This is a genomic window from Leptospira sp. WS58.C1 (genome assembly GCF_040833995.1).
GTDB classification, from domain to species: Bacteria; Spirochaetota; Leptospiria; order Leptospirales; family Leptospiraceae; genus Leptospira_B; species Leptospira_B cinconiae.
In genome coordinates this window covers 3,225,473-3,340,815 of sequence record NZ_CP162137.1, presented here as the reverse complement: position 1 = coordinate 3,340,815, position 115,343 = coordinate 3,225,473, and the positions used below count along the sequence as shown (strand labels likewise).

Genomic DNA, 115,343 nt, shown 5'->3' with positions numbered 1-115,343 from the left:
AGGGTAAAGGAGACTAAGTTTCTGGATAAGGGTTGTGAAATTCCTTTTTTATGGAGGATGACCGATATAAAATACGTATTTAGGAGGATGCCTAAAAAAAATAAGAAATTTACCAAGGAAACCACTGCCTAATACGTAATAATATCGTATCCTTGATTTGTAAAGCTTGTATTTGTAGATCAAATTTAGGTCTTAGTGAATGTTTTCACGAAATAGACAACGGAAAAATGATGGGGTTATTTCCAAAAAATCAAAAAAAAGAAGGAGAATCTACTCCGACCCTATTAGGATGAGATCAGTAACTCGGTTGCAATTTACAACGGGTCCAAAATACTTAAGTTGAAACCGAATAGGGCATTAGAATGAAGGGAATCCAAGAAAAAAAAATAGATCTTTATAATCCAACCGACGATCATCTTTCTTTGAGGGAAAATGTAAGCGCTTTCGCAAAAGAGAATCTGGACGAACAAGCAAAGGATCATGATGATGAAGAGTCCTTTAATAAGGATCTCTTTCGCAGGTTGGGAGCCGAATTAGGAATATTCGGAGTCACTGTTCCGCAGGAGGATGGAGGGATGGGGCTTGATCCTGTGGCAAGTGTGATCATCCACGAGGAATTTTCCGCTTATGATCCAGGATTTACTCTATCATATTTAGCTCATGAAGTACTTTTCGTAAACAATTTCTATCATAGCGGGAATCCTTCTCAAAGAACGAAGTATATGCCTAAGGTTCTCTCCGGAGAATGGATCGGGGGAATGGGAATGACAGAACCCGGAGCAGGGACAGACGTTCTTGGAATGGGAACTGTTGCGACTCGTAAAGGTGATAAATTTATATTAAACGGTCGAAAACAATTTATCACAAACGGGATTGTAGGTCAGGTCTTTTTAGTATATGCAAAAACCAGCAAGGATTCTCGCAGAACCACTTCCTTTATTGTAGAGAGTTCTTATCCTGGATTCAGTTTCGGCAAAAAAGAGGAGAAGATGGGGATGAGGTCTTCTCCCACCACCCAACTGATCTTCGAGAACTTAGAGGTTCCCGCGGAAAATTTGATCGGCTCCGAGGATGGTGCCTTAACTCACATGATGAGAAACCTGGAGATTGAAAGAGTGACTCTTGCAGCTCAATCTTTAGGAATCGCAAAACGTTGTATAGACGTTATGTGCGAATATTCCATTCTCCATAGAGAAGCCTTCGATAAGAAGTTAATAGAATTCGGACAAATCCAAAGATTGATCGCTGAATCTTATGCGGATTACCAAGCTGCAAGAGCATTGGTGTATGATGTAGCTTCTAAGATCCATCCTGAAAATCGTAACTCGCTTGGGGCCGCATCTGCAAAATTGGTTTCTACCCAAATGGCGGAAAGAGTTTCCAGGAACGCAATCCAAGTATTGGGCGGTTATGGTTATTGTAGAGAATACCCGGTAGAAAGATTACATAGAGATGCCATCTTACTTTCTATCGGAGGTGGAACAAACGAAGCAATGCAAAAGAACATAGCTGCAGATTTGAAGAAGTTATACACGACTTCCTAATTTTAAGAAAATCTTACCCAAAATGGGGTAAGGTTTTCTTAAAAATCCTACTCTAAGAGTAAAGATTAGGCGTAAAAACGTATAGGGTCCGCCTAACATTGTCTTTCTTTCTCCAATATTGGATAAACTTTATATTCACATTATGATAATATTGTGGTAGATGCCAATGAAGATGGTTTATCTAGGAGAAAGAATGAAAAATTTAATCGGAAAAAAAATCAGCGTATTATGTATATTAGTTATACTTGTTTCCTCAACAAGTGCAAGTGCCGACAATAGGGAGGCTGGGAATCAGAATAATAGCAATTGGTCCGTTCAATATGGTATCGGATATGGAAATGCAAACGTACAAAACCTTGGATGGTTTGGAAACCCTAATGCCGCTGCACTTCCCAGTATCCTTTTTGGCGGAGGTACAATAGATCCGGCGCTTTTATATTTGATGTCCAGGCCGACACCAGCCCCAAAGGGTGATGTATATAGCACTAGATTTTATGCGGAATATGCTCCGAACATAATCGGGTTCGTATTCGGGTTATCTTCCGATATAGTTCAATTGACTTTTCCTAGAAACGATACTGCCAATTTATATTTGATCCAAGGAATTTCCAACGGATCGATCCCTTCTGATCCAATTATTATATCGTCTATCCTATCAGCTCCGACTACGGAAAAGATGAGTGTAAATTCCACGACCCTGGACTTCGGGATCAATTTCCATATGAATCCCAGAAAAACTGTAGATCCATATTTTATGTTAGGATTAGGACTCGGTGGTTGTGCTCATAATTGTTATGCAGGAAAAGTATTCGGACGTTTAGGGGTAAAAGTCAATATGGGTGCTCTTTATAGTTTCTTTGAAGCTGAATACACTAATTACTGGTTCAAATATACCGAGATCCAGGATTCTTTACAAATGCATGGTCCAAAAGCGACTTTTGGATTTGGATTGTATCTCTAATCTTTTTGCTTTTCGGCGAGGCTACTATCTCGCCGATCTATCAATACCATAGCCTCGTAAAGTTCTTCCCGTATAAAAGCCGTTTTATAAGTTCTGTCTGCAAGGGTATTGAGCGCCCGGGGATGCAGGAATTTCATGAGAGAAAAAGGACCTAAAACGGTCGTTTTACACAAAAATAAAAAAAATCCATTCTTAACGGTTTTATTCATTTGTTTCGCTTTTTATCTTACAGATTGTTCTTCCGGTCAAGGTCAGGCAGATCATTCCGTTTTCGGAAAAAAGGGTTCTTTAACTAGAGACGGTTTACAACTTTCAGCAATCGATACTCCTCCGGCTGACCGCCATCTTCATGCGGAACATTATCCTTCTTCTAATGAGAGAAGGTTGGACCTGTTTAAATCCAGGGTTGTGGGTTTAGGCGGCGGATATATGGGAGTCGGGACCGATCAGAATTTAACATTGATCGCCTGGGCAAGAAGCGAGTTCGCCTATCTTTTTGATTTCGACCCTGTCACTGTTTCCATCAATCGGCTTCACCTTCATTTTATAGAAATTTCTCCTACTTATCCGGAATATGAAAAGTTATGGGATCCTAAGAATAAGAACGATGTCCTTCCTATCATTGAAAAAAGATTTTCGAATGATCCGGAATATCAAGTAATTCTAAAGTCATATCAAATCGCTCTTAGGAAAGGTGCTGTCCCGCAACGATTAGGGGATTTACATAAGATCTCAAAAGTGTATCCGGAGTTTACCTCTTTTCATAATGATACGCAAGACTATGAGTTCTTGAGAAATCTCGTTCTGGACGGAAAAATAATAGCGATCGATGGGAATTTGTTGGGGGATAAGACCATTAATTCCATCTCGGAAAAAGCAAAAGAACTGGAGATCCCGATCCGTATTTTATATACTTCTAATGCGGAAGAATATTTTAGATATCCGGAAGGAATGAGAAAAAATTTCCTGAATCTTTATGGAGATCCTAAAAGTATAGTGATCCGTACCGTTACAAAAGGGGCAAAGGTATATGGATTTCCGGATGGGGAAATGTTCCCAAGAGAGTTTCCTTTTCATTATAATATCCAATCTTTAGATAATTTGAAAGTCTGGCTGACTAAACAGAATCTTCTATATACCACGATATTACTTCGGAATCGTAAACCGATCGTAAAAGGATTTTCGTTGATCGAAGCTTTACCTCCGGAGACTACTAATTCTCCGGTTGTAAAAGACTCGGATAACGTTACTCCCAAGAGATAATCTGAACAGGAGTTCGGAAGATGTTCAAAAGTCCTAATATGATCCGAAATTTTACCCTTTGTTTCGGTCTAGTATTTTTTACAATTCCTTGTTCATCTCAAAATGTAAAGACTGGCCCTTCCGCCGAATCCGTCCGAATAGTTGCGGTGGGAGATATCATGTCTCATCAAACTCAGATCGATACCGCATACGATAAAGAATGTGATTGTTGGAAATTCGATGAAGTATTCCAAGAGGTTTCTTCCATGATCTCGGAAGCGGATCTTGCCGTTGGTAATTTGGAGACAACCCTTCCTGGAGATCCAAAACAGTATACAGGTTATCCTCAGTTCGGTGCACCGGATTCTCTTGCCAAAGCGATCAAAGATATCGGCTTTGATGTTCTATCCACTGCCAATAATCATTCTTGCGATAAAGGAAAGTTAGGAGTCGTAAGAACTCTTTCCGTACTGGACCAATTGGGTCTAAAACATTTGGGGACCTACAAAGACAAAGAAGAATATGAGAAAAATAGAATATTATTCGTCCCTGTCGGAAATCTGAATCTTGCGTTTTTAGATTATACGTATGGGACCAATGGTCTGGAAATACCCGCGGGCACGGTGATTAATCTGATAGATAAAGACCAAATTGCTTCCGATATCGCATTAGCGAGAAAATCCAAGCCGGATGCAATTATCGTAATGTATCATTACGGAACGGAATATCTGCACCAACCGGATCCTTTCCAAGTAGAAATGGTCGACCATGCATTTTCTTCCGGTGCGGATATCGTATTGGGCGGGCATCCTCATACTCTTCAAAAGTTCGGAAAAAAGACGATTAAAGACAGATTTGGTGTCTTTAAGGAAAGATTTTATATTTATTCTTTAGGTAACTTTATTTCCGGGCAGGATAGACGTTATGTGGACGGAGGAATTATCCTCAAATTCTCCTTATCTAAAGAGAATGATAAATTAAATATATTTGATATAGCGTATGAGCCTGTTTGGGTTTATATAGATAGGACAGGATCCAAGGCTCAGTTCAGATTACTGCCTGTTAAAAAATACCTGAATAACGACCAGGAAAGAAAACTCACCGATACCGCTTACCAAAGAATGAAACAGTTTTACAAAGATACTGTAGATTTGCTGGGTCCTTAATCCGTACTGACGGCCAATAACCCGAACTTCGGTCTACGGAATATCCTGCAATTTCTACATAGGTTTTCTGAATCACTTTACGTAAAAAAGGTTCAATCATGAAGCATTTCTTCGTCTAAGATCCGAGGAAAGAAATGAATCTATTATTTACCGAATATACATTAGGAAAGAATAAGCTAAAAAATAGAGCTGTTATGGCTCCAATGACCCGATCTAGAGCCATCGGCAATATTCCAAACGATCTAATGGCAGCGTACTATTCCCAAAGGGCCGGAGCGGGTTTACTAATTACAGAGGGTGTTTCTCCTTCTCCTAATGGTTTAGGATATGCAAGGATCCCGGGAATTTTTTCGGAAGAACAGGTCCAGGGTTGGAAGAAGGTAACGGATGCAGTGCATACAATGCATGGTAGAATATTTGTCCAGCTCATGCACTCAGGAAGAGTAGGGAATAATTTGAACTTACCCGAAGGTGCGGAATTAGTAGGACCTTCTGCGATCGGATTGAAAGGAACGGTGTGGACGGATGCGGAAGGTAACCAACCTTATTCTCCCCCGCGAGAAATGAATTCAAAAGATATTCAAGTGGCGATCCGAGAATATGTGAATGCGGCAGAAAACGCGATCAAAGCCGGATTTGATGGAGTGGAACTTCATGGCGCTAACGGATACCTGATAGAACAATTTTTACATCCAAGCGCAAATCATAGAAACGATGAATATGGCGGAGATTGGAAAAAAAGGAACAGATTCGCTTTAGAGGTCGCCACAGCGGTTGTGGAAGCGATTGGTGCGGAAAAAGTGGGGATCAGACTTTCTCCTTACGGCGTATTCAACGATTTAGAAATTCATAATGAAATAGAAGAACAGTATAAAGATCTCGCTACTTCTTTGGGAAAATTGGGATTAGTTTACATTCACATTGTGAACCATTCTTCGATGGGAGCTCCTGCGCCGAAGGATTCCACAGTTGCCGTGATCAGGGAATCTTATAAATCTCAAAACCCGAACGGGACTTATATTCTTTCAGGCGGTTACGATCCGGAGCGTGCGGATTATGATCTAAAACAAAAAAATGCGGATCTGATCGCATTCGGTCGTAACTTTATTTCGAATCCGGATTTAGTGGAACGATTGGAGAAAGGTATCCCTCTTACCGAACCGGATGCTTCTCTCTTTTATACCCCGGGTGAAAAAGGGTATACCGATTATCCTGTGGCAGCGCTTTCCCAGGTTTAATCTAAACAGATTTCGCTGCTTGGATTTTTCAAGCAGCGGGACTAGGACAAAATTAACAGGCGTCTCCAGCTCCTCTTAATAATAACTGTAAGGTCCCGTTCTTCAATTCGTATAAAGATTTAATGGAAGAATCGTATCCGATATCAGTGAATAATAATATAGGAACGGGATCTTCCTCCCTGTAGATCACTCCGATTAAATGGTAAGATCCGCCGTAAAATCCCAATTCTTCCGTCAGTTTTTCGGATTTTTCAAAAGAGATCAGAACCCTGTCCGTTCCGAATTTGCGTCCGAGTAAGTAAAGATATCTTCTTTCCGCACCTTTCTTATGATAGGCGATCCTTCCGGAAAGAAATGTTTCCTTTTTATTATTTTTGAAGGAATACACTTCCTCCATCGTGGAATGAAGCCATTCCGTTTCAGGATACCCTCTGGCTTTCCAGGTGGTTTCCGCCAAATTTTTAAAAAGAATATAATCGGGATCCGTTTTGGATAATTCTTGGAGTGGAATGGATTGTAGTCCAAGATCCGGAGAGTATACCAACCAATCTTTTTTGGCCTTCACATCTCCAGTAGGTTTTACTTTTAATGCGGGGGATTCTTGGCATCCGTACGTGGTAGGAGAGGTGGCGGAAAAAGACGGACCTTTTTCTCCTTCTAATAATGAGAAAGAAGGAAGTGAAGTATTCACGCCGCTTCTGAACTTATAATCGAATTCGTATTCGTCTTTTGCTTCTTGCCAACCCCTTGGACCGAAAAATGCCAGAGGAACAAAGATAGGTAGATCCTTTGGGTCGTATCCAGACCAAACGAATCCGATCAATTTGTACTCATCCAAGGTATCCGGTGGTGTGAGTCCTAAATATTTTCTAGAAACGAAACCGGTTCGACCGTCTTCCGTTTTGATCTTTGTCCAATCGATCGGGCCTTTTGATTCATCCGGAAGTATTTTGACCTTATTTCCCCTGTTTAAGGTAAAGATGATCTTTCCGTTTTCCGGAGTTTCTCTAACGTTTAATACTCCCGATGTGATCAGCACGTAATGGTACGGGTCCGAGGTCTGAGCGACCAAAGAAAGATAGAATGTTGGTAGAAGTAAAAGTAATAAGATCCGGAATTTAAGCGCCATTCCAGCCAAAGCATTGTTTCGAAAGCAGAGGCCGCAAGCTTTTTAACGATCTGAAGATGAAAAGAATTCGTATTAAGAATATTAGGCGAGCGATTCGATTATCAAAATCGGATAAGAGCCTGTTCTACAAATTTTACGATTTAGAATGAAGAGGAAGTGTAGGAGAAAAGATAAAGAGGGTCCCATCCCCAGTTTAAGGGGTATATTTAAAATATTAGATTGTGGGATCCTCAGTCTTAATCTTGGATCAGTCTTTCTATAGTTTTCTCGGAGAGCTGTTTCATCTGAATATCTTTGCCGGAAAGGTTTTCGATCGATTTCCGGAAATTTTCAGGGTTCTTAAGCATTCCGACAGAGAGTACGTTCTCGGATTCCACTTCGTATTTACGGATAGAATCTATTAGTTGGTCCTTTTTGACTCGGACCTCTTCTCTCAATTGATTTAAATCCTGATTCGGATTTTCTACCAATTCTCTGAACAAAGGAGTTTCACCGAAAAGGATATTGATTAGATCCTCTTTAGGTGTGTTATTCTCTTCGCTCAATACTCCGAGTTTCATTTGTTCTTTGGAAAGTTGTTCTTGGAGATTTCCCAAGGTTTCCTGAACTTTCAAGTATCTAGAGGTCAAGCTGCTAGAAAACTCGGTTTTGTCGGCTGCGTTCTGGGCTTCCGAGGGTACTCCCGTTCTTCCTGGAACGGAAGATCTCTTGTCGCGGAGAAGTTTCTCTGCTGATGAGACTAGATTCGTAAGTTGAACGTCCATGTTCTTTACCCTCCTTTCGGTGTAATCCGGCGAACCTTTGGAAAAATCGGTAGATAAACCCGATCCTTCATTTTCCAAAGAGTTTATGTCGCATCTAAGCGGTTACTCCCTAGGCATATCTGTACTAAGTATCGGACAAACTTTAGAGAACCAATGAATTTTTTTTCCAAAAATTCAGTTTTTTAGGAAAAAAATCCGAATAGTTTCTATTAGGTCATTTTACCCTTTTTCCGTTCCGTATCTCTTCCGTGGGATACAAAACCACTTCGTCTCCTTCTTGCAGACCTTCCGTCAGAAGGGAAAATTTTCCGCTTCTTGCTTCGATTTTCACGTTAGTCTTCTGCGCCTTACCTTTTACCACTTTAAAGACCGCCCAGTTTTCTCCTTCTCTAAACAAAGCGGCAGTCGGAAGGATCAGCACGTTATCTTTGCTAAAGGAGATAATTTTGGCTTGTACCCGAAAGGAATCTCCCATTTTAGGAGGGGGAGTAATATCTATAATGGTCCTAACTCTTTGTTCCTCCACGCCTAAGGAGGAAATTTTGGTGAATGCAGCAGGTTCTATTAGCCTGACTTTCCCTTGAAAAGGTTCTCCTCCCCATCCTTCTATTAGAACGGGATTTCCGGGATGGATATGAGTACTATCTTGGGTGAGAATATCGCATACGATCTCAAGAGAAGAAGTATTTCCTATTTCAAGGATAGGCGCTCCTATAGAGATTGGTCCTTCACTTTCTCTTTGGATGGATAAAATACTCCCTGAGATCGGGGATTTTATCGTTCTATCATAATCCCAGCGTACGACTGCGACTGTTTCGCCTTTATCGACTTTTTCTCCCACGTGTTTTTCTATTCTTTGTAGTACACCGTTTACAGGGGAGAAGAGGGTGAATTTTTCTTTTACCCTAGTGATCCCTTCTTCTTCTACGATTTGTCGGTAAGTTCCTTTTTCCACCTTCCCTATATCTACTTGCAAAGGTTTGGGCCTGAAAATCCACCAGCCTATCAGGAGTAGCAAAACGCCGACAGCGGAGATCCGGGCGATCTTATTGGAATATAAGTTTAATAAGGTTTCCTTTAGTTGCATCTTTTATTCTCTTACCTTTAATACGGAGATCAGGTCCATAGATTTTATTTTAACGTAAAGTATCCAGAAACTAAATAAAGAGGTAATTAGTACGGTGAAGATGGAAATTACGTACGTTTTCGGAGCGATGAATAACGGGATCTTAAATCCTTCCGTTTCCACTGTGCTCAAGATCCCGTATCCGGAAAAATATCCGAGCAAACATCCTAAAGGAAGGGATGTTAGAATGACTATGGTCAATTCTCCTGCTAATATTATAAAAACTTCCGCTTTCGTAAAACCTAATATTCTAAGGCTACCCAACTCGAAGGCTCTCTCCGAAAGTGAGATCAAAGCGGTGTTATAGACTACCCCTACGGAAATGATACATGCAAAAATCATTATAATCAGAGATGTTGTTAGTATACTTCTTGACATTAATTCGTAAAATATTTTCAGAGTTCGCTTACGCGTGGATACTCCGGAGATCTTCGGATAGGATTTTAATTCGTTCAATAAGCTTTCTTCTTTAGAAGAGTCAGTCCAAAGTGCGGCAATATTTACCTGATCTCCTTCCCTTAACAATCTGTTTAAGGATCGGATCTCCTTATAGGCTCCTTGTCCCAATATTTCGTTTATAATGCCCGTTACTTCGACTTCCGTTTTGATCCTTTGTCCTTCCAATACTTCCAGTCGTATTTTGTCTCCTTTCCGGATCCCGAATTTTTCCGCCAAACCTGAATTTAGCAGGATCCCATCCTCCGGAACAGGAATGTTTTTCCCTTTTTCGTCTATCAATCTTCTGAGAGAGGAATTTTCAGGCATTCCCGTCAAGGCGATCTCTTTGCTCGAATTTCCGTAACGTATACGGATCGGGACCGATCTATATCCTTCCACTAGCAAGATCCCTTCCATCTTTGCTAATTCCAATATCGAATCAGAAGCTACCGCATTCTGAAAATTTAATGTAACGGTGTCTCTTTGTAGATCTTCGAATTGTATCTTTATGATCGAATTCATCGTATCCCTAGAAAATAGACCCAAGACCATAATCATTACTGAAGAAGAAACTCCCAAAACGAATAATATTGTTCTCCCGGGCCTTCTAATCAGATTTCTTATTGCGATCCTATATACGACCGGAAGGTCCTTCCAATAATCTTCCAGAAAACTTTTGGAGAAATTTTCGGGAGAAGGCGGCCTCATCGCTTGAGCAGGTTGAAGAGAAGTCGCTTTTCGGATCGATAACAAGGAGCCGGCCATACCGGAAATAATTCCGATCAATACCGCTTGGATCGCTAATTTAGGCTCGAATAGGAATTTTAAATCCGGAAATCTGTAATAGTCTCCGTAAAGATCTACCATCTGAGTCCCTAAATAATATCCGAATATTATTCCCAAAAAGGAACCTATTATACAAATAAATAATATTATCAATAAATAATGGAATGCGATACTTCTATCTCCATATCCAAGCGCTTTTAGTGTGGCGATCTGTTCCCTTTGTTTGGAGATCATTCTGGAAGATACTATATGAAGAAGAAAGGCCGCTACTCCCAAAAATACCATCGGAATGGAGAAGGCTGTCGTTCTTAGCTGTTTGAATTCATCCCTTAGGAAGGAGTGAGATGGTAGTTTATCCCTATCGTAAGAACCTAATCCTCCGAATGTGGTCAGCTTGAGGTCGATTTCTTTGAGCACCGAGTTTTTTTCGGCATTGGGAGCGAAATCAAACACTATATCGTTTACCGCTCCGTTCATATCGAAGATCTCTTCCACACTTTCTTTTTTCATCCACAGGATCCCGTAATGTTTATCATCCGGCAGAAATCCTCCCGGACGAAAAACGTACACATATTCCGGAGAAAGTGCGATCCCGGAGACAGTCAGTATTTTTTTCTTTCCTTCTAAAACTGCCGTGAGTTTGGAACCGGGGGCTAATCGATTCGCAATAGAGAAAGCCTCGCTGATAACGGTTTCGTCTTTTTCCCTAGGCAATCTTCCTTGTAATATCGCTAAACGGTTTAGACCTTCCGTTAAAGTGACTATTCTTCCTCCGCTTGGAATTGATTCCGATTCGAAATCCAAAACAATATCTTTGATGATCCTACCTTCTGCGTAGGATACCCCAGGTATTTTAGAAATATCTAAAATTATGGATTCAGGCGCCTTATGAAGAGAAACAAATCCCTGAGAAAGGGAATATTCCGCATAAAAATTGTTCCTTGAGATTAAAAGGGAATCGTATGCGCTTAAAGAAGTCAGGAATACCGCAATCCCGGAAGCGATCACTAATGTGATGGTCAGGGCTTGGGACTTCCAAGCTAATAATTCCCGAAAGGCTTTTTTATCTAAGACCCTTACCAATGCAAACTCTCCGTAGAGGTTTTATGTAGATTGGTTTTGTCCGAGACGATACAACCATCTCTCATCTCAACGACTCTATCCGCAATGGAAGCGATGCTTACATTGTGCGTTATTATAATGGTAGTCGTACCTAGTTCTTTGTTTATCTTGGAAATGGCATCCAATACGATTTTCCCTGTTTTAAAGTCCAATGCACCTGTCGGTTCGTCACAAAGAAGTATTTCGGGCCTTTTTACTATGGCTCTTGCGATCGCGACCCTTTGTTGCTCTCCTCCGGAAAGTTGGGAAGGAAAATGATCTTTTCTATCTGTCAAACCGACCATTTTTAAAGCTTCTAGTGGAGACATCGGATTGTCGGAGATATCAGTAACAAGTTTTACGTTTTCTTCCGCCGTAAGGCTTGGGATCAAATTATAAAACTGGAATACGAATCCCACATACTTTCTTCTGAACTCGGTGAGGTCTTCGTTTTGATCCGCTTCTAAAGGTCGATTATTGAAAAGAAGATCTCCGGAGCTGGGAGAATCCAATCCGCCTAATATGTTTAACAAGGTGGATTTACCGCTCCCACTGGGACCCAGTAGGACCGAAAATTCGGATCTGAAAAATCGGACGTTGATACCGGTCAAAGCGGGGACCTTCACTTGGCCCATATCGTAAATTTTACTGAGATTTACGGTTTCAAAGACCGGATCTTTCGGATCATGTTTTCCGGATTTTTTCATACAAGGATCGTTTATGCCTAATTGCCTAAGTAAAATAGATTTTTTAGGTGCGGGATTGATCTATGTTAATGTTTTCTAAAGTTTATATGTATGATGAAGTTGGGGATTGTCAGCCTATTTTTCAAACTTTTAACCTTTTGTAAACTACGTAAAGTCCTGATAGGAATAATATTGGAGTGATCCAACTCGCAAGCCAGATCGGGATTACTTCGTTTTCGCCCAAGGATTTGAAAGAAGGATCCATGACCATATAGAGAAGCGCTACTCCGATACTCACTCCAAGAGAAGAGACGATCGCCATTCTTTTGGTAAAAAATCCGCTGGCACAGCCTACTAAAGTTAACACCACGATCAGCAAAGGTTCCGCAAACAATGTGTGTTTGGCTATATCCACATCTCCGTAAGATAAACCTTTGCGGATACGATTTTCTTTTTCTTCCGAAAGTTCGAAGAAGTTCATCTCTTCTACTGAACCTTTAAGTTTTTTGAAATAGTCGGGCTTTTCCGGAAGTGTATATTCTTTTTCCGTAAACTTTTGTACGGAGACCACTTGTAAATCGTCGTCGAATTTGGTTTCTTCTACACCTTTTAAGATCCAAACTCCTTTTTGATAATCGAATTTTGCTCTTTGGGCTACTAAAAGATAATCAGGAGTCTGCTCCTTGGTTAGACAGATATAATTAAATCCACCTTTGATCTCTTCTTCCTTAGTATCGTAATAATAAATATAATAAAATCCTTCTTGCCCTTTGAAATGTTTTTGGTAGACCACTCCGACTAACGTGTTTTGGTCTCCTTCTTTTAACATTTTGTGTTCTTCGTTGGCTCTTGCGTTTAATGGAGCTACAACTGTTTGTTTTAAGAAGAATGCTGCAAACCAAAGTACACAACTAAATGCTACGATCGGGGCTACAATCCTCCGGAATGAGATCCCTGCAGCCATCATCGCCACCAATTCTTTGTTTGCAGAGAACTGCCCCACAGTGAAAGAAACGGAGAAAAGTATCGCGATGTTCATGATGTACTGGATGAGCATCTGGGGGAGTCGGAAAAGGATAAAAAGCCAACCGTGGATCTTTCCCCCTTTGGAAGAAGCCATGTCTCCCTTGATATCGCTATAAGAGGACATTAAGGCCAAAAATCCCAAAGTGATTAGGGCCCCGATAAATATTTTTATGAACTCGGAGAATACATACTTATCCAAGATTCGTGGTGGAAAAAATTCCTCTTTTATTCTTTGGATCCATTCTTTGGGACGGATTTCGGGAAGACTGAACTGCATTCCGAATCCATCATCAAATGGCCGAGCGATTCCTACGATTCATTTATTTGGGTTGACGATCTTGGCTCTTAAGAGAAAATTCCTCCGTTACAGGAGGAGATCATGAAAAAAAGCGTCATTTCGCTCGCAATACTCGCCACTCTTATTTTTACTGTTTCGGTTTCTGCCGAAAAAAGTACGGAAGATCATATTAAGGCGCTCTCCAGCGGATCCGATCAGGAAAAAATCGAAGCTTCCCTTTATTTGGGAGATAAAAAAGAAAAGTCCGCAGTTCCGGAATTGATCAATCTTCTGAACCGTTCGAACGACCCTAAAGTTGCTGTTCCTGCGGGGATTGCTCTGGGCCAAATCGGAGAAGCCGGTGATTCGACTATCGCTTTAAAAAACAAAGTGATCAGCTCCGACAATGGAGATATCGTCTACACCGCTCTTGTTTCTATCCTGAACATCGTGATCAAAAATGAGAAGGCGGAAGACGCTGCGAAAGAAGCTCTTGAGTTTGCGGACAAAAACCGCAGATCAGACGAGTTTGTTTCCGACTTCTTAAACGTTCTTACTAAAAAGTTAAAGGGTTAATCCTTTTTTTCGGTGTTGAGTCCGGAGGAACTGAGTCGTTATTCTCGGAATATTCTTTTAAACGAAGTTAAACGTAGCGGTCAGGAAAAACTCAAAAAATCCGTTGTTACGGTAATTGGAGCCGGGGGTCTTGGATCTCCGGCTTTGTTATATTTAGGGGCCGCTGGAGTCGGAAATATCAGGATCATAGACTCCGATATCGTTGAGACCACCAATCTACAAAGGCAAATCATATTCAAACATTCTGATATAGGAAGATCCAAATCGGAAGCTTCTTCCGAAAATCTTAGATCTTTAAATCCTTATATAAGGGTAGAAGGTATACAAGCAAGACTTAACGTAGAGAATGCGAAGGACCTGCTGAGCGGATCGGATTTGGTCTTGGAAGGTTCCGATAATTTCGATACCAAGTTTTTAACGAACGATACATGTGTTCGAGAGAAGATCCCTTTTATCACTGCGGGTGTACTTCGTTTTGATGGAATGGTGATGGGAGTTCGTCCAGGTAAGGATGCTTGTTTTAGATGTGTGTATGAGGATCCTCCGCCTCCGGAACATGTGCCTTCTTGTGCGGATGCCGGAGTAATAGGCAGTATGGCGGGGATGATCGGCACGATTCAGGCCACGGAATGCATTCAATTATTATTAAGTGATTTCGAGAGAGAGTCGGGTTTATTCGGCAGGATTTTACAGGTAGATTCCAGATCAATGGAGTTCAGGACTATCTCCACTTTCAGACGTAAAGATTGTATAGTTTGCGGTTTACTTCATTGAGTTTGTTTTTTAGAGAAGTCGAGAGAATATCCCGCTCCCACATAGATTGCCTTTGCGGTGGAATTTCCTGCAAGGCCCTGGGTTAATGATTGGATCAATTCTAAACTTACATAGGCGTTTATAGGACTCCCGTTTAAATCTAGATCCCCTCCGAAGTGTTCCATCTTATAAGAGAGTTTGGAATATTGGAATCCTGTCCAGAAGAAGACCGAATCTCTCCAATGGTAGATTAACTTTCCTGAAATCGATTGAGAATCCACCCTCCATTGGTTGTTCAAGGCGGCTCTGTTTTCGAAAAAGCTACCGGCAAGGAAGGCAATTTGGTCTCGTGTATAGACGGAATTTCCATGAAGGAATTGTTTTTGTAATTCCCACCTTGTCTCCCATTTCTCCTTCCATTTGTATTCTATCGTCGCTCCGAAAGAAGGACCGCTTAAATAATCACTGAAACCTGTCCCATATTTTATAACCCAATCTATAGTATTCGTATTTGCAGGATCTTTGGGAGAGATTTCGTAAGTAGAATCGTCTTTTCCCTTCTGCCAAACTTTATGGTAACCTAATATAGGCCGGACTTCGAATCCTGCTTTAGAAAATACGTTATAGGAAATTTGAGCGTATACCTGCTTATAGCTGATTTGATGATGGGGAACACCAGGACTAAATGCGGCCTGTGAGACCGTTACCCCCGAAAGATCCGGATATACGATATTCCCGAAATTATTTACCGATTCCAAAGAGTTTAAATGGGACCCGCCAAACTCTCCAATAATACGTTTCCAAGTATACCTTAGATTAATAGTTTTTGCGTCCGAATCTTTTCGATCCGGAGAATTATAGAAAAATCCTCCTCGATTACCTAAGAGGGTGGCATATTGTTCCACTCCTCTATGGAAATTGGCGACCTGGCTTTCATAACTGCTTCTCCCTATTCCTCCCGAAATTTCGAAAGTATGACGATTCGAAAGTGTAGAAGGGTTATCTTTTTGAGCGATCTTTAATTCTTCCTTTTGTTTGAGATTTTCCTCCTCTAATTTCTTTCGCCTTTCCTCTTCTTCTGCCTTTAATTTTGTTTCGAGTACAGGATCAGTTTTTTCGATCTTTTCTTGTCTAGTCGGTTCTTTTATATCAGGATTTTTGAATGTAATTCTACGGATTGCGGATTTCAGTATTTCTTCTTCTTTTCCTTCGGTACTTTTAAATCTGATCTTGAAGGCACTTTGGTGAAGAACTTCTCCTTTAAGTATCCTTCCGTCTTTCATGTAAACGTATTGGATTTCGGCGAACATATTTAAAGGGAAGAGAACAAATAGGCTTAAAACGAAAATTCGTTTCGGATAGAACATATTCAGAGAAATTAGACGCGATTTCCCGGTATAATATTCGAGTTCTTAATATTTGTTTTCCGATTTAAAAACGGACTAGGATGAAAAAAATTTGTATCTTATTTGTTGAAGTCGTACGAGTACGTGGCGCCGATCTGGATCGTTGTGGCTTTTGTTTCTTTGAGAGCGCCTGGGCCGACCAAAGATTCGAAAAGTAGTTTTCCTAGGACAGCATCTTGGGCCGGGTTACTGTCCGATACGTTTTCGTTCTTGATCGATAGAGAGGAATCGGATATGGTATAAGTCCAGTTCATCGAATTCAAACCGAACCAAAAGCCGATCCCGTATTTCCAAGGATAGACCAATCTAATATCCAATAAGGCTCCATTTGCGATCCATTTATTGTATGTCTGTATGCCGTTAGATTGGGAATCGAATGATAATGGAGCGTAAGCATAAATATTTCGATCGTAGGTCCCGAAACCCTGCAATTTAAGAATATGTAAACCGGTCCGGATCTCGAATCCACCTACTTTTAAGTCGTATTGTACTCCGAAGGAATATCCTTTTAGGACTTCTGAGGCGGAAGTAGGAACGATCCCGAAATATTGTTCCGTAAATGCCGGAGCAGTTCCCGTTCCGAAGATCGTCGAATTAAAGTTCTCCGTTTTTGACCAGAACTGGTGGTATCCGATAACGGGGCGCACATCGTATTTAGGATGCGGGTATACCGAGTAAGAGAAATTTCCGAAAACATGTTTCATGGAAACATCATAATTTCCTTGGATAAATTTCGGGTATGTGCCGCCACTTGGGCCGTCTAATCCGAAAATACTTTGGGTCGCAGAGGATGTAGCGGAACTTGCGCCTATTTCCCCCACATATCGATTCCAAGAGTATCTGACTTCAAATGAACCGGCCTTTCCGCTTTTGGGTTTCGGTTCTAACGAATATTCGAATTTACCGCTGTCTTGGCCTATACTACTTCCAACCGCGATCACTTGGTCGTAAAAATTCGCGCCTTGGAAGTTTACGGTTCCGGATCCAGTGCCAAGAAAAATTTCTAAACGATTTCGTTTTGCTTCTTCGATTTGTTTTTTTCTTTTTTCCGTTTTTTCATCTAAGACGGCTTGTTTTTTGGATTCTTCTTCCTGTTGTTTTACAACCTCTTCGGGAGCGGGTGTAGGAGGTCCAACAGGAGTTTTGTCTTTTGGTTCCGGGGTTTTGGCTTCTTTAAATGCAATCCTTTTGATATCTTGTTTTGAGATCTCTTTTGTGGATCCGTCTGGAAGTTTGATTACCACTTTAAATGCGGTTTGAGAAACGATCTCCGCAGTGATCACTCTTCCGTCTTTCATATAGATGACTTGATCGTTAGGATGGACGGAAGTTAGCGAGAATATCATACATCCGAAGAAAATTGCCGCTCTTACCTTATTTTTTAGTCTTCGCATCCCGGATCCGATCTCACTTACCACTTGAACTCTGGGAAAGAATCCTTGAGATGAAGACAAGATTCAAGCAATAAATTGACAGCTCCGAAATCTAAGAGCGGTTATCTTATAACAAATACTACATAGTGAAATTGCTCTTCGGTTAATAATTTTCTTCGGGTCCGAAGTTCAGGGTTTTAGAAACTCCGAATTGTATCGAAGTCGCCTTACCTGTGGCATTTATAGTTTGCGCAAGTAACTTCTGGCTGAAATTCCAACTTACAAGTTCCGACAAAGTAGGAGGATCGGAATCCAGAGAAAGTGTGATCGGAAAACTTCCGTCTTGTAGGGAATATTTCCATTGATAAGAATCATATTTTATAAAAAAACCGATCCCCATTTTCCAAAAATAACTCAGCTTTAATGAAGTGTGAGTTCCTTTTGCCTTCCAGTCAAAACTATAGTCCGCAGGAAGTACAAAGAGGGTGAAAGGGGGCGCTAAAAATATAGCGGTATAATCCTGGTGGATCGACTGGGAACCTTTCATCGTTAAGGTTTCGAATTCAGGCCGTACCTCGAATTTAGAACCGAACAAATAAGCAAAACCGATTCCAACGGATGTCCCGATCAAACTTTCAGAAGCTTGGAAATTGGATTTTCCACCCACGCTATCCGGCTGAAATACCTGTGAATGTGAATCTTTGGTTCTATTCCAAGTTCGGATATAACCTATACTCGGATACAACTCGAAATTGGACCTCGAAAGCGCGGAATAAGATCCTTTAAAAAAAGCCGCCTTCATTTGTTCGGGATAAGATCCATAAACCACGATCGGATCTCCTTCCGGTCCTAGGTTTTTGGAACTTGTGGAAGTATTTATTTCCATTCCCACTGCTTCTAAGGAGAATTTTTTGAATTTATAATTGATCCCCGCTGATACGGATGTGCCCGCAGTACGGTTCGGGCTTCCGGCTAAATAAAAAGGGGTCGCATCGATGAATAAACTTCTTATGTTCTGATATTTATAGTAAAAATCTACGGTTTGGGGCGAGAAGGTTCCGCTTCCAGCACCTAAATAAATATCTACATAATGTCTTTCTAATGGATTTCTAACCGCTCTTTTGGCTACTTTCACGATCGAGGGAGGAAAGACGATAGCCGGTTCTTCCTTTTTGGGCTCTTGTTTTTCCACGGCAGTTACCGGTTCGGTCTTTTTAGGTTCTTCCTTTTGCGGTTCTCTATAAGATATCCTTAAGATATTCTCCTTTTGGATACGTTTCGTTTCCCCGTTTTGTAATTTCAGATCGATATAGGTTGCGGTTTGGTTGACGACATCTCCATGTAATATTTGGCCGCTACGTAAATATACGGCTTGGGCCTCGGCAAATAGAACTACAGGCAGGAATAATAAGAATAGAAATAGGAACTTGGACTTCATTCAACCTTCTTCATTAACAGTTTCGGATATTAATAAAAAATTTATTTCTATTCTTTATATTCCTACCTGTAAACAAGAAAGAGTGAGGATTAGACTATTTTTAAGGAAAAGAGAAAGTCTTTTTAGCCAATTAGATGAAACTGCGGACCGAGCTTATCAATTCGGATTCGTTTTCCAGAACGGTTTCTAATTTAAGATAAAACCATTTTGAAAAATTTTTATCGGTTTCTATGAGTGAAGAGATCTTTACTCCGTCTTTTTCCGTGCAGACAATGTAATCTTGGTTGGAAGTGTTCTCCGAGATCCGGGTTATATCGTCCTTCGTATAAGAATAATGATCCGGATAGGATTTGGTTTTTAGCTCGGAAGGATTTTGATTTTGTAAGGAAGAAAAGAACGAGCCTGGATTTCCCAAACCTGCAAAGCCAAATACGGATTTTCCGGTTAAATCCCTGACGGATCGCTCGGATGATCCCGGGGAAAGTGGAACTAATATTTGGGGCGAAAATCTAAATCTTAAGGTTCGAGAAGGTTTGTATTTTCGGATCCAATTCGAAAGGGAACTTTCCAATTCTTCCGAATACTTGGATGCTACTAAAAAATTTGCCCTAGATACCGAATTATAAGATTCCCTTAATAAACCTAGAGGAAGTAAGAATTCCATTTTGGAAAGATTGGTACAGTCCAATAAAACCAAATCTAAGTCCCTCTGTAAAGCATGGTGTTGGAATCCGTCATCCAGTAATACAAATACCTTTTGATCGTTCGGGATTTTGTTTTCAGATCTGTATTGTTGGTAAGAGTCGAACCTGTTACTTCCCACATACACTTCTACAAAAGGAAGATTCTTTTTTAATAGAAGAGGTTCGTCCCCCACGTCGGACGGAAGAGAATTATTAGTGACTCTTCGGGTTCCCTTTCCGGAAGAACCGTATCCTCTGCTTAAGATCACGATTGGGATTTTCGGAAAATTAGAATGGAGTAATTTTGCTAGATGAAGTGTAAAAGGTGTTTTGCCTGTTCCACCCACGCTAAAATTCCCGATACTAATCGTTATGGAAGAAGAGAGAGTTCTTTTTTTCTTTAAACTTCTATCAAAAAAAAATAAGATCCTATAAACCAGGCTGAGTAAAAATAAGATCGGAAAAGAGAGGATCTTCCCAAAAGAAATCATATTCTTTTTTCTTAAACCGGAGATTCTGCGAACTGCATCTCGTACAATTTCTTATACTTTCCGTCCAAGCGGATCAATTCCGAGTGAGATCCTGATTCTACCACTTTTCCACCTTCCATAGTAAAAATAGTATCTGCGATCTGAACTGTGGAGAGTCTATGAGCGATAATGATGACGGTCCTATTTTTGTATAAGGATTCAAGCGCTTGTTGGACCACTCTTTCCGATTCGGTGTCTAACGCGGAAGTGGCCTCGTCCAAGATCAGGATTTCAGGATTATTCAATAATGCTCTTGCGATGGAGATCCTTTGCCTTTGGCCTCCGGATAACATGACTCCTCTTTCTCCCACTACGGTATCGAAGCCGTCTTCGAAAGAAAGGATAAACTCGGTCGCGAAGGCGAGTTCTGCAACTTCTCTCATTCTTTCTTCCGTAACATTCTCCGTTCCATAGCAGATATTTTCTCGGATGCTTCCGTTAAATAAGAATACCTGTTGGTTCACGATGGAGATCTTTTTTCTTAAAGAAGCCAGGTCTAAATTCCTAAGATCCATTCCATCCCAGGTAATGGAGCCTTCGGTCGGATCGATCAATCGCGGTACAAGATCTACCAAAGTGGATTTTCCGGCCCCAGAAGAGCCGACTAACGCAATCGTGGATCCTTTTTGGATGGAAAGATTTAAGTCGGACAATGCAGGACTTTTTGCTCCGGGATAGGTATAACCTACCGAATCGAATTTTAATTCTTTGGAAAGTTTTTTAGGATAGATAGGATTCGGAGAATTTTTTACATCCGTTTCGCTATCCAACATTTCGAACACTCTGGTCCCTGCCGCAACCGCACTTTGGATGGAGTTGGATAACATTCCCATTTGCTTAAAAGGTCTGGTCAAAAATACCAAAGTTAAGAAGAAGATCATAAAATGACCTAAGGTCAGCTTTTCCAGTTCGATCAAATAAGCGCCGAAAGCCAAAAATATCACTGCAACGATCGAGCTGGAAAGTTCCACTAAAGACGGACCGATCTGATGATAAAAATGCCCTTTGAACGTTTTTTCGGAAAGATCGTTATTGATGTCCCAGAATCTTCCCGCTTCCGTTTTTTCCATCGAGAATGCGCGTATAACACGTATACCCGAGATGACTTCCTGTAAATGACCGTTTAACGCTGATAATCTTTCCTGTTGGTTACGCGTCGCTTTTCTGATCCGATCGGCAAAGGAAGTCACAGGGCCCATGATCAATGGGACCACAACCAGAACGGCGATAAACATTTCCCAACTTAAGAAAAGGAGAATAAGTAAATGCGTGAGTATGTAGAAAAAATCCACGATCGCATCTTTCAGATCCGAACTGATCAGCTTGGCCAGGACTTCCACATCGTTTACGATGCGGCTCATAAAGATCCCGGTCTTCTCTTGTACGAAATGGTTGAGCGGAAGTTCTTGAGCTTTAGAATAAAGTTCTAATCGAAGATCTCTGACGGCTAGATATCCTCCGGAGTTGATGCAATAGACAGCGCCTGTTAAGAATAAGAGTTTTGCCAGATAGATGGGAAAGATGAATAAACAAAAAAGTAAAACGAGCTGGTCTTTCGGAAGAGTAGTTAGATAATAGTTGGTTTTGATCTTAATATCTGCGGATAGGGCCTCTATCTTTTGGATGGCTTCTAATTCTTTTCCCTCTTCCCTATCTTTTAGTGCGATACTTTCTTTTTTGGTGAGTGAAATTTGGAAGTCGGCTTTTCCGCCTTTTCCGATCGCGTTGAATATCGGAATAACACTAGTGAGAGAGGCTCCATTGAGTATGGACACAAAAAAGGATAGTACGACCCCGGTGATTAATCTGTATTTATACTTGAAGGAATACCCCAAGAGGCGTCTATAGACGTTCATAGGTCCGGAATGTTTTATCCTAGATTTCTAGACTCGGTCTCGTCCCTGTTTCAAGCCGGACCGAAACCGACTCTTACCTTTTCTCTGGCTTTCCTTCTTTTGTCCCTTCTTTTTTATGATTGCGGAAAAGAGGAGAGAAGTCCCGAAAAACTGGTATTTTCGCTACCTTCCGATCCGATCTCTTTGGATCCGATCCGATCTACGGACCTATCTTCCAGAATTGTTCTAAAATATATTTACCCAAAACTTTTCGATATAAACGTAGAAGGTAAGGTCATCCCGTCCTTAGTAAGATCATACAAGCTCGCAGAAGGCCCTTCTCCCAATATCAGAAAATTGATCATGGAGATCCGTAACGATCTGAAATCGAACGTTAGTACGGAAACGATTTTAGGATCTTTGGAAAGATTGAGAAATACCCCAGGACCAAGAAAAAGCACATATTCTTTTTTAAAAGGCGGAAAGGTCCTCTCGGATTCCAGTTTGGAAATTTATTTCGAAGGCGGACTTAGGGAAACTTTAGAAAAACTTTCTTTGCCCCAGGCTTGGATCTACTGCGGTTCACCCGAATTGCCTTGTGGGGATTTTAAATTAGTAGAATGGAAAAGGAATAATTATCTTAGATTAGTTGCAAATCATTCCAACGATCTAGGCTCTGAAATATTATTTCGCGTTCTTCCACAAGCAAGCACTGGATTGTATTTATATTTCAAAGACGAATTGGATCTAATGAAATTGCCTGTGTTTCTTCTCCAAAACTCGTTAGTAAAAGAAGATCATATCTCCATCCGAAAAGGGGGAGGTGTACAATATGTTGCGATCAACGCTAAAGGGCCTTGTTTCGATAAGAACTTTAGAAAAGCATTAAATTACTCCGTGGATAAGCGAACGATCATCCGTGTTCTATTGGAAGGAAAAGGAGAAGTTGCCGTAGGCCCATTTCCAAAATCGATTTCGGAAACCTGGACTTCTTCCGAAGAAATTTATCCTTATGATCTAACAAAAGCGAAGGATTTACTTTCTAAGTCCGTATGTTATCCTAAAATTTTAGAAAGAGAACTGGAATTTAGGATGAGAGGAGACGAAGAAAACCAAGCAAACGGTGCTGCAATCGTTCAAAATCTAAAGGATTTAGGATTGAAGATCAAGATCCTTCCTATGGAAAAGGCGGCATTATATAAAGAGAATGGAGAAGGTAAAGGAGACCTAACGTTATTGTTTTGGTATGCGGATCTTCCGGGACCGTTCGCATTTTTGGATCCGTTGTTTGCGGGAGATCGATTCGGGAACGGAGGAAATCGAGCCTTCTACTCTAACCCGAAAATGGAAAAAATTTTCCAGGAGATCCGATCCACGGACAAAACGGATATAAGTCCAAAGATCCAAGAAGCATTTTCCATTTTAGCGGAAGATGCTCCTTGGATCTTTTTATGGTCCCCTTATGAGTTGTATCTGATCGGGGACCGTTTACAAAAAGTTCCTAATCGTCGTTCGGATCTTCCTTAATTTCAGGAAGTTCTAATTCTACCGCGTCTTCTCCGGAAAGCGCTTCATCGGAACCGTTTGTGGAAGCAGTTCCTTCAGTTTGTGTGACCGTAGGGGTAGTTGTGCCGCCTCCCGGCTGATCTCCTACGTAATAGTACTGTCCATATAGAGGATGTTTACATTCCGCCTCGTTGGAAAGAAGCCCGCCTGTTTCCGCGCAGATATCCACTTTCACATAATCTCCGTTAAATGGAGTGATTAGACTATCACTAAAACCTAATGTTCTAGCAACGTGAGAAACATATCTAAACCAAATGGAACCGCTTGTGCCTGAGCCGGAACCTGGGAAAGGTGCGCCTAAGTCATTACCCACCCAGACTGCAGTGACTAAATTCGGATTTACCCCGGCAAACCAAACGTCTCGTACTCCTTTTCTAGAACCCCAACGTTTTTGCGCTTCTTTCGGAGATTGAACAGTTCCTGTTTTTCCTCCGAGCGGGAATTTTTCTCCGTCCTTTAATGCGATCTTGAGTGTACCTTCTTCCGATACGACCGCTTCTAATAAGTTTAATGTCATGGCACAGGCTACAGGATCTAAAATTTGTTCCGCTTCCCTAGGATCCGGAAGACTATTCATATAAAGTTCGGATCCTTCGAAGTCTGTGATCCTTAGGATTTCCACAGGTTTTACTTTTTTACCGTTATTGGCGATTGTTGCATAAACGGTTGCCAATTCTTTAGGAGATAATTCTCCGGAACCGAGCGCTAATGTAAGATTGTGTTGGAACCTTCTACTCAACTCGGAACTATCTAAGTCCAAAATTTTTCCTAAAGTATGGATAAAATCGCCGACGCCAATTTCATCCATAAACTTAACCGCGATCGTATTCACCGATTGAGCGAAAGCGGTTCGGACCTGCATTGCTCCTCTGTGACCCTTATACCAGTTTTTAGGAGCATAACCTCTGATCTTGATCGGCTCATCCACAACGATAGAAGTCGGAGTGGCGATCCTTTTTTCGAATGCCATCAGATATACGAGTCCCTTGATTACCGATCCGGGTTGTCTAACGGCGGAAACGGCGCGGTTTAATCTAAATATATTAGAAATTTTGTAACTACCGACCATCGCTTCCACATATCCGTTTGTGGGATTGATGGAGATCAGGCTGCCGTTCATGTTCTCTATAATCTTATTTTGTTTGGAAACTTCTTCCGTTTTGCCTGCTTTTAAATAATTCGCTTTATCTTCGGAAAGTTTTTTACGGACTGCCTCTATTCCTTCTCTAAGGGAGCGTTCTGCCGCTTCTTGTTTATCATAATCTAAAGTAGTATAAACATTCATTCCGCGGCTTTCCAGGTCGATCTCCGAAAAATTTTCGATCACGAATTGGCGAATGCCGAAGTTAAAATCGGGAGCCAAATTGATCGTAAAATCCTTATCGAATCCGTACTTTCCGATCTCGGAAGTGATTACAACTTTGTCCCCTTCTTCCTTTGTCTCTTCCACCACATAAAAAGATCTGAACTTGCGGATATTCAAATCCACTTTCTTCTCGAAATCTCTTTCGATAGACTTCGGATTCGGATGAAGGTTTTGGTTTTTTCCCATTACAGTCATCACCATTTTCTGTCTTTTGAGAGCTATTTTCGGATTTCGAACGGCATTATAATTGGAAGGAGCCGGAATTGTCCCAACAAGCAGAGCCGCTTCCGCAGGAGTCAATTCGTATGCAGGTTTATTAAAGTAATAGCGAGAAGCTTCTTCTACTCCTGTGTTTCCTTCCCCTAAGAAAATACGATTTAGGTACATTGCTAGGATCGTATTCTTATCGAACTTACTTTCCAGATAGAATGTACAATAAAACTCGGTAAGTTTGTTGAAGACGTTCCGAGCTCCTAGATCCAAAGTGAGTTTTGCCAATTGTTGCGTGAGGGTGGAACCTCCCTGTCTTTGGAAGGTAGTTAGGTTGACTATGATAGCTCTTAGTAAAGCGGTAAAATTCACACCACTATGTTCGTAAAAGTCCCTATCTTCCGAACTAAGCAATGCCCATATTATATTTCCATGATTCGCTAAATTGTCCGTACGAATGGGTCTGAATTTTCTACGGGAGAATTCGCCGATCAATTTTCCGTTTTTGTCAAGGATACGGATCGGTTTAATCTCGTTCGGATCGTATGTGTCCGAAACTTCCCTCTGGAAAGTTTCCAGATTGCGCACGACTTCTTCCTGTTTGGTGAGCCAGACAACGTAAGATCCGCCGATCAAAAAGGAAAGGACTACAATTCCGGAAATAACAGAATATTTGAGGATAGATCTCCAGTTTGTTTTCGAATATTGGAGGAAGGAAACTAAAATTCCAAGGATACGATCTTTGATGTTCATAAGGTCCGTCGGTAGGTTTTCCGCCGTAAGTTAGGGAAAGAAAAGGACTTTTTTTGCGAATTTTTGTCCGGTTCCTTCTCTTTTATGTCGGTATAGTAACATATCTAAAAGGGGAGAAGAACGGACAATTAAGTGGCGATTCTGGTAGACAGTTTCCAAAATCTATGTCCAATACAGTTTTGCTTTGGATAACCGAAGAACTTAAGGAACTATGGAAGATCTGCCTTTCAAAAAAGAAATTTTTCAGCGCCATCATTCTTCTTTTCCTGCTAAAACTGAGATCTGGCCCAAGGTAAGACTACTTTTCGGAAGAGAGGGAATTCCTACCGATCTTTCTCATCTCTACTTGAATGAGGACGGTGAATCCTGGGCCAATCTGGGTTATTGGGAGAACACAAAGGAATACGGCACAGCTTGCGCGAATTTAGCGGAATATTTGGGAAAATTGGCCGGCTTAAATCGTGATTCTAAACTATTAGATCTGGGATTCGGATGCGGGGATCAATTTAGAATTTGGGAAAATACTTTCGGAGTAAATGTTTCGAATATATACGGGATCAATATCTCCAAGATCCAGACTGAATTTGCAAAAAGACGTTATGACGGAAAAACAAGTTCTCCCAATTTCATTTTAGGAAGTGTAGAAACATTAGCGGAATTCGAGGACAATTGTTTCGATGTAGTGCTTGCCTTGGATAGTCTGTATTTTTTCCCCGATCGAAATAATTTGGTCCGCGAAATTTATAGGATCGTAAAGCCGGGAGGAGTATTCGTATCTTCGGAAATATTATTTTCCGATCGAAAGATTTCTTATTGGGAAACTTTCAAACGGAATTTGATCTCGAGGATGGCAAAGATGTCCCGCGATCTTAAAAAAGTGGAAGGGATCGTTTCCGAATATTCCGCAGTAGGATTCAATTTCGAGGTCTTAGAAAGAATAGACCCTTTCGTATTTCCGGGATTTTCCCAATTTATATTAGAAAAAATTAAATCGGAAAAAAAGATCCCAAAACGATTAGCGGGAAGATACGAGATGTTGGGAGAATATTTCGGCTCCGAAAAGATCAAAAAACATTTCGAATATTGGATCTATAAGGTCAGAAAACCCTGTTAGTTAATTAAGATTTGAGTGAAGTTTCTACCCATCTTTTTACATCCAAAGAAGTGGAAACTCCCGCTTCTAAAAGCGGCATCCCGTATCTTGCATAAGAACCGCAAAGCCATACTTTTTTCCCGGGAAGTTCCTGTAAGCCCTTCAATTCTTCCAAAATTTTTCTGGAAGCGATATCGATCACAGGCCTTTCGAATTTGGATCTGCTGATAAAATCTTTTTCATTCGGTTGTACAAGCGGATTCCAAGTCTGGAAAACCGCCTTACCTTTCATAGAGGGAAGGACTTTGTTTAGAAGAATCGTGGCAGTTGCGGTAGAACTATCTTGAGAAAGGGAAAAACACATAGGAGCCCAATGCCTTTTCTGTTTGGGCATAAACTTTTCGTCCGAATGGACTACTACTTCCGAAGCCTCGTATTTAAGTTTGGAAAGTAGGGACTTCTCCTTTGAATATTCATCCGGAAGAATGGAGATCGCCTGATTGGCGGGAGCAGCAACCACCACTCTATCGAAAAGTTCCTCTCCATTCTCGAAGATCAGTTTTACTTTATCTTTTTCTAAAACGATTTTTTTAGGGTCGGTGCTCAAACGGACGGAGGAAGCTCTTTTTGAAAGTTTTTCCGTAACGTCCCTAGTTCCTTTTTCCGGAGTTAAAAATCTAAGGAATTTTAATCCGCTGGAATGATAACCGATCACTACTTCTGCCGGATAATTTTTAGCGCTTTCAGAAGTACAGGTATTAATCGTGGAAAACATAGGGATCAGATACAGGTCTTCGAATTCGACGGAATAACCGAATCTACTCAAAAACTGAGAGATGGTAAGTTGTTCTCCTTCTAATGATCGGAGCTCTCTTTCCGATTCTTCGTAAAAGCGGATCGCATCCGAAAAAATACGTCTAGAAGTTTTATTGGAAAAACAAACCCAATAAGGGATCGGAACAAAATTCCCTCCGATACCCAAGGTGGAAAAACCGAAATAAGTCGTGCCGTCTCCGTAGTTTAAGGAAAACGAATAATCTACCGGCCTTACTTCGATGCCCGCTTCCCTGTAAAGATCTAAAAGACAAGGATAATAATTACGTTTGAATGCCCTAAATGGAACATCCACACGGATAGAATGTCCGTTGGAGAAAAGATCGGTACCGTGAGCATCCATACCGACCAAAGGATGTTTTTCTAAAAGAGAGACTTCATGTTCTTTGCCCAAGTACCAAGATGCACTTAAGCCGGCGATTCCGCTACCGATGACCGCTATTTTCATTCCGGATTAGAATCCTTTTTTAAAACAAAAATACAAGGTAAAACCTGGATTTAAGGAAGGAATGCTACAAAAAAGGTAACCGAACAGTCAGTCTACGATCTGCAACACAACTCTTCTGTTCTTTTGACGGTCCGAAGCGTTATCATTGGAGGAAATCGGTTGGCTGTCCCCGAAACCTTGGGTCCGAACTCTCGTGTCCTCAATTCCATGTTTAGAGATTAGATAATCCGCAACAGCCTTCGCTCTGTTTTGGGAAAGTTCCTGGTTATGTTCTTTTTTGCCTATATTATCCGTATGACCTTCGACGGAGATTTTGAGTTTGGGATTCGATTTTAAAAAGTTCGCCAAACGATCCAATTCAGGTTCGGAATCCTTGGAGATCTCGAACTTGTTTGTTTCAAAAAATAAATTGTTCAGAAGGACTTGTCGACCCACTGCCAAAGCAGGAAGACGGAATTCCACATCCAATTTTGCGTCTTCTTGTTTTGAATCCGTAAGATCGATATTTCTAGAAACGGAAAGATGACCTTGTTTCTCCGCATAAAAACCGTATTTTTCGCCGTAAGGAAGAACTAAACTGAATGAACCGGTTTTAGAATCGCTTTTCGCACTTCCTCTTTTTTCCAAACGTGTTAAGGATTCGTAATGAATTTCCGCACCCAAAGGATTTCCTTCTTCATCCAAAACTTTGCCGTTAATCACTACAACTGGGTTCGGGCGAAAATCTCGAGGAAGATAAGCCATATACAGTTGACCTTCTTTACTTACATAAGCCCAGTCGCTATTTACGGGAATAGAAAAGAAGTTCACACCTTTTAAATTTGCGGATACCTCTACCGGTTTAGTCCAATTGTCCCAACCTTCTCCGATTCTTTTGGTTACATATACGGAAAGGCCCTTATGACCGTCGCTGCAGAAATAAAGTGTTCTATCGTCTCCCGCTAAAAACGGAGCGGTCTCTTCGGAAGAAGTGTTAACGATCTCACCTAAATTTTTACCTATTCCGAAAGAGCCGTCATCTTTTTGGATACTGACATACAGATCCAATTTGCCGTGGGAATCGGGTTGCTGGACGGAATAGATCAGTATCCTTCCGGAAGAAGAAAGGGTCGATCCTCCGAAGACGGAAGTATTATTTTTCAGATATAAATTCGCAAAATCGGGAAAGTTAATCGCTTTAGGATAAGACCAATTCCCTTTTTCTTTATAACTTTTATATAATGGAACAGTCGCTTTGTTTTGAAGATTGGTCAGTTTTCGGAGATATTCGTAAGCGAGCTGTTCTTCTTTTAAGCGGAATTCCATCTCGTCTCTGGTGTTTTTTCTTAATTCTTCTCTTTTATCTTGGAACTCGAATTGGATCTTGCGAGAAGCTTCGTCATCGCCGAAAGAACCGAAGACGAATAATTCATTATTACTCGGGAGGACCGCGATCACAGCCGAGTTCAAGTCGTTATTTAGAGGAGCAGGCATCTCTTTCCCGTCTCTCCAAAAACCTTTATCGTCCTTCTCCGCAAACCAGATCCTTTGAGTGCCCGATTTACCCTTGCTAGAATATACGGTCCAAAAAATGGATCTTCCATCCGGAGTGACTGTCGGATTAAAAGCGAAGTACCCTCTGTTCACATAATTCGGAATTCTTTTTAAGGTCCAATCCGCAAGACCCTTGGATTCGGAAAATGGATAGGTCTCATAACGTATCGGGTCGCAATTTTCCCCTCTCATCTGGCAGAGTACACGAATGGTTTGGTTATGAAGTCTGGAAAGTTCAGGGCTCAAATCGTTGGAAAGTACCTGAATGAACTCGTTTCCTGTACCTAACATTCTACCGAATTGTAGAAGTTTTCCCTCGATAATTCTCTCCTCGGCGAAAAGTTGCTCCGATCTTAGGCAGAGGATCAACAACAAGAGATATGAAAAAGAACGGATCATACATTCTATTTCGGTGAATTTCCGACTCTACCGAAGCTTATAAAGCGAAAAAATTCATAAGTTCAGGCTGAGGATATAAGCGAATTCTATTATATTGAGAGTCAGATGCGAAACGAAAGCGCAGATGATACTTTGGCTTTGGACGGTAAGGATCGCAAAAGGGACCCCGACGAATATCGCAGTCATAAGTATATACCAAAAACCGCCTGTCCAATGTAATAACCCGAAAAATAAAGACGTGAGTACGATACTTTTCAGTTTTCCGAACTTATGCAGGAAATCGGAAAGAGCAAAATTTCTATATAAATTTTCCTCCACATAAGGGGCGAGTAGTACGTTCGCCACAAAAAAGATAGGGATTTGTTTCCCTAATACTTTCATAGTTTCCCCGGCGGGTATATAATCACCTACAGTATTTTGCAGGTATGTTTGAGCGGGTGAAAGTAAATACAGATAGAGGCCTGCAATGATACATCCGACAAAGATTCCCGTTAAGGACTGGACCTTCCAATCCGAATTGATCCAAGCATCTTTGAATAGATGATAGGATTCATGTCTAGTGGAACTTAGTAATGTTGCCAGTATCAAGAGCTGGACGATTAAAATGATCAGAGGAGTCTGGTTCGAAACTTTCAATCCTATTTCTTCTGCGGGGATTCCAAGAAAAGAGTAATAACCGGAAAATACGGAGATTACGACTAAAAACCAGATCGGTGCCAGGATTAGATTCAACCACGTTCTATCAATGGATTTCATTCCTATAAACTAATACAGGTATCTCTTTGATCGACAATTTCTTGGATTTTGCTAATAAAAGATCGGGATGATAAATATCCCGATCTTTAAAGAAAGGAGATAAAAATCAATTACAGCTGCAGGCGGAACCTTTTCCCCCTAAAGATTGTGCATAATTATCTGCATCGGAAGAATAATCGAATTCTTTCAGAAGACAAACATTGGAACCTCGAGCCGATTTCATCTGATCTAGGGTGCGGGAATCCGCTTCAATCTTCCCGTCGGCGCAGAAGACGCTGTATTTGGTATTCGCCAGGACTTTGGAAGAAGAAAAAACTAACCCTAAAACCAAAACGCTCCCGCAGATCGCTATCCATAACTTGAACATAAATAAACTCCAAAACTAAGAAGGGGAGAATAGCAGTTTCCCAAGTCCTTTCAATAAATTTTTAACTAAAATAAAAAGTAAAGATACGACTTTTAGACGCAAAAGAAATCGGATCGATTGTATACCAGGATTTATAAAGAATTCAAAAGGAAGAATCGTTGTACTATTGTTTGTTGTAGGAGTTCCAACAGCCGCAGCTTACGCCCGTGTAAGAACTCCCACATGTCAATTGTTATGCTTTGTTGAATATCCTACTACCGATCGTATTCGCTACGTAGGAATTCCAACAATTCCAACCGAACTCAATACGTAAAAGTATAAGCCCAGTAGATCAAAAGGAATTGAAGAGGAAGTCTTAAGAGTAAAGCCCAACTAGGAGGATCTTTTCTGGTCCTAGATTGAAAATGATACACGTTAGCAGGAAATACAGCGATCAATAGAAGAATCACTCCCCAAGCAGCCAACACTTTGGTTTGGGGAAAAAAAAGGCCGAGTCCCAAAGCGATTTCCGCGATACCGCTGAGTTGGACCATAAGTTTATGATAGGGAATCCAAGGAGGCATGATCCTTAAGTAAAATTTAGGGATCACAAAATGAAGAATGCCGGCGATCGTATAGATGGTCGCCATGATCCAGAGACTGATCGATTTAGCGTCTAGGTTTTCCATGGAAAACCATGATAAGGCAACTAGGGCGACAAGGTCTGCCTTTTTTCTCTGTTTTTGTTACGAAACCTTCTCTGTCTGGAATGAGAAGACTTGTTTGCGATTTTCAGGAAGGTGAGATATTTTTCTCTGGTGACGAAGGGACGATTTCTTTCTCGATGATCCGTACGAGGGCCGGGAAATTTCAGCATAGGCTAGACTCCTTGCCGTTAAATTTGCCAGCCATTATAGTAAGGGCGAAGAAAGTACAAGCGAAAAAAAAGTTCTTCAAAAAAATTCTGTAACGATTCATTATAAAAGTTTGGGCGCGTCCCTTGCGTTGCAAGGGTCGGTCTTTTACGGACTCGCGGAGTCCCGCTCGGTCCTTCGGACCGGCTTTTTGCCGTCCTGCAAAGACCTCGCGCGGTTTAAAAGTGTAACAATATCGTTTTTTTATAATTTCGCTTTATGAAGTCTTTTCAAGATCGAACTCTCGAAAGTTTTATACGCATAATGTTGCATCGTAAGAATAAACGAAGCCCCTTGGCCCACCGGGAAATTGAATTTTGGATCTTTTTGATTAATAATTTTTACTACGGTATCTACAACCGGTTCCGGAGTAGGTGCTTTATCGAATGTCTCTTTCGAGAATGCAGCAGTTTGTTTCCGAAGGAGATCGTAATCATGAATTTGTATTTTTGACCTAACGGCGCTAGCGCCGATATTTGTTTTGAACCCCATCGGCTCAACCATGCTGACTTTAATATTAAAGTCCCTTAACTCAAAACGCAGAACTTTAAAGTAACCTTCCAAAGAGTGTTTCGAAGCCGAGTAGTAAGAAACATTAGGAAGACCTATTAAACCAAGAATGGATCCGACTGTGATAATCTTTCCATGACGTTGTTTTCTGAAATAAGGCAGCAGTTGATTTGTGAGTTTTACCGTACCCCAAAAATTGGTCTCGAATTGTTGTCTGCCTAAATCGATAGAAGTTTCCTCGGCGAGACCTGATACCAAATAACCTGCATTATTGATCAGAACATCCAAACTTTGTATCTGACTGAAGAGTTGTTTCGTGAAGGATTCGATCGATTTGTCGGAAGAAATATCTAATTCTAATAATGTAAAAGGTAATCTATGTTCTTCCGGATTGCGGCTTGTTCCGATAACAGTATGACCGTCCTGATGGAGTTTATTGGCAAGAAGAAGCCCGATACCTGAAGAGGCTCCTGTAACTAAAATTGTCTGTTTCATCTTATTACCCCTATATTGCAAAGATTTGTGGCTATGACGACTTCTTGTGGTCGATCAATTTACTTGCAATTTGCAAGTAAATATAGGAGACTGAAAAATACTTGCTTTTTGCAAGCACTTTTTAGAATAAATTTTATGTCGGTGAACAAAAAAAGATCGAATTGTCCGATTAGTTGCTCCCTGGATATCTGGGGAGACAAATGGTCTCTTCTCATTATCAGGGATCTGATGTTTAATAAAAAAGGGACTTACGGTGAATTCTTGAAATCGGAGGAGGGAATCGCTACGAATATTTTAGCTTCCAGACTTCAGTCGTTAGAAGAAAGCGGCCTCATCGAAAAATCGGACCATCCGGATAGCAAATTAAAAGTTCTGTATAAGCTTACACAAAAAGGTATCGATCTACTACCTGTCTTTTTTGAGATCTATACCTGGGCGGAAAAGTATTTTGATATTCCAAAAGACATCAAAGCGGCATTAAAAGAGGCAAAGAAGGACAAAGACGCTTTTATTAGATCGAAGACAAAAGAATTGAGAAAGTAGTAGTTGTTGGCAAACAACAACTACTACTACTTAACAGAACTAGCTCCTCACCATTTGCACTTTCAGTCTTATCGCTTTTTTGGACTTTGCAGATCTTTTCTTAGAAAGAGAAAGTTTAGAATAAGTCATTTCCAAAGAATCGGTAACATCATCCCAGGTACAGGAAGCTGCGATTTTTCTCGCGGCATGACCCAGCTTGAGGGCCAATTTTTTATTTCCCGCTAAGATGCAGGATTGTTCTATAAATTCTTCTTCTTTATCGAAACCGCAGAGTAAAGCGGACTTACCGTGTTGGAGATGTTGGTTGGCAGCCGCGTAGTCGTATGCTACGATAGGAAGACCGGATGCCATTGCTTCTACGATCACATTCCCGAAAGTTTCGGTAAGACTTGGGAATAAAAATAGATCTCCTGTGGCATAATGTTCAGCCAGTTCTTTTCCTTTTCTCATTCCTCTAAATATGAAATCGGGATTTTCCTTTTGTAGTTTTCCTTTAGAAGGTCCGTCTCCTACTAAGATCAATTTTGTGTCTGGAACTCTGGATTGGATCCTGCGGAAAGTTCTTACAAGTAAGTCCAGATTTTTTTCCGGAGCCAATCTTCCTACATATAAAATTCCAAGTTCGGATGATTTTAGTCCCCATTCCGATTTTAATTTAGGATTTCTGCGAGCTGGATGGAATAGATCCGAATCTATTCCTCTGGAAACCACTTGTACATTCGTGTATCCTTGTACCGTTAACTGTTCTTTGATCTGAGCAGTCGGCACCAAGGTCGTTTGGGTCCTATTGTGTAACCCTTTTAGATAATTATGGACTAACTTTCCCGCGAATCCGAATTTATAATATTTAGCATACGCGTGGAAATTTGTCCTAAAATCGCTGATGATTGGAACTCCAACATGTCTGGCCGCTCTTACCGCCGACCAACCTAATGGCCCTTCCGTAACTACGTGTACTATATCAGGTTTTTCTAATTCAATTAATCTACGGAGTAGGTATTTTTCAGGAAATCCAAACCGTAGATCTTCGTATAAGGGGATTTTTGCTCCTCTTACAAGTACTTCTCTGTAGTTATTGCTCGCTGTTGCGTAATCATTATGACCTTGTTTTGGACGGACCAGAATGATCTCATGGCCTCTTTGTAAAAGATCACCCAACATTCTATGAAGTGTTTTTGCAACTCCGTTGATCTCAGGAGGAAAAGTTTCGGTCACCACTAATATTCGAAAGGGACCTGCTTTAGGATAAGAACTGATATAAGTCGATGGAAGCATCGACTTTCGATCATCTTAAATTCTTGTATCTAATCCATGAAGGGAGCATTACTTTTTCGTTACAGAGTGCTGTAGTTTAAGTGATTTTTCGCTTAGGTAGATTTATTTCCGCTTTTTTTGTTTGGTCGGGGGTGGCGGATTCCGAAGTTCGTTCAATTTGTCGGTAAGCCATTTCTCGGATTCTACTTCTTTTCCGTCTGGGAATTTGATCTTGTACGGAGTTCCGGTAATAGAGGACTTACTTGCTAATCCTTTGATAAAATCTTCCGTGCTGCTTATTTTACTTTTGGCTGCGTCGTATTTCTTTAGTAAATGAGCCTTTGCCTCATCCAGTTTATGTTCCGAACCGTTTCTTACGAAAACACAATCCTTGCAAGAGTCCAAGGAAGAAACCAAGGCCTTGATCTCATCTTCCGGTTCCGATCCGAAAACAGAGGCGGAGTTCGAGATTAAAATAATGAATAGAATAAAGAATGAGATATTTTTCATAAGGAGTTCTTCATTAAAATCCTCAGTTTTAAATCTTGCAACCAAGTATTGGAATTAAGAAGTAATTCTCCCCAAGACAAGTCCTAAGAAGGAACTGGAACCCGAAACAGATTCAAAATTCCAACCTAGATGGGAGCCGCAAGCGGAGCAGGTTCCGACTCTCCAGGCAAAACCGGGAAACCAAGTATGTTCCAGATAAGAATCTTTTTGCCAAGTAATTCCGATCGCTTGTGAGAATGTGAGTATCCTAAATTCTATCCCGAGTGGATTTATAAAATTATGAAGATATGCTCCATCCACGGAAGTTTTCCATTCTTCTTTTGTGATCTTTTCTCCACAAGAAGTGCATAACTTCCAATTCTCTTGGATTATTTCTTTTTTTTCGATCGATTCGCTTTCAGGAACGCCACTAGGAAGATCCGGCATACATTCTATCTAATATCGGGAGAAAATCTTTGCCATTGTTTTCCTTCTTTCCAAACTTGAAATTCTCCGGGTAAAAAGTGGGTCCAAATTTCGTTTTGGGTTAAAGGGCTGGTGGCTAAAACGGTTACTACGTCTTTCGGATTTGTATGCTCTCTAAAATCTATGCTTAAGTCCGCATCTAGGAGCTTGGCTTCTCCGAAGGGGGCATGTCTTGTGATATAAACTAACTTTGTGGAACAATATGCGTATAAATATTTGGAATCCGAAATCAGGATATTCGAAACTCCCTTTTTTCCGAGTTTAGACAAAAGTTTACGGATTTCTTGGGAGAGTACCGTTTCATTTTTAGGCCTTGTCTTAAACTTCTTTTTTAATTCGGAAAGAACCCAACAAAAAGCATGCTCGCTGTCCGTAGTTCCGACGGGAGCAAAATTTTTTAATGGTTCCTTCTTCACTCCTTTCAATTGCCCGTTATGAGCGAAAGTCCAATAATAACCCCAAAGCTCCCGAACAAAAGGATGTGTATTTTTCAGATCCACCTTACCACGATTCGCTTTTCGGATATGAGAAATGACTAAATTACTTTTGATCGGAAATGTCCGGACGAGCTCCGCCAATTGCGAATCCGCACTTGCCTGAGGATCTTGGAAGACCCTGCAACCCTTGCCTTCATAGAATGCGATCCCCCATCCATCTTTATGGGGTCCCGTTTTCCCGCCTCTTTGGACAAGGCCTGTGAAACTAAAGCAAATATCCGTAGGAACATTGGCACTCATTCCCAAAAGTTCGCACATTCTGGATTTCCTCTGTTATATTAGAATAATCATCGCTAATACGAATTCTGTTTGTCCAGGACTTTTTCCTAAAAAGAAATGGCGGAACTCTTGCAGAATTCAAGCGGGAACCTCAATTTGATCGGGTGATTCTTCATATCGACACGGAAACCGGCTGGAGAGGAGGAGAAAGGCAACTTTTTCTTCTGGCAGAAGGTTTAAAAAAACACAAAATCCCCCAACTCATCTTATGTAAACCTGGCTCTTCTTTAGAGGCGCGCGCTAACGATGTTGGACTTCCAACAGTTACTCTTCCTTTAAAAGGTGAATGGGACTTCGGTTCCGTAAAGGCTCTACAAGAACTGATCGTTTCCAAAGAGATCAAACTTATACACGCTCATACTGCAAAAGCACATTCAATTGCTTGGATGGCGAAGGCAAAACTCCCTCATGTGAAACTTATAGTTTCCAGAAGAGTGGATTTTAGACTTAGAAAGAATTGGTTCAGCAAACGTAAGTATGTTTCCGACAGAGTGGATCTTTACTTAAGTGTTTCGAATCGTATTCGTGAAATTCTCATCTTGGATGGCATAGATCCGGCGAAAGTAGTGACCGTTTACAGCGGGATCGACCTAGGCGTTTTCAAAAAAACAATGGATATTTCTTATTTAAGAAAGGAATTCAATCTTTCTAAAGACGAACTAATCATAGGTAATATCGCCGCATTAGTCGATCATAAGGACCAAAAAACGTTACTCAACGCTTTGTCCAAGGTAGAAACGGATAAAAAATTTAAGGTTTTAATCGTAGGCGAAGGAGAACTCAGAAAGGAACTGGAACGTATCGCCTCCGAAAAAAAACTTTCGGATAAGGTGATCTTCACGGGATTCAGGACGGATATCCCCGAACTTCTCTCCTTATTCGATATTTTTACGTTAACTTCCAAAGAAGAAGGACTCGGGACTTCCGTTTTAGACGCAATGGCTTCCGGCTTACCAATCGTGGCAACAAACGGTGGTGGAATTTCGGAAATGCTTGCGGAAGGAAAGGGCGCGCTCATCTCCGAGGTGGGGGATACGGTCTCTCTCGCTGCTTCTTATAAGACTCTATTAGAAGATCCTAAATTTCGAAAATCTATGGGTACTTTTAATAAGGAATCCGTAAAAAGATTTTCGGTTAAAAACACCATTAAGAAAACCGAATTAGCGTATTATAGTTTATTGGGCGAAGAGATTTATTCCGGTTCGAAAGGAAAATCGGGGGAAGCAGCATGAAAAAATTACTCATCGTAGACGGTCACGCTTTCGCATTTAGGGCGTATTATGCTTTTGCGGCTTCCAATCTGAAAAATTCCAAAACAGGACAACCAAGCGGTGCTGTTTTCGGATTTTTCAGGATGTTATTCAAACTTTTCGAGGATTATTCTCCTACTCATGTCGCTATGACCTTCGATCCTGGCGGACCTTTGGAAAGAGGGGCCACATTCGCGGAATATAAAGCGAATCGTAAACCTATGCCCGAGGATCTTCGTCCTCAATTGAATGAGATTATGGAGACGTTAAAAGTCCTAGGATTTAGGATACTCCGGATCGATAAACATGAGGCGGATGATATTATAGGGACTCTTGCGGAAAATTATAAATCTTCCGCAAAAGAGATCCTGATCTTCTCCGGAGATAAGGACTTATACCAATTATTAGAAAAAAAGAATATAAAAATGCTCCGAGGAAAAAAGGGCGTCACCGAATTTGTGGAAATCGACTCTTCCTGGGTAAAAGAAGAACTAGGTGTGGATGTAAAACAGATCCCCGACTATATGGGGATCGTGGGTGATACTTCGGATAATATTCCCGGCGTTAAAGGTATCGGCGAGAAGGGAGCTTCTAAACTGATCCAAGAATACAAAAACTTGGAAGGGATCTATAAAAATATAGAGAAGATCAAAAACCCGGGATTAAAGAACAAACTGATAGAACATAAAGATAACGCGTTTATGTCCAGACAATTGGCCACAATCAAAAGAGATTTGGATTTGGGCATCAAGGATGACGATCTTAAACTTCCCGATTATGCTTCCGACGAAGGGATACGTTATCTCAAAAACCAAGGTTATAATGTTCTATCTCGAGACCTTGCTAAGTCCGTAGGAAAAGAACCTCCTAAAGACGAACCGGAAGAAGCAGCGACTGGATCTGCAAAAGCTCCTAGTGCTAAAAAAGGAATTTATAAACGAGTAGAAACTGTAGAAGAATTAACCAAACTTGCAAGAGCTTGGAAAAAATCTCCGATCCTTTCCGTGGATACGGAAACCACTTCTCAATACGCGTTTGATGCGGAACTTTTAGGGATTTCTTTATGCAACCAGGAAGGAACCGGTTTTTATATTCCGGTTACTCATACCCAAGAAGGACTATTTACCAATAAGGACCAACTTCTTCCTTTGGATCAGGTGCGAGAGATATTGGGACCCGTATTAGCGGATCCGAATATACCTAAGGTGGGTCAGAACATTAAGTACGATCTGATCGTTTTGCAAAACCATGGATTCGAAGTGGTAAATATCGTTTTTGATACGATGATTGTTGCCTATATTCTCGCGCCGGAAAGCCGCAGATTCAATATGGACGATCTTGCGGAAGATCTTCTGAACTATAAAACGATCACTTATGCCGAACTAGTAGGGACCGGTAAGAACAAAAAAAATCTTTGGGAAGTGGATCTGGATAAGGTCGCCGAATACGCTGCGGAAGACGCCGATATTACTTTAAGATTATATAATGTTCTTCGCAAATCCCTGAAGCAGTCCGGTTTAGAAAGTGTGTTCAAGGATATAGATCTGCCTTTGATCCCCGTTTTGACGGAAATGGAGAAGGCGGGGATCTCCGTGGACGCAAAATATTTTGCGGAACTTTCCAAAGATTTTCAAAGGGAAGTGAAAGACCTGGAAAAAAGTATCTACAAGGCCGCAGGAAAAGAATTTAATATCGCTTCCACTAAAGAACTTCAGAAGATATTATTCGATGAGCTGCAACTCCGAGTGGTCAAAAAGACCCAAACAGGTTATTCCACAGACCATGAAGTCTTGGAAGAATTGTTGGGAGAACATCCGATCATCGAAAAACTTTTGGATTATAGAAAATACACAAAGTTGATCTCTACTTATGTGGATACTCTTCCTAGTATGGCTTCTCCCAAAGACGGAAGAATTCATACCAGTTATAATATGACGATAGCTGCGACGGGAAGACTTTCTTCCACGGATCCGAACTTACAAAACATTCCCATCCGTGAAAAAGAAGGAAGATTGATCCGAAAAGGTTTTGTCTCAGGCCATAAGGATTTCGAGATCTTAAGTTTGGACTATTCTCAGATTGAACTCAGGATTATGGCCCATATTTCTAAAGATCCTGCCATGATGGACGCGTACAAAAAAGGGATCGATATCCATAAAAGGACCGCCGCCGCCATCTACGGAGTTTCAGAGGATCTGGTCACTCCCGAGATGAGAGATAAAGCAAAAGTAGTTAACTTTTCCGTAATATATGGTGTCACTCCTTACGGTCTCAGCCGAAATCTCAGGATCTCTAGAGAAGAGGCCAAAAGTTTTATAGATCGATATTTAACCCAGTATCCCGGTGTCCAAAAGTATATGGATGATACGATCGCCTTCTGCGAAGAGAAGGGTTATGTAGAGACCATGAAAGGAAGAAGGAGACCTGTTCCCGATATTACATCCACACATCGCCAAGCAAAAGAAGGCGCCAAAAGGGTCGCGATCAATACTCCGATCCAAGGTACTTGCGCCGACATGATCAAGATCGCAATGATCCAGATCCAGAACGAGATCGAAAAAAGAAAATGGAAGTCCAAACTTCTACTCCAAGTACATGACGAATTAGTATTCGAAGTCTACAAATCGGAGAAGGACGAGTTTCTGAAAGTTTGTAAACATTTGATGGAGAACGCTCTTCCTCTGGACGTTCCGATCAAGGTAGAAGGAAAATTCGGACAAAACTGGGACGAGGCTCATTAATTTTTAGTTGAGTCTTCCGGCTTGCGGCCCTTAAAATTCGGCCGCTTGGGGAGAATTTTATAGTCCGTCCCAAAATTTAGGTTATAAATAAGTATTTGGTCTCGGGCTTCGAGAAGACGGACCAATCGGGACAGGTTCTTATGGAAAACTTTTATTCCAGAAAAAAGTTCCTAAAACTTTTGGCTTTATCCGCCGCAGGTATCAGTCTTTCGGAGAAAATGATTTCTCCATTATTCTCCCAAACGTCCGGAGCTTCTAAAATGTTAAAACGTAAGATCCCAAAAACGGGAGAAGAAATTCCAGCAATCGGTCTAGGTACTTGGCAAACTTTAGATGTGGATCCGGCTCCTTCTTCTTTGGCTCCTTTAAAAGAAGTTTTGTCGGAGTTCCTAGATAAGGGAGGAGGTGTGGTGGATTCCTCTCCCATGTACGGTCGTTCCGAGGAAATTTTCGGGATCTTATCCAAGGATTTTTCGGAGACGGAAAGAAAAAAATTTTTCTTAGCTACCAAAGTTTGGATCCGGGGAGAAGCCGCCGGAAAATCTCAGATCGAAGCATCTTTCAAAAAAATGAAAGCGGATAAGATCGATCTATTCCAAATCCATAATTTACTAGATACCCAAACTCACGTCAAAACTTTAAGGGCTTTAAGAGAAAAAGGGAAGATCCGTTATATAGGTCTGACCCATTTTACGACTTCCGCATTTTCTGAAATGGAACGTATCTCAGAAAAAGAAAAACCGGACTTCTTACAGATACCTTATTCTATCCAAACTAGAGAAGCCGAGAATCGTATCTTACCATTCGCCCAAGAACATGGGATCGCAGTCCTAATCAATCGTCCCTTCGAAGAAGGTGGACTTTTCAGAAATACAAACGGTAAAACCTTACCGGAGTATTTTAAGGAATGGGATTGTTTTTCTTTCGCGCAAGTCTTCTTAAAATATATTCTTTCTCACCCTGCCGTGACCTGCGCGATCCCCGCGACTTCTAAACTTTCTCATCTTAAAGATAATATGGGTGCGGGACTCGGCAGATTTCCGGAAGGCAAGGAGAGAAAAGTTTTTCTATCCAACCTTTTAGATGCGATGGACTGAAATTTCCTTCGTGTTATAGATTTTACACTTCCCATTCGGAAACTAGGGAGTACAATATTGCCTCTTCTGGAGGAGTCTATGACGGAGCCGCTTTGGAGAACCCATCCCTTGGCCTGGAAGGCAACGGGAGCTTTCTTTGAATGGAAAAAAAGGAAACTATTCTATCGGATCGGTGGAGAAGGAGAAGCGCTTCTTCTTTTACACGGATTTCCCACTTCTTCCTGGGACTGGAAGGATGTATGGGAAACTCTTACACCTCAGTACAAAGTTCTGACCTTAGATTATCTAGGCTTCGGTTTTTCTGAAAAACCGAAAGACGGACATTATTCAATTTTTCAATACGCGGACCAGGTCGAATTTTTCCTGCAAGAGCAAGGCATTCAAAAAGTACATCTTCTTGCGCACGATTTGGGAGATACTGTAGCCCAGGAATTGGTAGCCAGATTTAGAGAGAAGTTATCCGGACAGAGGATCGGTGGACCCGACTTAAAGTCCGTATTCTTTTTGAATGGGGGGATCTTTCCGGAGACTCATAGACCAAGGGCAGTGCAAAAATTATTAAACGGTCCTTTGGGATTTTTATTCTCTCGCCTAGTGAACAAGACTTCCTTCCAAAAAAGTTTTTCGGAAGTATTCGGTCCGAATACTAAACCTCACCAAGAGGAGTTGGACGGCTTCTGGGAATGTGTGAACAACGGAGGAGGAAAGGCGATCTATCACAAGTTGATAAGATACATGAGAGAAAGAAAAATTTTCAGAGAGAGATGGGTCGGGGCCCTTCTGGATTGTCCGATCCCGTACGCATTAGCGGACGGTTTAGAAGATCCAGTGAGTGGTAAACATGTGGTGGACCGACTCAGAGAGTTGAGACCGGATGCGAACGTGTACGAACTCTCCGGCATCGGACATTATCCGCAAACGGAAGCTCCCGATCAGGTTTTGAAAGCGTACTCTAACTTCAGATCGAAACTTTGATATTTCTCAGATCGTTTGGTGACCGGATTTATTTCCTTGAAAAAAGGAAGAAACCTGCCAGACTGTAAAGAAAGCGAAAGATTCGATGGGTAAGGTTGCATACAATAATCCGCGTTTTTTCGATTTTGTATACGATGATTTTTTATGTGCAGCGGTGGACTCTCACGTTGCTCAATCCGGAGTTCTATTTCATTCACTGACAAAAGAAAGTGTTTGGGAACTTTTCGAGATCACAGGAGTTCTCGCGGAACTCAAAAAACGAGGATACGATTCCTTCCAACTGGATCTTTCCGGAAGCGACGACACTTACCAAAAGCTCACTCTTACCGATCAGAACGAAATTTTAGTCCATCTACGTTTGAGTATCCAAGAATATAGGATCCGTCTCAACGATTACTTCTTCAAAGAAAAATATCTGGTTGTAAATTGGCTCCAGACACGTCATCCGAAACAGGAAGGAAGAGATTCCACTCGTCTGTATCCCGGTCAAGATGTTCCCGGCTTAGGTATTTTTCCGGAGATGTCGGACTTGATCGGATTTCTGATCATCTCTTTAAGATTGAATGGAGCCGTGATCCGTCCCGAATATTTTCACGACGCTGTATTATTCTCCCGTAAATTCCATTTTTTAGAAGCGGACTCTAAGGCTTTGTACCAAGCTTTGAGAACGACCTTCCCGAAACATTCTATACGAGCCATCTCCACGTTATTGCAACATGGAAAGATCATAGATGCCAAACGAGGAGTGATCGAATGGAAACCGATAGAGATGATCTTCTTTTTGGAAAAATCCTTAAATTTTTTCGTATTCAATCGTAAGTTCGAGAAGAAGGTTTCCAAGATACTTTCCACATACAAACTCTCTTTGTTAGAAGGTGCGGAGACAGAGTTGGGACTAAATACTTAGCACTATTTTGAACAAGTGTTACGCGATTATTTTTCGAAGAAAACCGTTTTCTTCTCCCGTCTTATCTATTTATAATATAGGTTTGGCCATTATTCTAATCCGGAGGGTCCGCGATGGAGAAAAGAAAGCAGGTAAGGGTGGTTCCTTTCCCTAAACAACCGGTTCAACTCCAATTGATGGGAAACGGGTTTTTAGATATTCTCATCGCCCAGGACGTCAGCGAAGGAGGGATCGCCGTTCGTGTCCCTCATAAATTTGATGGATGCGATATACATTCCAGCGTGGAAATTTTGGTTTCTCTGCCCGGATACAAGCCGTTTAAAGCATTAGGTAAGATCAAACACTTGAGCGCCTCCAAGGAAGCACAGGGACTTTTCGGGCTTCAATTCACCCAAATCGATCTGAAAGGGAAACAATTCCTCGGTGATTATGTCAAAAAACTTGCATCTCTCCGCAGAATGGCAGGTTAATCGACCAAGTCAGTCATCGGAATTTCTTTCCAGCGTAATCCGACTGTAACCATTTAGGATGATAGATAGAAGCATCCTAACAAGGAAAAGAAGGACGACAATGGGATCAGGAACAGTCCAAAACAAGCAAAAAGTAGAGCGTAAGCTTGAGGTACGGATCGCAGAGAACCAACTCGAGATCGAAAGAACTTTAGCTCTTCGTTATGATGTATTCAATCTGGAGTTGGGAGAAGGTTTACCTCAATCCGCAGCTACACGTAAAGACAGAGACGAATACGATTTATTTTGCGACCATCTTATCGTAGTAGATAAGAACAGAGATGATATGATCGTCGGGACCTATCGTATTCTGCGTAGAAGTGTTGCGAAGGCAAATATCGGATTTTACTCCGACAACGAATTCGATATTACTAAAATTTACGAATTAGAAAGAGAACCTGCAGAGATCGGTCGCAGTTGTGTTCATCCCGAATACAGAGACGGATCCGTGATCTCTCTTCTTTGGGGCGGACTCGCTCAATACATGAAGAAGAACAATATCGGATACCTTTTCGGTTGTGGCTCCGTTCATAGCACAGATGCTCAAGCTGCAAACGATGTGTATGCTTTTCTAAAAGACAAAAAAGCTTTAGCTGGAGAAAATTTCGACGTTAAACCGCTTCCTGGATTCGAGATGGAAGGTTTTGATACGAATTATTCTCCTGAAGATATTAAGGAAGTTTCTAAAAGGATTCCGGCATTGATCAAAGGTTATATCAGAGCTGGATCTTTGATCTGCGGAACTCCTGCGTTGGACTCCGTTTTCAAAACTACGGATTTCTTTATCATCTTCGATATTAAAGACATCGAATCCAGATATAGCAAACATTACCTAGAATAGAATTCAAGGAAATCGGGTTTTTTCGTAAGGACGGGTCTCAAAGGAGGCCCGTTTTTATTTTTCCGCCTTTTCTGTGCCTAAATATGGGCCGATACACCTTGACCGTTTGGGCTTCTCCTTTTTTTCTATACTAAATTCATTCTAAACAAGCGAAAACCCTTTTGGGTAACTCATGAATCAAATCGATTTCCAACATCCCACTTTTAAGGATCAGATCCGGTTTTATATACTGGTATTTCTCTCCTTTTTGGTTATGAGTTTGGGGTATTATTTAGGGATCTCTTCTTACATTCTTGGCTGGTTTGCATTCTGCATTTCCGCATTCTCCGTTGCAGGTAACGATGCCGTTCAGACGGTCGGTACATTTATTGAAAGTAAAAAGTCGGTACATTGGTTCCCAAAACTTGCCGCATTGGGCGGAATTCTTTCTTTGGTGTTTGGATATGCTTGGTGGTCCGCAAACGGAGAAGTCCATTTTCATAGACTGGATAATTTTACACCGCCATCTGAGTATAATTTTCTACAATTGATCGCGCCTATCATACTTGTCATCATCACTCGGATGAAATCTCCAATCTCTACTACATTCTTGATCCTAGGTTTATTCGGCGGACAGAATATAGAAAAGATGCTGACCAAATCCTTTTTAGGATACATGATCGCATTTGTAACCGCTTTGGTCGTTTGGGGAATCCTGGTAAAAGTCGATCCGAAAGAATATTATGACGATCATATACCCGATCCAAGGACCGAAAGAAAATGGGCGATCTTGCAATGGTTCTCTACTTTATTTTTATGGGCGGCATGGCTTGCTCAGGACGCTGCCAATATAGTTGTCTATCTTCCTAGACAATTGAATTGGATGGAACTTGCCTGTGCCGTTTCTATCCTGATCGGCGCTCTTGGGATCATATTGTATACCAACGGCGGTACCATCCAAGAGATAGTTACGGAGAAGTCCGATATCCAATGGTCCAAGGCCGCCACTATCGTAGATCTGGTATATGCGAGTATTTTAATATTCTTCCAGAAGATCAACAATATGCCTATGTCCACCACCTGGGTGTTCTTGGGAATGCTTGCGGGAAGAGAGATTATGTTAAATTTCCTTACCTACAGGGACGCTCCTTATTTGGAGACATTCCGCAAAGTAGGTAAGGATGTACTTCTTGCGTCTATCGGGATTGCGGTAAGTATTTTTATATTCTTACTCGCTTCTCAGTTCTATCCGGAAAAGACTTCTTTTATTCCGAAATTCCTGAAATAATTCCAGTTTCATTTCAGCGAAAATTCCCGAATTTGGACCTAACAAAAAATCGGCTTGTGTACGATCGTTTTATACCGCATTTTCTATCCTATAAATGCATGATTTTGCGATAGCCGTACTGTCGATCAGATACGCTTTACAATCCTTTGACCAACGATCAAATTGGTCGTTTTGTTTCAGTTTGTTTAAAGCTTTCTCATACAACATACTGCATAGATATCTTGCAGTAATGATCATTAGATTTTCCGCGACCCTTTCTTTGGTCTGATCCTCTTCGATGGATCTGAATTTAGTTATCGCATCTTCGAATATTTCGGATTGTTCTTTTAGGAATTTAGAAGGCGATCCTATTTCCGCCTTGATCGATTCCAGATATTTTTTGAAATTCCCGTCTCCGGTCATTCCCGCAACAATCGCTCCGACTGCGATCCGAACGTGGATCTGGCTTGTTCCTTCATAGATCGTATTGATCCTTGAATCTCTAAATATTCTAGCCACATCATAATCTTCCGTATAACCGGCTCCACCATGGATTTGGATGGCGAGGCCGGCACATTTATGTCCTTCTTCCGAACAATAGTATTTTGCGATAGGTGTAAGAACGGAGGCAAGATTTCCCCATTTTTTTACTTTTTCGTCTTTTCGGATCTCTCTATCTTCTTTATTCGATTTTTCCAAACGGATCTGGTGATGCTGGTACATATCCACAACTCGAGCCGTTTCGAATGTGAGAAGTCTAGATGCGTTGACTTCTCTCTGGATTTTATTAAGCATTTCGGCAACGGCAGGGATCTCAGCGATCGGTTTTCCGAACTGTTGTCTTTCTTGCGCATATTTTAGAGATTCATAATATGCTCCGGCTCCGCTTCCCGGGCCGCATGCCGCGCTTCCGAGTCTCATAAAATTTGTCATACCCGTAGTGTATCTGGTGAGACCGAGCCCTTCTTGCCCCAAGAGTTCACCGTAACTGTTTTCGTAAACGATCTCGCAGGTGGGTGATGCGTGAATTCCCATTTTTGTTTCAATTCCAGCAACCGTTACATCCTCGCTTTTTACCAAGAATACGGATAATCCTCTAGCTCCTCCATTTCCTGTTCGAGCTAGAGTTAATAGACTAGAAGGATAGGGACCGAGCCCGCAACCTTGGGATATAAAACGTTTCGTTCCATTTAAGCGGTAATGTCCGTCTTCCATTTTTACGGCGGTGGTTCTGACGTTATTTAGATCGGAGCCGAAATCGGGCTCGGTAAGAGACATTGCAAAAAGAGTTTCACCCGTTGCCGCTTTTGCCGCAAAATTTTCGATTTGTTCTTCCGTTCCGTATCTGGAAACGATCTGCGCTAGATTCAATAGAGCGACAGTCATACAAAAAGAAACATCCGCTCTTGCCATAATCATTCCGTAGAATGCGCTCATGGTTCCAGGTAATCCGAGTCCTCCTGCTTCTCTGGAAATGGAGAAGGGCATGAGTCCTGTATCACGGAATTTCTCGTATATCGACGTAGTTTCCTCCGGAAAGATCACCGTTCCATTTTCGTAGCGTAGATGTTTTTTATCCATAACGCTCGAAAGTTGAGAGACTTCTTTACCGAAAAATTCTCCCAAGGATTCAAGACTCGATCTGTATAATTCAACGGCCTCTTGGACGTTAGATGGAGCCATTTCGTATCTTGGGTTATTCGTTTTCTTATAAAGTTCGTGATCGAAAAATTCTTCACCTTCCGTTGCCTTTACGATCGAATTCCAATCGATTAAATGTTCGAAGAATAGTTTTAGATCTTTGTCGTCTTTAAAATAATTATTCGCTATCATATTCCCTTCTTATCTATACTATCGCAGAGACTTTGTCTTCTTTTCCAATGTTGTATGCGGCATTCAATCCTTCTAAAAACGCTCTCTCCGCATCGATTCCCTTGGAGTCCTTCGCTCCACCTATTACGAAAATTTGTTTTTGCGGGTGCAAGGATTTGTAGGTCTCATAAAGAGAACTTTCTTTTTCCTGTCCTACACAAAGGATCAGGGAGTCGCAAGGATAAAGGACTTCTTCTCCATTTTTCATAGTGATCTTTAAGCCGTCTTTCGTGATTTCCTTATAGTTGAGGCCTTGAAAGAATTCCACGCCGGAGGCCTCTAATTCCTGTTTGAGAGCCCAAAAAGTAGTAGGTCCTAAGCCCGCCCCATGTTTTCCGCTTCTCCTAAAAATCGCAACATCTCTTTCCGATTTGTGAGGTTGGATAACGGCATTCGTATACGAATCGATATTATATTTTTTTGAATAAGATTCCAAGCTGGGATCGTTTTCTTCGGTCAGTTTATGAGCCACATCGACGCCGATCCCGCCTCCGCCGATCACTGCCACTTTTTTTCCCGCTTTGAATTTCCCGGTCAGATATTCCGTATAATTTCCTGCCGGAAGATTATGAATGCCGGGCAGAGTAAATTCTCTCGGTTTAACGCCTGTCGCAAATATGATCGCATCCGGATCTAATTCTTCAAGTAGCTTTAGATCACAATTCGTATTTAAACGGATATCCACTCCGAGTGCAGGAAGTTCGTTTCTAAAATATCGAAGTGTCTCTTTGAATTCCGATTTGCCGGGAATATTCGAAGCAAGAAGGAACTGTCCTCCGATCTGATCGGATTTTTCAAGAAGTATAACTTTATGACCGAGAGAAGCGCTCGCTCTCGCAGCTTCCAGTCCCCCCGGACCCGATCCGATCACCACAACTTTTTGAGCCTTCACCTCGGGGCCGATTTCATATTCCAGTTCATTAACAGCTTGGGGATTGACGAGACAGGAAACAGACTTATCTACGAACGCATGATCCAAACAAGATTGGTTGCATGCGATACATGTGTTGATCCGATTCGACAGGCCGGTCTGGATTTTTTTTACAATGAACGGATCTGCGAGAAACGGCCTCGCCATAGAAATGATATCAGCCTGATCCTGATCAAAAATTTTTTGCGCTGTGATCGGATCGTTCACTCGGTTGGATGCAATGATAGGAATCCCCGGAGTTTTTTCTTTGATCCGACCCGCAATATTTGCCCAGGCTCCTCGCGGAACCAATTGGCTGATCGTTGGAATTCTTGATTCATGCCATCCGATCCCAATGTTTAATGCGGATACACCTTCTTGCTTCAGTGTTTGCGCTAGATCGCATACTTCTTCGAAAGTCGGGTTGCCTGGAATGAGATCGATCCCTGACATTCTGAAAATCACCGGGAAACCTTCCGGAAGATTTTTTACGACCGCCTTCAGAACTTCGACAGCCATGTTCATTCTCCTTTTGTGATCTCCTCCGAAATGATCGTCTCTTTGATTTGTTACCGGAGAGAAGAATTGATTAATGAGATAACCTTCGCTCCCCATAATTTCCACGGCTCCAAATCCTGTTTCTCTTGCGAGTTTTGCTGCGATCCCAAAATCTTCTACGGTCTTCCAACATTCTTCTTCTGTGAGAGCTTTTGGAACATATCGATTGATTGGAGCACGGAGTGCAGAAGGGCCTACGCAGTTCCTATCAAACGCATAACGTCCCGCGTGGAAAAGTTGTGCACACATAGTTCCGCTTCCGTTTAAAAGATCATTCATCTTTTGTAGTTCGGATGCGTGTTCTTCGTTTTGTATATTGAAGAAGTGTTTGGATCCTCTTCCTTCTTCATTCACGCTTATTCCGCCGGTCACGATTAGGCCGACACCGCCTTCAAAGCGTTTCCCATAAAATGCCGCCATTCTTTTTGCGGTTTGCGTTTTTCCTTCGAGTCCTAAGTGCATAGATCCCATGATGAACCGATTCGGAAGGATAAAACTTCCTATGTTTATGGGCTGAAACGCTCTTTCCATAATGCCAACTCCGATAAATTCCGTATTAAAGCTATTATTTACCAGTGGTAATATAAAGAATCAGAAAATCAAGATTTAAATTACCACTGGTAAATATATTCTTGCAAAGAATGTAAGGTATTAAGAATCATTGGCATGCCCGTAAAGAATAAAAGTCGCCAACAACAGGGACCGGGAAGACCGTTTAAGAAAGACAAGATCACTGTCAGAGAGGATCTTATATCTGCGGGTACGGAACTATTAAAGACAACTCCTCTCGAAGAGATCTCTTTACGAAAAGTCGCAGCGCTTGCAGGCGTAAGCCATGCCGCGTCTTATCATCATTTCGAAAGCAAAAACGCTCTGCTGGCTGCGATTTCAGAAAGGGGATTTCAGAAATACTTCTCCGAGTATCAGAAGGAACTCGAAAAAACGGATAATAATTTTATAGGACGTTTCCGCGCTCTTGGTTGGACCTATATTCAGTTTATCTTGAATAACCGGCAATTTGCCAGGATCATGTTCGGTGGTGTGGATCTAAAGTTACATCCAACGTTATCTGCTGTTTCCAGAAGAACATACAGGCAGCTCCATGAGATCATCCGAATGGGACAACGACTCGGAGCGATCAAGCCTGGGCAAACACGAGAAAAGACTGTGGCATCCTGGTCTATGATCCATGGGATTGCGATGCTTTTTATGGAAGGGAGGATAAAACCTCATAAGGATAAAGAGGAAATGAAAAAATTTATCTTATCCGTGATAGAGTGCGCTTATACAGGAATGACACTACCGCCTCCTGGATCGAAATAGAAGCGGCTTTTGTTCTCAGATTCAATTTTGATAAAGTTCTTTATCTTTCAAGCTGAGAGAATTTCATATTCGGACAGATCGATCTTCCTAGTTCTATAAGAATATTCATATGTATGACCTGGCCAATTGTTCGTATTTTTACCGGAAGCATTGATATACCAATTCGTACATCCTGTGTCCCAAACAAACTTATCAAATTTTTTATTTAAAGAAGTATTATAATTTTGCATACTACGGACTTTAGGGACCAATGCTTGGATCCCTTTTCTATTCATTTCATTCAAAGCGGAAATAATATAACGTACTTGGGACTCAATCATATATACGATCGAATTATGGGCTAGGTTCGTATTCGGTCCGTATAAAATATAAAAATTGGGGAAGCCTGCAACAGTCATGCCTAGATAAGCCTCTGCACCATTCTTCCAAACCTCGTTCAGATCTTGGTTTTTAGTTCCTTTTACTTTCATGGGAGAAAGGAATTCAGTGGCCTTAAATCCGGTCCCAAAAACGATCGTATCGAATTTTTTGAGACCTTCTTTAGTGATTATTCCTTCCGGATTCACTTCTTGGATGGATTCAGAGAGGACTTTTGCATTCGGTTTTGCTAATGCTTCGTAATAGTCATTGGAAAGAAGGATTCGTTTACATCCGGCAGGATAATCCGGAGTCAGAATTTTACGTAGTTCCGGATCCTTGATGAATTTTTTCATATGAGAAAGGCTCATCCATTTTACGATCTTATTTGCATGATTGTTCTTTTGGAATGCGATCATTCTGATCTCGTTCCACATATAGATCTGGAATCGATGTAATAGCCGATAACCTGGAAGATATTTAAATAAGAACTTTTCGAAACTCCAATATTTACGATCCGGTTTCGAAACCACCCAAGGAGCGGTTCTTTGGAAAACTGTCACATCCGCTCCTTGGTTTACGATTTGCGGAATGAACTGAATGGCGCTCGCACCGGTTCCGATCGCGGCCACTTTTTTCCCTAAAAAATTATAAGAAGTGTCCCAATTCGCAGAATGGAATATCCTCCCTTTAAAACTTTCCAGACCTTTGATGGAAGGAAGAGCAGGGCGATTCAATTGTCCTACTGCGGAAATAAAAACGTCATGATCAAAGGTTTCATTTTGGGAAGTTTTGATCTTCCAAACTCGGGAAGGATCATCCCAATCTGCGGATTTTATCTCGGTACCGAAACGAATATGAGGTAGTATCCCGTATTTTTCCGCACAATGTTTTAAGTAAGAAAGTATTTCCGGTTGGGCCGAATATTTTCTGGGCCAATTAGGATTCGGTTCGAAAGAAAAAGAATACAAATGAGAAGGAACATCACAAGCGGCTCCCGGATACGTATTCTCTCTCCAGGTTCCTCCTACGGAATTTGATTTTTCATAAATTACGAAATTATGAAATCCGTTTTTCTTAAGTTGTATTGCGGCACATAGGCCGCCGAAACCTGTACCCACGATTGCGATAGAGATCGATTTTTCTTTTTTGTTTTGTGACTGCATTTCCCAAGCTCCGGCTAACTTATATTTGTGAACAAATGTTCACTGTTGTGAGTTTTTTAAGATTTGGTTTAAGCGCATCATTGAAAGGAAAATCTTTCTAGCAAGTCCATTTTTTGGACTAGATCCGGTATCAAAACTTGTTAAATATCAATCTAAGTTCCCTTTTCGGAAGAGGGTAGAAAGATGCGGATCATCGCTTCCTTAGAATTTGGAAACTCCAATGTTAATGAACCATGGAAGATCCTCAAAAGTGCACTATGTATTTTTAAACCTTGGCCGGAAGAACGTAAAGATATAAGATCTTTTCCTATTTCGTTTTTGATCTGGATCGATAATCCATTTTCATAACAAATAAGAATCGTAATTTCTGAACGGGCTTCTCCGGAATATTTTACTGCATTGCGTATAGATTCCCTGAATGCGTAGTACAATACTTCCTGCACTTCCGGCGGATAATTTTCCGTTATAGAATTTATATTAGGGTCGATTTTCCAAATTAAATTCGCATCTTTCGCGTCGCTATCTTGCAGTTTTTGTAACATTGGAATTAAACCAATTCTGGAAATTTCCAAACCTGTATCCGACATTTCTCTTAATAAAGAAGATATTCTTTTATGAAGTCCCGTTAAGGCATTTGCATGTTCGGAGTTGAAACTTCCTGATCTATCACTGGAAATCTCTAAAATAAGAGAATGAATTTCCGGAAGTATTTCATCATGCAGGATCTGTCTGGTCTTTTGGTCGGAAAGTCTTTGTTCTTGGATTTTCTTTCTTTGTAGTTCTTCTAAAATATTCCCTGTTTCTTCTAAAAATAAGGTTTGGACGAGCCAGGTTCCGGTGATCCTTGCAATTTCAATTTCTTCTTCCGCGAATAATCCTCCGTTTTCCTTTGGGCCTAGGATTAAATAGGCTTCTCCTGAAAGTACACTTTCTATTTTTACTCGGATCACAAATCCTAAAAACCTGTCTTTGTCCAGGTACTGAATGTTTGGATTTTCGGGAGCCGGATCTAATTTAGAAAATTCAAATGTTTCCGGTGGAATATTTTCCGGATAATGGATATATGTATCGGAGATATAAGGGATTTTTCCTTCGAAGACTAGGGCAGCTTTAGTAGTCTCCAATACATCCTTACATAAATATCCGAAAGAACGTTTGACCGAACCGGAAGATAGGATCCTATTTAATACTTTGTTTTGATTGGAGCTGATCCGCTTATTCTTTTGGATCGTGAAAAATCGGGAGAGAAAAAAGGAATAGGAGAATACGATAAAAATTTCGGCATTAAGATATCCAAGTTTCGCGAGCAGAAAATATAGAACTGAAAGTGTGAAGGCCGTGTAGACGGAATTTTTCCATTCTTGTTTTAAACTGATTTTCGGTAAGATCCTGCCTGTGAGTATTTCATAAGAAGTTAAGGCCCAACCTAAAACTAAAATAGAAATACAGATCAATGCTTGGGTACAAAGTACAAATCCGTAAAAATACTCGGGTTCTTTCTCCGCTTTTAAGATCGGATTTTCTATAAGTCCGAATTCCTCTCCTAGGAATAGAACGGAAACTAGTAACACCACTCCTAATAGAGAAAATCCGATCATTTTCAAGAACGGGACTGCCTTTTGCCTTCCTAATTCGGAAAGGCTATTATCCGAAATTTTAAATAAGAATAAACAAAGTAAGGAAAGTAAAACGCAGGTAAAAATATAGATCAGATAAGCGGATTTGAATGAGACTGGCACAAATTTCCAATATTCAAATAAGCTGATATTCCAGGTTTTAGCCGGGTTATAGATAAGTAGAATGGAGATTGCAACCAATTGGCAAATGGATAGGATATAGAATACGAAAAGAAAGATCCCTTTCTTTCTTAAAAATCCGAAAAACCAAACAATGACTACGAACCATCCGAATGGGATGAGTATGAGTAAAACTAATCCCGGAAAAAAATATAAGATCGGATAAGAAGAAACTACCGAAAATCCGTTCTGACCCAAGATCGCAGAAAAGGAGAATAATAAGGAAGATACGATTAAAGTAAAAATACTGAAATAGGCGGCAGCGTTTTTCTTTTCTAAATTCGTTCCGGTCGTGGATCCCAACCAAAACAGATTTGTGGAAAGAAAAATAAAAACGGAACAGATTAAGATTTCAAGATCTATAGTCAATATTAGGTGTCCATGGAATCCGGTCTCCGGAGGAATTCCTGTAAAAAATTTTTTCGTCTACATCCCATTCTAAAAAACGATTGGATAAAACGATGAGCGCCGCTCTTGTACGGGCCACTTTTTCGTCGGAGTTTGTTTCGTTTAATCCCCAGGCAGAATAAATCTGTCCGTTGATCCTACTAATCGTTCTTTTGTCCTTGAATCCGAAATGTTGTGCGATCTGTTCGTTACTGAATCCTTTTGCCAACATTTCCGCTACGGATCTTTCGTTGGGTTCCAATACTGCGAGAGGAGAATTTTCGTCCTTCTCCCTGACTTCTGTGACTCTGGATTCGATCTCAGGGTCTATAAAACTTTTTCCATCGTAAGCCAATCGAATGAGTGGGACCACCATCTGAGGAAGAAGATAATTCGATTTTCGAACGTACGCATAATGACTTAAGATCCCTGAACTTCTGAAAGTCCTGAAATATTCGTCGCTGTCTTGTATGGAATAGATGACTACGGGTTTACGAGGGAATTCCTTCCGAATGGCGATAATGGTTTCTATTCCGTTCAATTTTCCAGCGAGCCTAACATCCAAAAGAAGAACGTCCGTATCTTCTTCCAGGCAGTAGCGGATGGTCTCTTCGCCCGAGTCACAATCAAATACGGATCTTATTTTTCCGGATTCTTCTAAGCCGGAGATAATCGATTTTCTGAGTTTCAGATTGTCTTCTGCAACCAGTATTTTGAGAGGTTCGGCTTTCATCTGTTCTCGGAATTTTAGGATAGGAAGAACTAGGAGGTCAAGCACTTGAGTGCTTGGTGATCCGCACTTGGAAGGTTGTTTTGTTTTTGAAAAGTCGATATTCTTCGATCCATGAAACGAATTTTAGAATTTTCTTCGGCTTTGATCGCGCTCGTCGTATTTTCCCCGGTTTTACTCGGGATATTTTTGCTTATCTCCGTCTTTGACCATGGTCCTGTTTTCTTCCTACAAGAAAGAGTAGGCTTGGGAAAGAAGTTATTTCGGATCTGGAAGTTCAAGACTCTAAAGGACGGAATTCCGACAAAGGTTGGTTCATTTTTGCGAAGTACCGGTTTGGATGAGCTTCCTCAAATTTGGAATATCCTTAAAGGAGATATGAGTATCGTTGGTCCTCGCCCTTTGACTGAGATAGATATTCTGAGATTGGGTTGGGGAGCAAAGGATTTAGAAAGTAGATGGAGCATTCGTCCCGGGATCACAGGACTTTCTCAATTATACTCCGGAAGAGGATCTAAGTATTCCCTCTGTTTCGATCTTTCTTATCTTAAAAGAAGAAGTTTTTTATTAGATCTTCAGATCGTAAGTTTAACCTTGGCGATGAACCTTTTCGGTAAAAAAAGAATTAGAAATTTATTATGGACTTCCTTACAAAAACGGGACCGCGGTTATTTTTGGGGAAATTGGGCCAAACATTTTAGAAAGAATGCAGATCGTCCTTATCCCATCGTCCAAGAGCAGGTCATCGGTTTTATTCCTCAGAAAAGACTTCCGGTTGCGAAGTCCCTTGCGATCTTTCAATTAGGAGAAGCGGGAGAAGGTAGGATCGCAAAAGATATAGATCATATACATATCTATGGAGTGGATCCGAATTATAGGGAAGCGTTGAAACTATTCGTAAAAGAAGAAGGCAGGCATGCTCGTATTTTAGGAGACTGTGTTCGTGCATTAAGAGGAGAACTGATCCAAAGTAACTGGACCGAAAAATTATTTCTTTTTGGAAGAAGGCTTATAGGTACTAGGCTAAAGCTGATGGTATTACTTGTCGCAGAGGTGATCGGTATCTGCTTTTATAAAAGGATAGCGGAAAAGATCCCTTTCGGTTCCGTAAAGAATGCGCTTCTTCATATCGCGGAGGATGAAGAAAAACATCTGATTTTTCATTGCACATTCTTTAAGATCCGACTCAAAAATCCGATCACTCGAGGTCTTTTCAAGATCGTGTGGAGATTCCTTTCTTTTGTGGCTTGTATTTCGGTTTTACTGGACCATCGCAAAACGTTCAAAGCATTGGAAATTTCGATCAAAGATTGTTATCTTCAATTCATGACTATCTCTCGGAATACTGAGAAAAAGATCCTCGGGACATTTTTTGTTTGAGGAATTCTTTTTATGCATGTGGTTTTAGTGTTTCGAAAGAAAATTTTCGGCTATGGATTTGAATGTGAAGAAGGACAACTAATGTACGAATCGGCTCGTGTTAGAGATCGTTTAGGTCCTTATTTATTAGATAAGCACCTTCCAAAGAAATGTATTGCCGAGAAATACGAAATTTTCGGAGGGACTGTCAGGGGATTTATCGGTTTTTTAGAGGAGGGGTTTTCAATTTTTCCCAAGGATTTAGAAGAAGAAGAAATTGGAACAGGAAAATATTTGAAAATTGGAAACTTATCCGAAGTGGATTATTTTGGCGGGCGGTTTTGTGTTAATAAAAGTGTACAAACATTCTTGGAGAAAAATAATATTAGAACGGATCGGGCAGGGTTTTCTTTCGGGAGGAATTCGTACCTTAGGATTATAAATTAGATAATTATAATATATATTGGATCGGTAACGCGCAACGGATCGTAGCGGAAATCCCGCGAAGCGGATTGGAGCGTAGAGCCGGGTGCTCGCCTTTCGGCGAGCATGCGCCCTGTCCTTAATTCCAACTAAAAGAGCCGGATTTGTCGAACTTGAATAAAACGGGTCCTGTTTCGATCTCAGGAGCCTCGGTGCTTGCCTTTCCACTCAGTCGAAATGCCGCAGACCGTTTGGAAATCGCGTTTGCAATACCTTGGGTAACCGTTCCGAGCGGAAAAGACGTGCGGACACTTAAGATGGATTCTTGTCCTTGGTTTTCGATTCGGACCGGTTGACCCGTTAGGAATTTTTCTTTTTCTAATGTAAGGTCAAATTCAAATTCAGAAAATTGTAATCTAGATGTGGCTCTGTTTTTTAATACGATCTGAAATTCGGTGTCCACTTTTAAGTCGAGTGAGGATATTCCTGCGGCAACTGCCGAACCTGGGGATTTTTTCTGAGGACCGAGTAATGTGTCTAAGAATGACGTGGCTTTTTTAGCCAGGTCTTCCGTGCCTGCGGAGCTTAAGATGGTGGAAGGATCCGGTTTGATAATTTTGAAATTCCGGATCTCTATGTCGGGAAGGACTGCAGGGATCTTTCTTTCTTCTTCGAACGGGAAGTCGAGAGATGCCGCACCTGCAACAGATCTGTATTTTTCAGGGATTGGAAGTGAAACGACTCCTTGCACTTTGACAACCAAGTCGATCTTTCCGGGAACTTTTTTGTAAAGTGCGACTAGATCGTTATAGGCGAATGTTAGATCCACTGGTACAGGTTTGTTGGAATTCCCACCCACGTTCGGTATTTTGGTTTTTGCCTTTGTGAATTGTTGTCCTTCGATGAGGATATTCATTTCCAAATTGGTCGCAGGCAAAGCGATCGGATACGGATTTTTAACTTTTGAATCGACTCTGAGTTTGATCTCGGATAGGTTGATTTCCGCAATGGAAACTTTTTCCAAGATGAAGGAAGGTTTGTCCAGATCTTCGATCTTTTCTTTTACTTTTTTTAGATCAACTTTTTGTAATTGAGCACAACCGAATAGAAGGTTTGCAGCGAGAGTAATCCCGATATAGGTATGTAAGGAAGTTTTTCGGATCATAAACCCCTCCGTAAAGGTGAAGTCTTTATTTAGGATTTACGTAATATTGGGAACTAAGTTTTGGAGACATGGAAATAAAAAATGGAGTTTTCAGATTAGTAAAATGGTTTATTGCAAAGAAAATTTTATTGGGGAGCGATGTTGGAATTCCAACAAAGTATGGGGTAGGAAAGTGGTTGTAAGGATAAGGATTTTGTGATATGGGGGTGCAAGCGTACCACCGCACCGGCCCCCCTTCGCAGCGACAATAGGAGCGAGAAGACGACCGTCTCTGACGAGTCGGTGACCGAGAGAACCGAGGTCAAACGAGATTGAAGATGAAATCAAGTGATGTGATTTCATCGAACGCTTTTTTGGGTACCACCGCACCGGCCCCCCTTCGCAGCGACAATAGAAGCGAGAAGACGACCGTCTCTGACGAGTCGGTGACCGAGAGAACCGAGGTCAAACGAGATTGAAGATGAAATCAAGTGATGTGATTTCATCGAACGCTTTTTTGGGTACCACCGCACCGGCCCCCACCCTAAGTAGGGTGGGGTGCCATCAAATTACTTTTTCTTCTTAGAACTAGTTCCTTTCTTAGGTTTGGATTCCACATCTTGGGCCCATTCGCTAAGAGAAGGTTGATTAGGATTCGTGGAAATAGCCCTGCTTCCGGAATGTCCGCCTTCACTATGAATGGTAGCGGTCATATCTGGACGGAATTTGCCTTCTAGCCAATCTCTGAACTTATCGATACCGCCGAATATGGAAGGAACCACGATTAACGTAACTAACGTGGAGAGGATCAATCCTCCGATGATAGCTATACCCATTGCGGTCCTGGATTTTGCGGCTTCTCCGAGACCTAATGCGATCGGAACGGTTCCCATGATCATCGCGATGGATGTCATCAAGATTGGACGTAATCTTACAAGACCCGCTTCGAAAATCGCCTCGTCTCTTGTGATGCCTCTTTCTCTCACTGCCTGCATCGCATAATCGACGAGAAGAATCGAGTTTTTGGCCACAAGTCCCATAAGAAGGATGAGTCCGATCATAGAGAATATATTCAACATTTCCCCCGTTACGAACAGAGCGAAGAATGCTCCGGAAATTGCAGGAGGGATCGCGAATAAGATCGTGATCGGAGTGATAAAAGATTCATAAAGAGAAGAAAGGACTAAGTAGATGAAAATCAAAGCAAGACCGAATGCCACGATGATATTCAAGAACAGCTCTTTTAAATCTTCCGACTGACCTTGGAAATTAAAACGGACTCCGGGTGGAGGAGGAATTTCCTTGTTCAAGATCTTAGTAGCCTCTTCCATTGCAGTCCCGATCGCACCGCCTGGAGCGAGGTTTGCATTCACTACTACTGCTCTTGCTCTATCGATACGGTTGATCCTAGAAGGACCTAAATTTTCTTTACCGGTACTGATTGCCGCTAGTGGGATCAGTCGATTTGCTATATTCGGGACTTTGGTTTGGCCGTATGCGGCTCTCAAATTCCTTTGGTCGGGCTTAAGCCTCATCCGGACTTCGTATTCGATCCCTTTGTCGTAAAACTTACTAACTTGATCTCCGGCGATCTGGTATCTCAATTCGGAGCCTGCAACTCCCGGAAGAACGCCCACCAATTGCATTTTAGAATTATCTAAAACGATTTGATATTCCGGCTTACCTCCCCTGAAGTCGGAGTCGATATCCGCGAGGTCTTTGATACCTTTTAATCTTTCTATTACTTTTTTGGAATATGCTTCCACTTCTTCCAGGTTATTCCCTTTTAGGACCAATTGGAACGGATACTGCACTCCACCGCCCACTGCGGAATAATCCGAAACTGCAGGCCTTGCGTAATCGAAAGCCTTTAACATTTTACGGATCTCTTCTTTGACGGTAGTAGTATCCCTGGATCTTTTTTTGGAAGAGACAAGAGCGATTGCCAACACGGCTGTGTTCGGTTCTCCCCCATCGGGCTTACCGATGGTGATCGCGATCTTATCCATTTCCGGGAATTTTTGTAGTTCCGCCAACACCTTATCAGAAACTTCCCTGGTTCCTTGTAAGCTAGTACCAGGAGGAAGGTCTAAGGTTACCATAAATTCACCCTGGTCGTTCGCAGGTAAGAATGTCTTTTTCACAAAAGCGCAACTTACGAAGGAAAGGATAAAAATTAGGAAAGTAAGTAGGATAATCTTTCCAGGATGTGCCAATGCATATTGCATCGTGATCTTGTAGATTTTTTCTAACCAATTCTGAAAACGATCGAATGCTTCCACCGCAGCGTTCTTTTTATCATGAGTGAGTTTACCTGCAAAGTAAGCGGACAACATAGGGGCCACAAAAAGACCGTCAAAGAGGGAAATGATCATGGCGAAAACCACAGTTAGTCCGAACTGTTTGAAGAACTGACCTACAATCCCCGATAAAAATCCCACAGGAAAAAATACCGCGATCACGGTTAAGGAAGTTCCGATCACCGCAAGAGCGACTTCCATGGTTCCTTTTTCGGAGGCTTCTAAGACGCTTGCACCTTCTTCCAATTTACGGAAGATGTTTTCTCGAACAACGATCGCGTCGTCGACTAGGAGACCTACCGCGAGAGACAAGGCCAAAAGTGTCATAACGTTTATCGTGAATCCCATGATCCACATTATAATAAATGCGCCTAATAAAGAGTTAGGCAACGCAAGGCCAGTGATGATAGTGGATCTTAAGTTTCCTAAGAAGAAATAAACCGTGATTACCGCTAATAAAATCCCTAATACGATCGCTTCCGTCACGTCTTCCACGTTATAACGGATCCATCTGGAACCGTCTCGAATCAATCTGATCTTAGGTTTACCGGAGAGAGGTTGGATATCCGCATTCAGTTTATCTATCCTTTTTAAAACCTCGTCGGCAACAGCCACGGTGTTCGCACCGGATTGTTTATAAACGTCAATAAATAGCGCAGGTTTTAATTCTTTTTCTACGATAGGCTCTTTGGTCCCGCTGAATTTTGCGAAAGTCCTTTTAATCCTTTTAGGTAACTGTGTCATCCAAGTGAAAGGATGTGTTAGAAGACCTACATCTTCTTCTTCCACCTCGTCACTTTTAGAAGCCCAAAGATAACCTAACGTTTCTTCGTCTTCCGTTCCGTCTCTGACGGAACCGAGTTCCTTGATCAAAACGGAATTCCCGACATCTCCACCGAAAGAGACGATAGTGTTCTCGATCTGGGAAAGAGATTCATATCTTCCCAACGTTCTATAAGAAGTTTCTTTTGCCCCGGAATCGAATTTACCTACCGGAACGTTTAAACCCGCGGTTTTCAGCCTGTTGGCGATCACCACCATAGGCATTTGATAAGAAACTAATTTATTTCTATCTAATTCGATTTGGATCTCTCTTCTTGTCCCTCCGACTAATTTTACGGACCCAACACCGGCAATCTGTTCTAATTTAGACTTAACGGTCTCTTTTGCAAGGTCGTATAACTTTGCTTGGTCCAGATCCGCGAACACCGCAAGACGAATAATAGGTTGATCGGCCGGATCGAAACGAACAACTTTAGGTTCTTTGATCCCGTCGGGAAGTTTAGGACGGACCAATGCGGTTTTATCTCGGAATTGTTGCTCTGCATATTTGATATCCGTAGAAAGAGTAAACTCACCGAAAACAACGGAGACACCTTCCTGGTTACGAGAAGTGATCTTCTTTAAACCGGAGATGGAAGAAAGTTCTTCTTCCAACGGTTTGGAGATCAATTCCTCGATCTCTTCCGGACCTGCTCCTGGATAGATCGTGGTTACGGACACTACCGGAATGTTCACATCCGGAAAAAGATCCACCCCCATCTTGCTAAGGGAGAAGATACCGGTAATCAGCATCAAGATCACGAGACTAGTGATAAAAATGGGACGTTTGATAGAGAGGAGCGCGATATTCAAGGTGCCTCCGGAGTATCCTTACATTTCGAAAATCGAATAAAGGATTAGCTCAGAGGTCCATTGCGATCCATTCCTGAATTTTCGAAAACAAATTCGCGGACCGTGATTCGGAAATTTAGAAAGAAAGGTTTTGGTATCGGACTAAGTGATTTGCTCGGAAATAAGGAGACAAAATCAGAAACAAACGTCATACGAAGTTGGTCGAATGATTCTAAGGTTTCCTAGACGAGAGTCGGTTAGAAAGGAGAAATTTTCGAAATCGATTCGGATAAATGGTCGAGTTTATACTTTTGCACTAGTTTGGGCGACTCCTGACTTTGTCAGGACCGCGCTCTACGCTCAATCAGCGAAGCACCATTACTTTTCCCTGATTTAAAGCCTTCCATCCTGTACGATGGTGCATCGCCGGATTTCCGCTACGATCGCTGTCGCTATTATTCGTCCTCTGTTTCCCTTTTATTCAAAAACTCTCACTCTTCATATTTCACGCGGAGACGCTAAGACGCGGAGGGTTATTTACCAAATTTCTTTTCTCTAAGCATGATCCGTCCCACTTAGAAAATCGTTTTGAAAAAACATTTTTTACATTTCCTCACATCTACTTGCGAATGAAAGAGGATTCCTGCTCAAAGTAGAATGAATTCATTAAAATTTCATTATACTTTTATGTAGTTAATTGTACTTTTTAGGTTTTCACAATACCGAATAGCCGCAAATTCCATACTAAAATATCCTCGAATGCAAATCCAACATTCCAGATTATACAAAAAGATCGAAAAAGTATCGAATAAAACCCTGACTGCAATTATCATCCTTCAATACGTACAATTACGGATTTTCAAAAGAAGACGAAAAAAAATAAAAACAATATAGAGAGTTCGCAATTAGCAGCGAGGTAAGCAGGAACTCCTACAACTCACGATTTAAAATAAAGCATTAGTAAATTCTACGAATCGCTTGAGAGATCCTTTGTACGTTATCCTTAGTTAAGTTCGGATAGATCGGAATACAATGGCCTCTTTGGTACAGCCTTTCTCCGTTCGGAAAATCAGAATTAGAAAGTTCTAAAATATGATGGATCGGTTCCGCAACCGTTCTACGAGTGCCGATTTGTAAAGAACGGAAATATCTTTCTACCTGTTCGTAATTCCCCGGAGCTAATATCACAAAACGATTGAAAGTTTCGGAATTCGGATCGTTAAAGTGAGAGCCCACTTGGGAACCCTGGATGGATTGCAAATACACCTGAGCGATCTTTCTTTTTCTTTCTAAGATCACGCCTAGATTGGACAATTGTTCGATCCCTAAAGCCGCTTGGTAATCGATCATATCGTAATCTAGTCTTGGTTGGCCTTCTTTACGCGGATAAGGATCTTTTCCATCTTTTCTAGCTCTGATCTTTTTTGCCAAAGAATCATCATCCGTACAGATCAAAGCCCCGTTCCCGGTTGTGATCAGATACTCGATAGAAAGCCCACAGATGGAAATTTTTCCCTGTTTTCCAGGGGTAAACGTTTCGGTCCTTGCGCCCACGGCTTCCGAAAAATCCTCGATCACGGGACGATTTTTGAAATCGTATTTGGAAAAATCCGCTAATGAGCCGAAGGTATGATCCACAACCACTGCTTTTATGGATTCGTCTTCCAAAGCGGTAGCCAATCTTTCCGGACAAATATGGAAAGAATGTTTTCCCATATCCACGACTACGGGTTGGGCTTGCATTAAGAAAATTGCATCTAAGGCAGCAAGAGGCGCGAACGTGGAAATAGCGATTTTATCTCCGGGCTGGATCTCCAGCGCCAATAAGGACAAATGATAGGCTGCAGTTAAGCTGTTTGCAGAAACAACCTGTTTGGTCCTGAAAGTGGAAGAGAAAGCCTTCTCAAATTTATGGGTCACAGAACCCGAAGAGAGATGGTCTTCTACCAATGCTTCCAATACGGTTTTCAGGTCCTCCCGAGAAAGAGTGGGTTTATGGAATTCGATATCGGTTTTTTTCCGGCTTGGTTTCTCTAAAACTTCGGTTTCCGCGCTCATCTTCCCCTTCTCAGGTTCCAGTAATTTTATTATGTCGCATTGTAACCCATGTACTCGGCCCGTAAAGATTTTTTTCAAAATCCCCGGACCCAGAACGATCTAGGACACGTATCGCAAATAATCAGAATACCAGCGGAAATGTCTAGACGTTTTCGTACAAGAAAAAAAAGGGAGGATTAATCTCCGAAAATTTTGTTACGGATCCCGATCCAGATCTCCGGCAAATAAGCCCCGATAAGGATTAGGGTCAGTCCCGTGTAGGTCCATTTATTAAAATAAGACTCACCTGCGAAGCGAAGAGTAGCCACATTGATGATAGTTGTCCACCATCCGAGTAAAATAAGAATAAGACCTATAAAATTCGGAAAAAGAAAACCTATAATTTTACCCATAAAAAACCTCTGAGAATAAGGGACTGAAACGAGAGAATTATCGAGATCCGATCTTACTCATCAAGTTGTTTTTTGGGACTTTCATCGAATTCAAAAACGCGGCAGAGATTTTTCCTTGCCCCGGGACTTTATAAAAACAAGGATCTAGGAACGAGCCATGAAAGAAGAACTAGACAAAGATATAGACCAGGAGATCGAGCCGAGGGAGATGAATCCCACAGAATACCGGCTTCTCACTTTATTATTCAATTTTTTCAGATTTCCGGAAGGACTCACGCTTAGTTCCTTGAGAAAGATCATGGCGGGATTTTACGATAATGAAAATCGAGACTCCGACAGAAGGAAACTATCCAGAGATATCGAAGAGTTAGGCGCCCTAGGGTTCCATATCAAATATTATCCTCAAAAAAACGGAAAAGATTTTGTATACGTGCTTATTAAGGATCCGCTTTCCAAAACATTAGATTTCACCGAAGAAGAACTAAGAGAAATTTCGGCACTTTTACTAAAAGGATATTCGGAAGCTCCAAAATACGAACTTTATACCGCCGCTCGAAAAATATTCGCGGGAGATTTGGAATACTTTCCGGAAATGACCGAAAATCCGGAGGAAAATCCGGAAGAGTTAGGAGAAACCGCATTTCAAATCCTAGATGCTCTCAAAAATCATACTCCTATCCGTATTAAATATTATAAAACCTTTCCGGAAGATTCTTACACGAAGGAAGCGGATCCGATCCGACTCATTCGAAAAGGGGGCCAGGATCATTATTTACTGGCCTACGATAGGGAAGAAAAAACCAAAAAAAGATTCGTTTTACCGAAGATCTTATCTGTGGAACTGCTACAAGGAGATCCACTTTACCAGTCAAGAGGGGCCAAAAAAGAAACGGAGGAGGATCTGATTGTTCACGCGGGATTATTCCCAGTCCATGAATCCAAAAATGTGGAATGGATCTGCAAAGAAGAAGGTCTTGTAAAAGCGAAATTATTCCTGACAGGGATCAAATACAGGGAAGAAAAAAATAAACTCAGCTTCCAATCCACCAACCTGGAGGGATTATTGCCCTTTTTATGGAGATGGCCGGACGCGATTGAAACGGTTCTTCCTGAAGAATTGAACTCAGTCTTCCGAAACTCAATAAAACGGATCTCAGAACTCTACGAAAAAGTATAAAAAACCATTACATGAAACTTAAAAATATCCTATTCTCTTTATTTTCCCTACAGATCTTACTTACGCTAATAATGAAATATTTCTCCTACCAAGGAGATCTTTCTCCGGAGCTACATGAAAGAATTCTAAAGTATTTTACCCAAGAAGATATAAACGCCGGGATAGAATACCAAAGGAGGGGATTTTTTGTCTCCATCATAGGTTCATTACTTGATTTTGCTTTAGCAGGAGCATTTGTATTTACTCCTATCTCGGTAAAACTGGAAGAATACTTCCGCAAAAAAACGGGAGATAGATTTTATCCGACCGTATTTCTGTTCTTCATCTCCTTTTATCTTTTGGAATTTATCGTTTCCTTACCGTTCAGTTATTATTTCGGTTATGTGATAGAACATGAATTTCAGTTTTCCAATATGAACATAACGGATTGGATCTTATTTAAAGCAAAGTCTTTCGGATTAGGATTTTTATTTGGCGGAATAGTTGTTTTAGTAGTCGCATTCGTTCTTAAAAATCTTCCGCGCGCTTGGAAATATATACTTCCTATCTTATCCTTGAGTTTTGGATTACTCATGTCCGTATTGTATCCGATCCTCATCACTCCTATCTTTTATGATTACGGCCCTATCCAAGAAGGAAGTTTAAAAACAAAAATATTGGCCCTGAGCCAAAAGGCGAATATCCAGGTAGAAAATATCTATGTGATCAACGAGAGTAAATATTCAGGTCACACAAACGCATACTTCACAGGCTGGGGAGAAAGTAAAAAGATCTTCCTCTACGATACACTGATCCAAAACCACACCGAAGAAGAAGTAGTCAGTGTGCTTGGACATGAAATCGGTCATTGGGTTCACAATCATCAAATGATCGAGATCGCACTTAGCACATTGGAAACTTTCTTATTGTGTTTCTTATTAGGATATATATTTCAAAAAGTAAAAGAAGAAGGTTTGATTCCGTTAAAAGAATTTTATTCTCCTTCTACCTTACCGTTTCTGTTTCTGATATTATCCCTTGTAGGAACGATACTCGGACCTTTTTCGGCGACACTCTCCAGAGTTCTGGAAACCCAAGCGGACAAAGAGGCACTTGTCTTAACCGACGACAAAAAATCATTCATCAGTACGGAGATCAAACTGGCAAAGGATAATAAGGCCCGTTTGAATCCACATAAACTGGAAGTGATCTTTGAACATTCTCATCCCACGACCTTAGAAAGGATTGAATTCGCAGAAGGCTGGAAATAAGGAATCCGGCCTTCTGATGCGGAAACTACTTCCGCCAAGGATATTCCATCTGTAAGGCCACAAAAGCGGCAGTGTCTGTTCCGTATTTAGATTCAATCTCCGTTAGGATTTTATCATACGCAGTCACTGCAGCGATTCCATTCAGATTTTCTAAAATGAAATCTAAACTTGCGACTTCCGCGTCCATTTTATCTACACGTACTAACAATCCGTTTTTGGTTCGGATCTTTTTTTGGTCGGAAACGGAAAACACTTCCGATCTATAAGTCCTGGAAAAAGAATCCGCTTGAAGAGCCAAAACAACTTCGTCTATACCTTCTGAGACCCTAACTCCTAAGTTTTCGTAATTCCAAAACCCAAGATAGTTTTTTGCGGCAATGTACATATCTTTGCCGCTCAGATAAAAATCGGAACTTTTATGGGTTGGTTTCCAATCCTTGGCTCCTAAACTTAACGCCATTTCGGAAGCTTTTTCTCTTCCGGAAATCGCTTCGATTAAAGCCAAAGAAACAGGAATAGAAGCGGTGATCCCTGTAGTAGTGACGATCTTACGATCCGCAATATACCTGGTATCCTTGATCCATCTAGTTTCGGGAAACTCTTTCTCCAATTTTGAAAAAGAAAACCAATGACCTGTTGCCTTGTGTTCTTTCAGAACACCCGCATTTGCCAGTACCCAAACTCCGTCACAGATTCCTAGGATCGTAGAACCTTTTGCGGATTGTTTTTGCACAAAGGAAAGAAGAACGGGATCATCCGAATAATGTACCGCCGGCACGATCACATAATCCGCTCCATCCGGATATTCCGAATCGAAAAGATCGAAAGATATTTCCGCTTCTATTTTTAATGCGGGAAACATTTGGACAGGACCCGTTCTCGGAAAAACTGCAATTACCTTTGCGATTTTCGAAGAAGTTAAAACGCCATAAGGGATCATAAAATCAGTCAACTCGGTCATTCTATTTTCACCGATCACTGCGATGACGGGCTCTTTTCTGCCGAATCTGGATTGATAGTTTGGGATTTTGGAATTTTCTTCTTGGGGCCGTATTTTTGAAATTTCCGATGATGACCCGTATTCCACAAATCCGAATAAAAATAAGAGAGCCAGACTCCCGCAGAAGAATTTTACAAAACGATTTGGTTGTAGGTTAGGATGTTGCATACCTTCAGGATACGATCTTTTCCGAAAACAGTCGTCCTTCCGTATCCGGACGGACTAAAAAAAGAAAAATCCTGAAAAAATCTCGACATCTATTTCCGATAGGACTCTTTCATTTTATGGATACGTTTCTGGCATTTGGAGCAGGACTTTCTTTTTTATTGGCGATTTCCGAATTCATCCAAAAAAATAAAGTTTTCAAATCCCAAAGTTCGGATCCTTCACCGAAAGCCAAGTTCGCTTTCTATAAACCGATAGGATTCTTCTTCCTTTCTCTTTCGATAGTTCAGTTTCATTTGTATTTGGAATTATCCGGCCAATTAAAAGAGAATCTCTGGTTTGCCGAGATCCATATCCCTTTTCTATTTTTCACGGGGCCATTGGCGTATTTGTATTTCAGAAGGTTAGGAGGGTTACCTGCAAAAGCGCTTAACATCGTACATTTTGTTCCCGGATTGATTTCGTTTTTAGCGCTTTTACCTTTTATTTTATCCGATCCGAATTCCAAATTGGAATATGTAAATGTTTTCCCTCCCAGAAATCTTTATTTCCAACTCCTATTCGGGCTCTTGGCCTTAGGAACGATCTCCAACTTAGTGTATCCACTTTTACTGATCGGCATAATTCGCAAATGGAAAACCTTTTTGAAAAAAGAAGAAGCTAGGGTGTTCTCACCGTTTCTTATCCTTTTTTATTCGAGTATATTTGTGATCTTTTTGTTTGTGGTCGCTCAGATCTTCTTTATGCCTTTGTTCAGCGTTGCGTCGGCGGCTTTGACATTGATCGTCTGCGCCGTTTTTTTAAGCGCTTCCGTATCGTCTGAGTTGATCGTTTCTTTCGGAAAAACCGCAAAGGAAGCCGGGTATAACGAGACCAGGCTCCAAAGTCTGGATGTGAATGCAGTCGTTCAAAAGATGGGAGAACTAATGCGGGACAAAAAGTTGTACCTGGATGAGGAACTAACTCTTTCGATTCTTTCGGAAGAATTAAAAATTAAAACTCATCAATTATCGGAGATATTAAACGATAAGATGAAAATCGGTTTCAGAGAATATATCGCAGGATTTCGTTTGGAAGAGGCCTCCAAAATGTTAAGAGAAGAACCCCAAAGATCCGTACTTTCCGTAATTTACGCGGCGGGTTTCAGATCCAAATCCGCGTTCCATAAATTATTCCAAGAAAAATACGGATGTTCTCCAGGAGAATATCGTTCTTCTTTTTCCAAAAAATCTTAAGTGAAGTTTACCATTCTCCGGTATTCGGCATACTCTTCCAAGGTTCGGAGATTTCTAGTGCTTTACCCTTCTGCAATAACTCGATAGAGATTAGGTCAGGTGATCGAATGAATGCCATTCTGCCGTCTCTAGGCGGGCGATTGATAATCACACCTTTTGTCTGAAGATTCGTACAGGTTTCATAAATATTATCCACTTCGAATGCAAGATGACCGAAATTCCTTCCGCTCGTATACGCGGAATCTTGGTCCCAGTTATAGGTTAATTCTATCTCCGGAGAATTTGTATCCGATTCGGATAAGAAGACAAGTGTATATCTTCCTTCCGGATGATCGTGCCTTCTTGTTTCTTTTAATCCTAGTTTATTGCAGAAAAAATCCAAAGCTAGATCCAAATCTTTTACTCGGATCATAGCGTGTAAGTATTTCATTTTATCGTTCCTCTGGAAGGGTTCCTTCTTTGAAAAAGAAGATTTTGGTTCCTATTATTTGAAAGGAAACCTGCGGATTTTCCCTCTGACAAGCCCAAAGTGAGGCTGAAAAATCGAACAATTTGGGAAAATCCACCATATTGGATCTTTCCGATTTTCCGCTAAAAAGACCATTTTTACCCCTATTTTTGCCTAAATAATAATCTAAATGCTTAGCATGTGTGCTTAAAAAGTAAGCATATTTCGAGTTTCTAATAAAGGATCGGCTTGAAAAAAAAGCCTTTCAGATCGATACTTGTACCATATTCGGGCAGCGACTTGGGAAAACCTCCAATAGCGCTTCTTTTTTGTTCAATATGAATGAATGGGAGCTAGCTGTAATAAGGTGCTTAGAGAATTAGACATTTCTAATAAACATAAATATGATAAATAGTCTTTTGGGTTCGTTTAACAAAATTTTTTAATTTTTTCCTCCTCTGAAATTTTTTTTGTTCCTTTTGCCTATGTGAATAGGTCTTATGGATATAAAGCGAAAATGAGAACAGAGCATATAAAAATAACAAGAGGTTTCAATTTTATGAAAATCAACAAACTCACTTCTCTTCTATTAGTAGTAGGTTTCCTAGCAGGGTCTTCCGTTTTTGCGGTATCTCAAGATACTGAAGATCGTCTTTTGGAGCAAGCTTTGGTATCCGCTGCGGTTACTAAAGAGCAAAAAGTTGCAGTAGCTACTTACCTGAAAGCGATCGCTCAGCAAAAAACTGAAAGAGCGGAAGAGTTAAGAGCATTGGCTAAACGTTCTACCGGTGGAAAGTTCCTCGCTAGCAACGCTCAGTCTGAGAGATTCTTAAAACAAGCAAAAGCTCTTGAAGCAGAAGCAGCAAAAACACAAGAGTTTTTGAACAATCTCTAATTCAATAGTCAACAAATCCTAAAAATCCATCGACTGGAAGGCGCCGCGAGGCGCCTTTTTTTATGTACTTAATTTTCGAGAAAAACGCGCAACGGATCGAAGCGGAAATCCCGCGGAGCGGATTGGAGCGAAGAGCCGGGTGCTCGCGTTCAGCGAGCATGCGCCCATTAGATCAGAGGATAAGTTCCTTTTCGTATGAAGCAAAGACTACTGTTTGGAAACTTTTTTCTCTTTTGGAAAACAACTCATACTAAAACCTTCTATCATATAACAGACGGCGTCTTTGGTCTCACATCGAAGAGCGTCATTGTAAGTAGTGCTTTGGATTTCCAGATCCATACGTTCGCATACCATTTTTTCTTTGGTGGAAGTTTGGGTGTTTGTATCCTGTCCGAGTAAACCCTGAGCGAATAAAAAACAAATTACGAATGACACCGATTTTTTCATCATACTCTCCGGCGAATCCTCTGATTCTATGACCCTTTCAGGTTTCCTCCCTAGAGTCAATCGATTTGGGAAAGTATACGTTTCCGAAAAAGGATTGTGGGACGGTTTGCGGCTTCTAATCTGCCCTGATGAGTTTCCCGGGCGGAAAGTTATCCTCTAAATGGACAAAACTTACATTTTGTTTTTTGTTCTTCCTTCCGCTTTTATACCCGTTCTTATTGAAACCCGGGGAACAATTATACTCAGACCATCTCGGTAAATTTATATTGGGAGAATCCGTAGGAAGGAACGGCTTCCTCTCGGGCAACCTGGTGTTGCCATCTAGGGATTTTGACCCGGAGGGGAATTATTGCCCAACGGAATGTATCCGTATCGGCCAAGAGCTGATCAGCCCGTTTCCTGCCGCTCTAGGTTATGTATATGCGGTATTTCTTCCCTGGAGCGGGATACTTGGCGTTTATGTTGCGACTTCGATCTTAATACTTCTATCTTTTCTATTCCTTTCCATCTTATGGGATTGGGATCCGATCTATTTGGGAATTCTGGCCTTAGCTTCTCCGTTTTTGATCAACGGATATTTTTTTCCGGATGTTGGGATCGCTTCCTTTTTGTTTTTAGCGGGGTGTTTCCTATTTTTGAGATCCGGGAATTCTTCTTCCCTGGTAAAATTTATAATTTCCGGCTTTATCTGTGCTTCTTCCGCTTGGTTTAGGATAGAAAGTATCGTATTCCCCTTATCTTTTATCTTTTTTTTAAGTATATACAAGTTTTCTAATGTAGAAGAACGAAGGAAAATTTTAGGTTATTCTCTCGGATTTTTGACGGGAGTAGGGCTTTTGCTCTGGATCCAATTTGTTCTATACGGACATCCGTTGGGTCCAAGGTTTTCTTTTAATCAGCCGACAATGTTTTTGTTTCCTTGGAAAAAATGGAAAATTTACGCAGGATTATTGATCGCAAATCCCAATCGGATCGGATTTTTCGGATACACTCCCGGGTTCTTGATCGTTTTATTGTTCTTTATATATTATATTTTCTTTAAGAAAAATCCGTTTAAAAAGGATAACGCATCCAAGATCTCAAATAAGGATCTGTTTGTTTATTCCGGTCTTGCCGCATTTATGGTGTTGGTGATATCCGCTCCGAACGATGGGATCATAGATTTCGGTTCCAGATATCTTCATTTGAGTTTACCCGCTTTCACGGGAATGTTTTTGATCATGTTGGAGAATTTAGGGCAGAAGTTCCGTAAGATCGTAAAAATTCTTCTTTTTTCGATCCTTCTTTATTCGGTATATATCAGTTTTTCGTACACGCAGATCTTGGCAAAGTATGGAAAAAAGACTACGAAACTAAATGCGATCTATTTGGAACAAAAGCCCGATTTGGTCGTGGTCCAGATCAGGACGTATTCTCAAATTTTAGGGAAATATTTTTTCCAAACACCTTCCGTTTGGCTGATGAGGGAAGGTCATATTAAAAATTTCTTCTCTAAAAATAAACCGGAACAATTTAGAAAGATATTATTCATTCAGTCAAAAGCTTCTATCTTAGAAAATTTGAACGATTCCGATCCTTTTTTGAAAAATAAATATTACGAAAGTATCTCCCAAACATTAGGCCCGGATTTTAAAAAAGTTTGGTCGGAAAATAAGGAAGATGTTCTTATTTTTTCTATGGAAAGAAAAAAGTAATATCCGGGCCGAAGTGAGGCTTTGTTCCGATCTTACTCGTTCAAAAAGAAGAAGAAAAAGAATCCTGCGGCTTGCGCTCTCGGAATTCCCACTGCACTTCCTATTAAAGAACCATTTTTTCGTACATCGCCATTACTATCAATGCGTCCGATCAGACTTCCGTTTTTACGTACATCTCCGTTGGAATCAATCGAACCTACGAGTGATCCGTTCATTCGAATGTCTCCGTTTGAATCGATTCTGCCGATCAAGCTTCCGTTTTTGCGAACATCCCCGCCGGATTCAAATCTTCCCACGAGAGACCCGTTCAATCTTACGTCCCCATTTGAGTCGATACTTCCGATGAGTGAGCCGTTCTTTCTCAGATCCCCTGCCTGCAAGGAACCCAAGCCAGCGCTTAAAAAGAGGACCACAGTTACGAGTTTCAACATTAGTTTCATTCATGTATCTCCGTTTTTATATTCATAAGTTCGTCTCCCTTTTGTAGGGACGATTCCGATACACCGCTTTGAAGCGGCAATCCTACTTATTCGTATCTCTAGGGCAACAAGTAGGGTGATATATTTTGCGGAATATTTTTTTTGGAGTACATTATTACTTCTTCCCAAAGATCCAGGCCACTTCTCGACTTTCGGTTCATTGCATAAAATGTATTGTTCATTCCCTATATCCAAGCTGAGTCGTTTTTGGATTGGAAAATCGGTGCGGATCGTAACGTTAGCCGCTATTCTATATCCTCATCGGATTCCAATTCCAGTTCGCAAAGTTTGGAATAGTATTTGGATTGGATCTCTTTTCTTTCTTTTATAATTCCTGAGATAGGAATATAAAAACTGGATTTAAGTCCGTACAATCTTCCGTAAACTCCGTCTCCTTTTTTATAAGAAACTCCGGAATCGATACGAAATCGTAAGATCCGTTTTCCGATCATCTGTGCTGCGGCCAAGAATACTTGGTCCGAATCGAATAACTCCAGATAAAATTTAGGAAGAAGTCTAAATGTATTTTTTAAAAAAGACGTTCGGGTCATAGAGGCGCATTCTATCGAAAAGGCCGGACAAATAAGTATCATCCGTCTTAAAATATCGTGTTTTCGGTTACGATTTCGTAAAATGAAGAGTTTAAAAAATCCTTCTCAAATGATACGTATTTCTGATTGCCTCTAGATTTCCTGAAAGAAAGAATGTCCGGCATGAATCCAAGTACGAAAAAACTCCAAACCAAATTAGCGGTGATTCATCTTTTGCAGGAAAACAAAAGAATGAGTTTGGAGGATCTTTCCAAGTATTCCGGTATCGATGATATCAAAGATCTCAAAAAGGAGCTCGGAAGATTGTACATGGTGGGTTCCTATCCTTATACTCCGGACCAATTTGTGGAATTGGATTATGACGGAGAGACGATAGGAATTCGTATGCCCTTGAGTCTGGAACAAGGTTTGGTCCTAAGCGTTAAAGAATGGGCCGTAATCCGAAAATTATTTTTGGAAGAAGACGAAAAGGAAACAGGTCCTTCCAGAAAAAAGATCCTGAAATCTATATTAGATAAAATTCATACAATTCTGCCTTCTGCGGGGATACCTAGTGAGAACGAATTAAAAAGCAATATAGAGGACGCCATCACCGACGGCAAATCTTTGCAGATTAAATATCGTGCACAGGGAGAATCCGAACCTGGATCCAGAAAAGTGGATCCTTGGGCACTCTTAAGCTTTCGGGAAGAATATCTGCTCGGTTATTGCCATTCTAGAAAAGCGCCTAGAACGTTTAGATTGGATTCGATCTTGCAGTTAAGTAGAACTCAGGAGAATGTTGCGGAAATTCCGGACGAAGAAAGAAAGAATGCTATCTCCAAATTAAAGGAATTTTTGCAAGGAGGAGAAGGGGATTCGAATTATGCGGAGATCTATCATACTGCGGAAGTGTATTTTAATCTACATTCTCGCATACATTTAGAAAGGACTCCTACCAAAAAGCAGATAGGAGATACCACATATTATCTTTCTAAGGCAAGGATCAGAAATCAGGATTGGTTTTTATCCGTCCTAAAAGGTTTTGGTCCGAATGTGATTCTTCATAACCCTCCCGCATTAAAGGAAAGAATGATTGCGTATTGGGAGACTGTTTCTTCCGGTTTGTCTCATTAGGAATCGATTGACTGATCGTTCTTTACCATTGATTCAGGATATACCTTGCTTTCTCCCGCAAAGATCAATTTGGGATTAGAGATCCCGTACAAAAGGCCTGACGGATTCCATGAGATTCGAAGTGTATTTTTACGTTTGAATTGGGGAGATGATATCCAAATAGAGCCGATCTCTCCCGGATCTTTCGAATTGGTTTCTAATAACCAGATCATTTTGGAAAAAAGGCGTTTGTACGACGAGGTCTCCGAGAGAGGAGATTTAAGTAAGAATATTCTTTTTAAAACTTTCTCCAAGATCAGAGCTCATTACAGGGAGCTCCCGGGTGTGAGGATCCACCTGACTAAAAAAATTCCTCCGGCTGCCGGTCTTGGAGGGGGATCTACAAATGCCGCCTCTCTTTTCTCGTTTTATTTTGGTTTGAGTCCGGAGTTTCATTCGGATCATATTTTCAAATTGGCGGCCGAGATCGGATCCGACGTTCCCTTCTTCTTATCTGAAAATCATTGTTTGGTGTCCGGAAAAGGTGAGATCTTGAGGGACATAGAAGTGCATCCTGGACAAGGAATTCTGGCATTAACTCCTCAGATACTCTCAACCGCCGAGATGTACGCAGGTCTCAAAAAGCCTTTACAAGCCGACCCTGCCTCGAAAAGATGGATTTCTCTAGGCAATGACGTCGAGTTTTCTTTAAAAGAAGGGAATTGGGCGGCTTTGAGAGAAAAGCTCGTAAACGACTTCGAGCCTCTTGCCTTCCAAAAGTTTCCCCAGCTAGGGAAATTAAAGGAAAGTTTTTTGGCGAATGGAGCTAGTTACTCCTCCTTAACCGGATCCGGATCTTGTATCTACGGTTTGGTGCAGGGATTGGAGATACGGGAAGAGCTGTTAGCCAAAATGCAAACGGAATTTCCCGACCTTACGTTTGTAAGCTTTAATTATTAAAGAATGAAACTGGGCCGTCGCCAAGTGGTAAGGCAGCGGTTTTTGGTACCGCCATTTCATAGGTTCGAATCCTATCGGCCCAGCCACTGTTTGATTTCACCGGATTACTGAATGGACGCCAAAAAGGAAGCAGTCGCCGTAGTATTAGCTGCGGGAAAGGGAACCCGCATGAAGACGGAGCTCCCAAAGGTGGCTGTTCCTTTAAATGGAAAGCCCCTTTTAAACCATGTTATCGATCACCTCAAAGAAGCAGGGATCAATGACATAGTCATAGTTGTAGGCTATAAAAAAGAAGAAGTCCAAGCGCTATGTGCAGGAATTCCCGGTATTCGTTTCGCCGAACAAAAAGAGCAATTAGGCACGGCTCACGCAGTATTAAGCGCCGAAGAATTAGTTAAATCCCATAAAGGCCCAATCCTCGTAGCTTGCGGGGACGTGCCGATGATCACCGGGGACACCTTCGGTTCTCTCGTTTCCACACATGTCCAAAACGACTTCTCCGCTACTCTTCTTTCCGCAAAGGTAGATATTCCTACCGGTTACGGAAGGATCGTTCGTAATTCTTTCGGAGAAGTAATCGCAATCGTCGAAGAAAAAGACGCAGACGTGGAACAGAAAAAAATAAACGAGATCAACACCGGGACTTATGTATTCAGTTCCGAAATCCTTTTCGAATCTCTTAGAAAAATAGGAAACAGCAACGCTCAGGGAGAATATTATCTTCCTGATCTAGTAGAGTTGTATAAAAAAGAAGGAAAAAAGTTGGGCGCAGTGATTCTTAAAAACAGCGGAGAAAGCCAAGGTGTGAATTCTCCTGCAGACCTGGAAAACTTAACGGCAGTTTTGAATGGAGCGGTTGCAAAATGAGCGGCTCTAATATTGCGGTTTTTTCAGGATCCTCCAATCGTACGATCGCAATTGAGATTTGCCAAGAGCTTGGGATCGAACCTGGCAAGATCAATCTTCGTAAATTTTCCGACGGAGAGATCGCGGTTAAAATAGAAGAGAACGTTCGAGGAAGAGACGTATTCGTTATCCAATCCACTTCTGCTCCGGCAAACGACAACTTGATGGGATTACTTTTGATCATGGATGCGTTAAGACGCGCTTCAGCAAAAAGTATTTCGGTGGTTGTCCCTTATTACGGTTACGGACGCCAAGATAGAAAAGCGGAACCGAGAGTACCGATCTCCGCAAGAGTGGTTGCAGATCTGATCGAGACCTTAGGGCCGACTAGAGTGATCGTGATGGATCTTCATGCGGACCAAATCCAAGGTTTTTTCAAAGTGCCTGTGGATAATTTACATTTCAGCCCGGTACTGGTAGAATATATACTAAGTAAAAAGTTCGAAGACCTAGTCATCGTTTCTCCCGACTCAGGGGGTGCGGAAAGAGCCAGATCCTTCGGTAAAAAAGTGAACGCAACATTAGCGATCATAGACAAGAGAAGACCGAAAGCGAACGTCTCCGAAGTGATGAACGTGATCGGAGAGATAGAAGGTAAGAATTGTATCCTTCTGGACGATATGATCGACACTGCGGGAACGATCTGCAAAGCGGCCGATGCTCTCTTAAAGAACGGAGCTAAGTCCGTATATTGTGCAGCTACGCACGGAGTACTTTCCGGAGAAGCTATCGATCGATTAAACTCTACTCCTTTTACTGAGGTCGTATTGTCCAATACGATTGAGATCCCGGAATCCAAAAGAATCACAAAGTTAAAAACTCTCTCCGTAGCTCCGTTATTCGCGGCTGCGATCCAGAGAATATCGACCAATCAATCGGTCAGCGATCTATTTATATAAGAAACAAGGGTAAAGACCATGAGCCACAAATTAGCTGTTAAAAAAAGGACTGAAACCGGCAAGAACGTAAACAATCGTCTTCGCGAGTCAGGACAGGTTCCTATTAACATTATCGGAGGCGGAAATGCCGCTTCCGGTTCCGTAAACGAGAAAGAACTTGAAAAACTAGTTCATTCCGGGATCCGCCAATCCACTCTGATCGAGTTGGAAGTGGAAGGAGAAGGAAGCCAAAAGGTTTTCGTAAAAGAAGTACAACGTTTCCCAGAGATCGACAGGATCCGTCACGTAGACTTCTACAAAGTAGAACCTGGAAAGAAAATCGTTACTAAGATCGGAATTCGCACTGAAGGAACCGCAAAAGGTTCTAAGATGGGCGGTCAATTCGACCATTTAATCCATGAGATCCGAGTGAAAACCGTTCCTGAGGATCTGGTTGAAACTCTAGTTATAGATGTAACCGATCTAGATGTAGGCGATTTTATCAAAGTTAGTAACTTAAAAGTTCCTGCAAGCTGGGAAATTTTAGTTAACGGAGATCCGATCGTAGCAGCAGTGCTAAAAACCAAAGCTTTACTCGCTCAAGAAAGAGCGGAAGCTAAGGAAGCTGCTGGAGCAAAACCTGCAGGTAAAAAAGGGAAATAATTTCCCCGTCCTGAGATCTAAAAATTTGGAGTACGTTATTGTATGAAGCTAATCGTCGGATTGGGTAATCCCGGAGATAAATACAATAATAATCGAGCGAATATCGGCTTCAAAATTTTGGACGTGATCGCCAATAATATCAACGTCGAGATCAAGACTAAAAAGAAAAAGTCTTTGATCGGAAGAGGTGATTTCGAGGGAGAAGAGGTCGTATTATTAAAACCTCAGACCTTCAGCGATCTATCGGGCGAATCCGTTCTGTACATAGCTTCCTTCCTGAAAATTCAGGTACAGGATATTCTTGTGATCCACGAAGATTGGACCTTACCCTTGGGTAAAATTGTAGTGGATAAGGGAGCGAACGGGAACGAAAATCCAGGGATCAAATCCGTGATCCAGTCTTTACGTTCTCCTAATTTTATCCGCATCAGGATAGGGATCGGCAACGACGAATTTGATGGTTCTAATCTGGACGGATTTTTGAAGGAAGATTTCCAACCTTTAGAGAACTTAAGTTTGATCCAGATCATCAATGACGCAGAAGCAGCAATTCGTTCCATTAGTTTGGGTGATATAGAAGACGTGATCGAAAAATACAGATTGTAAGGTCTGATTTTTTCTCAAAAAAAATTCCGGACTTGGGTCCGGAATGCCTTCCATCTTATTTTTCTCTCGGTTCCGTCGAGATCTAAAAATCCTTTACTTTTCCGGAAAAAAAGGGACTCTGATTATGGGGAACCTTTTCCAAGAAATCGGTTTCCAAATAGCATCACCGGTTTACGATTCCGGCAGGTTCAAGCCTGCTTCCCTTAGTCTAATCTACGGGAAGAATGTGGCTCCGAAGAGATGGCGGAGCTTGGGAGTTACACATGAATAACAATAATAAAGGTCTTAGATTACTTATACTTTTCATTTTAGTAATCCTAGGATTAGCACTTCTAGTACCGCAGATACAAACTGCTCTGGGAAAACCTCGGATACTACCTTTTTCCCAATTTATGAATATGGTAGAACCGGATACTTCTTCCAAGCCGAAAGGTAAACTGGTTAAAACTTCTGACTCTAATTTCCCCGGCTGTGACAAGCTGATATTAGAAGGGGATATGATCAAAGGTTGTTACGAACCGTTCGAAGAAGGATCTGCAAAAACCCCCGTTCGATTCGAGACCAGAATTGCTCCTATCGACAAAGAATTCCTTACTTCTTTAAGAAAAACGAATATCGATCTGGAAGTAGTTCCTTCCGAGAACGGGCATGGGTTCGGAATGTTAAGTTCCTTTCTTCTGATCGCCGTGATCGGCATTTTCGTATTTTACTTTTTTATTATGCGTCAGGTCCAGTCTACCGGCAACAAAGCGTTTTCCTTCGGAAAATCCAAAGCAAAGATGACTGTGGATCCAAAGGTAAAAGTTAGTTTTGCCGATGTTGCAGGTTGCGAAGAAGCCAAAACAGAATTGGTCGAAATTATAGAATTCTTAAAAGACCCTAAAAAATTCCAAGCAATGGGTGCAAGGATCCCTACCGGAGTTCTTTTAGTGGGCCCTCCCGGTACAGGTAAAACACTTCTTGCTAGAGCCGTTGCCGGAGAAGCGGGTGTACCATTCTTCAGTATCTCCGGTTCCGACTTCGTAGAAATGTTCGTAGGTGTGGGAGCTTCTCGTGTTCGAGACCTTTTCGACCAAGGTAAAAAAAATTCTCCATGTATCATCTTTATAGATGAGATCGATGCGGTGGGAAGACTGAGAGGAGCCGGATGGGGTGGTGGTCACGACGAAAGAGAGCAGACCCTAAACCAGATGCTTGTCGAAATGGACGGATTCGAGAAAAACGAAGGTGTGATCGTAATGGCAGCTACAAACCGTGCTGACGTTTTAGATCCGGCCTTACTCAGACCGGGAAGATTTGACCGCCAGGTAATGGTGGACCTTCCGGACCTGAACGGAAGAGAGCAGATCCTAAAAGTTCACTCTAGAAAAGTTCCTTTAACCAGCGATATCTCTTTGAATTCCATCGCAAGAGGAACCCCTGGATTTACTGGTGCGGATCTTTCTAACCTGATTAATGAAGCCGCTCTACTTGCCGCACGTAAGAATAAAAAACGTGTAACCCAAGAAGAATTAGAGGAAGCTCGCGATAAAGTCATGATGGGCCCTGAGCGAAGATCCTTCTTTATTTCCGAAAAGGAAAAAGAAGTAATCGCGTATCACGAAGCAGGCCATGCGATCTTAGGAACACTTTTGGCTTATACCGAGCCTGTTCATAAGGTGACCATCATTCCGAGAGGAAGGGCATTAGGTCTTACTCAGTCCCTTCCTACGGAAGACAAACATATTCATACGAAAGCATATTGGTTGGACCAGATCGTAGTTTGTATGGGCGGGTTCATCGCAGAAGAGTATAAGTTCAAAATGACTTCTACCGGTTCCAGCAACGATATCCAACAGGCTACAAATATCGCAAGAAGAATGGTCTGTGATTGGGGAATGTCCGAAAAACTAGGCACGATCAATTACGGAAGCGGTCATGAGAGCCCTTTCTTGGGCAGGGATATGGGCCAAAGTAATAAGGCTTATAGCGAAGAATTTGCAGCCATGATCGACAAAGAGATCCGAAATATAGTGCAGACCTGCCTCGACAAAGGTCGGGAACTAGTCCGTAAGAATTCCACCAAGTTTGAAAATCTTGCGAAGGCTCTTCTGGCAAAAGAAACGGTTTCTCATGATGAGTTGATGGCGATTGTTCATCCGGCTCACGAAGAAACTAAAAAGAAAACGGAACGTTCTAACAAAAAGGAGAAGGCGGGAGAAATTCCGAGCAAACCCGCATATTCTACCGGCATAGAATGAAATTCTGGCTTTTTAAGACCGAGCCCGACGTTTTTTCCATAGATACCCTGGCTTCTTCTCCCGGCAAAACAGCTCCTTGGGAGGGAGTCAGAGGTTATGGCGCAAGAAATTACCTAAGGGATGAGATCAAAAAGAAGGATCTCATCCTATTCTACCATAGCAGTTGTAAACCTCCTCATGTCGCAGGACTTGCGGAAGTAGTCAAAGAAGGATACCCGGATCATTTCGCTTTTGATAAGAAACATAAGTATTATGATCCAAAAAGTGATCCGCAAAAACCGACCTGGTTCATGGTGGATGTGAAATTTAAGGAAAAATTTTCTCGCCCAATTTCGCTAGAAGAATTAAGATCCCACGGGCAACTAGAAGGAATGGTCCTTTTGCAGCCGGGGGGAAGACTTTCGATCCAACCGGTCAGCGAAGAACATTTTCAGTATATTTGTAAATTGGCCGGGGCAAAAAGTCTCCTCGGTTAGGGAGATTTTTTGTGAATATTTTCCGAAAAATTCGGAACTTCAGCTTCATTTTGCTGATCGTCATCTTGAGCATAGACTCACTATATTCTCAGGAAGATGTTCCCGTTTTTCCGATCTCCGGTTCTATGTCCGGGACTCCGATAAATAAATTCACTTTTATCAGAAAGATACGTCCCGGAGAAGTACAGGCTCCAATAGATTTAGAAACAGGTGATTGGACAAGAGTGGATACGGACAGCCTCTCTTTCAGTTTCACCGACGATCAGTTTTTAATAAAGTTCAAGATACAAGCTCCCCCTAAAGAAGGAACGATTTCCTGGTACTTGGTCTTGAATAACCCTGGGATGGAAAATCTCACAGTTTTTGAAAGGGTATGGAGTCCGCAAGGATGGGCCTGGTCCGAACTCTCCATGGATACTAGGATGTCCTATATCCAACCTGCATTCTTAATAGAAACTCCTCCCAACAAACAGGAAGAATTTTTGATCCACGCTTCGACCAGAAGGTCTTTGGTCTTGAATTTTCAGGCCTGGGCTCCCAAGGAATTCGCAGCTCATATCCAAATGGAGAATTTGTTTTTAGGGATCTTCTTCGGGGCGATAGGGATTATGTTAGTGTATAACGGATTTCTTTCCTTCGTGGTTAAAGACTCCAGTTATTTTTTCTACGTTCTCTATCTGTTGTTCTATGGACTTTGGCAAATGGCGGTTACAGGAGTGGGGGCCCAGTATTTAATTCCGGCTCCAGCTACTTCTTGGAACGATTATCTGACAGGTTTTGCATTCTTGTCAGTGGCATTTTCCCTTTTGTTTACCCGTTCTTTCTTGCATATGGAAAGGGAGACCGGCTGGAAGAATTATGCTTTCTTAATATTGGCCGGCGTTGCGATTTTGGGATTTTTCGCATCTTTATTCCCTAACATTTACGGCCCTATGATCTGGGCCGTTTCCTGGTATCCTTTTTTGGCTGCGGTTTTGGTGATCTATTCGGCTGCGATCCGATTGAGAAAGGGGTATCGTCCTGCACGTTATTTCCTTTTGGCTTGGTCGGTACTCATACTTTTTGTCCTGATCACCGCTCTTAGGAATCTGTCCATTATCCAGGATACGGAACTTACACATTGGTCCGCGCAGTTCGGTTCCTTGGTAGAAATGACACTTCTTTCATTCGCTTTGGCGGATCGTATCAAAACGTTAGAGAAAGATTCCCTGCAAGCTCGATTGGAAAATTATGAAAGCCAGTTAAAGTTAACAGAGATAGAGCAAGAGCTTAAGATCGCAAGAGAGCTGCAAGAGTCCATTCTTCCTGACCGTTTGCCGGAAGTAAAAAATCTTAAACTTTCCGTACGAAGTGAATTTGCAAGTTCGGTCGGAGGGGACTTCTATGATTTCCAATATTTGGAATCCGGCAAGTTAGGGATCTTTTTATCCGATGTTTCCGGTCATGGAGTTCCCGCTGCGATCATTTCTTCTATGGTCAAGTTGGCGTTTTCTATCGAATCAAGAAAAAATGAAGATCCTGCGGAAGTTTTAAGAAGTATCAATAGATCCTTAAGCGGCAAATACGGGAAACATTTTATCACCGCTGCGTACCTACTCATCGATCCTGAGAATGGAAAGGTAACTTATTCAAACGCGGGACATCCTCCCATTGTTGCAATAGACAAGGGATCGGGAGATACCAAGGAGATCTTTTTGCCAGGTTGGATCATGGGAATGGATCCGAATCTTAAAAATTCCGTGATAGAATTCCAAATGAAACCGGGGGATCGTTTGATCATTTATACGGACGGGATCACGGAAGCCAGAAGTAAAAACGGGGAAATTTTCGGATTCCAAAGATTTTATAAATTGTTAAGTGATTTAATGGATTCTCCCGGTGAAAAATTGGCAGAGGAACTGTTTACTACCGTGAGAAGATTTGCGGGAAATAGAAAACATTTCGAGGACGATCTAACGTTTCTTGTCTTAGATTATTTGCCGATCCCCGATGAGAGTCCAAAAAAGGAAATTACTTCGAGTTTTTCAAAAAGTTGATCAACTCGTTGGAAACTTGTATCGGGCGTTTTCTGTAGCTCTTTTTATATTCTTTTTTATATTCTTTATGACAATTTTTGCAGGAAGACTCCAGATCTCCGGAGGCAAAAGCTGCATCGGTGATCTCTTTCCATTTTGTTTTTTGTTCGTCCAAGGCCCAGTTCGGGATTTCTTTTAAGATCCTTTCGAGAGCGGCCTTATCTCCTTTTTTAGCTTTTTTGGAAGCAGGTTTGGTATAATCTTCCATAAAATCATGCAACGTGGTTTCCGTAGTTGCGGTTTTAGCATAGGAAGCGGAAACACTAAATAGGAATAATAAAACGAAGGGGAAATTTTTAAGTTTACGATTCATCCGAAAAAGTCCTCTTTTCCGCAATTTTTATCTTATTATACGTTTCGGGAAGTTCTTTCCATTTTTTTTTAAAAGGATCCTAGATTAGAAAAATCGGGATCTATTTAAAATTTGGGAACCTTATAAATGGAGGAAGTTCCGGATCTTTTTAATCTAAGATCCGATTCCACTCTTGGTCGTAATAGCGTACGAGACTTTGGTTGTCCAGACGATTCGGTTCAGTCGGTACCTTGGACATATCTTGCGGAAATTCCGAAATCGATCTTAATTCTGTTTCATTCAGGAATTTTAATCCGGTTGGGAGATCTTTTCTGTATCCTCCCAATTTCCCCACACTTCCTAAAATAAATCCCCATTCTCCGAAAGAAGGAACGTATACATGCAAGGCTCTGGTATTAAATCCTGATTCTTTGAGAGTGGCTTCTACACACCAGAAAGACATTCTGGCAAATAACGGGGAAGTGGATTGTATCTCTACGACTGAAAATTCGTTAAGTCTTCGTTTTAAACTTCTGTAAAATGCTGTGCTGTATAATTTTCCTATGGAGAAGTTACTCGGATCCGGAAAATCTATGAGTACCACGTCAAATACCGAACTCGATTCTTCTAACCATAAAAAAGCATCCGCATTTTGGACTTGTACTTTAGGGTTTTTTAAACTAGATTCGTTAATCTCAATGAGAACCGGTTGCTCCGAAAAAATACGCGTCATCTCAGGATCCAGATCCACTAAGGTGATGGATTCTATACCTGGATGTTTTAGGATCTCTCTGACTGCGAGTCCGTCTCCTCCCCCCAAAACCAATACTCGTTTAGGGTTGGGGTGAGATAGAAGGGCCGGATGAGCCAATGTTTCGTGGTATCTATATTCGTCCCTGGAACTGAATTGAAGATGCCCGTTCAAAAAAAGCCTGAGTTCGTTTTTGTATCTGGTGACGATGATCTTTTGGAAATTGGTTTGTTTAGAATAGATAATCTCGTCCGAAAAAAGATTTTCTTCGCTATAATAAGTGATCATCTCTGAAAACGCGAAACCTAATCCTAACAATGTCAATACCAGAGCGGATTTTGCTCTTAATAGGTTTTTATGTTTTTCGGATAATGGAAGAACGAATGTTCCCCATAGTGCGGTTCCTGCATTCAATAATCCGAAAAAGAAAGAAGTTCTCACCATTCCCAATTTAGGTGCGAAAAATATCGGAAATGCCAAGGAAGCCAAAAGTGCTCCGGCGTAATCCAAGCTAAGCACTTTGGAGACCATATCACGAAATCCTAATTTATTCTTTAGGATACGAAGAAGCAAGGGTATCTCCATTCCTACCAAAGTGCCCACTGCCACTACGATACTGAAGAGGGGGATTTGGAAAATCCTAGTCTGCCCAAAGCTTAAAAACAGAATCGCTGCGCTGAATCCGCCTAATAGTCCCAAGGCGAGTTCCACGTCCAAGAATTTAGGGATCAGATCTTCTATTAGATATCTAGAGAGCCAACTTCCGATACCCATAGAAAATAGATAAACTCCGATGACCAAAGAAAATTGAGTCACGGTTTCTCCGAGTAGATAACTCGCAACAGTGCCCGCTAGTAGCTCGTATACTAAGCCGCAAGAAGAAAGGATTAAGACGGAGATTAATAAGGCTCTCTGCAGTTTATTTTCCCCCCGGGAAATTTCTAGTGAACCAAGCGTAGTGAGACCGGTAGATGCCAGGATTCTGTCTCACGGTTTTAGGAACTTGGCTTACTTCTTCGAAATCCGTGGAGGCTCCCCCTTTTGTATATTCCGAAAAAAATCCCAGCCCTAATGAAGCTGCAAACAAAGGATAAACAAGGCCTTTTATAAAATTCCACATAATAAATCCTTAAACTCTTTTGGATTCGAAAGAATAACTTCTGAAAAAAGTATAGATCAAAGGAAGCCATAAGAAAATGGAAAATAAGAAGAATGGAGCTGGGCTCATCACATCTCTTATCACCTTTACGTTATAATCGGAACCCCAACCCACGGGGAAGTCGGATTGGCTTTCCAGTCTAAGATAATACCTTCCTGGAGGGATCTCCGCTAATGATTTTGAATCGGATTTGGAACCCTCGGACCAGGATTCTCCGTCATCTACCCCATGGTAATAGCTGGTTTCTATAGAGGTATCGTATGCCGTGTCCGTATCCTCATTGATCAATACGGCCGAGAAGAAAAGATACTTATTGTCCAATTCGGGAGCTTCGATCTGAATCTCCACATTCTCGCTTGATTCTCCTTTTAGTTCGAACACCTCGGTTACGAAAGAATTATCCCTGAAATTCGTACTGCCAATATCCGTATTCGGCATAGAAGTTTGGACGTATTTGAATTTTCCTTCATAGACTACTTGGTTTTTGGCCTTTATACATCCGTATACTTGGAACACAAAAAATACGGCCGTGAGGATCGACGCCACCCATAAATTCCGTTTTAGTCTGATCTTAAAAGGATTCGGTTCGCATACGCCGACTATTTCAGGTTTTCTTAATTTAGAAGCGGTATCCAGAGGGATAGCAGACTTCATTGTGTCGAACGGAATAAAAGTCCCTTTGGACCAGAAAATTTCCTTATCCGTTCTTTCGGAGGAGATCATATACGGAGGAGAGATATAATCTTCGAGTTGTGCTTTTTCTCCCGCGGAAACTTTCCAGTAAAATTCGCCCAATGCGAAATCCGTATTGGCATCCGAATTTGCGAACCATTTATAGGATCTTTTCTGGAAGATACGTTTCAATCCGGGAGCCCATTTGGGTACTCCGGGCAAAGGTTCAAAGTAGGTCCAATTATCCCCGTTCTCATTGAGCCAAGCGTATCCACCTCTATATCTGAGAAGATAATCCGTCCAAGTATAAGTCTCATCGTCCACTTCCGTGGATTTTCGTAAGATCCCGATGACTTTGGACTCGGGAAAGTTGGGAAGCTTAACGGGAGTTCCTAATGGAAGACGAACGTTTTCTTTGGAAATCTGATCGAATTTAGCGATGATCTTTAGATCATCACTTTCTGTGTCCATTACGGATCCGCAATATTCGCAAGCCAGAGATTTGGAGAAATCAGGACTGAATTGATTGAGAGAGGCCCCGCAACCTTTACATTGTATGGTCTTTGCAGGGATCTGCGCTTGGTTGTACGCGACTTCTTCTTGCCTAAGTCCGGTTAGATTCAATTCTCCTAATGGAGCAAAACTTCCGGAGAATAATAATGGAGGAGATTCAGAGTAGTCTAAGGTACCGAATAATCCATCCTCGCTTGCAAGATCCAAAAGAACCGCTTCGTATCCGGTTTGGAACCCAATGGGGAGTTCACCTTCTCCGCCTATGCAGGTCGCTTTCATGATCTCTTTTAAGGTCCAGTTTTCCCCTAAATAAAAAATGTCCCCCGGAGTGATCTTTTCTCTTCTGCCTGAAGCAATTACGATAGGGTCCCCGTCACCTTCTATGGTTGGGAACTTGTCTGTAGGAATTCCAACATTTAGTTTTGTATAATAATAAGAACCTTGGGCTTCTCCTAACCAGGCGGAACTTCCATCTCCTTCCATAAGATGCCATTCGTTCCAGAATCCTAATTCGAATTTGAGTTGGATCCTTCCGATTACTCGGAATGGAGTGCCTTTATAATTTCCCTGGGTCCCGAGTTGAATAATGGAATGATCGTCGGCGAGTTCTCCCGCAGTTCCGATCTTTTCCAGATTCACGTCTTTTTTGAGGGAAAGAGTTTTGCAACTGGAGCAAACCGCGTAAACGGAAGCTTTATTGATGATGGGTACTGGGGCTCCGCAATTGGGACAACTTAGTTCCGACACAAAGAAAGGTGATAACTTCGGGAGGATACTCTGTCAATCCTGGTTTTACGGCTTCGAAAGAAATTTCCTGAATTTTTACGGGATAACGGAGCGTTTCGCCATTCTTCTTGCCCGATCGCTGGCTGGATCTATATCTCCTAAGGCCTTTTCCAATTCTTGCAAGCCAGGATTTTCCCAAGTAGCTTCGTATAGGTTCGGGGAATTGAAAATGTGAAAATGGTTATCGAAATGGATGCGATTATAATAGTCCGCCTTGCTGAACATTGCGCGATTGATCTCGTTATAAATTTCTTCGAATTCGGTGGTTTGCAGATCCGGCTCGAAATCGGAGAGAAATTTTAGAGAAAGAAGAACTACGTATTCCCTGGATTGTTTTAATAATTTCAAAGCTTCGTAGAGGTATTGTGTCTTGATTCCTGGCAAATAAGGTCTTGTGTTGTCTGCTATGATTTTTTTTTGGTTGGATGCCCCGTATTCTCTATAACCCATTTCCAAATGATGTCTTGCTTCCGCGTCTTTGGTCCTAAGCGCAAATTTGGATAAAAAATCCAATTCTCTTCTCACGTTGGCTGCGGAGGCTTCCACGGCCTTTGAGTATAATATCACCAATAATCTTTGGGTTTGGCGCATTTCATCGTAAGAGTGTGCGAGATCGAATTGTAAGTATAGGGTAAATGTCTCGATATGATGCTGCAAACATCTGCGGAACAATATCTTATCATCTTCAGTTCCATAATTCGAGATAGTGCTATTGATCGCTTTTAGATGAAATTCGTTTTGTTTTAATCCTCTTTCGACACGGACTAAAGCGGTGGCTCGATTACTGTCCAAGTCTGCTTTCGGTTGTCCAAAAGGCAGGATCAGAATTGCGAAAAGAAGAATGACGTATATACGATTTCTTTTCGGTCCCATATTAGGATTTTCGGAAATAAGAGGGGTCCAAATTGAACCCCTTTACGAGATAAATTTTACTGAACGATTTTTTATCTTATGTCCTTTTTCCTAAGTCGGAGCGCATTCAAGACTACGGAAACGGAACTGAATGCCATCATCGCGCCTGCAATCCAAGGAGCTAAAAGTCCGGCTGCCGCTATCGGAATTCCAAGAGTATTATAAGCCAATGCCCAGAAAAAATTTTGTCGGATATTTCCCGTGGTGGCCTTTGCAATCAGGATTGCCTCGGCAATTTTTTCAAGATCTCCTTTTACTAAAACCACACCCGCCGTCTCGATTGCGACTCCTGTTCCCGTGCCCATAGCGATTCCTACATCAGCCTTTGCTAAGGCAGGCGAATCATTAATACCGTCACCCGTCATGCCGACGATTTTTCCTTCCGCTTGCAGGTCGGAAACTATCTCAGCTTTATCTTTCGGAAGAAGAGAAGCGTGAACATTTTTTATCCCGACCTTAGAGGAGATACTTTCTGCCACGGACAGGTGGTCTCCGGTAAGTAGTAAAGTTTCGATCCCGAGAGAATCCAATTTTTTCAAAGCGGATTTTGCATTTTTACGGATTGTATCTTCTATTGAAAAAATGATCCATGTCGGAGCTCCAAGATCGCCGTCTACAGTCGAATTTACAGTGGAGCCGGGCGCACTTGCGGAAGGCCTGGCCGTGCCGTTTGAGTTGACAACTCCCGGATTCTCTGATCTTGCCCAGACTACCGTTTTTCCTTCTTTCTCCCAAGAATTAGAAATTTCTAATAGATCCTTCGGGAAATTTTCCTTTCGGTCAAAAAATTCCAGTTTTCCTATCTTAATATTGTTTTCGTTTACTTGAGAAGTAATCCCGAGTCCCGGAATCGTCTGTAAGTTCTCCGGAGAATGGACAGGAAGTCCTTTTGCTTTTACAAAAGAAACGATCGCTTTACCTAAAGGGTGGGAAGAAGCAGACTCTGCGGATGCGGAAAAAGAAAGTAGCTCCGATCCGTCTCCGACAAACCTATAATCCGTCACGGAAGGATTTCCTTCTGTGATGGTCCCTGTCTTATCGAATGCGATCAGATTTAAGGAAGCTGCGGTTTCTAAAACTTCCGAATTCCTAAATAGGATCCCTTGGCCGGCAGCTTTTCCTGTTCCGACTAAAATCGAGATCGGAGTAGCGAGTCCTAAAGCACAAGGACAGGCAATCACTAGAATCGCGATCGATTTTTCCAAAGCTGATCCTAAATTGCCCGCCTCTAAAAAGAAGAACCATAATAGAAAGTTAAATAAAGAGATCAAAATTACTACCGGAACGAATACGGCGGAAATTTTATCTGCGATCTTTTGAATCGGCGCCTTGGAACTTTGCGCTTCTTCAACCGTTTTGATGATGGATGCAAGCACTGTTTCGGACCCGACCGAGACCGCTTGTATGATTAGGTTTCCATTCCCGTTAACAGTCCCTCCGAATACTTGGCTATCTTTCTTTTTATCTAGAGGAAGACTTTCTCCTGTTAACATGGATTCGTCTACGGAGCTAAAACCCTCCGTCACAACTCCATCTACCGGAAATTTTTCTCCGGGCCTGACTTGCAGGATATCTCCTTTTTTTACGTATTCTGTCGGGATTTCCGACCAAATCTCTTCCTTTTTAATGCGAGCCGTTTCCGGTTTTAATTCCAACAAAGTTTGAATTGCCGAAGAACTTTTTCCTTTTGCTTCCGTTTCCATCCATTTTCCTGCGAGTATAAAACAAAGTAACACTGCGGAGGTTTCGTAGTATAATGGTGGAAGCGAGTGTATATGTGCTCCTTCTATCCATAAGGAAGAAAAGAGTATATCTCCTTGTTGTTTTCCTTTCAAGAGAGAAAGTATAAAGCTATATCCGAAAGCAGCCGAAGTCCCTAACGAAACCAACACGTCCATGTTTGCACTTCCGTTTTTGATCGCTCTAAACGCACTTTTATAGAATGGAAAACCGATCCAGAATTGTACTGGGAATGCCAATAGAAATTGCACCCACGGATGCATGAGCAATTTCGGATTCGGTAAAAATTCTAAAAACGAAAAGTGAGAAACCATCGAATAGAATAGCGGAGCCGTAAACAAAAGAGAGATTAAAAATCTGGATCTTAATTTCGATCTTTCCTTTTTATGTAGTTCTTCCGTTTCCTTGTAATTATTTTCAGAATGCCATTTTGCGGAATAACCTAGGGACTCTACTTTGGAAAATAATTCTGAAGGTTCTATCGGGTCCTTAAATCTAACGAATGCGGTCTCTCTTCCGAAGTTTACTCGTGCCTCTTCCACTCCCGGAACCTTGCTTAGTCCTGTTTCAATTCTTCTAGCACAGTTGGCGCAGGTCATGCCGAAAAGATCCAAAGTGATTTCGGATGTTTTTTCTTCCTGGGTGAAGGAAGAAGTTTCGTTTTCTTTAATATTTATGTTCATGATTATCTCCGTTATCCTTCTTGAGAGGTAATTCTAATTTGATTTCCGATCCTTTGGAATTCTCGCGGTTCGCAAAAAGAATTAGTTCTTTTTTGGCTTTCTTTGACTTAGGATCTCCTGTACAAATAAAGGAATTTTTCGCAGCTTCGCAGGATAGATTTTTGTAACCTTCCGAGGTTCTTAGTTTTGCGACTAAGGATGAGCTTTTTAAACTCGGATTTTCGAAATTTATATCCAGAAGGTAGATCTGGTACTTTGAATTTCCCAAGTCCAAGATCTCGACATGAAAATTTCCTGGCATTCTAATCAATCCTCCGTGAGGTCCCGGTTTATTCTCTCCATGCGAAAGAATTGGAAAGTTGAAAAGAAAGACCAAAATTGCAATAAAGATCATTTTTTGGTTCATAACATTTACTCCTTATTTATGGAAAGAACAGGATATCCTTCTTCTTCCAATTTTGAGGACAATGTGGTAATGTCTTTCGCAGTCTCAAAATGGGCGGTTTGTGAGGATAAGTCGACGGATGGTTTACTTGTCGGATCGAAGGATTGTATTGTCCTTGTTACCGTTTTTACGCAATGATCGCAGGTCATCCCTGATAATTTGATCTTGTACATTTTATTTCTCCTTGATCTATCATCCCATTGTCAACCTTCCAATGATGGGAAGGTCAAGGCCCGAATCCGAAAAAAAACCTTTTTTTTAAAAAAAATTGTTTTTTTAAACCTTCTAATCATTGGAAGGTTTAAATTTTATGAATATCGGAGAAGTCGCCAAATTATCCGGGGTAAACCCGAAATTAGTCAGGCATTACGAATCTATAGGATTAATGTCCAAACCCATTCGTGCGGAATCAGGATACAGATTGTATTCGGAAAAAGATATACATACGTTGAGATTTATCAAAAGGGCAAGAGGGTTAGGATTTTCTTTATCCGAGATCAAACAATTGCTGGGACTTTGGAAAAACAAATCCAGAGCAAGCGTTCAGGTCAAATCTCTGGCTATGGCACATGTTAAAGAAATGCAGGCCAAAATTTTGGAATTGCAATCCATGTGCGATACACTCGCTCATTTAGCGAAACATTGTCACGGAGATCATAGACCTGATTGTCCTATTTTAGAAGAATTGGAAGGAGAATGAGTTCCTTCTAATCTTCTGACTTTTTGATCGAAAGGCGAATAAAATAGAATGAAACAGCAATGGAAACTAAAGAGGCAGACATGAACATACTCTTAGGCCCGGAGTAAAACCAAATCAATCCTCCCAAATTACTTGCGATCAAAGCTGCAATACTATTCAATCCTGCAAATGTGCCGATTGCGGAGGCGGAATCCGATTTGGGAGTTAAATTAGAGATCAATGCCTTGGAAATCCCTTCCGTACTAGCGGCATATATCCCGTATAAAAAGAATAAGAAATAAAAATGGATCTGATCTATCGCAAAGGCCATTCCGCCATAAACCAAAGCGAATGTGAATAAACCGAAGACCAACGTAGGTTTGAGCCCGATCTTGTCCGCTATGATGCCTGCCGGAAGAGAAAACAAAGCGTAAACTAGATTATAAAATATGTATATTCCGATTATCTGAGAGTCGCCCAAACCTTTGGCCTTTGCCATTAAGAGAAGAAAAAGATCGGAACTATTGACCAATCCAAAGATTAAAAGACCGATCACTAATTTTTTATATGAGCTCGGAGCATTCTTCCAATAGATAAAATAGGAGAGAATGTCGGTTTTCTCCCGTTCGACAGGTTGGTCAGTTTTGTTCTTTTCTTTCAAAAGACCTGATACCAAGAATGCGGAAAGACCGGGGACCGCCGAGATAAAGAATAGAGCAGTATAATTCTCCGGATAAAAATATAGGAAGACTAGAGCGAAAGTAGGTCCGATAACCGCTCCTAATGTATCCATGGACCGATGGAATCCGAATACCTTACCTTTGGTTTCGGGTGTTGCCTCGTCCGAAAGTAATGCATCTCTTGCGCCTGTTCTAATACCTTTTCCTAATCTGTCCATGGTTCTGGATAAAAAGATCCAAAGTGGAAAAGTGAAAAATCCCATGATTGGTTTGGATATCGCACTTAATAAATAGCCGAACTGAACAAAAGGGACCCGTTTGCCGTTTTGGTCCGAAAGTTTTCCGAAATAACCCTTGCTGAGTCCGGCGATCGCTTCCGCAAACCCTTCTAATACGCCGATCAGGACCACGGAGAATCCAATACTCTTTAAGTAAAGCGGCATGATCGGATACAACATCTCGCTGGATATGTCCGTAAAAAGACTGATCAAGGAGAGTATCCAGACGGCTTTCGTGATTTTTTTCATTGTTCCTCGTTTTTGATAAATGCTAGTTGTAATCCGAATAAAAAAGGATTTTTTAATAAAAGAATTTCGTATCTTTTTGGATAATATCGGTCCTTCCGAACGGAAAAAACCAGTTTTCCTTTTAGGTATAGGATCTGACGTAAGGAAATAAAAGGCGGAAGGTATTATGGAAGAACATGCTCATCACCAACATACTCATCATCCGGCAACACAAAAGGTTTCCGAACCTATAAAGCCATTCAGAAAAATAGAATATGTTTGTCCTATGCATCCAGAAATACGCCGAGACCAACCGGGAGATTGTCCTATTTGTGGAATGTCTTTGGTACCTCGAGGAGGAGAGCCTGACTCGGATGCGGAAGATAAGGAGATCCTCTCTTTATTTCGCAAGTTTGTAATATCTTCTATCTTAACTCTTCCCTTATTTTTTTTGGCGATGTCGGAAATGTTTTTTCCTCATTTCGTTTCCGATTTCACTTTCGGCCTTGGAGATTGGATACAATTTGTCTTATCTTCTTTCATATTTTGGGGACCAGGATTCTTTTTAGTAAAAAAGGGGATCACCTCTTTCAAGAGTATGAACCTGAATATGTACAGTCTGATCTTGATTGGAGTAGGAGCGGCTTACTTGTTCTCGACTGCGGCTCTTTTCTTTTCCGATTTTTTTCCCGACTCTCTTCAATCTCATGGTAAACCGGCTTTGTATTTTGAAGCGGCTTCCGTTATTCTCACTTTAGTTATATTAGGCGAATATCTTCAGGCTAGAGCGCAACGAAGGACAGGAGGTGCAATCCAAGCGCTCTTAGGATTGTCTCCTAAAACCGCTCATTTGCTGGAAGGAAATTCGGAAAGAGAGATCCAAATTGAAGAGATCCGAGTAGGAGACAGACTTAGAGTTAAACCCGGGGAAAAAATCCCGATCGACGGCAAGATAGAGGAAGGCTCCAGCTATGTCGAGGAGTCCATGCTAACCGGAGAACCTCTTCCTGTAAAAAAGGAAAAAGGGGATCGTGTATTCGGAGCCACAGTGAATCAAACCGGAAGTTTCATTTTAAGGGCGGATAAGATAGGATCCGAAACTGCTCTATCACAAATCATTCATATGGTCGAAGAAGCTCAGAGAAGCAAAGCGCCGATACAAGGTTTGGCGGACCGTGTCGCAGGCTTGCTTGTTCCTTTCGTGCTTCTTCTATCTGTTATTACTTTTTTTGTTTGGTACTTTTTCGGTCCGGAACCTTCACTTTCTTATGCGGTTTTAAATTCATTATCCGTTCTGATTATTGCGTGTCCCTGTGCATTAGGCCTTGCAACTCCTATCTCCGTAATGGTGGGAGTAGGCATTGGCGCTCAGAACGGTATCTTGATTCGAAATGCGGAAGCCTTGGAAAAAACGGAGAAGGGCACAGTTTTATTCACTGATAAAACCGGAACATTGACGGAAGGGCGTCCTCGAGTGACGGAAATTTATCCGGAAAATGAGCGGATCTTAAAATTAGCCTCTGCTTTAGAATTAAGGAGCGAACATCCGATCGCTAAAGCAATCGTTCGTAAATCTGACGAGTCTAACGTTCAACTCCCGGATGTGATCGATTTCTCTTCGATTACGGGTAATGGAGTAACGGGTAAGATAGAGGGTAAATCCGCTTACGTAGGAAAGAAAAAATATTGGAACGTAAAAGAAATACCGGAAGATCTTCTAAAAAAAGAAGAACTTTTTTTAAACCAAGGGAAAACGGTGGTTTGGGTCGGTGAGGACGAAAAATATATAGGTATCATTTCAGTCGCAGATCCGATCAAAGAGACTACTCCAAAAGCGGTTTCGGATATCGGAGCACTTGGAATTAGGATCGTGATGCTTACGGGAGATGCAAAAACTTCCGCCCAAAAAGTTGGAGATCAGATAGGGATCAAGGAAATCTATTCCGAATTAAGTCCGGAAGGGAAGAAAGAGATCGTAAAAGCGGCTAAGAAAAAAAACGAGATCCTATTAGTCGCAGGCGACGGAATTAACGATGCTCCCGCACTCTCCGAATCGGACGTTGGGATCGCTATGGGATCCGGAACGGAAATCGCCATTCAAAGTGCCTCCATTACTTTGGTCAAAGGGGATCTATTAGGAATATCTAAAGCGATCCGTTTGAGCAAAGCGACTATGAAGAATATAAAAATAAACCTATTCTTTTCGTTCGCTTATAATTTTTTGGGAATACCGATCGCTGCCGGATTATTATATCCTTTATTCGGAATATTACTTTCTCCAATGATCGCAGGAGCTGCTATGAGCCTGAGCTCCGTTTCGGTAGTGATGAATGCACTTCATCTCAGAAAAACAAAATTATGATTTTTGCAAACGGGTAAAAAAAATGCAAGAAGGACTTCCTTCTTGCTACGATACGTTTAAAGAGCGGATATTTTTGCCTACACCTTTTCGCTTTTAGATTTCGTGTTTGTATCCAACCCTGTATTGGGTTCCTCCTAATACGATCGGATAAGATACGCTAGGCGCAAGCCCTGCGATCCCTCCGATGGAACTTGGATGAGCTATTCCGTATTTGAACGAGTACAAGGTCTCGGCTTCAATATAGATATGACCCTTGTCTGATAAACGAGCTTGCGCTCCTACGATCCAGTTGGGTGCAACACCCGAAACGCTGAACCGAGTGTTCTCAAAAATCGCAGGCGGATCCGTTCCGTCTTGGAGAAGATTTGAGATATTGCTGCTTACTCCTAAGGCGACTAACTGATCATGCACTACTTCCGAAAAGTTAGAACCCCCTAAAGTCCATCCTCCTTTGAAATAATGAACTCCACCTCCTATGTAAAAGGAAGCGTCATCACTTACGTTTAATTTAATTCCAATATTGAATGGGATCTGCACCGCATTATAGTCCCAGTTTGTTTCCGCGAATTTTGCTCCTAAAAATTTGGCCTCGCTTTCTCCACCTAACAACTTACGGGTATAATTGGCATTTACTCTCCAGAAGAACGCTTTTCCGAAATCTTGTTCGTATCCGAAAGAAAGCACAAGCCCTGTCATAGGACCTCCAGTTTTAGCACTGATAAGTCCGTTCGTACTTTTGTCCAAGGTGATCATTCTATTTTCCGGAACGATCAGACGCCTTGGTAGAATTCCTGGAGTACCGTCTGTAGCAGTGTCAGGGTAGTTTGTAGAAGACTCTAATCCGTCTTTGGTGATCGTATCTCCAAGTGCTCCCAAATTGAATTGAAGTCCTAAACCTCCGAAAACGTAAGTCTTAGCTTCGAGGATGGAAGAAGTGAATACTAGTAACGTCATTATTCCTAACGTTTTGAGATTCTGTTTTCGTTTTGTAGTTTTTTGTACGGATTGATTTTTCATAAACCTTCCTTTTGATTTTTTCATCCATACACCTAAAAAATTTTACATCTAACGATTTTTAAATGGGGAGGCAAAAAAGGATTGAATATGGAGGTCGAACTTGTCTTCTTATAGCCTTTATATTCAAATAAAAAAGGGAAAGTCCAGCCTTGGGTTACAAATTATAAAAATATAATGTATTTTAAATCGGGCCTCTATTGTTCAATCGACTCACGTTTGTTTGAACGGGTTTTTTATAACGTTCGATTAAAAAAGATTTTAAAGGGGAACTTATTGGGCTGACTTTTTTACAGGAGAAGCCATATGGACTTTTTATGGATTTCGGACGAAATGGTTTTCTTTTCTTCTCTTTTCGGACCGTATCGAGAAAATAGCAGATCATATTATAGAAATTGTACTGCTAAGATCGCGGTTTCCTTGGAAAGACCTTCCGAAATTTTTCTACCGGGAAAAGAGGTGATCCATTTCGGTATCGCATTAGTTCCTCCGAATTTACTGCATAAAGTGCGTTATTCCGGAACAGGTGCGATTGTGCTTTTGGTAGATCCTAGTTCTTCTCAATTTGCTCGTATCCGGGCGAATTTATCCGGAGGAATTTTACATTTTGATGCGGAAATGTTTCCGGATCTGAAAGAGAAAGCAAGCCAGATTATTCGCGGAAACGTGGATTATGAAATTGCAACGGAGTTTACGGAGGATTTGATCGAGTCTCTGGAGGATCTTCCCGGTTTTCAGACCGAAATTCTTCCAATCGATCCTAGGATCTTTGAGATCGTAAGATATTTAAAAAATTTATCCGATCTTCCTTCCGAGATAGATCTATTACATTTATCTAAAAAAGTGGGTTTGTCTCCCGGTAGATTTAGACATTTATTTTATGAGAATATCGGAATATCCTTAAAAAGATTTTTAATGTATCTTAAGATCAGAAGAGCGGCGGATTGTTTTGCTTCCGGAAGGAATTTGGTCCAGGCTTCTATTATGGGAGGTTTTGCGGATGCCGCACATTTTAGTAGATCTTTCCGCCTTGCTTGCGGTCAGAAACCTTCCAATATTCTACTAAGCAGAGAATGGGAAAGGCCGAGGATACTTGTGAAAAATCCGAAAGAAACGGAAGAAGATATAAATGGAATTCGCCATTCTTTACGATAAAGGCTTTTTATCTTTGTCGAAGAATTTTTTATGGATCAAGTCTTGGATAAGATCCTTGTCCTCGTCGGAAAGATTGATGAAGATCACGTTGGCTTTTTTTCCGGAAACTCGGATCACTTCAGACTCAAGTTCCATATTTTTGCCGTTGATATTTCCGAATAGGATGATGCGGTCTCCTTCAAAAACGGAAGTGCGGGTCTCAATGCCTGCTCCCCCAGTTCCTATATCAACGATGAATACCGGAAATCTCTGGGTCTTACCCTTAACTATAAAATCACCGTCTATAGTGATCTTGACGCGAGCGTTCTTCCTCTTCTGTTGAGAAGGGTCCCGGTATTCGTATTTATCGTCGAAAAGGGAATTAGTGCCCGCCATACGACAATCATGCAGAAGTTCGAAATTCAGTCAAAGTGAAATTATAATCCTCTTCGGGTCCTTCCTCGCAAGGTTGGGAATTCTTGTAAGAGAAATAAACGGAAGTTCCATCCAAAACGATTACTGTCCTGGAGACGGAACGCGCGTCTCTTCTATGCATACAAGGAGATAGAGCGCCTTGTTCCGGTAGGTGAGAAGACAGGAAGGACTTTGCTAAGTTTGTAAAACCTCGGGCATCCGGAAGGGAGGACGGACGAAAATGTGAATCGAAGGTTTCTCTTCTTACGACTTGTGCCTTTGGGCCTTGGGTGAAAGAACTTCCGAAAACGGCAAATGTTTCGGAGTCCGTTTCTTTTACGTAAGTCTTACCGTCCCAGATAAAAATTTCTGTCTTCTCGACGTTTACCTTGAAAAGTTTGAACGGATAATATTTTTCCAGTTCGGAGTCGGTATAAGACTCGGGAGTTCTTTCTCCAAGCAATATAGAGCGGACTAATAATCCTCGACTTACAGGATTACGCAGTAATTTTAAGGTAGCTTCGTAGTAATTCACTAGGCAGATAATTTCCCCTGCTTGGGTGACTCCGATCCAAGTGCCTCCTGCTTCTCCATCGATGGGAGCGATGGCTTTTCCGGAATTGGATTCGAGTAGTTGGGGAAAAAGAGAAGGTTTCCTTTTTACAGATTCGTCTCGGTTGAATCCGACTCCAAGTATTCCTTTCTCCGGATCCCTATAGATCAAAGAAGTGCACATTTTATTTTCCTACGCTTAAGAAAAAATCGATTCTTTCGTTCCGATCCACTTCATAAGCTCCGTTGCCCGGGATCAAAGGGAGCGTTTCTCCATATCCTCTGAATCTATATCTTCCGAATTCATGATCTTTTCCGAATAAGGATTGGAATACCTTCTTCGCTTTTTCTTCGGAAGCTCTTAGATTGTATTCGTCGTCTCCTCGATGAGAAGTGTGGATTTGCAGTTCGGCTTTATATCCCGGAAATTTGTTTAAGACCGATTTTAGTTTAGAAGGTAAGGTCCACCATTTGTCCTCATAGATCCGATTCGGGATTGAGAATCTGAAACCTTCTTTTTCCTTTACGACCAGGATATCCGTTTTGATATCTCCTAGTTCCAATTCTTCTTCTCCGCCGAATACGTCTTTATAAGAGAGAACAAATCTTAGTTCGGCAAGAGATCCTATTCTTCTACCTTGATCGTCTAATCCGTACCAGATCAATTTATCCGGACCGTTTCCCGTCCCGTTCCAGCTTCGGACGACTCTTTCTTCCTGCTTTTCCCCATCATAATAGGATTCCATAATATTGATCTTCCAGGATACGATTGGAAGTCCTTTTGATCTTAGACGGATCTCTACCAGATCTTTTTGCCAATCTCCATCAGGAGTAAAACCGTTTGGAGAAACATCATAGGAGAATTTCGGTTTTTGATCGGAAAGCTGGAATTTTTTAGGAACGCTGATGTGTTTGTCGTATCTATTATGGACGGTTAAACGATAAAAATAGACTCCCGGTCCTAAAGGTTTGTTTTCCCTGTTTTTGGGCTCCCAGAACAATTCAGCAGGCGGTTCGCCTAAGGATCTTTGGGAGAAGACCAAATTGTCCTCTTTTACTTCGTTCTTAAAAATTTCCAATTCGTAGGAATCCGATTTTAATTTGGAGGAAACGTATGAGGAAAACTTAATGCGATTTAACGTATTGTTCGGATCCGAAGGGAATAGATATCCTTCTACGTTTAGATCAACTCCGGAAGATTCGTTTTTTATCGTCAGATTTTCGATCTTGTCTATGGATTCGTTCCCTGCAGGATCTCTACCGGTAAGTTTATAAGTATAAAGCCCCGGAGCGACAGGTTTACCGTTGGAATCCGTTCCGTCCCAAACGAGTTGAAATGGGACTTCCCTTGTTCTCCAAGTATAAGCTTTTAAGGACCTGCCTTCAAGGTCCAAAAATTCTCCGATAAAAATGTCCGCTGATTCTCCGGAAGTTTTCTGTTGTATGATGATCTTGGACAAATTCCTATCTTCGCTTAATAGTAATTTCGTCTTACAATTTGCTTCCGCTTTAGGAGGTCTTGCGTCCAGATAGAATGTGGACTCTTCGGAAAGGATCCTTTCTTTGTTCGCTGTTAGCAAAAATAACTGATAGGTATAATATCCGTCTCCCACGGGAACGCCGTTCTCATTCTCCCCATCCCATTCTAGGATAGAAGGTAGATAAATATCTTCCGGAGCGAATTCATTCTCGTCTGAAAAAAGTGTGAATCCTTTTTTGCGGATCTTACCTGCTTCGAATTTTCGTACAATTTCCCCGGAGGCGCTTCTAATCGTAAGCTCCCAATCTTGAAGTTTGGGCAAAGAAGAAGTTTGGATCTTGAATCGCAGAATATCCGAGACCCCATCCCAGTTCGGAGAGAATGAGCCCGATTCCGTGCTGATGAGCGAATTTGCGGAAATCGAGGTAGCGTATAAGATCCAAAGAAGACCTAAAAAAGGAAAATTTTTTCCGAACATGCTACTAGGAAATTCCTTCCGAGAAAAAATGCACTTATGTTTTATCCTCTAGTTTTCTGTTTCGGATGGAACCCAAATGAGTGCCGGCCTCGGAGGTCTCCGATATTTCCGTATAACGTTTTAATGCAAATGTTACTGAGGCAAATGCGATTTCCTCCCAAGGGATCTCTTCCGGTGTGAATAGTTTTACTTCTTCAGATTCGGGACTTTCTGAAAAAATTCCGTCTATCAAATTGGCGAGGAAGAACATATACACTTGGCTAATATGAGGGATACTATATACCGAATGAAGTCTGATTATATCTATCTTCGCGTTTGCTTCTTCCGATGTTTCTCTTACAGCGCCTTCTTCTACCGTTTCCCTATTCTCTAAAAATCCGGCGGGTAGGGTCCAGTATCCTTTTCTGGGTTCTATTGCACGTTTGCAGAGCAGTATTTTCCCTTCCCAGATAGGAATGGTCCCGACGATCACCTTTGGATTTTGGTAATGTATGGTACCACAGTTCTCACAGACATGTCTAGTGAGACTGTCTCCTTCCGGGATTTTTTGGACTACCTCCGCCCCGCAAACGCTACAAAATTTCATGTTTTAGAAAACCTTCTCCAAGCTAAGATCGCTTCGAATAATAACCAAACGGTTAGAAAAATCAAAACTCCTCCGACTGCTGCCAGCAAATAACTAGGGGATTTGGAGAATAAGAAGTCGTAGAAGTTAATGACCATCGCCCATAATGTAGCACCTAATACGAATACCATAGGTATAAAACTGATCCACGTCTTTTTTTTAGAGTATAATAGATAGATTGTGATGACAAGTAAAGCAAGTCCTGCAAGTAACTGGTTCGTGGTTCCGAATAGTTTCCAAAGTGCCAATCCTGCAGCGGTCTTTTTTCCTCCCTGATCTATCTGTAAGAATGCAAAAAATCCGATGGCCGCACAAGCAAGGATACTAGAAACATAACGATTTCCTAAAGTTTTCTCGATCGTTTTCGATCCGAAACTTTCCGCAATCTCTTCTATATTATATCTTAATAATCTAGTTGCAGAATCCAACGAAGTTAAGGCAAAACTTACTACCACAAGCGCGATAAAACCTTGCGCAAAATCTTCGTCGAAACCTAATTGAGAGATAAATCTTCCGGTTCCGTAGATATAGGCTCCTACGGAAGGAGCTAAACCTTGGATACCCGACCAGGATTTATAAAAGGAAGACCACTCTCCCGCTGAAGCAAATCCGATCGTGCAGGCAACAACCGATGTCAGACCTAAAAGAGACTCGCCGATCATCCCACCGTATCCGATCACTCTTGCGTCAATTTCTCTATCCAATTGTTTAGCCGTGGTCCCGGAACTTACCAAAGCATGAAAACCTGAAACGGCGCCGCATGCGATAGTTATGAATACGAACGGAATGATATCCATGTCCACTTTTTCGGTCCGGATTGCTTCCGCGTTAAAGGAGGAAAATTCACCGAAGATACTTCCTTTTGCGAACCCGAAATAGATTGCGACAATTCCAATATACAGTAGGAAAGAATTGATATAGTCCCTACTTTGGAGAAGAAGCCAAACCGGAGTGACGGAGGCCAAGAAAGCATATATTAGAAGTATAATTTTCCAGCTTGGGACACCGGGGGATTTCTCTACATCATTTAAACCCGTCCAGGTCAGGATGGAATCGTTCATCCCAAGCACCATAATTACTAATGTAAGAGCCACGGATGCGAACGTAAGAGGACCAAGTTTCATTCCTTTTTTATAATGAAGCCAACCTACCAAGATGGCAAACAGCATGATCCCTGCAGTCGGAATGACCGCTTCAGGAAAATGGCTTCTGAGTTTAATGGGAGAAGAAGGAGTTTCCACTCTCACTTCGGAAGGATGCACATGATCTTTGATGCTCGGAGTAGTTTGTGTTTGTTCGATTTTAGGCGGAGGGATAACAGGAGCCTGTTTCAATTTCGGATCCGCGGAGAACATTTCCGCAAGAACGATCACGAACACACCCATAGCTAAAGCTACTAAGAAAAAAATGATCGCATGAAATAAACTTCTCGCCCTAGGTCCTAAAAGATCTTGGGCCACTTGGCCTATGGATTTTCCTTGGTTCCGGATAGAAACTACAATCGCTCCGAAATCATGAACACAACCTACAAAAATCCCGCCCAATACCACCCAAAGCATTGCAGGCAACCATCCCCAGATCACTGCAACCGCAGGGCCTAAGATGGGAGCAAGTCCCGCGATGGAAGCAAAATGATGACCGAATAGAACTGCAGGCTTCGTAGGAAGATAATCCACACCGTCGTTGAATTTATGAGCGGGTGTATCGCCCACTGTGTCTTTGAGTTGAAAAATGGACTTAGATAGAAATCCGGAGTAAAACTTATAACCTAAAAAATAAAGAGTGAAACAACCGAAAACCGCAAGAAGGGGTAACATGTGGGAAAAATCTCGTTTTATGCGGCCCGGATCAAATCTTTTTTCTCGGGAAAATGAATGGACAAACTCAGGTACGGGCAGAGGGTCTAAGTATAGGTTCTTGCTTTGAACGCCCGAAGTTTCGATCAGGTCAAATCATCCTTAGAGGACGTAATTTTCGAATTACAGTCCGGGAGTAATGATTGTGAGTGGTTCATCTCCTCCGAGAAACTGATCGAAATTTTGGAGATCCGAAGAGAGGATTATTTTAAACTTTTATATACTCTCAGAGGAGAAAGGGAATATTCCTCCAAAGGTTCCCAAGGATTTACCCAAGATAATGCGGATCTTCTCATTTTATTATTGGAGAAGGTCTTAAAAATAGAAGGCCTCGCCTATGAATTCGCAAAGGGCGGAGTATATTTTGATGATCGCTATCTGGATGAATTCCGTTCTTATTTAAAAGAGATTGTTCTTTCCAAATTGGAAAGACATGATCTGGATAAGGAACTTCTGCTTTTACTTATTTCTTCCACAAAAAAATTCGAGGATGCATTCGATTCTTATTTCGACGATAAATTCGATCTGCAAAGATTAGTGGACAATGGGATCTCGGAATTTTTGGACAGAAAAAGTTTTTCGGGAGATTTTGGAGCGGACGTCTTCTTAAAAAACTATTTCTACCAAATCTTAAATACAAAATTATTCCCTATCCGACAAATCACTTCCGAATATAGGGATAGAGCTTATTACGAAATTTTCGGAAAATTTCGGGAAGAAGAAAAAGAAAAGACTAAAAAGAAAAAATCCAATTTCCGCAAAAAGTTCTCTTCGAGATCGTTTTACGAGGATGAAGACTCGGAAACAAGAGAACATCGTGAATTTTTAGGACTCTCCGAAGAATACACAAAAGCTGAATTAAAAAATAAATACAAAGAGATGATCAAAAAATACCACCCGGATGTAAACAAAGACGGACTGGAAATGACCCAAAGGATCATAGCATCGTATAATTTTTTAGTAATGAAAGATCGTTGATCAAGGTTTGATTTCTTTTATAGGCAAGACCTTCCATTGCCGATCCGCTTTTACGATATTTCCGGGTACATCTTTTTCCCAAAAACCGTGAACTTTTTCGTTATAGTTCAGATATAATTTACCTGATACAATTTTCCAAGCCTTAGGATCCGTTTCATACGCTTCTCCGTCTCTCATTGCGTATGCACAATAACCTCCGTATTGAGGAGTGAATTTATCCGGGGACTTCTTGAAAGTTTCCAGATTTTTTTCGGAAGAGAATCTCCACTCAGCACCTTTCCAAAGGTAGTTGAATTTAGGATTTCCTTCTTTCGGTTTGGATTCCGTAAAATAAGCGACCACGTCGTAACCGTGGATCGCGGTTTTTCCATTTGCTTTAAAGATTGGGTCTACGAGCTGTCTGCCTGAGCAGTCCAAGAATAGTAAAAATAGGATCGGAAAAAAATATGACTTGTTCATGTATCCTTCTTCGGATCGGATCGAAATAGGTTACATCGGAGAAAATATGTCTTTCATCGGAGTAGGCTTAAGAAAAGAACATTATCCTTATTTAAGAAAGGGTGAACCTGTCAGGATTTCTTGGTTCGAAGCGATCACAGAAAATTATATGGATACACAAGGTCGCCCCTTGGAAATGTTGGAGTCCATCCGCAAACATTTTCCGATCGCTCTCCATGGAGTTTCCCTATCTATACTTGGCGGAACTTTTCCCGATAAAAAATATCTACAACGATGGAAGGAATTGATCCGAAGAATAGATCCCTTCTTGGTTTCGGATCATCTTTGTTGGACCGAACAATCGGGAAATTATTTACACGACCTTTTACCCTTCCCATTTACGAAAGAATTTTTGGAATTTGCGATAGAGAGAGCCGAACGAATACAAGAAATATTAGGAAGAAGGATCCTATTGGAGAATGTTTCCACTTATTTGAGTTTTCCCCAAAATGAAATGACTGAATGGGAATTTATCTCCGAACTTTCAAAAAAAAGCGGCTGTGGAATTCTATTAGATATTAATAATATATATGTGAACTCTGTAAACCATGGATTTTCCCCGTCCGAATATTTACGTTCTATTCCCTGGGAAAATGTGGGCCAGATCCATCTTGCGGGACATACGGATACAGGAGAATTCCTATTCGATACTCATTCCAGGCCGGTTGCCAAAGAAGTCTGGGAACTATTCTCTTCTTTCTCGGATAAGATCCAAGGAATTCCAATCCTACTAGAATGGGACGAGGATATTCCCGGCTTTCCGGAAATGGAAGAAGAAGCTCTGAAAGCAAAATCCATTTTGGAATCGGTGTCCAAATGAAACCGGAAGAATTCCGAAATTTATTTTATAACGCGCTCTTAGGAAGAGAAGAAGGTCCGCTTCTGCAGGATTATATTCTGCCTGGTGGAAAATTAGAACCAAATTCGGCGATTGCAGTCTACCAAAATGCATACCAAGCTCGATTTACGGAAGTTCTGGGAGAAAAATACGAAACAGTCTGGAAGATTTTAGGAGACGAGGGATTTTTTGGAACTGCAAAGTCGTTTATAGAAGATCATCCATCTCATTCTTATAATATATCGAATTATGGGGAAAGTTTCCCGAACTTCTTAAAGGAAAACTTTTCCGAACATCCTGTTCTGTTTGAAATTGCGGACTTCGAACTTCATGTTTTTAGAATATTCCATTTGCCTAAAAATGCGGAAGATAATCTGCGGAACTCGCTTTCCCGAAATGAAACGGAGGATCTGAAAATTACCTTTCACGGGTCAGTTCGATTTTTAGAATATTCTTATCCAGTTTATGATCTTTGGAAAACCGAAAACTCGGAAGATCTGCCTCAATTCTTAAAGGAAAAAAAACAATATTTGGTCTTAGGAAAAAAAGGATCGGACTTATTCGTTTCCGAGCTGGAAGAATGGGAGTGGACCTTCGGTAAAAGTTTATCTGACGGAAAAAGTATCCTTGAGTCTTTGAAAATTTCAGGAAGTCCGCCGAAAGGATTGGGATCGATTTCAGAATTCCTTTCGGGGATGAAGATAAACCGTCTTGTATCCGAGGTTAACTTTTAAAAGTCCCTTTTTTGTCCTCGCATTCTTTTTTAGTGAGAGAGATCCAGCCTTGTCCTTTGCAGGAATTTTTTCCCGCGCAGCTATGTCCTTTTCCTCCGCAGTCTCCCGTTCCTTTGCAGGAATTGATACCGTGACATTCTCCCTTAGACTCTTCCGTTTTTGCATCTTTCGTTTCGGCCATTGCCCCAGTAGCAAATAAGCCCGTTAGAGCTGCTCCAATGATCATACTTTTGGTTAGATTGTTCATCTTTTCGGTTCTCCGGATGATTTGATCGAAACACGATTTTTAGATTCGATCCATTTTTAATTCGATAAGCAGGGGAGAAGGTTACGTTAAAAAAGGAAAATCCGCAAAGAATGGTCATTAACATCGGGACCTTCTTCCAAAAGCCCCGATTGGTTAAAAATGATTATTCTGGAATTGCTTCGCCTTCGATACGAATAGAAACTTCCTCTCCGATCAAAAGTCCGCCTTTTTCCAAAGGTTTGTTCCAAGCGATATCGAAATCGGCTCTTTTGATCTTCGTTTCCGCTTCGAAACCTAGGTGAGTGTTTCCCCATGGGTCTTTTGCAGAACCGGAAAATTTAACATCTAAAGTAACGGGTTTAGTCACTCCTTTGATAGTCAATTCTCCTTGGATCTTGGAGACTCCACCTTTTTTAACGGTGGCTTTTTTTGCTTTGAATGTAAGAGAAGGATGATCTTCTACATTGAAAAAATCTTTTCCTTTTAAGTGTCCGTCTCTTTTCTCGTCGTTAGTGTTGATCGAAGCCGCTTTGATAGTAACATCCAGGTCGGTAAGAGTGTTGGTAGCTTCGTCGTAAGCGAATTTTCCGCTGAAGTCTTTAAAACTTCCGGATACGTTAGAAATGGTAAGGTGTTTGATCTTGAAGCCAACGCCTGTATGAGCGTTATCTAATTTAAAATTTCCAGCTTGTAGGCCACCGAAAGTTAAAAGCACCAGAAGGCTAGGGATCAGATAAAGTTTCGTTTTCACGAGTGATTTTCTCCTTTGAGAATATTTTGGATTTTAGACTGATCTCCCGGTGTAATTATTGGAATTACAAGTAAAAATACAAAATTTATTCCGAAAAACTTTCTTATAAGTGTTTGTACCGGCAAGAATTCGTTTCATAAATTAGGGGGTAGGGGATGCTTGCCTTCGATCATGAAAACAGCCGGAATTTCAAAAGGATTTATTGTATTTAGTTTATTTTACTTCGGGATCCTAATTTTAGGAAAACCATGGGAGGCCCTTTTTTCGGATCAGTTTCTGAAATACCACCAAGCATATTCCATGTTCCAGTCCGGTTTCAGCACCGAAAATCTGATCTATCCTTCCTTGGATCTGGATCCGAATTACAGTTATTTTTTATGGAAAGCCCCGATGGTCTTTCAGATCGGAGATAGAATGATCGGTCAATATCCGATCTTTCTCACACTTATCATTGCGCCTTTTTTAGTTTTCGGTTGGGTCCCGATCGTTTCCATTTTGATGGGAGTGTTCAATCTAATTTCCGCTTTTATTCTAAGAAGATTTTGGGATCTTTCCTGGTTCTGGCTCGTTTTCACTTTTTTTGGAACTTATATCTTTTTGATGGGGCCGGAACTTTCGGAACATCCCCCTCTTCTTCTTTTAGAATTACTCGGACTCACTTTCTTTTATAAAACGGAAGATAAAATTTTCAATAAGCTGATCGGAGGGATCGCTCTAGGACTCGGAGTTTGGTTAAGATTAGAAGTTCTGATCTTCTTTGTGGTCTTCTGGGCCGTGGGTTGGATCGCTTTCGGAAAAGATTGGTGGAAAAGATCTTTTTGGTTCTCTGTATCTTTTTCGGTAGTTGTACTTCTTCTATTTTTATTCCATACCTTGGATTACCAACATCCGATCGGACCTAGATACTTCCAAAATTTTAATACGGGAGAAGACCAAGGCACGGTTCTTTCCAGAGCGTTTACGATATTGATCGGGACGTACACAATGCCCGGACTTTTGATCTATTTACCGATCCTTCTTCCTTTATTTTATATTTTTGTAAAAAAATCAAAAGAAGGAAAGATAGAAGCTACTTATTCTCATTTAGGGATCAGCTCGTTTGTGTTTATCATACTGATCGCATTCTTAGCTCCCAACGATGGAGTTTCCAATTGGGGACCAAGATACGTTGGACTAGCATTGATCCCGTTCGTTTTGGTTTTGAAAGAAATTGCCGAAGTTTCCGAATTGAAATTAGGAAGATCCGGCAAAAACTTAACGTTTACTATTTTGTTGTTTTATTCTTTCGGAATGACCTTGGCCGGATTTGTGAATTACCAAAGAAGTTCCAAGGAGATCAGAGCGATCCGTTCTATTTATGCGGATTCTCAAGCTTCCAGTCTATTATTCCTGGATGACGTTCTTTGCGGCTCCATCGGGCCTTCTTATTTCCAAAAAAGAGTATTATGTGTTCATAATGAAACTTCTTCCCAAGGAATGGATCATATCGTTTCCTTCCTTTCAAAAAAACATCCGGGAGAAAAAGTCGGATTTATTTCTTATTCGGATGCAGTGGTGGAATATGCGGCAAAACTTCCCGAGTCGGATAATATTCTCATGAACAAATATCGTATGAAAGTATTGGCTGAAGCGGAGATTCGCCCCGTTTGGGTGGAATTATTGGGTCATGCTTGGAAGGAAAAGGAAGTGAAAACGAAGGGTCTTTGGGAATATCGAGAATACGAAATTCCCAAAGATTAGAATGGAATATTAGGAAAATAGATTGTATCTTAGGATACAATAGATGGCCCTAAATCCGTCTTTCCAGCCTATCTTTTTTCCTTCTGCATAAGTGCGTCCGTAATAGGAGATCCCAACTTCGTAAATACGAATGTCGGGGATCTTTGCGATCTTTGCGGTAATTTCAGGTTCGAACCCGAAACGATTTTCTTTAATTTCGATACCTTGTATCACTTCTCTGCGGAATGCCTTGTAACAAGTTTCCATATCGGTCAGATTAATGTTCGTGAACATATTGGAAAGAGTGGTCAAGAATAGATTTCCGAGTCTATGCCAGTAGTATACGACTCTATGAGCCCTTCCGCCCATGAACCTGCTTCCGAAAACCACGTCCGCCTTTCCTTTGTAGATCGGATCGATTACATCCGGAATTTCAAACGGATCGTATTCCAGGTCCGCGTCTTGCACGATGACTATATCACCTTTGGCAGCTTTAAATCCTGTGCGAAGTGCGGCGCCTTTTCCCTGATTTTTTTCGTGGAAAACGAGTTGGTCCACTAACTTCTTAAAAGGAGCGGTCTGTAGGAGTTCCCTCGTTCCGTCCGTGGAAAAATCGTCCACAAGGATGATTTCCTTATCCTTATAAGGGACCTTCTTTACCGTTTCTAAAATGTTTTTGATGGTCTGTTTTTCGTTATAACAGGGAATTACGATGGAAAGTTTCATTTAGCGTCCAGACCGACTAAGTCGCTCATCCGGAAATCCCGGATGATATTTTCGGCTTTAACGATTATTTTTTCCAATGCGATACCGAAAAGTAAATTCTTATACGCTTCCGAAGCTTTCGGATAGTCTCTATCGCTGACTTGTACGGTCATTCTGTCGCTGACCCTATTTTTCTCCACACATTCCAGCGCCGTCTTTCTAAGGCCGGCAAGAGCGATACACACTTCCTTTAGAATGTTCTGGGAATCCCTTTCCATTGTGGATTGGTTCCCGTTCGCGTCCAATAACGCTTTAATATGTTCCGAGATACGGAGAGAAGGCATTCCTCTTTTCGTGATTCCCACTCTTTCTATTACTGAGACACTATCTTGGAAGGCGGAGTATTCCGGCGTTCCCCTAAATATATGGATAAGAACGGGTAGTTCCGTGTCCGCAAATGCGGTCATTGCCCCGTAAAAATATCTCATTTCCGGTCTGGCCAAAGGATGGAAATCCACCCTTTGGTATTTGGAAAGTTTTTCCTCTTGTTCGTCTAGGATACGATTGATCGTCTCTCCCTTGGAAGCATTCCTTCTTTCCGTAAGTTCTTTATGTTTGGTTTTGATCTTTTCCAGAAAGTCCACTTCGTCTTTCAGGAAATTGTCCAGGTTTCCCCGATGTTTTAGGGTTTGGATATAACGATCTTCGAAACCTTTGGCGTCGAAAATTTTAGGACTTTGTTTGGCCCCTTCCCGGTACTCGGTTCGGAGTTTTTCTACGATGTTTTTTATCTCTTGATCGCTAAGTGCCATGCAAAAGGTTTCTATCCTTCGCTATCGGCCCATTTTTGCAAGGAGATAAGTAGTGCTCCTATATCTTCCGAACAATATAATAAGGCGCTTCTGGCATCCTTATACATCTGCTGTTGGTTATAGGCTACTTGTTTTAGGTGATTTTCGTTTTTAGTATTCAGAACATTTAAGGCATTCAGGACCATTTTTTTGAGTTTTCTGGCCAGATCCAAAAGAAGTTCCTGCATTTCCCAGCGGATCACTAACTTTAATTTTTCCAGATCCGACGTTTTGGACTGTAATGCCTGCTTACGATATGACTCGTACTTTGCCACGTAATAGGTAATCGATCTGGGATAAGAAGTCAGCTCTTTATGATAGTTTAATATCTTTTCTAATTTTTGGAAGAACTCAATATCGAATTCTCTCGCTAGGTTTCCTACTATGTTCTTGTTCTCGGAAGGATCTCCGGTAGCTTCGAAAATTTTAGAATTTCTAATATTGTTCAGTACGGACTCGATCCTATCTTTGATCTTCTGGAATTGTTGTACACTATCTTCAATATATTTCGTTTCTCTGTTGGAGCCTGCCTCTATATTTTCTATAAAGACGGGAACATCCTCTTTTCCTTCGTTGGAAGAGAGTCCCGCATCCGAAATATTCAAGTCCACTTTGGAAAGATCGAATATATCGTTTTGAACGGAATTCATTCTGGCGGATAGGTCCGGACCCTCTGCTGGAGTGATGTCTAATTCTTTTTGGGGATTCGGAGTATAAGCTGGCTTTTCCGAATTTGCAGAACTCGGCTTAGTATGTTTGGTTTTTTCGGCCAGATTATCTATCCAGTCTGCACTAGGGTGTTTTGTACTTTTAAGAAGATTGGATAATTTCTCTAAGTCTAAAGGATTGGATTTCGCTTTTGGATTTACTCTTCCCAATTTTGGTCTATTCACATCCGCCTCGGAAGCTTTTTGAAGAGTGATCCGAATGATCTCCGCCTTTCTGCTTTCTTTGTTAAAACGGACCGCATAACGGTTTCCGTTCCTGTCTAAATACTTGGTCCCCAATTGAGCCAAAGAAAGTTTATTAGGATCGATTTCATCGATCGAATTCACAATGATATAGTCTTGTGCGTGTCTGGATATCATGCGAGAAGGCGTCCTTGGGTCTTCTATACGACGAATAATTAATTTCCAATCTTTCGGATAACAAAAAATAGGATGGAAATCCTTCGAAGCAATGCAAAAAAAATTTCCTGAACCTTCCCGCAGCGAGAATAGGGCGAGAAAGCGATCCTATTGCGATTCGGTGACATCGTAGATGCCAAATGTTACTACGAGATCCCTCAGTTGAGGTAAAGACAAATAACGTATTAGTCGAATTAGAAATGATTTCTTGTATGTAACGTTGGGTTGGTTCTATCCGCCGAGACTTGGGCGGCTCCCTTACTAAGCAGTATATTGAACCAAATTTCAAAAATATTTTTGAATAGATTGGAGTGAGCGCTTTCCCATCCCCTCCGCCTGCACATCCTGTGCAGAGCTCCGGGTCACTTCGCCATCCTGGCTTCGCTCTCAGGGAAAGAACTTACTCCTGGGGTTATTTCCTTAAAAAATTTTTGAGATAGGCTTTGTAAAAGACCCGTAAAAGCTCGTTGACAGGCTACTTGGGTACGAAAATCTGGGCGTAATCCCTTAATAGGAAGTAGATCCTTGGCGAATATTAAATCTTCAGAAAAAGATATCCGTAGAACGAAACGCAGGAATGCGGCGAATTCTCAAAACAGGAATCGCCTTAGAACCCAAGCTAAAAAGATCCTGAAAGCGCTCCAAGACGGAGAGAAAGACTCCTTAAAATCTTTGTTCAGTCAATATTCTTCTCTTCTGGACAAAGCTGCGAAAACCAACCTGATCCACTCTAGAAATGCGGACCGCAAAAAGAGTCGGATGGCATTGCGTATCAATCAGGCTGCAACCGCATAATAACCGTAATCATTACGGGCGATTAGCTCAGCTGGGAGAGCGCCTCCCTTACAAGGAGGATGTCGGCAGTTCGATCCTGTCATCGCCCATGTTCTCATCCCAAATCTTAAAACATTCCCCGGAATCATGGCTCTAAATCATCAAAAACCGGTCTTCCAACACCCGGATTTGATGGTCTCCGTGTCCGGAATCCGGGGAATCATTCCCACCGGATTAAGTCCCGACGTAATTTTCCATTCTCTCATGGCCTTCGGGTCCAGACTCAAAGGAAACGCAGTCGTCATCGGAAGGGATTCTCGTCCGAGCGGAGCTTATATAGAAAATATCGCGATCGGGATCATGCTCGCCATGGGCAAAAATGTGATCCGTCTCGGGATTGTTCCAACTCCTACCGTCAAGGCGGTGGTGGCTCAATCAGGGGCGGCAGGTGGGATCATGATTTCCGCTTCTCATAATCCGGTGATCTGGAATGCATTTAAGTTTATCGGACCTGGCGGGTTTTTTACGAATGCCCAAGACTTAGAGGGTCTTTTGGATCTGGTCCGAAAAGAAGATTATAAACCTTTCCAATTCAAACCGAATACGAATGTGGAAGATGGTACCGATAGGATCCAAGCCCATATTGATTCCGTTTTAGCTCGGGTAAACGTGTCCGCGATCAAACGGAAAAAATTCACCGTATTTTTAGATGCAGTCAATGGCGGGGGGAGCTTCGTTTTACCGGAATTGTTAAGGCGCTTGGGTTGTAAGGTGATTTTGCAGCACTGTACTCCCGACGGAACATTTCCTCGTCCTCCTGAACCTACGCCGGAAGCGCTCAAACAATCATCTCGTCTGATCAAAAAGTCCAAGGCGGATATCGGTTTTGCTTTGGATCCGGATGCGGATAGACTTGTCGTTTTATCTCCTAAAAAAGGAGCTATCTCCGAAGAATTAACTCTTCCCCTTAGCTTTATGTCCTACCTTGGTTCCAATTCCCTGCCGAAGAAGGCATCCATCACGGTAAACCTCTCTACTAGCTTTGTGAACGATTGGGTTGCGGATTCTGTTGGAATTCCGACTTATCGATCTAAGGTGGGGGAAGCCAATGTTGTGGCAGAAATGATACACCGTAAGTCGGTTTTCGGCGGAGAAGGGAATGGAGGAGTGATCGATCCGGCAATTCCTTCTTTTGGAAGGGATTCTCTTTCGGGGGTGGCTCATATACTGAATCTGCTTGCCCTAAAGGGGGAAGATGCTGAAACTGTGATCGGTAGTCTTCCTGCGGTCTATATGCGCAAGATCGCCTACAAAATCGCGGGGCAGAAGACGGAGCAGATTTATTCTAAGTTTCGCAGCGCCTTCTCCGAATATAAAGAAGATTCGAGAGACGGTTTACGTTTAGCGAACCAGGACTCTTGGATACATATTCGACCCTCGAATACCGAGCCGATCCTCCGGTTGATTGGAGAGGCCAGAACCAAAAAGGATCTGGAATCCCTTTTAAATAAAGCCGGAAAGATCATGGAGAATTCATAATATATGTGTGGAATCGTAGGATACGCTGGTGATAAAAACGTAGAATCCGTGCTCATAGTAGGGCTCATCGGCTTGGAGTATCGTGGATACGATTCGGCCGGGATCGCGGTCCTGGACAAAGGAGAGATCCAAGTCCGCAAACAAAAAGGTAAAATTAAGGATCTGGAAAATTACCTAAAAGAACATCCGATCCGAGGTAATGTGGGTATAGGCCATACTCGCTGGGCTACTCACGGTGAACCTAACCAGATCAATGCTCACCCTCATACCGATTCCAAATCCACCGTTGCAGTAGTTCATAACGGAATTATAGAAAATTATTCGGAGCTTCGCCAAGAACTGAAACAAAAAGGTTTTGTATTTCATAGTATGACGGATACGGAAGTTCTCCCCAATCTTTTGGCGGAGAGCAGAAAAAGAGGCTTATCCAATAAGGAAGCTTTTTTAGATCTATTTAATAGAGTTCACGGTAAATGGGCGATCGCAGTCGTATTCGACAACGAGCCGGATCGAGTGTATTTTGCCCAGGACGGCGCACCTTTACTATTAGGAAGAGGTAAGGAAGAATATTATCTTGCTTCCGATATTTCTCCTCTTACTCGAAACTGCAGAGAAGTCTATTATATCAACTCCAAGGAATGGGGATATTTTACAAAAACCGAATGTAAGATCTTCGGGTTCGACGGTTCCGAAAAAGAGATCGAATTCAAAAAGCAAGATATCAAGTTCGAGGACGTCGACAAAGGCGGTTATCCTCATTTTATGATCAAGGAAATCCACGAACAGCCCGGGATCTTCCGCCGTA

102 protein-coding genes and 2 tRNA genes (2 of these 104 running past the window's edge) are annotated in these 115,343 nt (G+C 41.5%); 46 read left to right on the top strand and 58 right to left on the bottom strand.

Annotated elements, in window-relative coordinates:
• Window positions 1–125, bottom strand: the start of a protein-coding gene (locus AB3N61_RS15350) for a glycosyltransferase family 39 protein (protein ID WP_367898011.1). 2,317 nt of this gene lie to the left of the window's left edge; the window shows 125 of its 2,442 coding nt (coding positions 1–125); its start codon is at window positions 123–125; its stop codon lies beyond the left edge, outside the window.
• Between the two features lie 237 nt (window positions 126–362).
• On the opposite strand from AB3N61_RS15350, the gene AB3N61_RS15345 reads away from it, so the two are divergent.
• The 5 genes from AB3N61_RS15345 to AB3N61_RS15325 all read left to right on the top strand — a co-directional run bounded on the left by AB3N61_RS15345 (window position 363) and on the right by AB3N61_RS15325 (window position 6,151).
• Window positions 363–1,544: an acyl-CoA dehydrogenase family protein gene (locus AB3N61_RS15345; protein ID WP_367898010.1), complete on the top strand. Its 1,182-nt coding sequence runs from the start codon at window positions 363–365 to the stop codon at window positions 1,542–1,544.
• Between the two features lie 193 nt (window positions 1,545–1,737).
• Window positions 1,738–2,505, top strand: a complete 768-nt coding sequence (locus AB3N61_RS15340) for a hypothetical protein (RefSeq protein ID WP_157186894.1) — start codon at window positions 1,738–1,740, stop codon at window positions 2,503–2,505.
• A gap of 135 nt (window positions 2,506–2,640) precedes the next feature.
• The gene (locus AB3N61_RS15335) at window positions 2,641–3,768 is read left to right on the top strand and encodes an LIC_10091 family lipoprotein (protein WP_367898009.1); all 1,128 of its coding nucleotides are present in this window, start codon (window positions 2,641–2,643) and stop codon (window positions 3,766–3,768) included.
• 20 nt (window positions 3,769–3,788) lie between these two features.
• Complete coding sequence (locus AB3N61_RS15330; RefSeq protein WP_020769026.1) at window positions 3,789–4,913, top strand: CapA family protein; 1,125 nt, start codon at window positions 3,789–3,791, stop codon at window positions 4,911–4,913.
• A 134-nt stretch (window positions 4,914–5,047) separates the two neighbouring features.
• A complete protein-coding gene (locus AB3N61_RS15325) occupies window positions 5,048–6,151 on the top strand; it encodes an alkene reductase (RefSeq protein ID WP_367898008.1) in 1,104 nt (367 codons plus the stop codon).
• Between the two features lie 52 nt (window positions 6,152–6,203).
• Here AB3N61_RS15325 and AB3N61_RS15320 read toward each other — a convergent pair whose 3' ends face one another.
• The 6 genes from AB3N61_RS15320 to AB3N61_RS15295 form a co-directional block, all read right to left on the bottom strand.
• Window positions 6,204–7,289 (bottom strand): SH3 domain-containing protein, encoded by a 1,086-nt coding sequence (locus AB3N61_RS15320; RefSeq protein ID WP_367898007.1) that lies wholly within the window; start codon window positions 7,287–7,289, stop codon window positions 6,204–6,206.
• 227 nt (window positions 7,290–7,516) lie between these two features.
• Window positions 7,517–8,044, bottom strand: coding sequence for an LIC10415 family protein (locus tag AB3N61_RS15315; RefSeq protein ID WP_020769358.1), 528 nt, complete (start codon window positions 8,042–8,044; stop codon window positions 7,517–7,519).
• 214 nt (window positions 8,045–8,258) lie between these two features.
• Complete coding sequence (locus AB3N61_RS15310; protein WP_367898006.1) at window positions 8,259–9,131, bottom strand: efflux RND transporter periplasmic adaptor subunit; 873 nt, start codon at window positions 9,129–9,131, stop codon at window positions 8,259–8,261.
• Window positions 9,132–9,134: 3 nt separating this feature from the next.
• Entirely contained in the window at window positions 9,135–11,477 is a 2,343-nt protein-coding gene (locus AB3N61_RS15305; RefSeq protein WP_020769344.1) for an ABC transporter permease, read from the bottom strand.
• The gene (locus AB3N61_RS15300) at window positions 11,471–12,202 is read right to left on the bottom strand and encodes an ABC transporter ATP-binding protein (protein WP_367898005.1); all 732 of its coding nucleotides are present in this window, start codon (window positions 12,200–12,202) and stop codon (window positions 11,471–11,473) included. Before AB3N61_RS15300 ends, AB3N61_RS15305 begins: the two co-directional genes overlap by 7 nt.
• Window positions 12,203–12,323: 121 nt before the next feature.
• Window positions 12,324–13,484, bottom strand: a complete 1,161-nt coding sequence (locus tag AB3N61_RS15295; RefSeq protein WP_020769010.1) for an LptF/LptG family permease — start codon at window positions 13,482–13,484, stop codon at window positions 12,324–12,326.
• Window positions 13,485–13,586: 102 nt separating this feature from the next.
• Here AB3N61_RS15295 and AB3N61_RS15290 point away from each other — a divergent pair, with 102 nt between their 5' ends.
• A complete protein-coding gene (locus tag AB3N61_RS15290; RefSeq protein WP_020769122.1) occupies window positions 13,587–14,060 on the top strand; it encodes a HEAT repeat domain-containing protein in 474 nt (157 codons plus the stop codon).
• 12 nt (window positions 14,061–14,072) lie between these two features.
• On the top strand, window positions 14,073–14,834 hold the full coding sequence (locus tag AB3N61_RS15285) for a HesA/MoeB/ThiF family protein (RefSeq protein WP_020769302.1): 762 nt from the start codon (window positions 14,073–14,075) through the stop codon (window positions 14,832–14,834).
• On the opposite strand, the gene AB3N61_RS15280 is transcribed toward AB3N61_RS15285, so the two are convergent.
• The 5 genes from AB3N61_RS15280 to AB3N61_RS15260 all read right to left on the bottom strand — a co-directional run bounded on the left by AB3N61_RS15280 (window position 14,828) and on the right by AB3N61_RS15260 (window position 22,099).
• A complete protein-coding gene (locus AB3N61_RS15280; protein ID WP_367898004.1) occupies window positions 14,828–16,096 on the bottom strand; it encodes a hypothetical protein in 1,269 nt (422 codons plus the stop codon). The two genes, AB3N61_RS15285 and AB3N61_RS15280, sit on opposite strands and share 7 nt — an antisense overlap.
• A 182-nt stretch (window positions 16,097–16,278) precedes the next feature.
• The gene (locus AB3N61_RS15275) at window positions 16,279–17,613 is read right to left on the bottom strand and encodes an LA_0442/LA_0875 N-terminal domain-containing protein (RefSeq protein ID WP_367898003.1); all 1,335 of its coding nucleotides are present in this window, start codon (window positions 17,611–17,613) and stop codon (window positions 16,279–16,281) included.
• A gap of 142 nt (window positions 17,614–17,755) precedes the next feature.
• Entirely contained in the window at window positions 17,756–19,030 is a 1,275-nt protein-coding gene (locus AB3N61_RS15270; RefSeq protein WP_367898002.1) for an LA_0442/LA_0875 N-terminal domain-containing protein, read from the bottom strand.
• A 130-nt stretch (window positions 19,031–19,160) separates the two neighbouring features.
• Complete coding sequence (gene lpxK, locus AB3N61_RS15265) at window positions 19,161–20,204, bottom strand: tetraacyldisaccharide 4'-kinase (RefSeq protein WP_367898001.1); 1,044 nt, start codon at window positions 20,202–20,204, stop codon at window positions 19,161–19,163.
• Window positions 20,205–20,215: 11 nt separating this feature from the next.
• Complete coding sequence (locus tag AB3N61_RS15260; protein ID WP_367898000.1) at window positions 20,216–22,099, bottom strand: ABC transporter ATP-binding protein; 1,884 nt, start codon at window positions 22,097–22,099, stop codon at window positions 20,216–20,218.
• A gap of 9 nt (window positions 22,100–22,108) precedes the next feature.
• Between AB3N61_RS15260 and AB3N61_RS15255 the strand changes: the two genes are divergently transcribed.
• Window positions 22,109–23,605, top strand: a complete 1,497-nt coding sequence (locus AB3N61_RS15255) for an ABC transporter substrate-binding protein (protein ID WP_367897999.1) — start codon at window positions 22,109–22,111, stop codon at window positions 23,603–23,605.
• Here AB3N61_RS15255 and AB3N61_RS15250 read toward each other — a convergent pair.
• Complete coding sequence (locus tag AB3N61_RS15250; RefSeq protein ID WP_367897998.1) at window positions 23,580–25,973, bottom strand: transglycosylase domain-containing protein; 2,394 nt, start codon at window positions 25,971–25,973, stop codon at window positions 23,580–23,582. The two genes, AB3N61_RS15255 and AB3N61_RS15250, sit on opposite strands and share 26 nt — an antisense overlap.
• Before the next feature lie 211 nt (window positions 25,974–26,184).
• Between AB3N61_RS15250 and AB3N61_RS15245 the strand changes: the two genes are divergently transcribed.
• Window positions 26,185–27,087 (top strand): class I SAM-dependent methyltransferase, encoded by a 903-nt coding sequence (locus AB3N61_RS15245; protein ID WP_367897997.1) that lies wholly within the window; start codon window positions 26,185–26,187, stop codon window positions 27,085–27,087.
• Window positions 27,088–27,091: 4 nt separating this feature from the next.
• Here the strand turns inward: AB3N61_RS15245 and AB3N61_RS15240 are convergent, their stop codons facing one another.
• From AB3N61_RS15240 to AB3N61_RS15215, 6 genes are all read right to left on the bottom strand, one after another.
• On the bottom strand, window positions 27,092–28,348 hold the full coding sequence (locus AB3N61_RS15240; RefSeq protein WP_020769125.1) for an NAD(P)-binding protein: 1,257 nt from the start codon (window positions 28,346–28,348) through the stop codon (window positions 27,092–27,094).
• A gap of 87 nt (window positions 28,349–28,435) precedes the next feature.
• Window positions 28,436–30,280 (bottom strand): OmpA family protein, encoded by a 1,845-nt coding sequence (locus tag AB3N61_RS15235; protein WP_367897996.1) that lies wholly within the window; start codon window positions 30,278–30,280, stop codon window positions 28,436–28,438.
• A gap of 54 nt (window positions 30,281–30,334) precedes the next feature.
• On the bottom strand, window positions 30,335–31,036 hold the full coding sequence (locus AB3N61_RS15230; protein ID WP_367897995.1) for a CPBP family intramembrane glutamic endopeptidase: 702 nt from the start codon (window positions 31,034–31,036) through the stop codon (window positions 30,335–30,337).
• Between the two features lie 106 nt (window positions 31,037–31,142).
• A complete protein-coding gene (locus AB3N61_RS15225) occupies window positions 31,143–31,403 on the bottom strand; it encodes a hypothetical protein (protein ID WP_020769197.1) in 261 nt (86 codons plus the stop codon).
• A gap of 302 nt (window positions 31,404–31,705) precedes the next feature.
• Window positions 31,706–32,071 (bottom strand): DoxX family protein, encoded by a 366-nt coding sequence (locus tag AB3N61_RS15220; protein ID WP_020769367.1) that lies wholly within the window; start codon window positions 32,069–32,071, stop codon window positions 31,706–31,708.
• A 429-nt stretch (window positions 32,072–32,500) separates the two neighbouring features.
• Entirely contained in the window at window positions 32,501–33,301 is an 801-nt protein-coding gene (locus AB3N61_RS15215) for an SDR family oxidoreductase (protein ID WP_367897994.1), read from the bottom strand.
• A gap of 135 nt (window positions 33,302–33,436) precedes the next feature.
• Here AB3N61_RS15215 and AB3N61_RS15210 point away from each other — a divergent pair, with 135 nt between their 5' ends.
• On the top strand, window positions 33,437–33,844 hold the full coding sequence (locus AB3N61_RS15210; RefSeq protein WP_020768999.1) for a winged helix-turn-helix transcriptional regulator: 408 nt from the start codon (window positions 33,437–33,439) through the stop codon (window positions 33,842–33,844).
• Window positions 33,845–33,883: 39 nt separating this feature from the next.
• On the opposite strand, the gene AB3N61_RS15205 is transcribed toward AB3N61_RS15210, so the two are convergent.
• The 4 genes from AB3N61_RS15205 to AB3N61_RS15190 all read right to left on the bottom strand — a co-directional run bounded on the left by AB3N61_RS15205 (window position 33,884) and on the right by AB3N61_RS15190 (window position 36,828).
• Window positions 33,884–35,119 carry a glycosyltransferase family 4 protein gene (locus tag AB3N61_RS15205; protein WP_367897993.1) on the bottom strand — a complete coding sequence of 412 codons (1,236 nt, stop codon included), beginning with the start codon at window positions 35,117–35,119 and terminating at the stop codon, window positions 33,884–33,886.
• Window positions 35,120–35,221: 102 nt separating this feature from the next.
• Entirely contained in the window at window positions 35,222–35,608 is a 387-nt protein-coding gene (locus AB3N61_RS15200; protein WP_020769129.1) for a DUF5329 domain-containing protein, read from the bottom strand.
• Between the two features lie 54 nt (window positions 35,609–35,662).
• Window positions 35,663–36,034 (bottom strand): cereblon family protein, encoded by a 372-nt coding sequence (locus tag AB3N61_RS15195; protein WP_367897992.1) that lies wholly within the window; start codon window positions 36,032–36,034, stop codon window positions 35,663–35,665.
• 5 nt (window positions 36,035–36,039) lie between these two features.
• Entirely contained in the window at window positions 36,040–36,828 is a 789-nt protein-coding gene (locus AB3N61_RS15190) for a class II glutamine amidotransferase (RefSeq protein ID WP_020769097.1), read from the bottom strand.
• A gap of 125 nt (window positions 36,829–36,953) precedes the next feature.
• Between AB3N61_RS15190 and AB3N61_RS15185 the strand changes: the two genes are divergently transcribed.
• The 8 genes from AB3N61_RS15185 (at window position 36,954) to AB3N61_RS15150 (ending at window position 46,436) form a co-directional block, all read left to right on the top strand.
• Window positions 36,954–38,081, top strand: a complete 1,128-nt coding sequence (locus AB3N61_RS15185) for a glycosyltransferase (RefSeq protein WP_367897991.1) — start codon at window positions 36,954–36,956, stop codon at window positions 38,079–38,081.
• Window positions 38,078–40,840: a DNA polymerase I gene (gene polA / locus AB3N61_RS15180; protein WP_020769369.1), complete on the top strand. Its 2,763-nt coding sequence runs from the start codon at window positions 38,078–38,080 to the stop codon at window positions 40,838–40,840. The genes AB3N61_RS15185 and polA overlap by 4 nt, the downstream gene beginning before the upstream one ends.
• A 140-nt stretch (window positions 40,841–40,980) precedes the next feature.
• Window positions 40,981–41,937: an aldo/keto reductase gene (locus AB3N61_RS15175; RefSeq protein WP_367897990.1), complete on the top strand. Its 957-nt coding sequence runs from the start codon at window positions 40,981–40,983 to the stop codon at window positions 41,935–41,937.
• A gap of 78 nt (window positions 41,938–42,015) precedes the next feature.
• Window positions 42,016–42,912 carry an alpha/beta fold hydrolase gene (locus AB3N61_RS15170; RefSeq protein WP_367897989.1) on the top strand — a complete coding sequence of 299 codons (897 nt, stop codon included), beginning with the start codon at window positions 42,016–42,018 and terminating at the stop codon, window positions 42,910–42,912.
• Window positions 42,913–42,997: 85 nt separating this feature from the next.
• The gene (locus tag AB3N61_RS15165) at window positions 42,998–43,819 is read left to right on the top strand and encodes a hypothetical protein (RefSeq protein ID WP_020769038.1); all 822 of its coding nucleotides are present in this window, start codon (window positions 42,998–43,000) and stop codon (window positions 43,817–43,819) included.
• Window positions 43,820–43,932: 113 nt separating this feature from the next.
• Window positions 43,933–44,289 carry a PilZ domain-containing protein gene (locus AB3N61_RS15160; RefSeq protein ID WP_020769127.1) on the top strand — a complete coding sequence of 119 codons (357 nt, stop codon included), beginning with the start codon at window positions 43,933–43,935 and terminating at the stop codon, window positions 44,287–44,289.
• 100 nt (window positions 44,290–44,389) lie between these two features.
• Window positions 44,390–45,169 (top strand): GNAT family N-acetyltransferase, encoded by a 780-nt coding sequence (locus AB3N61_RS15155; protein WP_020769118.1) that lies wholly within the window; start codon window positions 44,390–44,392, stop codon window positions 45,167–45,169.
• Between the two features lie 172 nt (window positions 45,170–45,341).
• Window positions 45,342–46,436 (top strand): hypothetical protein, encoded by a 1,095-nt coding sequence (locus AB3N61_RS15150; protein ID WP_367897988.1) that lies wholly within the window; start codon window positions 45,342–45,344, stop codon window positions 46,434–46,436.
• A 69-nt stretch (window positions 46,437–46,505) separates the two neighbouring features.
• On the opposite strand, the gene AB3N61_RS15145 is transcribed toward AB3N61_RS15150, so the two are convergent.
• Together AB3N61_RS15145 and AB3N61_RS15140 are read right to left on the bottom strand one after the other, a co-directional pair.
• A complete protein-coding gene (locus AB3N61_RS15145; protein WP_367897987.1) occupies window positions 46,506–48,248 on the bottom strand; it encodes an acyl-CoA dehydrogenase family protein in 1,743 nt (580 codons plus the stop codon).
• Window positions 48,249–48,261: 13 nt separating this feature from the next.
• Window positions 48,262–50,286 (bottom strand): FAD-dependent oxidoreductase, encoded by a 2,025-nt coding sequence (locus AB3N61_RS15140; protein WP_367897986.1) that lies wholly within the window; start codon window positions 50,284–50,286, stop codon window positions 48,262–48,264.
• 135 nt (window positions 50,287–50,421) lie between these two features.
• Between AB3N61_RS15140 and AB3N61_RS15135 the strand changes: the two genes are divergently transcribed.
• Window positions 50,422–51,078 (top strand): TetR/AcrR family transcriptional regulator, encoded by a 657-nt coding sequence (locus AB3N61_RS15135; protein ID WP_367897985.1) that lies wholly within the window; start codon window positions 50,422–50,424, stop codon window positions 51,076–51,078.
• A 47-nt stretch (window positions 51,079–51,125) separates the two neighbouring features.
• On the opposite strand, the gene AB3N61_RS15130 is transcribed toward AB3N61_RS15135, so the two are convergent.
• From AB3N61_RS15130 to AB3N61_RS15120, 3 genes are all read right to left on the bottom strand, one after another.
• A complete protein-coding gene (locus AB3N61_RS15130) occupies window positions 51,126–52,601 on the bottom strand; it encodes a flavin-containing monooxygenase (protein ID WP_020769245.1) in 1,476 nt (491 codons plus the stop codon).
• Window positions 52,602–52,753: 152 nt separating this feature from the next.
• Complete coding sequence (locus AB3N61_RS15125) at window positions 52,754–54,766, bottom strand: ATP-binding protein (RefSeq protein ID WP_367897984.1); 2,013 nt, start codon at window positions 54,764–54,766, stop codon at window positions 52,754–52,756.
• Window positions 54,750–55,517, bottom strand: a complete 768-nt coding sequence (locus AB3N61_RS15120) for a response regulator (protein ID WP_367897983.1) — start codon at window positions 55,515–55,517, stop codon at window positions 54,750–54,752. The genes AB3N61_RS15125 and AB3N61_RS15120 overlap by 17 nt, the downstream gene beginning before the upstream one ends.
• Window positions 55,518–55,628: 111 nt before the next feature.
• On the opposite strand from AB3N61_RS15120, the gene AB3N61_RS15115 reads away from it, so the two are divergent.
• The gene (locus tag AB3N61_RS15115) at window positions 55,629–56,894 is read left to right on the top strand and encodes a sugar transferase (protein ID WP_020769339.1); all 1,266 of its coding nucleotides are present in this window, start codon (window positions 55,629–55,631) and stop codon (window positions 56,892–56,894) included.
• Window positions 56,895–57,435: 541 nt separating this feature from the next.
• Here AB3N61_RS15115 and AB3N61_RS15110 read toward each other — a convergent pair.
• From AB3N61_RS15110 to AB3N61_RS15095, 4 genes are all read right to left on the bottom strand, one after another.
• Complete coding sequence (locus AB3N61_RS15110; RefSeq protein ID WP_367897982.1) at window positions 57,436–58,461, bottom strand: LEA type 2 family protein; 1,026 nt, start codon at window positions 58,459–58,461, stop codon at window positions 57,436–57,438.
• Window positions 58,462–59,009: 548 nt separating this feature from the next.
• A complete protein-coding gene (locus AB3N61_RS15105; protein ID WP_367897981.1) occupies window positions 59,010–62,375 on the bottom strand; it encodes an efflux RND transporter permease subunit in 3,366 nt (1,121 codons plus the stop codon).
• A 936-nt stretch (window positions 62,376–63,311) separates the two neighbouring features.
• On the bottom strand, window positions 63,312–64,412 hold the full coding sequence (locus AB3N61_RS15100; protein WP_020769187.1) for a DegT/DnrJ/EryC1/StrS family aminotransferase: 1,101 nt from the start codon (window positions 64,410–64,412) through the stop codon (window positions 63,312–63,314).
• Window positions 64,413–64,588: 176 nt separating this feature from the next.
• Entirely contained in the window at window positions 64,589–64,804 is a 216-nt protein-coding gene (locus AB3N61_RS15095) for a hypothetical protein (RefSeq protein WP_020769084.1), read from the bottom strand.
• 157 nt (window positions 64,805–64,961) lie between these two features.
• On the opposite strand from AB3N61_RS15095, the gene AB3N61_RS15090 reads away from it, so the two are divergent.
• Together AB3N61_RS15090 and AB3N61_RS15085 are read left to right on the top strand one after the other, a co-directional pair.
• A complete protein-coding gene (locus AB3N61_RS15090) occupies window positions 64,962–65,981 on the top strand; it encodes a helix-turn-helix transcriptional regulator (RefSeq protein WP_367897980.1) in 1,020 nt (339 codons plus the stop codon).
• Between the two features lie 11 nt (window positions 65,982–65,992).
• Window positions 65,993–67,231, top strand: a complete 1,239-nt coding sequence (locus AB3N61_RS15085; protein WP_367897979.1) for a M48 family metallopeptidase — start codon at window positions 65,993–65,995, stop codon at window positions 67,229–67,231.
• Between the two features lie 25 nt (window positions 67,232–67,256).
• Here the strand turns inward: AB3N61_RS15085 and AB3N61_RS15080 are convergent, their stop codons facing one another.
• Entirely contained in the window at window positions 67,257–68,399 is a 1,143-nt protein-coding gene (locus AB3N61_RS15080; RefSeq protein ID WP_367897978.1) for a DJ-1/PfpI family protein, read from the bottom strand.
• A 116-nt stretch (window positions 68,400–68,515) separates the two neighbouring features.
• Here AB3N61_RS15080 and AB3N61_RS15075 point away from each other — a divergent pair, with 116 nt between their 5' ends.
• Entirely contained in the window at window positions 68,516–69,631 is a 1,116-nt protein-coding gene (locus tag AB3N61_RS15075; RefSeq protein WP_367897977.1) for an AraC family transcriptional regulator, read from the top strand.
• Between the two features lie 7 nt (window positions 69,632–69,638).
• Here the strand turns inward: AB3N61_RS15075 and AB3N61_RS15070 are convergent, their stop codons facing one another.
• Window positions 69,639–70,061 carry a VOC family protein gene (locus AB3N61_RS15070; protein ID WP_367897976.1) on the bottom strand — a complete coding sequence of 141 codons (423 nt, stop codon included), beginning with the start codon at window positions 70,059–70,061 and terminating at the stop codon, window positions 69,639–69,641.
• 577 nt (window positions 70,062–70,638) lie between these two features.
• Between AB3N61_RS15070 and AB3N61_RS15065 the strand changes: the two genes are divergently transcribed.
• Window positions 70,639–70,974, top strand: a complete 336-nt coding sequence (locus AB3N61_RS15065; RefSeq protein ID WP_367897975.1) for an LIC10421/LIC12816 family protein — start codon at window positions 70,639–70,641, stop codon at window positions 70,972–70,974.
• A gap of 207 nt (window positions 70,975–71,181) precedes the next feature.
• On the opposite strand, the gene AB3N61_RS15060 is transcribed toward AB3N61_RS15065, so the two are convergent.
• Window positions 71,182–71,421 (bottom strand): hypothetical protein, encoded by a 240-nt coding sequence (locus AB3N61_RS15060; RefSeq protein WP_020769257.1) that lies wholly within the window; start codon window positions 71,419–71,421, stop codon window positions 71,182–71,184.
• A gap of 128 nt (window positions 71,422–71,549) precedes the next feature.
• Between AB3N61_RS15060 and AB3N61_RS15055 the strand changes: the two genes are divergently transcribed.
• Window positions 71,550–73,115 carry an LA_3751/LA_3752 family putative glycosyltransferase gene (locus AB3N61_RS15055; RefSeq protein WP_367897974.1) on the top strand — a complete coding sequence of 522 codons (1,566 nt, stop codon included), beginning with the start codon at window positions 71,550–71,552 and terminating at the stop codon, window positions 73,113–73,115.
• A gap of 32 nt (window positions 73,116–73,147) precedes the next feature.
• Here AB3N61_RS15055 and AB3N61_RS15050 read toward each other — a convergent pair whose 3' ends face one another.
• Together AB3N61_RS15050 and AB3N61_RS15045 are read right to left on the bottom strand one after the other, a co-directional pair.
• A complete protein-coding gene (locus tag AB3N61_RS15050; protein ID WP_367897973.1) occupies window positions 73,148–73,555 on the bottom strand; it encodes a 5-fold beta-flower protein in 408 nt (135 codons plus the stop codon).
• 284 nt (window positions 73,556–73,839) lie between these two features.
• Window positions 73,840–74,145, bottom strand: a complete 306-nt coding sequence (locus tag AB3N61_RS15045; protein WP_020769396.1) for a hypothetical protein — start codon at window positions 74,143–74,145, stop codon at window positions 73,840–73,842.
• 162 nt (window positions 74,146–74,307) lie between these two features.
• Here AB3N61_RS15045 and AB3N61_RS15040 point away from each other — a divergent pair, with 162 nt between their 5' ends.
• The 10 genes from AB3N61_RS15040 (at window position 74,308) to AB3N61_RS14995 (ending at window position 84,005) form a co-directional block, all read left to right on the top strand.
• Window positions 74,308–75,261: a helix-turn-helix transcriptional regulator gene (locus AB3N61_RS15040; RefSeq protein WP_367897972.1), complete on the top strand. Its 954-nt coding sequence runs from the start codon at window positions 74,308–74,310 to the stop codon at window positions 75,259–75,261.
• 45 nt (window positions 75,262–75,306) lie between these two features.
• Complete coding sequence (locus AB3N61_RS15035) at window positions 75,307–76,200, top strand: 4-(cytidine 5'-diphospho)-2-C-methyl-D-erythritol kinase (protein ID WP_020769005.1); 894 nt, start codon at window positions 75,307–75,309, stop codon at window positions 76,198–76,200.
• 10 nt (window positions 76,201–76,210) lie between these two features.
• A tRNA-Gln gene (locus AB3N61_RS15030) sits at window positions 76,211–76,286 on the top strand.
• Window positions 76,287–76,311: 25 nt separating this feature from the next.
• Window positions 76,312–77,067 (top strand): sugar phosphate nucleotidyltransferase, encoded by a 756-nt coding sequence (locus AB3N61_RS15025; protein WP_367897971.1) that lies wholly within the window; start codon window positions 76,312–76,314, stop codon window positions 77,065–77,067.
• Entirely contained in the window at window positions 77,064–78,005 is a 942-nt protein-coding gene (locus tag AB3N61_RS15020; RefSeq protein ID WP_367897970.1) for a ribose-phosphate diphosphokinase, read from the top strand. Before AB3N61_RS15025 ends, AB3N61_RS15020 begins: the two co-directional genes overlap by 4 nt.
• 18 nt (window positions 78,006–78,023) lie before the next feature.
• Window positions 78,024–78,647 carry a 50S ribosomal protein L25/general stress protein Ctc gene (locus AB3N61_RS15015; RefSeq protein WP_020769343.1) on the top strand — a complete coding sequence of 208 codons (624 nt, stop codon included), beginning with the start codon at window positions 78,024–78,026 and terminating at the stop codon, window positions 78,645–78,647.
• Between the two features lie 42 nt (window positions 78,648–78,689).
• Complete coding sequence (gene pth, locus AB3N61_RS15010) at window positions 78,690–79,253, top strand: aminoacyl-tRNA hydrolase (protein WP_020769266.1); 564 nt, start codon at window positions 78,690–78,692, stop codon at window positions 79,251–79,253.
• A gap of 263 nt (window positions 79,254–79,516) precedes the next feature.
• On the top strand, window positions 79,517–81,493 hold the full coding sequence (gene ftsH / locus AB3N61_RS15005) for an ATP-dependent zinc metalloprotease FtsH (protein WP_020769354.1): 1,977 nt from the start codon (window positions 79,517–79,519) through the stop codon (window positions 81,491–81,493).
• Complete coding sequence (locus AB3N61_RS15000) at window positions 81,490–81,969, top strand: EVE domain-containing protein (protein ID WP_020769085.1); 480 nt, start codon at window positions 81,490–81,492, stop codon at window positions 81,967–81,969. The genes ftsH and AB3N61_RS15000 overlap by 4 nt, the downstream gene beginning before the upstream one ends.
• 11 nt (window positions 81,970–81,980) lie before the next feature.
• A complete protein-coding gene (locus AB3N61_RS14995) occupies window positions 81,981–84,005 on the top strand; it encodes a PP2C family protein-serine/threonine phosphatase (RefSeq protein WP_367897969.1) in 2,025 nt (674 codons plus the stop codon).
• On the opposite strand, the gene AB3N61_RS14990 is transcribed toward AB3N61_RS14995, so the two are convergent.
• The 8 genes from AB3N61_RS14990 to AB3N61_RS14955 all read right to left on the bottom strand — a co-directional run bounded on the left by AB3N61_RS14990 (window position 83,980) and on the right by AB3N61_RS14955 (window position 92,170).
• Window positions 83,980–84,357: a hypothetical protein gene (locus tag AB3N61_RS14990; RefSeq protein WP_020769110.1), complete on the bottom strand. Its 378-nt coding sequence runs from the start codon at window positions 84,355–84,357 to the stop codon at window positions 83,980–83,982. The genes AB3N61_RS14995 and AB3N61_RS14990 overlap by 26 nt on opposite strands.
• 148 nt (window positions 84,358–84,505) lie before the next feature.
• Entirely contained in the window at window positions 84,506–86,005 is a 1,500-nt protein-coding gene (locus AB3N61_RS14985; protein ID WP_367899104.1) for a polyamine aminopropyltransferase, read from the bottom strand.
• 1 nt (window position 86,006) lies between these two features.
• Window positions 86,007–86,207: a hypothetical protein gene (locus AB3N61_RS14980; protein ID WP_020769151.1), complete on the bottom strand. Its 201-nt coding sequence runs from the start codon at window positions 86,205–86,207 to the stop codon at window positions 86,007–86,009.
• A gap of 9 nt (window positions 86,208–86,216) precedes the next feature.
• Complete coding sequence (locus AB3N61_RS14975; protein WP_367897968.1) at window positions 86,217–88,178, bottom strand: DUF4178 domain-containing protein; 1,962 nt, start codon at window positions 88,176–88,178, stop codon at window positions 86,217–86,219.
• Window positions 88,179–88,253: 75 nt separating this feature from the next.
• Complete coding sequence (locus AB3N61_RS14970; protein ID WP_020769208.1) at window positions 88,254–89,090, bottom strand: adhesin OmpL37 family surface protein; 837 nt, start codon at window positions 89,088–89,090, stop codon at window positions 88,254–88,256.
• 71 nt (window positions 89,091–89,161) lie between these two features.
• Entirely contained in the window at window positions 89,162–91,552 is a 2,391-nt protein-coding gene (locus AB3N61_RS14965; protein ID WP_367897967.1) for a heavy metal translocating P-type ATPase, read from the bottom strand.
• Entirely contained in the window at window positions 91,536–91,958 is a 423-nt protein-coding gene (locus AB3N61_RS14960) for a hypothetical protein (protein ID WP_367897966.1), read from the bottom strand. Before AB3N61_RS14960 ends, AB3N61_RS14965 begins: the two co-directional genes overlap by 17 nt.
• Window positions 91,959–91,963: 5 nt before the next feature.
• Window positions 91,964–92,170: a heavy-metal-associated domain-containing protein gene (locus tag AB3N61_RS14955; RefSeq protein ID WP_020769403.1), complete on the bottom strand. Its 207-nt coding sequence runs from the start codon at window positions 92,168–92,170 to the stop codon at window positions 91,964–91,966.
• 137 nt (window positions 92,171–92,307) lie between these two features.
• Here AB3N61_RS14955 and cueR point away from each other — a divergent pair, with 137 nt between their 5' ends.
• Window positions 92,308–92,697, top strand: coding sequence for a Cu(I)-responsive transcriptional regulator (gene cueR, locus AB3N61_RS14950; RefSeq protein WP_020769106.1), 390 nt, complete (start codon window positions 92,308–92,310; stop codon window positions 92,695–92,697).
• Between the two features lie 7 nt (window positions 92,698–92,704).
• Here the strand turns inward: cueR and AB3N61_RS14945 are convergent, their stop codons facing one another.
• Window positions 92,705–93,883: an MFS transporter gene (locus AB3N61_RS14945; RefSeq protein WP_020769164.1), complete on the bottom strand. Its 1,179-nt coding sequence runs from the start codon at window positions 93,881–93,883 to the stop codon at window positions 92,705–92,707.
• 166 nt (window positions 93,884–94,049) lie between these two features.
• Between AB3N61_RS14945 and AB3N61_RS14940 the strand changes: the two genes are divergently transcribed.
• Window positions 94,050–96,224: a copper-transporting P-type ATPase gene (locus tag AB3N61_RS14940; RefSeq protein WP_367897965.1), complete on the top strand. Its 2,175-nt coding sequence runs from the start codon at window positions 94,050–94,052 to the stop codon at window positions 96,222–96,224.
• Between the two features lie 93 nt (window positions 96,225–96,317).
• Here AB3N61_RS14940 and AB3N61_RS14935 read toward each other — a convergent pair whose 3' ends face one another.
• Entirely contained in the window at window positions 96,318–97,241 is a 924-nt protein-coding gene (locus tag AB3N61_RS14935; RefSeq protein WP_367897964.1) for a porin OmpL1, read from the bottom strand.
• 303 nt (window positions 97,242–97,544) lie between these two features.
• Here AB3N61_RS14935 and AB3N61_RS14930 point away from each other — a divergent pair, with 303 nt between their 5' ends.
• Window positions 97,545–98,393 (top strand): helix-turn-helix domain-containing protein, encoded by an 849-nt coding sequence (locus AB3N61_RS14930; protein WP_367897963.1) that lies wholly within the window; start codon window positions 97,545–97,547, stop codon window positions 98,391–98,393.
• Here the strand turns inward: AB3N61_RS14930 and AB3N61_RS14925 are convergent.
• From AB3N61_RS14925 to AB3N61_RS14905, 5 genes are read right to left on the bottom strand one after another with little or no spacing between them, the layout of a single operon-like run.
• A complete protein-coding gene (locus AB3N61_RS14925) occupies window positions 98,385–98,768 on the bottom strand; it encodes a PilZ domain-containing protein (RefSeq protein ID WP_020769393.1) in 384 nt (127 codons plus the stop codon). The two genes, AB3N61_RS14930 and AB3N61_RS14925, sit on opposite strands and share 9 nt — an antisense overlap.
• A 7-nt stretch (window positions 98,769–98,775) precedes the next feature.
• Complete coding sequence (locus tag AB3N61_RS14920) at window positions 98,776–99,522, bottom strand: NRDE family protein (RefSeq protein ID WP_020769301.1); 747 nt, start codon at window positions 99,520–99,522, stop codon at window positions 98,776–98,778.
• 1 nt (window position 99,523) lies between these two features.
• Complete coding sequence (locus AB3N61_RS14915) at window positions 99,524–101,296, bottom strand: cell envelope biogenesis protein OmpA (protein ID WP_367897962.1); 1,773 nt, start codon at window positions 101,294–101,296, stop codon at window positions 99,524–99,526.
• 34 nt (window positions 101,297–101,330) lie between these two features.
• A complete protein-coding gene (locus tag AB3N61_RS14910) occupies window positions 101,331–101,882 on the bottom strand; it encodes an NUDIX hydrolase (protein ID WP_020769052.1) in 552 nt (183 codons plus the stop codon).
• Window positions 101,879–103,738 carry a carbon starvation protein A gene (locus AB3N61_RS14905; RefSeq protein ID WP_020769137.1) on the bottom strand — a complete coding sequence of 620 codons (1,860 nt, stop codon included), beginning with the start codon at window positions 103,736–103,738 and terminating at the stop codon, window positions 101,879–101,881. The genes AB3N61_RS14910 and AB3N61_RS14905 overlap by 4 nt, the downstream gene beginning before the upstream one ends.
• A gap of 105 nt (window positions 103,739–103,843) precedes the next feature.
• On the opposite strand from AB3N61_RS14905, the gene AB3N61_RS14900 reads away from it, so the two are divergent.
• The gene (locus AB3N61_RS14900) at window positions 103,844–104,755 is read left to right on the top strand and encodes a DnaJ domain-containing protein (RefSeq protein ID WP_367897961.1); all 912 of its coding nucleotides are present in this window, start codon (window positions 103,844–103,846) and stop codon (window positions 104,753–104,755) included.
• Here AB3N61_RS14900 and AB3N61_RS14895 read toward each other — a convergent pair whose 3' ends face one another.
• Window positions 104,756–105,214 carry a YHS domain-containing (seleno)protein gene (locus AB3N61_RS14895; protein ID WP_020769207.1) on the bottom strand — a complete coding sequence of 153 codons (459 nt, stop codon included), beginning with the start codon at window positions 105,212–105,214 and terminating at the stop codon, window positions 104,756–104,758. It abuts the gene before it with no gap.
• Between the two features lie 46 nt (window positions 105,215–105,260).
• Here AB3N61_RS14895 and AB3N61_RS14890 point away from each other — a divergent pair, with 46 nt between their 5' ends.
• Complete coding sequence (locus AB3N61_RS14890; RefSeq protein WP_367897960.1) at window positions 105,261–106,073, top strand: DUF692 domain-containing protein; 813 nt, start codon at window positions 105,261–105,263, stop codon at window positions 106,071–106,073.
• A complete protein-coding gene (locus AB3N61_RS14885; protein WP_367897959.1) occupies window positions 106,070–106,825 on the top strand; it encodes a putative DNA-binding domain-containing protein in 756 nt (251 codons plus the stop codon). Before AB3N61_RS14890 ends, AB3N61_RS14885 begins: the two co-directional genes overlap by 4 nt.
• Here the strand turns inward: AB3N61_RS14885 and AB3N61_RS14880 are convergent.
• Complete coding sequence (locus AB3N61_RS14880; protein WP_367897958.1) at window positions 106,815–107,072, bottom strand: hypothetical protein; 258 nt, start codon at window positions 107,070–107,072, stop codon at window positions 106,815–106,817. The two genes, AB3N61_RS14885 and AB3N61_RS14880, sit on opposite strands and share 11 nt — an antisense overlap.
• A 163-nt stretch (window positions 107,073–107,235) precedes the next feature.
• Window positions 107,236–107,823, bottom strand: a complete 588-nt coding sequence (locus AB3N61_RS14875; RefSeq protein WP_020769280.1) for a YceI family protein — start codon at window positions 107,821–107,823, stop codon at window positions 107,236–107,238.
• A gap of 171 nt (window positions 107,824–107,994) precedes the next feature.
• Here AB3N61_RS14875 and AB3N61_RS14870 point away from each other — a divergent pair, with 171 nt between their 5' ends.
• A complete protein-coding gene (locus tag AB3N61_RS14870; protein ID WP_020769042.1) occupies window positions 107,995–109,563 on the top strand; it encodes an LA_3751/LA_3752 family putative glycosyltransferase in 1,569 nt (522 codons plus the stop codon).
• Window positions 109,564–109,572: 9 nt separating this feature from the next.
• On the opposite strand, the gene AB3N61_RS14865 is transcribed toward AB3N61_RS14870, so the two are convergent.
• Genes AB3N61_RS14865 through AB3N61_RS14855 form a run of 3 tightly spaced genes read right to left on the bottom strand, consistent with a single transcriptional unit; the run spans window position 109,573 to window position 112,186 of the window.
• Entirely contained in the window at window positions 109,573–110,268 is a 696-nt protein-coding gene (locus tag AB3N61_RS14865) for a glycosyltransferase family 2 protein (protein WP_020769372.1), read from the bottom strand.
• A complete protein-coding gene (locus AB3N61_RS14860) occupies window positions 110,265–111,059 on the bottom strand; it encodes a hypothetical protein (RefSeq protein ID WP_367897957.1) in 795 nt (264 codons plus the stop codon). Before AB3N61_RS14860 ends, AB3N61_RS14865 begins: the two co-directional genes overlap by 4 nt.
• Window positions 111,060–111,070: 11 nt before the next feature.
• Window positions 111,071–112,186 (bottom strand): LIC_10450 family protein, encoded by a 1,116-nt coding sequence (locus AB3N61_RS14855; RefSeq protein ID WP_020769177.1) that lies wholly within the window; start codon window positions 112,184–112,186, stop codon window positions 111,071–111,073.
• Window positions 112,187–112,750: 564 nt separating this feature from the next.
• Here AB3N61_RS14855 and rpsT point away from each other — a divergent pair.
• The 4 genes from rpsT to glmS form a co-directional block, all read left to right on the top strand.
• Window positions 112,751–113,020 carry a 30S ribosomal protein S20 gene (rpsT, locus tag AB3N61_RS14850; RefSeq protein WP_008594460.1) on the top strand — a complete coding sequence of 90 codons (270 nt, stop codon included), beginning with the start codon at window positions 112,751–112,753 and terminating at the stop codon, window positions 113,018–113,020.
• A 16-nt stretch (window positions 113,021–113,036) separates the two neighbouring features.
• Window positions 113,037–113,109: transfer RNA gene (locus tag AB3N61_RS14845), tRNA-Val, on the top strand.
• Between the two features lie 37 nt (window positions 113,110–113,146).
• Window positions 113,147–114,538: a phosphoglucosamine mutase gene (gene glmM / locus AB3N61_RS14840; protein WP_367897956.1), complete on the top strand. Its 1,392-nt coding sequence runs from the start codon at window positions 113,147–113,149 to the stop codon at window positions 114,536–114,538.
• Window positions 114,539–114,541: 3 nt separating this feature from the next.
• Window positions 114,542–115,343 carry the 5' end (the start) of a glutamine--fructose-6-phosphate transaminase (isomerizing) gene (gene glmS, locus AB3N61_RS14835; RefSeq protein WP_020769025.1) on the top strand. Its footprint extends 1,031 nt past the window's final position, so 802 of the gene's 1,833 nt are visible here — the first part of the coding sequence; its start codon is at window positions 114,542–114,544; the stop codon falls past the right edge of the window.

What these genes read in the sequence shown, in the direction of transcription:
- AB3N61_RS15345 (WP_367898010.1), top strand. Translation starts at nt 363, where the DNA reads ATGAAGGGAATCCAAGAAAAAAAAATAGATCTTTATAATCCAACCGAC.
- AB3N61_RS15340 (WP_157186894.1), top strand. Translation starts at nt 1,738, where the DNA reads ATGAAAAATTTAATCGGAAAAAAAATCAGCGTATTATGTATATTAGTT.
- AB3N61_RS15335 (WP_367898009.1), top strand. Translation starts at nt 2,641, where the DNA reads ATGAGAGAAAAAGGACCTAAAACGGTCGTTTTACACAAAAATAAAAAA.
- AB3N61_RS15330 (WP_020769026.1), top strand. Translation starts at nt 3,789, where the DNA reads ATGTTCAAAAGTCCTAATATGATCCGAAATTTTACCCTTTGTTTCGGT.
- AB3N61_RS15325 (WP_367898008.1), top strand. Translation starts at nt 5,048, where the DNA reads ATGAATCTATTATTTACCGAATATACATTAGGAAAGAATAAGCTAAAA.
- AB3N61_RS15315 (WP_020769358.1), bottom strand. Translation starts at nt 8,044, where the DNA reads ATGGACGTTCAACTTACGAATCTAGTCTCATCAGCAGAGAAACTTCTC.
- AB3N61_RS15310 (WP_367898006.1), bottom strand. Translation starts at nt 9,131, where the DNA reads ATGCAACTAAAGGAAACCTTATTAAACTTATATTCCAATAAGATCGCC.
- AB3N61_RS15300 (WP_367898005.1), bottom strand. Translation starts at nt 12,202, where the DNA reads ATGAAAAAATCCGGAAAACATGATCCGAAAGATCCGGTCTTTGAAACC.
- AB3N61_RS15295 (WP_020769010.1), bottom strand. Translation starts at nt 13,484, where the DNA reads ATGCAGTTCAGTCTTCCCGAAATCCGTCCCAAAGAATGGATCCAAAGA.
- AB3N61_RS15290 (WP_020769122.1), top strand. Translation starts at nt 13,587, where the DNA reads ATGAAAAAAAGCGTCATTTCGCTCGCAATACTCGCCACTCTTATTTTT.
- AB3N61_RS15280 (WP_367898004.1), bottom strand. Translation starts at nt 16,096, where the DNA reads ATGAAAGACGGAAGGATACTTAAAGGAGAAGTTCTTCACCAAAGTGCC.
- AB3N61_RS15275 (WP_367898003.1), bottom strand. Translation starts at nt 17,613, where the DNA reads ATGCGAAGACTAAAAAATAAGGTAAGAGCGGCAATTTTCTTCGGATGT.
- AB3N61_RS15270 (WP_367898002.1), bottom strand. Translation starts at nt 19,030, where the DNA reads ATGAAGTCCAAGTTCCTATTTCTATTCTTATTATTCCTGCCTGTAGTT.
- lpxK (WP_367898001.1), bottom strand. Translation starts at nt 20,204, where the DNA reads ATGATTTCTTTTGGGAAGATCCTCTCTTTTCCGATCTTATTTTTACTC.
- AB3N61_RS15260 (WP_367898000.1), bottom strand. Translation starts at nt 22,099, where the DNA reads ATGAACGTCTATAGACGCCTCTTGGGGTATTCCTTCAAGTATAAATAC.
- AB3N61_RS15255 (WP_367897999.1), top strand. Translation starts at nt 22,109, where the DNA reads ATGTTTTATCCTAGATTTCTAGACTCGGTCTCGTCCCTGTTTCAAGCC.
- AB3N61_RS15250 (WP_367897998.1), bottom strand. Translation starts at nt 25,973, where the DNA reads ATGAACATCAAAGATCGTATCCTTGGAATTTTAGTTTCCTTCCTCCAA.
- AB3N61_RS15245 (WP_367897997.1), top strand. Translation starts at nt 26,185, where the DNA reads ATGGAAGATCTGCCTTTCAAAAAAGAAATTTTTCAGCGCCATCATTCT.
- AB3N61_RS15240 (WP_020769125.1), bottom strand. Translation starts at nt 28,348, where the DNA reads ATGAAAATAGCGGTCATCGGTAGCGGAATCGCCGGCTTAAGTGCATCT.
- AB3N61_RS15235 (WP_367897996.1), bottom strand. Translation starts at nt 30,280, where the DNA reads ATGATCCGTTCTTTTTCATATCTCTTGTTGTTGATCCTCTGCCTAAGA.
- AB3N61_RS15230 (WP_367897995.1), bottom strand. Translation starts at nt 31,036, where the DNA reads ATGAAATCCATTGATAGAACGTGGTTGAATCTAATCCTGGCACCGATC.
- AB3N61_RS15225 (WP_020769197.1), bottom strand. Translation starts at nt 31,403, where the DNA reads ATGTTCAAGTTATGGATAGCGATCTGCGGGAGCGTTTTGGTTTTAGGG.
- AB3N61_RS15220 (WP_020769367.1), bottom strand. Translation starts at nt 32,071, where the DNA reads ATGGAAAACCTAGACGCTAAATCGATCAGTCTCTGGATCATGGCGACC.
- AB3N61_RS15215 (WP_367897994.1), bottom strand. Translation starts at nt 33,301, where the DNA reads ATGAAACAGACAATTTTAGTTACAGGAGCCTCTTCAGGTATCGGGCTT.
- AB3N61_RS15210 (WP_020768999.1), top strand. Translation starts at nt 33,437, where the DNA reads ATGTCGGTGAACAAAAAAAGATCGAATTGTCCGATTAGTTGCTCCCTG.
- AB3N61_RS15205 (WP_367897993.1), bottom strand. Translation starts at nt 35,119, where the DNA reads ATGCTTCCATCGACTTATATCAGTTCTTATCCTAAAGCAGGTCCCTTT.
- AB3N61_RS15200 (WP_020769129.1), bottom strand. Translation starts at nt 35,608, where the DNA reads ATGAAAAATATCTCATTCTTTATTCTATTCATTATTTTAATCTCGAAC.
- AB3N61_RS15195 (WP_367897992.1), bottom strand. Translation starts at nt 36,034, where the DNA reads ATGCCGGATCTTCCTAGTGGCGTTCCTGAAAGCGAATCGATCGAAAAA.
- AB3N61_RS15190 (WP_020769097.1), bottom strand. Translation starts at nt 36,828, where the DNA reads ATGTGCGAACTTTTGGGAATGAGTGCCAATGTTCCTACGGATATTTGC.
- polA (WP_020769369.1), top strand. Translation starts at nt 38,078, where the DNA reads ATGAAAAAATTACTCATCGTAGACGGTCACGCTTTCGCATTTAGGGCG.
- AB3N61_RS15175 (WP_367897990.1), top strand. Translation starts at nt 40,981, where the DNA reads ATGGAAAACTTTTATTCCAGAAAAAAGTTCCTAAAACTTTTGGCTTTA.
- AB3N61_RS15170 (WP_367897989.1), top strand. Translation starts at nt 42,016, where the DNA reads ATGACGGAGCCGCTTTGGAGAACCCATCCCTTGGCCTGGAAGGCAACG.
- AB3N61_RS15165 (WP_020769038.1), top strand. Translation starts at nt 42,998, where the DNA reads ATGGGTAAGGTTGCATACAATAATCCGCGTTTTTTCGATTTTGTATAC.
- AB3N61_RS15160 (WP_020769127.1), top strand. Translation starts at nt 43,933, where the DNA reads ATGGAGAAAAGAAAGCAGGTAAGGGTGGTTCCTTTCCCTAAACAACCG.
- AB3N61_RS15155 (WP_020769118.1), top strand. Translation starts at nt 44,390, where the DNA reads ATGGGATCAGGAACAGTCCAAAACAAGCAAAAAGTAGAGCGTAAGCTT.
- AB3N61_RS15150 (WP_367897988.1), top strand. Translation starts at nt 45,342, where the DNA reads ATGAATCAAATCGATTTCCAACATCCCACTTTTAAGGATCAGATCCGG.
- AB3N61_RS15145 (WP_367897987.1), bottom strand. Translation starts at nt 48,248, where the DNA reads ATGATAGCGAATAATTATTTTAAAGACGACAAAGATCTAAAACTATTC.
- AB3N61_RS15140 (WP_367897986.1), bottom strand. Translation starts at nt 50,286, where the DNA reads ATGGAAAGAGCGTTTCAGCCCATAAACATAGGAAGTTTTATCCTTCCG.
- AB3N61_RS15135 (WP_367897985.1), top strand. Translation starts at nt 50,422, where the DNA reads ATGCCCGTAAAGAATAAAAGTCGCCAACAACAGGGACCGGGAAGACCG.
- AB3N61_RS15130 (WP_020769245.1), bottom strand. Translation starts at nt 52,601, where the DNA reads ATGCAGTCACAAAACAAAAAAGAAAAATCGATCTCTATCGCAATCGTG.
- AB3N61_RS15120 (WP_367897983.1), bottom strand. Translation starts at nt 55,517, where the DNA reads ATGAAAGCCGAACCTCTCAAAATACTGGTTGCAGAAGACAATCTGAAA.
- AB3N61_RS15115 (WP_020769339.1), top strand. Translation starts at nt 55,629, where the DNA reads ATGAAACGAATTTTAGAATTTTCTTCGGCTTTGATCGCGCTCGTCGTA.
- AB3N61_RS15110 (WP_367897982.1), bottom strand. Translation starts at nt 58,461, where the DNA reads ATGATCCGAAAAACTTCCTTACATACCTATATCGGGATTACTCTCGCT.
- AB3N61_RS15100 (WP_020769187.1), bottom strand. Translation starts at nt 64,412, where the DNA reads ATGAGCGCGGAAACCGAAGTTTTAGAGAAACCAAGCCGGAAAAAAACC.
- AB3N61_RS15095 (WP_020769084.1), bottom strand. Translation starts at nt 64,804, where the DNA reads ATGGGTAAAATTATAGGTTTTCTTTTTCCGAATTTTATAGGTCTTATT.
- AB3N61_RS15090 (WP_367897980.1), top strand. Translation starts at nt 64,962, where the DNA reads ATGAAAGAAGAACTAGACAAAGATATAGACCAGGAGATCGAGCCGAGG.
- AB3N61_RS15085 (WP_367897979.1), top strand. Translation starts at nt 65,993, where the DNA reads ATGAAACTTAAAAATATCCTATTCTCTTTATTTTCCCTACAGATCTTA.
- AB3N61_RS15080 (WP_367897978.1), bottom strand. Translation starts at nt 68,399, where the DNA reads ATGCAACATCCTAACCTACAACCAAATCGTTTTGTAAAATTCTTCTGC.
- AB3N61_RS15075 (WP_367897977.1), top strand. Translation starts at nt 68,516, where the DNA reads ATGGATACGTTTCTGGCATTTGGAGCAGGACTTTCTTTTTTATTGGCG.
- AB3N61_RS15070 (WP_367897976.1), bottom strand. Translation starts at nt 70,061, where the DNA reads ATGAAATACTTACACGCTATGATCCGAGTAAAAGATTTGGATCTAGCT.
- AB3N61_RS15065 (WP_367897975.1), top strand. Translation starts at nt 70,639, where the DNA reads ATGAAAATCAACAAACTCACTTCTCTTCTATTAGTAGTAGGTTTCCTA.
- AB3N61_RS15060 (WP_020769257.1), bottom strand. Translation starts at nt 71,421, where the DNA reads ATGAAAAAATCGGTGTCATTCGTAATTTGTTTTTTATTCGCTCAGGGT.
- AB3N61_RS15055 (WP_367897974.1), top strand. Translation starts at nt 71,550, where the DNA reads ATGAGTTTCCCGGGCGGAAAGTTATCCTCTAAATGGACAAAACTTACA.
- AB3N61_RS15050 (WP_367897973.1), bottom strand. Translation starts at nt 73,555, where the DNA reads ATGAAACTAATGTTGAAACTCGTAACTGTGGTCCTCTTTTTAAGCGCT.
- AB3N61_RS15045 (WP_020769396.1), bottom strand. Translation starts at nt 74,145, where the DNA reads ATGACCCGAACGTCTTTTTTAAAAAATACATTTAGACTTCTTCCTAAA.
- AB3N61_RS15040 (WP_367897972.1), top strand. Translation starts at nt 74,308, where the DNA reads ATGAATCCAAGTACGAAAAAACTCCAAACCAAATTAGCGGTGATTCAT.
- AB3N61_RS15025 (WP_367897971.1), top strand. Translation starts at nt 76,312, where the DNA reads ATGGACGCCAAAAAGGAAGCAGTCGCCGTAGTATTAGCTGCGGGAAAG.
- AB3N61_RS15020 (WP_367897970.1), top strand. Translation starts at nt 77,064, where the DNA reads ATGAGCGGCTCTAATATTGCGGTTTTTTCAGGATCCTCCAATCGTACG.
- AB3N61_RS15015 (WP_020769343.1), top strand. Translation starts at nt 78,024, where the DNA reads ATGAGCCACAAATTAGCTGTTAAAAAAAGGACTGAAACCGGCAAGAAC.
- pth (WP_020769266.1), top strand. Translation starts at nt 78,690, where the DNA reads ATGAAGCTAATCGTCGGATTGGGTAATCCCGGAGATAAATACAATAAT.
- ftsH (WP_020769354.1), top strand. Translation starts at nt 79,517, where the DNA reads ATGAATAACAATAATAAAGGTCTTAGATTACTTATACTTTTCATTTTA.
- AB3N61_RS15000 (WP_020769085.1), top strand. Translation starts at nt 81,490, where the DNA reads ATGAAATTCTGGCTTTTTAAGACCGAGCCCGACGTTTTTTCCATAGAT.
- AB3N61_RS14990 (WP_020769110.1), bottom strand. Translation starts at nt 84,357, where the DNA reads ATGAATCGTAAACTTAAAAATTTCCCCTTCGTTTTATTATTCCTATTT.
- AB3N61_RS14980 (WP_020769151.1), bottom strand. Translation starts at nt 86,207, where the DNA reads ATGTGGAATTTTATAAAAGGCCTTGTTTATCCTTTGTTTGCAGCTTCA.
- AB3N61_RS14970 (WP_020769208.1), bottom strand. Translation starts at nt 89,090, where the DNA reads ATGGGACCGAAAAGAAATCGTATATACGTCATTCTTCTTTTCGCAATT.
- AB3N61_RS14965 (WP_367897967.1), bottom strand. Translation starts at nt 91,552, where the DNA reads ATGAACATAAATATTAAAGAAAACGAAACTTCTTCCTTCACCCAGGAA.
- AB3N61_RS14960 (WP_367897966.1), bottom strand. Translation starts at nt 91,958, where the DNA reads ATGAACCAAAAAATGATCTTTATTGCAATTTTGGTCTTTCTTTTCAAC.
- AB3N61_RS14955 (WP_020769403.1), bottom strand. Translation starts at nt 92,170, where the DNA reads ATGTACAAGATCAAATTATCAGGGATGACCTGCGATCATTGCGTAAAA.
- cueR (WP_020769106.1), top strand. Translation starts at nt 92,308, where the DNA reads ATGAATATCGGAGAAGTCGCCAAATTATCCGGGGTAAACCCGAAATTA.
- AB3N61_RS14945 (WP_020769164.1), bottom strand. Translation starts at nt 93,883, where the DNA reads ATGAAAAAAATCACGAAAGCCGTCTGGATACTCTCCTTGATCAGTCTT.
- AB3N61_RS14940 (WP_367897965.1), top strand. Translation starts at nt 94,050, where the DNA reads ATGGAAGAACATGCTCATCACCAACATACTCATCATCCGGCAACACAA.
- AB3N61_RS14935 (WP_367897964.1), bottom strand. Translation starts at nt 97,241, where the DNA reads ATGAAAAATCAATCCGTACAAAAAACTACAAAACGAAAACAGAATCTC.
- AB3N61_RS14930 (WP_367897963.1), top strand. Translation starts at nt 97,545, where the DNA reads ATGGACTTTTTATGGATTTCGGACGAAATGGTTTTCTTTTCTTCTCTT.
- AB3N61_RS14925 (WP_020769393.1), bottom strand. Translation starts at nt 98,768, where the DNA reads ATGGCGGGCACTAATTCCCTTTTCGACGATAAATACGAATACCGGGAC.
- AB3N61_RS14920 (WP_020769301.1), bottom strand. Translation starts at nt 99,522, where the DNA reads ATGTGCACTTCTTTGATCTATAGGGATCCGGAGAAAGGAATACTTGGA.
- AB3N61_RS14915 (WP_367897962.1), bottom strand. Translation starts at nt 101,296, where the DNA reads ATGTTCGGAAAAAATTTTCCTTTTTTAGGTCTTCTTTGGATCTTATAC.
- AB3N61_RS14910 (WP_020769052.1), bottom strand. Translation starts at nt 101,882, where the DNA reads ATGAAATTTTGTAGCGTTTGCGGGGCGGAGGTAGTCCAAAAAATCCCG.
- AB3N61_RS14905 (WP_020769137.1), bottom strand. Translation starts at nt 103,738, where the DNA reads ATGTTACCCCTTCTTGCGGTTTTCGGTTGTTTCACTCTTTATTTTTTA.
- AB3N61_RS14895 (WP_020769207.1), bottom strand. Translation starts at nt 105,214, where the DNA reads ATGAACAAGTCATATTTTTTTCCGATCCTATTTTTACTATTCTTGGAC.
- AB3N61_RS14890 (WP_367897960.1), top strand. Translation starts at nt 105,261, where the DNA reads ATGTCTTTCATCGGAGTAGGCTTAAGAAAAGAACATTATCCTTATTTA.
- AB3N61_RS14885 (WP_367897959.1), top strand. Translation starts at nt 106,070, where the DNA reads ATGAAACCGGAAGAATTCCGAAATTTATTTTATAACGCGCTCTTAGGA.
- AB3N61_RS14880 (WP_367897958.1), bottom strand. Translation starts at nt 107,072, where the DNA reads ATGAACAATCTAACCAAAAGTATGATCATTGGAGCAGCTCTAACGGGC.
- AB3N61_RS14870 (WP_020769042.1), top strand. Translation starts at nt 107,995, where the DNA reads ATGAAAACAGCCGGAATTTCAAAAGGATTTATTGTATTTAGTTTATTT.
- AB3N61_RS14865 (WP_020769372.1), bottom strand. Translation starts at nt 110,268, where the DNA reads ATGAAACTTTCCATCGTAATTCCCTGTTATAACGAAAAACAGACCATC.
- AB3N61_RS14860 (WP_367897957.1), bottom strand. Translation starts at nt 111,059, where the DNA reads ATGGCACTTAGCGATCAAGAGATAAAAAACATCGTAGAAAAACTCCGA.
- AB3N61_RS14855 (WP_020769177.1), bottom strand. Translation starts at nt 112,186, where the DNA reads ATGATATCCAGACACGCACAAGACTATATCATTGTGAATTCGATCGAT.
- glmM (WP_367897956.1), top strand. Translation starts at nt 113,147, where the DNA reads ATGGCTCTAAATCATCAAAAACCGGTCTTCCAACACCCGGATTTGATG.